A 115,343-nucleotide genomic window follows, 5' to 3' on the forward strand; every position below is an offset into this window, starting at 1 on the left:
CAGCGGCGTCACCAGCGCCACCAGTTGCAGCATCAGCGACACCAGCAGCACGCTGCGAAACTGCCGCGCGTGCTTGAGGATCGACGGCAGGAACCAGCCGATGCCGAAACCCGCGCGCTGGAGCCCGGCATGCCGCTCCGCCAGCAGCAGGACCTGGCCCTGCCAGAGTTGCACCAGCTCGTTGCGGGACAGGTCCTCGCAGACGCCCTGCAGGGGCCAGAACAACCGGACCCGGTCGCCTTCCACCGCGTCCAGCACGGCCCAGCCGCGGCGGGTTTCCAGCAAGGCCGGCAGCGGCAGATGCTGCAATCGCTGCGCCTGGCTGTGCACGGCCCGCGCGCGCAGGCCGATCCAGCCGGCGCAGCGCCGCAGGTCGAGGCTGTCGGCCAGGCCTTCGACTCGCCCCAGGCGGTGCTCCAGTTGCGCCGCGCTGACGCTCAGGTCGAACCGCCGAGCGGCCCAGGCCAGCGCATGCAGGCCAGTATCGAACAGGGTGGGGGATTCGGCCTCGGGATTGAACGCATTACTCATGCTCAACGCTCCCGCAACGCTTCGGACTGATACTCGCGGATCGGCCCCAAGAGGTAATTGATCACCCGCCGTTCGCCGGTGCGGATCTCGCCGGTCACGCTCATGCCGGCCTGCAACGGCATCCAGCCGCCCCCCGCGGCAATCGCAGCGCGCTCCAGGCGGATCCGGGTGGGAAACACCAGGCCCAGTTGCTCGTCCTTGATGGCGTCGCCGGAAACGTGGGCAACCGTACCGCGCAGGGTGCCGTAGCGGGTGTAGGGAAAGGCGTCGACCTTGAGCTCCACCGGCTGGCCGGCCCTGACGAAACCGACGTCCTTGTTCAGCACCATGACCTCGGCGTCCAGCTCGGCGCCCTCGGGCACTATCACCATCAGTTGCTGCGCCGGCTGCACCGCGCCACCCAGGGTGTGCACCGCCAGTTGCTGGACCACGCCGTCCACCGGCGCCAGCAGGGTTTGCAGGCGCTGGCGATCGCGTCCGCGGATCAGTTGCTGTTCGAGCACGGCGATATCCTGGCGAGCGCGGTTGAGTACTTCGTGCTGCTCGCGCCGGGTCCTGGCCAGGAAACCGTCGCGCTGTTCCCGGCGGTTGCGGGCCTGGGCCTTGAGCACTTGCAGTTCGGCGTGCTGCTGGGCCAGCGAGCGCTCGACCTCCAGTTGTTCCTTTTCCTGCTCCAGCAGCTCGACTCGGGGCAACAGCTGCTCGGCCGCCATCGCCCGGCGCGCATCGAGGCGACGACGGACATTGCCGGCCAGCTTGCCTAGGGCGGCGATCTCGCTGTTGCGGGCCTGCTGGCTGGCCTGGTTGATGGCGATCTCGGCATCGAGGCTGTCCAGGTTGGCGCTGATCTCCTTCCAGGTGCTCGCCAGTTGCTCGCGGGCTTGCAGCATCTGCTCGGGTTCCAGCCCGGGGGGTGCCTGGTAGCTGTGCAGCGGGTCGGCGCTCAACAGCGCCTCGGCCTGGGCCAGTTCCAGGCGCTTGAATGCCAGCTGGGCGCGCAGTTCGCTCAGCTCGGCGTCGATGCCGATCGGGTTCAGCGCCACCAGCGCTTCCCCGGCCCGGACCCGTTGCCCGTCGCGGACATGGATCGCCCGCACCTCTCCCGCCTCGTGCGCCTGGATCACCTTGGTGTAGCTGGAGACCATGAGCCGCCCGGCGGCACTGGCATGAATGTCGAGGAAGCCGAGGATCGCCCAGCCCAGCGCCAGCAGGATCGACAGCACCAGCAGCAGCGCCGTGCCACGCGCCCAGGGCGCAGGTGGGCGCTCGACGATTTCCAGGTAGCCGGGTTGGAATTCGTACTCGTCGCGGGTACGCCCCAGCAGCGCCGGAGCCCCGCGCAACCCGTGCCAGCCGCGCCGCAGCCAGGCCGGCAAGCCGACGCGCCTCATTGCTCGTCCTCCTTGCGCAGCGCCTGCTGCAACGCCCACAGCCGTGCATAGCAACCGCCTTGCGCGAGCAATTGCGAGTGGCTGCCCGATTCGCTGATACGTCCCTGCTCCAGGGCAATGATGCGCTGGCAATGCCGCACCGCCGACAGCCGATGGGCGATAACGATCACCGTGCGTCCTTCGGCGATGCGCGCCATGTTGTCCTGGATCAGCGCCTGGGACTCGTCGTCCAGGGCGCTGGTGGCCTCGTCGAAGATCAGGATCCGCGGGTCGCCCATCAGCGCCCGGGCGATCGCGATGCGTTGCCGCTGGCCGCCGGACAGCGAACTGCCGGCTTCGGCCAGCACCGTGTCGTAGCCACGCGGCAGGCGCAGGATGAAATCGTGGGCGCCGGCCAGGCGCGCGGCGGCGATCACGTTTTCCAGGGACGCGGTCGGCTGGCGCAGGGCGATGTTGTGCCGCACGCTGCGGTTGAACAGGTAGTTCTCTTGCAGCACCACGCCGATCTGGCTGCGCAGCCAGGCCGGCGGCAGCTGCTGCAGGGGCATGCCATCGATCAGGATGCGCCCGGCATCGGGGGTGTAGAGTTTTTGCAGCAAGCGGGTCAGCGTGCTCTTGCCGGACCCGGACGGCCCGACGATGCCCAGGGTCTGCCCGGCGGCGATATGCAGGTCCAGGCCGCGCAGGACCAGCTCGAGTTCGGGGCGGTAACGGAACGCGACCTGCTCGACGCGCACCTCGCCGCGCAGTGCCTGGGCCGGCGACCGATCGTCCGCAGCCTGCTCGACCGGCAGGTTGAGCATGTCGCCCAGCTTGTCCACCGACACCCGTACCCGCACGAACTGCTGCCAGACCTCGATCAGCTTGGCCACCGGCTGGCTGACGTGGGACAGCATCATGTTGAAGGCGATCAGTTGGCCGATGGTCATCTGCAGCTCGATCACCTTGCTCGCGCCCCAGCAGATCACCACCACCGCCGTGACTTTCTGCAGCAGCATCACCCATTGGCTGATGGCGCTGCCCAGGGTCTGGCTGGCGAAACCGGCCTCGACCATCTCCGCCGTCTGCGCCTCCCAGCGCCGCTGCATGCGCGGCTCCACGGCCAGGCTCTTGATGGTTTCGGTGCTGCTCACGGTTTCGTTGAGGAACGCGGTGTTGCGCGCGGCACTGTAGAACTGGCGCTCGATGCGTCGCTCCAGCGGGCCGCTGCTGGCCCAGGCCAGCAAGGCGTACAGCGGCAGGGTCAGCAGCACCAACAGCGTCAGCGGCCAGGAGATCCAGGCCATCACGGCAAAGAACACCAGGGTGAAGGCCACGTCGACACACAGGGTCAGCAGCGAGCCGGTGAGGAATTCGCGGATGCTGTCCAGCTCCTGCACCCGGGTGATGATCGCGCCCACCTGGCGCTGCTTGAAGTACAGCAACGGCAAGCCAAGCAGATGACGGAACAGCTTGACCCCCAAGCCGACATCGATGCGATTGGCGGTATGCGCCGCGAGGTATTCGCGCAGGCCCTTGAGCAACACCTCGAACAGGCCGACGGCGACCAGGGTCATCACCAGGACATCCAGGGTCGACAGCGCCCGATGCACCATGACCTTATCCATCACTGCCTGGAAGAACAGCGGGGTCGCCAGGGCCAGGACCTGCAACAGCAACGAGCACAGCAGCACCTCGCCGAGGATGCGCCGATGCCGCAACAGCTCCGGCACGAACCACGACAGGTCGAAACGCAGGCCACCCTGGCGCAGGCGGATCACCTCCCCGGACCACTGCTCGGCCAGTTGCGCGCGATCGAGCACTTCAGGGCTGTGCACGGCAGGTCGTTGCACCAGCGCCTGGGCGTCGGACAGCCGGGCCAGCAGGAGAAAGGCGCCGCTGCGGTCGCGCCAGACCAGGGGCAGCATCTTCGGTGTCAGCCGGGCCAGGGCCAGGCGTTCACAGCGCAGGTCGGCATCGGCGGCCTGGGCGTAAGCCTTAACTGCCCGGCGCAAGTCGCGCTCGTCGCCGGGGTCCGCGGCATCCGGGGCGCGCTCTCGGGTCAGTTGCAGCAATAGTTGGCAACAGGCCAGCGCGGAGTGAATCGCCGCCGTGGCCGACAGCGGCGCCATGGCGGGACACTCGGTCGGGGCTGGCCGCGAGGGTATTGCGGGAATGACTGACATAGACCGCTCGTTTCAGGACCCTCGCTGCAAGAACCAGGGCGCGTGGAGACACGAGGCCAGTCTGCGACAGCCGTACGGGAATGATAATCAGCCGCAGTATTGAAAGCTTTTAAGCAAAACTTAATCAGTCACTCTTGCCGCCCAGCGGCCATACGCCAGGCAAAAAAAAGCCGGACTCGCGTCCGGCTTTTTTCCCTTGTCTGCTGCGTCAGTCGGCGTCCAGCCGTTGTAGCAGCACGCGTGTCACCCGGCGCTCTTCCACCGTCAGCACTTTCAGGCTCCAGCCTTCCCAGACCAGTTGGTCGCCGATCACCGGCAAGCGGTCCAGCAGGCTCATCACCAGCCCGGCGAGGGTCTGGTAATCGTCGCTCGGCTCGGCGTGGAAGCCGGTGCGCTGGCGGATCTGCGTCAGGTTCAGGGCGCCGCTGACGGTGAAACCGCCCTGCTCTTCGACAATGTCAGGACCTTCGATTTCGCTGGCGTCGGGCAGCTCGCCGGCGATCGATTCGAGGATGTCGGTCATCGTCAGCACGCCGACGAAGTCGCCGAATTCGTTGATCACGAAGGCGATGTGGGTCGAGGCCTGGCGCATCTGCTCCAGGGCGTTGAGGATCGAGAAGCTGTCCAGCAGGTTGAGGGTGGTACGCGCCAGGTGCGCCAGGTTCGGCTCGTGGCCGGCCAGGTATTCCTTGAGCAACTCCTTCTTGTGCACGAAGCCCAGCGGCTCTTCCACCGCGCCGTCGCGAATCAGCGGCAGGCGCGAATAGGACGAATGCATCAGCTTGGCGCGGATGGTCTCGGCATCGTCGTTCAGGTCGATGGCGTCGACGTCGGCGCGCACCGTCATCAAGGTGCGGATCGGCCGTTCGGCCAACTGCAGCACGCCACTGATCATCACCCGCTCGCGGCGGTCGAACAGCTCGGCGCTCGGCGCCTCGCCATTGTCCAGCAGGTCGGCGATCTCCTCGCCCACTTCCTCCACCTCCAGGCGGCGGCCGCCCAGCAGGCGCAGCACCGCATGGGCCGTGCGCTCGCGCATCGGCCGCAGGCCCTGCATGGACTTCTTGCGCCGGGCCCGGGCGATCTGGTTGAACAGCTCGATCAGGATCGAGAAACCGATGGCCGCGTACAGGTAGCCTTTAGGGATGTGGAAGCCCAGGCCTTCGGCGGTCAGGGCAAAACCGATCATCATCAAGAAGCCCAGGCACAGCATGATCACCGTCGGGTGGGCGTTGACGAAGCGGGTCAGCGGCTTGCTGGCGACGATCATCAGGCCGATGGAAATGATCACCGCGATCATCATCACCGCCAGTTCGTCGACCATGCCCACGGCGGTGATCACCGCATCCAGGGAGAACACCGCGTCGAGCACCACGATCTGCGCGACGATCGGCCAGAACAGCGCGTAGGCGGCATTGCCGGTGCGCTGGCTGACGTGGCCCTCGAGGCGTTCGTGCAGCTCCATGGTGGCCTTGAACAGCAGGAACACACCGCCGAACAGCATGATCAGGTCACGGCCGGAGAAGCTCTTGCCGAACAATTCGAACAGCGGCTCGGTCAGGGTCACCAGCCAGGAAATGCTCGCCAGCAGGCCCAGGCGCATGATCAGCGCCAACGACAGACCGATGATGCGCGCCCGGTCTCGTTGATGCGGCGGCAGCTTGTCCGCGAGGATCGCGATGAACACCAGGTTGTCGATGCCCAGCACCAGCTCCAGCACGATCAGGGTCAACAGGCCAAGCCAGGCCGTGGGATCCATTATCCATTCCATAAAACGACTCTATCTCTCCAGTGAATTCAAACGGCCAGGCACGGCAAGGCGAGGCGACGTGGCCTTTGGACCGCGAACGAGGACCAACGCGCAACAGACGCGACAAGCGGCGGCGAGCAGTGGAAAACAGGAAGTGCGGCGCCAGGGCCGTGCCTCATGACAGGTGCAGGGCACCCTGAGGCGAATCGAGGGGGGAAAGGCTGTGGTGACCCGGGATAAGGACGACCGGGAGGCTCCAAGAGGGTGTTCATGCAAGTCCTGTGAGGAAAAACGGACTTGAATCCTACAACCTCAAGGGAAATTTCCTATCGGGAATTTATTTCAAGATCTTATCGGGCCCTTAATGCGGCCAGCGCCGGCTGCCTCGCTCCCCGTCCACCCGCCGACAGCCTGGGGCCTGCAAGCCACTCTATTGCCTCTCGCCGCGAGATTGCTTGCTGACTTGCTCGATATACCGCGCCACCGCCGGCGCCTTTTCGAAACGACGATGGATCAGCGACAGCCAGGACGCCGCCGCGCTGCCTTGCACGGGCCGGTACAGCACATTGGGCAGGCCCACATGCCCGACCACCGACTCCGGCACCAGCGCCACGCCCTGTCCCAGGGACACCAGGGCCAGCACCGCCACCAGGCCGCCGGGTTGCGGCCCCAGTTTCGGCGCATAGCCCCCCTCCGCAGCGACCTGCAGGGTGCCGCTGATCTGCTCCGGCAGGATGAAACACTCGTCGCGCAGGTGCACCGGGGCAATTTCCGGCAGGCGGCACAGCCAGGACTGCGCCGGCAGCGCCAGGACGAACCCCTCGGCGTCCAGGCGGATGGCCTCGACCCCTTCGGGCAGGGTCATGGGCGAGCGGATGTAACCGATGTCGAATCGCCCTTCGGCCACCGCCGCGGGCAAGGTCGCCATGGGGTGTTCGCGCACGTTCAGGCTGACGTCCGGGCAGTGCTGGCTGAAGCGCTGCACCTGCTTCTGCAACAGCCCCGAATACACCGCCGAAGCGACATAACCCAGTTCGATATGGCCGATCTCGCCCCGCCCGGCCCGCTGGGCACTGCGCTGGGCGAATTCGAACTGACGCACCGTGGCCTCGGCCTCGAGCATCAGCGCCGCGCCCGCCTCGGTCAGGCTGACTTCGCGCTGCTGGCGCACGAACAGACGAGTGCCCAGCGCCTGCTCCATGTCCTGGATCTGCCGGCTCAGGGTCGGCGGTGCAATTCCCAACTGCTCGGCGGCGCGGGTGAAATTGCGCTGCCGGGCCACGGCCAGAAAATAACGAAAATGGCGGATTTCCATGGGTTCGCTCGCTCGTGACTCCTGTGTTAGCTCAAAGGTAATGAAGTGCCCCGACTCGCCTAACAATCTGCGCAAAAGCTGGGGCTAAGCTGGCCGTACCTTCACAGTAGAGAGAGCGAGCCATGTCGGTCAAACCCCTGATTCTGGCACTGATCACCAGCTGCGCGATCCCCGGCGCCTTCGCCGCGGATAAAAGCGCCGGCGTTGCGCAAAAGGCAATCCTTGACCTGGGCACCGCCCAGCAACTGCTCAAGGCCGCCCAGGAAACCGCCGCGGCCAGGGGCTGGCCCTGCGCCGTGGCGATAGTCGACGACGGCGGCTGGCCGATCCTCACCGCCCGCATGGACGGCGCGCCGGTGGTGTCCGGCATCGAGCTGGCCCAGGGCAAGGCGCGGACTTCGGCCTTGTTCAAGCGTCCTTCCGGCGACCTGGAAAACGCCATCAACGGCGGGCGCCAGGCGGCCATCACCTCGGGCCTGCTGATGATGAAAGGCGCGCAGCCGGTGCGGGTCGATGGCCAGGTGGTCGGCGCCATCGGGGTCAGCGCCGACACCCCGGCCCACGACGACGAAATCGCCCAGGCGGCGCTCGCCACCCTGGGCCCACGCTCATGAGGCCAGCCAGCCCGCGCCAGACGCTGCTCACCGCGTCCGGCGTGTGCTCGCTGATCGTACTCGACACCAACATCGTCGCGGTGACCCTGCCGAGCATCGCCCGCGACCTGGGGGCCAACTTCGCCGATATCGAGTGGGTGGTCAGCGCCTACATGCTGGCGTTCGCCGCCCTGCTGCTGCCGGCCGGCAGCCTGGCCGACCGCTTCGGGCGCAAGCGCACCCTGCTCTGCGGCCTCGGGCTGTTCATCCTCGCCTCCCTGGGCTGTGGCGCCGCGCCCAACGTGCTATTGCTGGATATCGCCCGGGCCATCAAGGGCGTCGGCGCGGCGTTGCTGCTGACCTCGGCCCTCGCCACCATCGGCCATACCTTCCATGACGAGGTCGAACGGGCCAAAGCCTGGGCGTTCTGGGGAGCGTGCATGGGCGTGGCGATGACCGCCGCGCCGACCCTCGGCGGCCTGATTACCGAATTCGTCGGCTGGCGCTGGATCTTCTACCTCAACCTGCCGGTGGGCGGGTGGCTGGTGCTGATGGTACTGCGCACGATCCCCGAGTCGCGCGATACCCAGGCCGCGCGCCTGGATCCCTGGGGCAGCCTGGCCTTCAGCGCCAGCCTGCTGTGCCTGATCTGGGGCCTGATCGAGGCCAACCGCATCGGCTGGGGCCACCCCCTGACCTCCGCCCGGCTGCTCGGCGGCGTGGCCCTGCTGGGGCTGTTCGTCTTGATCGAGCGGCTGCAACGGCGGCCCATGGTCGACCTGCAGTTGTTCCGCCACCCACGGTTCATCGGCGCGCTGCTGGGGATGTTCGCCTACGCCGGCTGCGCCCAGGTGATGATGACGCTGCTGCCCTTCTATTTGCAGAACGGCCTGGGGTTCTCGGCCATTGCGTCCGGGCTGGGCATGCTGCCGTTCGCCGTGACCATGCTGGTCTGCCCGCGCCTCGGGGTCGGCCTGGCATCGCGTTTTGCCCCCGCCACCCTGATGGCCGCCGGCCTGACGCTGGTCGGTAGCGGCAACCTGCTGGCGGCCTGGGCGGTCCATGCGGGCGGCTACCCGGGCTTCGCCCTGGCGATCGCGGTGACCGGCGCCGGTGCCGGCCTGCTCAATGGCGACACGCAGAAAAACATCATGGCCTGTGTCCCCCGCGACCGCGCCGGCATGGCCTCGGGCCTGAGCACCACCATGCGCTTCAGCGCCATCATGCTGGCCATCGGCGTATTCGGCGCGCTGCTCGGCAGCCATACCCAGCAACGCCTGCACGCCAGCCTCAGTGACGCCGCAGCCCCCTGGCTCGACCAGGCCCCGGCCCTGGCCTCGCGAGTGGTGGCCGGCGATATGCTCGCCGCCCTGGCGCTGCTACCCGACGCCGCGCGGCCAATCGTAGAACCGCTGGCGCGCCAGGCCTTCGTCGACGGTTTCGGCGTGGTGCTGTGGGCCGCCGGCCTCCTCGCCCTGATCGCCGCCCTGACGGTCGGCACGCTGATGCGCAAGCCGCTTCCGCGCCCGACGGGGGCCATGCTGGGAATGGAATGACGCCGACCACTGCACAACCGGGTGCGGCCCCCTGGCACAAACCGCCGTATCCATTATTCATGACCGACGAGTTCTGTTATTACCCACACAAACTGAGGGTTATTTGGATAATCGCTGATTATCACGGGACGCATTCGCCCTATTAAGGGGCATCGATAAACTTCACCAATAGAAATATCCGGCGTTGCACGAAGAAACAGCGAAAGGCAAAGATTAATTATGTCGGTTTGATTAAATTCGTATGTTTATCCTCCCGAGCATTGCTGTAATATTCGTGCGCTTAACGTTCTTACTTCGTTCATGGCCATTCGCCTGCAAGGCTGGAAGTTACGTTAAACAGGCGCTCGGCATCGGACAGTCACTTCCTGGCATATTCCGGGGAGTGCTCGCTCCACCTCTCGCGCAGGAAAACGCCCCCTTCTTCATGGTTTTTTCTGGCGACGAGTATCGATGCCCGCCCATCGGCAAGGAGCCTCGTCACTGGGGGCGGCCTCTCCATGTACAGCTCTTGGGGTTCAGTGCATGGGAGGTGAGGATTCACATGAATTAGAGGTGTGCTGATTTTGAATATTGTTCCCCGGCCTCAGATGAATGCTGACGCGGACGAAATCGATCTGTTTGCGTTGTTCCAATCCGTTTGGCAGCAAAAGAAGCTGGTCATTGGTTGTACCGTCGCAGTGACGCTGGCGGGCCTGGCTTATGGATTGTTCGCGCCCCGCGTATATGAAGTCAGCAGTGTATTGCGCCCCGCCGCGCTGAATGAACTCGACGCCCTCAATCGCTCGGAAGTCTACAAGCTGCCGCCTGCCGATGCGCTGGCCAAGGTGGGCGCCGCGCTTGAATCCTACGAGACGCGCCTGGAGTTCTTCCGTTCGCACCAGGACCTGTTCCAGGCGTTCAAGCGGCCGGGACAGACCCTCGAACAAAGTTTCGAGGACTTCAACCGCGACTCGATCAAGCTGATCCTGCCGGACCCCAAACAAGCCAGCGCCCTGAGCAGCTATATCAGGCTGGAAATGCAGTATCCCAAGGACATCGACGGCGTAGCGATCCTCAACGGCTTCGTCGATTACGCCATCGACGCCGAACGCGATCGCATCGGCGCCGACCTCAAGGTCATCGTCAACAACCGGCTCAACGAGCTCAAAGGCAAGATCGCCGCGGCGCGCTCCAACTACGAAACCGACAAGGAATCGAAAATCGCGACCTTGCTCGAGAGCGACAACATTCGCCGCGCGCAACTCGAAGACGAACTCAAGGGCTTGCGCCTGCAGTTGAAAGAACAGCGCAAGGACCGCCTGGCCGAACTGGCCGAGGCGATCTCCATCGCCAAGTCGATGGGTATCCGTACCCCGACCACGCCATCCTCGATGTCCGACGCCTCGCGCGCCGGTTCGACCCAGGTCATACGCACCGAAGTCACCAATCAGGATATTCCGCTGTACTTCATGGGTTACGAAACCCTCGAGGCCGAGCGTGCGGCCTTGCAGAAACGCACCACCGACGACTTCACTGAAAAGCGCATCGCCGAGATCGGCAAGGAACTGCAGATGCTGCAGGTCAACCGTCAGGTACAGGAGCTGAACAAGCGTTCCAACGAGGATATTTTCCTGAAGGACGTCTTTCCGCTGCGTGCTGAAGTGGCCCGCCTGCGTAACCTGAATATCGATATGGACCGGTTGAAGCTGGTGACCATCGATCGCAAGGCTTTGCAGCCGGTCAAACCGATCAAGCCCAGAACAGCGTTGATCACAGCGGTGTCCTTTGTGCTGGGCATGATGCTGGGGGTGATCATTGCCCTGCTTCGCCATTTGATCCGCTCTCCCAGGGCCGATCAGGACCAGCTACAGGCAACCCCAGTGCTGCTGGACCAGTCCGGCAAGGTACGCGGCAAAGGCGAAGACACGCCGTCATAAGCCGTTCGGCCTGTGACCTGTAACACCCCTTGGGCGACCCGCAACGGTCGCCCAAGTCATTTTCGGCCCCTGTAAACGCAGGCCGCGCGCCTCAAACGCCACCAGCAATTGGCGGGAGTTGTTCCAGGCTGAACCCGGCCTGCTGCCCGATCGGTCGTACCTGACTCGGCGTCCCCACCCAAACACAGGCCATGAACCGATAATCGCCAGTTCGTGGGAATCATCGGCGCTCGGCGGAGGTCCTTTCTTGATCGGAAGGACATCTCACACCGACAGCTGGAGAACTCCATGGCGAAAATCACGATTGCCCAGCAACTGGCGACCACCCTCGAGCAGGCCGGGGTCCGGCGTATCTGGGGGCTGACCGGCGATAGCCTGAACGGACTGAGCGACGCGCTGCGCAAGATGGACAGCATTCGCTGGATGCATGTGCGACACGAGGAAGTGGCGGCCTTCGCCGCCGGGGCCGATGCCGCGGCCACTGGCGAGCTGGCGGTCTGCGCCGGCAGCTGCGGGCCGGGCAACCTGCACCTGATCAACGGGTTGTTCGACTGCCACCGCAACCATGTGCCGGTGCTGGCGATCGCCGCGCAGATCCCCTCCTCGGAAATCGGCCTGGGCTACTTCCAGGAAACCCACCCGCAGGAACTGTTCAAGGAGTGCAGCCACTTCGTCGAACTGGTGAGCAACCCGGCGCAGATGCCCCAGGTGCTGCACCGAGCCATGCGCGCCGCGCTGCTCAAGCGCGGTGTGGCGGTGGTGGTGGTTCCCGGTGACGTGGCCTTGCAGGAAGTCGAGGACGACCTCAAGCCGTGGCCCGCCCTGGCGGCGCCGCGCACCTTGCCCGCGCCCCATGACCTCGACCAGTTGGTGCGGCTGCTGAGCCATGGCAAGGCGGTCACCCTGCTGTGCGGCAGTGGCTGCGCCGGTGCCCATGACCAGGTGGTGGCCCTGGCCGATGCCCTGGGCGCCCCCGTGGTGCATGCGCTGCGGGGCAAGGAGCACCTGGAATGGGACAACCCTTTCGATGTCGGCATGACCGGGCTGATCGGCTTCAGTTCGGGTTATCACGCGATGCTCAACTGCGACACCCTGGTGATGCTCGGCACCGACTTCCCCTACCGCCAGTTCTACCCCGGCCAGGCGACCGTGGTGCAGATCGACCGCAACCCGGAGGCCCTGGGCCGGCGGGTGCCCCTGGACCTGGGCATCGCCGCAGACGTCGGCGAGACCCTCGCCGCCCTGTTGCCGCGCCTGCCCTACAACGGCGACCGGCGGTTCCTCGAGGAATCCCTCGAACATTACCGCAAGGCCCGCCAGGGCCTGGACGACCTGGCCCGGCCCGCGGCCGACGACCGGCCGATCCATCCGCAGTACCTCACCCGCCTGCTCAGCGAGTTGGCGGACGACGACGCGATCTTCACCGCCGATGTCGGCACCCCGACCGTCTGGGCCGCGCGCTACCTGAAAATGAACGGCCGACGCCGTCTGCTCGGCTCGTTCAACCATGGCTCGATGGCCAACGCCATGCCCCAGGCCATGGGCGCCCAGGCGGCCTTCCCCGATCGCCAGGTGATTTCGCTGTCGGGCGACGGCGGTTTCAGCATGCTCCTGGGGGACTTCATTTCCCTGGCGCAACTAAGGCTGCCGGTGAAAATCATCGTCTACGACAACGCGTCCCTGGGCTTCGTCGCCATGGAGATGAAAGCCAGCGGTTACCTGGACACCGGCACCGACCTGCACAACCCGGATTTCGCCGCGATGGCCAACGCGATGGGCATCCTTGGCATCCGGGTCGAGCAGTCCAATGCCCTGGAGGGCGCCTTGCGCACCGCCCTGGCCCACGATGGCCCGGTGCTGGTGGATGTGGTCACCGCGACCCAGGAGCTGGCGATGCCGCCGGCCATCAAGCTGGAACAGGCCAAGGGCTTCAGCCTGTACATGCTCAAGGCCGTGATGAGCGGACGCGGCGATGAAGTCATCGAACTGGCCAAAACCAACTGGCTGCGAGGAATGGTGGAACGCACATTGCGCTGACAACCTCGCAGGCGCACATCGTCCTCACAGGCCGTCGATGTGCCGGTACTCCGCCGCCAGCCGCTGCGCCAGTTCGCGCGCGCGGCCCAGGCGGATCGGCCCGCGCTCGATATCGATCAGCAAGGTCGGACAGCCCAGGGCGGCCGGCGCCGGCAGGTGTTTCAGGCGCCCGTCGGTGAGCAGCAGCACCCGCTGCCGTTCGGCCGGGTAGCGGCGCTGCCGGGCATCCAGCCACTGCCCCGCCTCGGCCAGGGCCGCCAGCAACGGCGTGCCCCCGCCGGCCCCCAGCCCGTCGAGCCAGTCGCGCAGATCCCTGGACGCTTTCAAGCCCTGCACCTGCCAGTTCGGCGCGCGGCCGCTGGCGGTCAGCAGCGCCAGGCGCGTGCGCTGGCGGTAGGCATCGTCGAACAGCTGCGCCAGCAGGCCCTTGGCGTCGCTCAATGCCCGATGACGGTGGGTCGAGGCCGAGGCGTCGACAATCACCAGCCACAGCTCATGGGGCGAGCGGCTGCGCAGGTGCCACAACAGGTCGTCGCGCTGCCGAGGCCGGCCGTTGAGCAGGGTCCCCGGCCAGTTGATCGAGCCCTGGGCGGCCGTGCGGCTACGACCTTGCCGCCCCTTGTCCAACCGTCCGGCGCGGGGCCTGGCATCCGCCCCCGCGTCGGACCGGGGGCGGATGCCTAGGGCTTTTTTGGCCAGCTCGGCACGTCGCGGCGGGCGCCAGTGGGCAGCGCCCGGGCCGGCAGCTCGCCCCACTGGCCCTGGCCTTCGGCGGGGCTGCTGGAGGGTGCGGCGGATGCCGGGCCGGACGCCGGCGGCTGTTGCGCCGTGCTCGGCGGGAGGTCGCGCCGGCGATGGCGCAGGGCGAATTCGGCCACCGCCTCGATATCCTGCTCGTCGATCGCCCGGGCACCGCGCCAGGCCGCATGGGCCCGGGCGGCTCGCAGCCAGACCAGGTCCGCGCGCAGGCCGTCGACCCCGGCGGCGAAACAGCGCTCGGTAATGCGCTCCAGCGCCCGGTCGTCCAGTTCGATGTCCGCCAGCACTTGCCGCGCCTGTTGGCAGCGTTCGCGCAAGGCTTGCTGCTCGGCCGCCCACTGTGCGCAGAACGCCTGGGGGTCGCTGTCGAAATCCAGCCGCCGGCGAATGATCTGCCCACGCTGCCCCGGTGGCGTCTGGCCGCCCATGGCGACGTTGAGGCCGAAGCGGTCGAGCAACTGCGGGCGCAACTCGCCCTCCTCCGGGTTCATGGTGCCGATCAGTACGAACCTGGCCGCATGCCGGTGGGAAATGCCGTCGCGCTCGACCAGGTTGGTGCCGCTGGCGGCCACATCCAGCAGCAGGTCCACCAGGTGGTCCGGCAGCAGGTTCACTTCGTCGACATAGAGCACCCCGCCATCAGCCTTGGCCAGCACGCCGGGGGAAAACTGCGCACGGCCTTCGCCCAGGGCCGCGTCCAGGTCCAGGGTGCCTACCAGGCGCTCTTCGGTGGCGCCCAGGGGCAAGGTGACAAAGGTGCCGCTGGCCAGCAGGTCCGCCAGGCCCCGGGCCAGGGTCGACTTGGCCATGCCGCGCGGCCCTTCGATCAGCACCCCGCCGATCTTCGGATCGATGGCCGTCAGGCACAGCGCCAGTTTCAGGTCATCGGCGCCGACCACGGCGGACAGCGGGAAATGTGGGGTATCGCTCATGTCGGTTCTCGGTTCGGTCGGGTCAGGTGTTGGCTGGGAGGCCCTTATCGCGGGCAAGCCTCGCTCCTACGGGAATACGGTGTAGGAGCGAGGCTTGCCCGCGATCGAGGACGCAGTCCTCGGGTCCGTCAGGAGTCTTCCTCGATATCCAGCAACAGGTTTTCCAAGGCCTCGCGGTACTCGCCCGGCTCCTGCCACATGCCGCGCTGCTGGGCCTCGAGCATACGCTCGGTCATATCGCGCAACGCGTGGGGGTTGTGCTGCCGGATAAAGTCGCGGGTCGCCGGGTCCAGCAGATAGGCGTCGGCCAGCAAGGCGTACTGGTGATCGTCGATCAAGGCGGTCGTGGCATCGAAGGCGAACAGATTATCCACGGTGGCGGCCATTTCAAAGGCCCCCTTGTAGCCGTGGCGTTTCACCCCGTCGATCCACTTCGGGTTGGCTGCGCGCGAGCGAATCACCCGGTTCAGCTCTTCCTTGAGGCTGCGGATCTTCGGCAGGTCCGGCTGGCTGTGATCGCCATGGTAACTGGCGGCCTGGGCGCCACTGAGGCTCTCCACCGCCGCCAGCATGCCGCCCTGGAACTGGTAGTAGTCGTTGGAATCCAGCAGGTCGTGCTCGCGGTTGTCCTGGTTCTGCAGCACCGCCTGCACCTGGCCCAGGCGCCGGGCGAACTGGCCACGGGCCGCCGTACCCTCGTCGGACCCGCCATAGGCATAGCCGCCCCAGTTCAGGTAGACCTCGGCCAGGTCCTCGCGGCTCTGCCACAGGCGCCCGTCGATCGCGCCCTGTACCCCCGCGCCATAGGCACCGGGCTTGGCGCCGAAGATGCGCCAGCCGGCCTGGCGTCGGGCCGCCTCGGCGTCCAGCCCGGACTGCTCCAGCGCCTCACGTTCGGCGCGGATTTTGGCCGCCAGCGGATTGAGGTCGTCCGGTTCGTCCAGCGCGGCCACCGCCTGCACCGCGGCGTCGAACAGCCGGATCAGGTTGGCGAAGGCATCGCGGAAGAACCCCGACACCCGCAGCGTCACGTCCACCCGCGGCCGATCCAGCAGGCTCAGCGGCAGAATCTCGAAGTCATCGACCCGCTGGCTGCCGGTGGCCCATACCGGGCGCACGCCCATCAGCGCCATGGCCTGGGCGATGTCGTCGCCGCCGGTACGCATGGTTGCCGTGCCCCACACCGAGAGGCCGAGCTGGCGCAGGTGGTCGCCATGGTCCTGCAGGTGCCGTTCGAGGATCAGGTCGGCCGACTGGAAGCCGATGCGCCAGGCGGTGGTGGTCGGCAGGTTGCGCACATCCACCGAATAGAAGTTGCGCCCGGTGGGCAGCACGTCCAGGCGTCCGCGGCTCGGCGCGCCACTGGGGCCAGCCGGAACGAAACGCCCATCCAGCGCGTCCAGCAGGCCGCCCATCTCCGCCGGGCCGCAGGCGTCCAGGCGCGGTGCCACGACGTCGCGCAGGCTGTCGATGATTGCCTTCACCTCGTCCCAGCCGGGCGCGCGCAACTGTTCGACCTCGCCTTGCAGCGCCGCTTCGATCAACTGCCCGGCATACAGCTCCAGGCGCTCGCGCGCATCGCCCGCGGTGCGCCACAGCTGCTCGCTGAGCGCTTGCAAAACCTGGGGCCGGCGACCGCTCCAGGGTTCGGCCAGGGCACAGTCCAGCGGATCGAAGCCCAGCTCGAACGCCTTGGCCAGGGCCCGCAACAGGCTCGACTGCGCGCCCTTGCCATCGCCCCGCGGAATGCGCAGCAAGGCCAGCAAGGTGTCGATGCGCAAACGGCCGGCGGGCGATTCGCCGAACACATGCAGGCCATCGCGAATCTGCGATTCCTTCAGGTCGCACAGGTAGGTGTCCAGGCGCGGCAGCCAGAGCGCCGCGTCGGCCTCGCCGTCGAGCTGCCCATCCAGTTGCAGCTCGCGGTCGATCTGGGTCAGGCGCACCAGCTTGAGAATGTCTTTCTGCAATTCGCGGGCACGCCGCGGGTCGAGCAACTGCGCTTCGTAGTACTCGTCGGCGAGCAGCTCCAGGTCACGCAGCGGGCCATAGGTTTCGGCCCGGGTCAGCGGCGGCATCAGGTGATCGATGATCACCGCCTGGGTCCGGCGCTTGGCCTGGGCACCCTCGCCTGGGTCGTTGACGATGAACGGGTAGATATTCGGCAGCGGCCCCAGCAGCAGGTCCGGCCAGCAGCTCTCCGACAGGCCGACACCCTTGCCCGGCAGCCATTCCAGGTTGCCGTGCTTGCCGACATGGATCACCCCATGGGCGCCATAGGCCTGGCGCAGCCAGAAATAGAACGCCAGGTAGCCGTGGGGCGGCACCAGGTCCGGGTCGTGGTAGACCGCGCTCGGGTCGACCTGGTAACCGCGCGCCGGCTGGATGCCGACGAAGGTCAGGCCCAGGCGCAGGCCGGCGACCATCATCCGCCCGCTGCGGAACATCGGATCGTTCTCCGGACAGCCCCAACGCTCCAGCACCGCCTGGCGGTTGGCCTCGGGCAGCGCGTCGAACAGCGCCTGGTATTCGGCCAGCGCCAGGCTTTGCTGGCAGGGACGCAGGTCGAGGCTGTCCAGATCGTTGCTGACCCCGCCCAGCAATTGCTGGATCAGCGCCGTACCGCTGGCCGGCAACTCGGCCGGCAGCGGATAGCCCCGCGCGTGCAGGGCGCGCAGGATATTCAGCGCCGCCGCCGGCGTGTCCAGGCCCACGCCGTTGCCGATGCGGCCATCGCGGGTCGGGTAGTTGGCGAGAATCAGGGCGATACGTTTTTCGCCATTGGCCAGCCGCGCCAGGTCGACCCAGCGCCGCGCCAGTTCGGCGACGAAGTCCATGCGCTCGGGGGCCGGGCGATAGCAGACCACGTCCGACTGGCTGCGCTCGCTGCGCCAGGCCAGGTCCTTGAAGCTGATGGGGCGGCTGATGATGCGCCCGTCCAGTTCCGGCAAGGCGATGTGCATCGCCAGGTCGCGCGGGCCCAGGCCCTGCTCGCTGGCGCGCCAGCCGGGTTCGTTGTCCTGGGCGCAGATGGCCTGGATCACCGGGATGTCGCGGCGGAACGGCCGCAGGTGCGGCGCCTCCGGGCTGGACTGGGCAAACCCGGTGGTATTGAGGATCACCGCCGCCTGCACCTCATCCAGCAGCTCCTCGACCACCGTCAGGCAGCCGGGCTCCTTCAGGCTGGCCAAGGCCACCGGCAACGGGTTCAAGCCCGCTGCCTGCAAGCGTCGGCAGAATTCATCGATAAAGGCGGTATTGGCCGCCTGCAGGTGCGAGCGGTAGAACAGCAACGCCGCCACCGGCTGACCGGCCTGCCAGTCGGCCTGCCAATCGCCGAGAGCGGCGCTGCCTGTGTTCGGGTGGTAGATCGCGGTGCGCGGCAGGGTCTGCGGCTCGGACCAGGGGTAAGCGCGCCCCAGCCAGCCACTGGCCAGGCACCGGTACAGGTCCAGCGCATTGCCCAGGCCGCCCTGGCGCAGGAAATGCCAGAGACGCTCGCGATCGGCGGCAGGCACCGTGCTCAAGTCGCTCAGTTCCGGGTCCGGACGGTCGTCGCCCGGCACCAGGATCAACTGCACGCCGCGCTGCGCCAGTTGCACCAGTTGCTCGATGCCGTAGCGCCAATAGGCGATGCCGCCGTGCAGGGAAACCAGGATCATCTTGGCATGGCGCAGCACCTGGTCGACATACAGGTCGACCGATGCATGGTTTTGCACCTGCATCGGGTTGGCCAGGCGAAAACTCGGGTAGTCCTCCGGCAACTGCCGGGCCGCTTCGGCCAGCAGCGCCAGGCTGGAGTCGCCGCTGCACAGGATCACCAGCTCGGCGGGGGTTTGTCCCAGGTCGGCAATGTTGTCATCCGACACGAAACCGCCGGGCTGGGTCCTGAGCAGGTGCATGGCTTACACGCTGAGCGCGGCGCGCAGTTGCGCCTCGAGTTGCACCGCGTCCAGCTCCTGGCCGATCAGCACCAGGCGCGTGGTACGCGCCTCATCGGCGCCCCACTTGCGGTCGAAGTGCTTGTCGAAACGCGTGCCCACGCCCTGGATCAGCAGGCGCATCGGCTTGTTGGGGATCGCCGCAAAACCCTTGACCCGCAGGATACCGTGCTTGACCACCAGTTGCGTCAGGGCGTCCAACAGCAGGCTTTCGTCGGCCTCGGGCAGTTCGATGGAGATGGAGTCGAAGGCGTCGTGATCATGATCATCGTGGTCGTCGCCGTCATGGTGATGGTCATGGTGGCTGTGACGGCCGTCGATGTGCTCTTCCGAACCGTTGCCCAGACCCAGCAGCACGTCCAGCGGCAGGCGGCCGCTGCTGGCCTCGATGACTTTCACTGCCGGCGGCAGCTCCTCGGCCACTTCCAGGCGCACCTTGGCCAGGTCGGCCGGGCTGATCAGGTCGGCCTTGTTGAGAATTACCAGGTCGGCACTGGACAGTTGGTCGGCGAACAATTCGTGCAGCGGCGACTCATGGTCCAGGTTCGGATCGAGCTTGCGCTGGGCGTCGACCTGGTCCGGGAAGGCGGCAAACGTGCCGGCGGCCACGGCCGGGCTGTCGACCACGGTGATCACCGCGTCGACGGTGCAGGCGCTGCGGATTTCCGGCCACTGGAAAGCCTGGACCAGGGGTTTGGGCAGGGCCAGGCCGGAGGTTTCGATGAGGATATGGTCGAGGTCGCCACGACGCGCCACCAACTCGCGCATCACCGGGAAGAACTCCTCCTGCACGGTGCAGCACAGGCAGCCGTTGGCCAGCTCGAAGACCCGGCCGAGCGCTTCTTCCTCGGTGCAGCCGATGGAGCACTGTTTGAGGATCTCGCCATCGATGCCCAGCTCGCCGAACTCGTTGACGATCACCGCGATGCGCCGGCCCTGGGCGTTATCCAGCATGTGCCGCAGCAAGGTGGTCTTACCCGAGCCGAGAAAGCCGGTGACGATGGTGACGGGAAGTTTGGCCAGTGTTTTCATCGGATGCCCTTTGGCAAGGTGGCGGGCATACGGGACGAGACCGCGCAGGCAGGTGCACGGAAGAGTTCGCCACCGGATCACCCCGCCCGGTTGTAGTGAGAATCGGGTCCGAGGCAGGTCTCCTGGCTGACGGCGCGCCGGTCGTTCGACTGGCGAACGATGCGCCTTCCCGCCGCCTGGCAGTGGCCTTGCATCGTTCATCACCGTTTACAGTTGCGGGGGCAGCCGCGGCTTACCGCGTTCCCGTCTTAGCTTCGGCAGACGCCGAAGAACCTCGAAAGCGCAAGGCTACGCAGAGCTTGCAGGCCGGTCAATGTCCATGCCGCGCCGGGACCTGCGAAAACGAGAACCCTTGCCAATTGACGCCCCTCCCTCGCCCATGCTCTCCTACACGCCTTGTTACGGGTGCCCTTCACAGGGTGAAACGGGAAACCGGTGCGTCACAGGCCCAAGGCCTTGATCAGTCCGGTGCTGCCCCCGCAACGGTAAGCGAGCGAAGAATCAGATCCACTGTGCCAGCAGTCCGGCATGGGAAGGCGATTCTTGCAGGCCAGGCGCCAGCCCCGCCCCTCGCGAGCCCGGAGACCGGCCCGCCATACAGTCATGACAACCCGCGGTGGGCGGGCGCTGTTGATTCCCCGCGGGCCTGTCTCGCGGGGTTTTGCTGCGCTCGATCCAACCGCTGACACCCCAGAGGGAAGCGCCATGTCGAGCATCAGCAGCACCAGCCACTCCGCCAGCACCACGACCACCCTGAGCCAACGCCTGATCGCCGCCATCGGTGCCTCGGTCCTGGGCGCGTGCCTTGTGTATTTCGCCGGTTTCTCGCACATCGAAGCGGTGCACAACGCCGCCCACGATACCCGCCACAGCGCCGCCTTCCCTTGCCACTGAGGCCTGTCGAGATGATCAAGCGTATCGCGCACACCGCGGGTTTCGCCGGCTTGCTGGCCGCCCTGCTGCTGACCCTGCTGCAGAGCTTCTGGGTCGCCCCGCTGATCCTCCAGGCGGAAACCTACGAGAAGGCCCCCGCCGTCGAAACGCATGAACATGCCGCCGGCACCGCCGCCCATAGCCACGACGCCGAAGCCTGGGAGCCGGAAGACGGCTGGCAGCGCGTGCTGTCCACCACCGGCGGCAACCTGGTGGTCGCCGTGGGCTTCGCCCTGATGCTGGCCGGCCTCTACACCCTGCGCGCACCTAATCGCACGTCCCAGGGCCTGCTCTGGGGCCTGGCCGGTTATGCGACCTTCTGCCTGGCACCGACTCTAGGCCTGCCGCCCGAGCTGCCCGGCACCGCCGCCGCAGACCTGACGCAACGGCAGATCTGGTGGGTCGGCACCGCCGCCTCCACCGCCGTCGGTATCGCCCTGATCGTGTTCGCCGGCCACTGGCTGCTGAAGGTGCTGGGCGTGGCCATTCTCGCCGTGCCGCACCTGATCGGCGCGCCGCAGCCGGAAGTGCATTCGATGCTCGCTCCGGAGGCCCTGGAAGCGCAGTTCAAGATCGCCTCGCAGCTGACCAACGCCGCGTTCTGGATGGCCCTGGGCCTGATCAGCGCCTGGCTGTTCCGCCGCAAGGGCGACGATCGGTACAGCGCATGACCGACGCCGGCACCATGCCGACCCTGGTGGTCGGCCTGGGCTGCCAGCGGGGCTGCCCGGTGGAAATCTTGCGCGCCCTGCTCGACCGGACTTTGAGCACCCACCGGTTCGAGCGCGCTCAGATCAGGGCGCTGGCCAGCATCGACCTGAAACGCGAGGAACCCGCCCTGCTGGCCCTGGCCGCCGAACTGGAGGTGCCCCTGGGCTGTTTCAGCAGCCAGCAGCTGGCGCCTTATGCCCCGCAGCTCAGTCATCGTTCAACGCTTGCCTATGAGCACACGGGGTGCTATGGGGTCGCCGAAAGCGCGGCCCTGGCCCTGGCCGAACACCTGGCCCGGCGCCCGCCGAAACTGCTGGTGCCGCGGCAAAAATGCCCCCAGGCGACCCTCGCCTTGGCCTGCGCCGGGTAAATCTTCGATAATCCCCGCCGCTGATCATGAGCAATCTTCATCTGTGAGGTTGCATCGCCCCTTTTTTCCCAGGAGAACGCCATGACCGTCTTTTTTATCGGCGCAGGTCCCGGCGACCCGGAACTGATCACCGTCAAGGGCCAGCGGCTGATCCGCAGTTGCCCGGTCATCCTCTATGCCGGCTCCCTGGTGCCCGAAGCCGTGCTGCAGGGGCATCGCGCCGAATTAGTGGTCAACAGCGCCGAATTGCACCTGGAGCAGATTGTCGAGCTGATCGCACAGGCCCATGCCAAGGGCCAGGACGTGGCCCGGGTACACTCCGGCGACCCGAGCCTGTATGGCGCCATCGGCGAGCAGATCCGCCATCTGCGCGAGTTGGGCATTCCCTTCGAGATCGTCCCCGGCGTAACCGCCACCGCGGCCTGCGCGGCCTTGCTCGGCGCCGAGCTGACGTTGCCGGACGTGGCCCAGAGCGTGATTCTCACCCGCTACGCCGACAAGACGTCGATGCCCGCCGGTGAAGAATTCGCCAGCCTGGCCGCTCATGGCACCACCATGGCCATCCACCTGGGGGTCAACCATCTGCCGAAGATAGTCGCCGACCTGCTGCCCCACTACGGCGCCGACTGCCCGATCGCCGTGGTGCATCGGGCGACCTGGCCGGACCAGGACTGGGTGCTGGGCACCCTGGCGGACATTGCCGACAAGGTGGCGGCCAAGGGCTTTCGCCGCACCGCGCTGATCCTGGTGGGCCGGGTGCTGGCCACGGACAGCTTCAGTGAGTCGTCGTTGTATCGCGCAGGGCATGCGCATTTGTATCGCCCTTGAAGAGCATCGCGGGCAAGTCGGATCGCCGCCCGCTCGCTCCTACAGTAGGAGCGAGGCTTGCCCGCGATAAAGGCACCACAGACTTTCAGGCATAAAAAACGGCGCTCACGGGGCGCCGTTTTTTCTGTTCGCAGCGAACGCCTTAGTAGTAGGCGTTTTCTTTCTGCGTGTGGTCGGTGACGTCACGCACACCCTTGAGCTCGGGAATGCGCTCGAGCAGGGTGCGCTCGATGCCTTCCTTCAAGGTCACGTCGGCCTGGCCGCAGCCCTGGCAACCGCCGCCGAATTGCAGCACGGCGATACCGTCGTCGACCACGTCGATCAGGCTGACCTGGCCGCCATGGCTGGCCAGCCCCGGGTTGATCTCGGTCTGCAGGTAATAGTTGATGCGCTCGTTGATCGGGCTGTCGGCGTTGACCATCGGCACCTTGGCGTTCGGCGCCTTGATGGTCAGTTGGCCGCCCATGCGATCGGTGGCGTAGTCGACCACCGCATCGTCGAGAAAACCTTCGCTGAAGGCGTCGATGTAGGCGGTGAAGCTCTTCAGGCCCAGGGCCTTGTCTTCGGGTTTCTCTTCGCCCGGCTTGCAGTAGGCGATGCAGGTTTCGGCGTACTGGGTGCCAGGCTGGGTGATGAAGATGCGGATGCCGATGCCCGGGGTGCTCTGCTTGGAGAGCAGATCAGCCAGATAATCGTGGGCAGCGTCGGTAATGGTAATAGCGGTCATGGAAATTCCTCGCAGGCGTTGGCGCAGTTTACGCCAATCGGCGTGCCGGACAAAGTCCTAGTATTTTTGTCGGGATAGACCTTGGTCGATAGCCCTGCGTTGCGCATTCATGCAACGCCAGGACGATTTACCAGGACTCTCGGGCATGGGCCGGGCCGGAACCTGAGGGCTCCAGCCCGGAATTTCAAGCCTGTGGCGCCTTCAGAGGTTCTCGTAGCGGTTCATGTCCAGCACGCCCGCCTCTTTCGGATCGGTTTCGAGGATGTAGCGGGTCTGGTCATGGAAGTACTGCCAGAACTGCGGATGGCTGCGACGGATGCCCCAGCGCTCGACGATCTTCTCGAACCGCTTGGCGTCCTTGGCGTTTTCCATCTGCGCGACGAAATCCGGCACCTGCCCGGCGGGAATGTTGAACATGAAGTTCGGGTAACTGCTGAGCACGCCCGGGTAGAGGGTCAGGGTGTCCAGGCCCGGCTGGTAGCGCAGCGACTCGCCCAGCAGGAACGCCACGTTACTGTGGGCGCGGTTGCGCAGCATGCTGTAGAACACCCGCTTGCCACTCGGCGCCTCGACCCGCAGCATGGTCGCCTCTGGCAGCAGGTCGATGACCCGCATGCCGGCCGCCGGGCGCGACACCAGGCGGCTGAGGGCCTGCTCGGCATTCTGCAGCGCCGGGTCGATGTTCGGCCGCGAGCAGTAGGCGCTGTCGCAGCGATTGATCGGATCGGGATGCGCGTTGAGATCGCCATAACGGTTCAGCAACTGATTGGCGAAATCGCGTTTCGGGTCCTTCTCGTCAAGGACCAGGCCGCTGGCCTTGCTGTCGTCGATGGACTCGTAGTCCAGCCACATCTTGAACTTGCCGCTGTTCTGGTACCAGTCGTCGAGGAAGTCCTCGCGCGTACCGGCGGGCATCAGGCGCAGGAAGTTCTGCTCGGCGCCGTTACGGATCAGGTCGAAGTACAGCCGGGTCTGCGCCTGGTGCGAGACGTTGCCGAACACGTCGAAATTCACCGCCAACTGATAGTAGGTGCGCTCCAGCAGCGGGTAGTCGAACAGCCACATCGTCTGCGGTATCTCGCCGATCAGGCCCTTGGTCACCGAGGCGCTGTCGAAGTGGCGGAAGATGCTCAACAACGCATTGTCGTTACCCGCCCACAGGGTCGACCAGCTCGGCGCCGGCGCGGCGGCGTAGGAATCGCGGCGCAGGACTTCGTACTCGTTGCGCTTGTCGCGATAGGCCAGCCACAGGCTCAGGACACTGCCGACATCGTCGTTCTGCCCGGGCATGGCCAACAGTGGCGTGGCCTGGCCGCGGTAGGCCGGATCGGTGATGTACAGGTCATGTTCCGGGGCCTGGAACAGCGCCCAGAAGTTGTCGCGGATCACGTCGGTGGCGATCTGCCCACGGCACACCGGGCCACGGATAAAGGTGCGCACGAAGTATTCGGCGTTATCCAGCATGAACTGGTAGCGGGCCTTGGCCGGGATCGCCTCGAAGGTCTCGAACGGGTTGGCGCGCCGCCCCGGGCCATAGCCCGGCAATGCGGTGACCTGATAATCGCCGCTGTAGAACAGGGTCTTGATCCGCGCCATCTTCGCCGCGCTCAGCGGGTAGGTGATGTGGGTCTTGTGCACGATCACCCCCTGCACCGGCCACAGGCGGTAATACACCTGGGTGCCCGGGTCGTCGTTGGGCCGACGGGTGTTGATCAGGTCGATCGGCTGGCCGCTCGGCGTGCGCGAACGCACCCACTGGAAGAAATGCCCCGGCTCGCCGCCTTCGAAGTAGATATGGGCGAGGAACCAGTGCTCGAACAGCCAGCGGGCCACCAGGCTCTCGCGGGCGCCGGGGGCGTTGAGCAGGTTTTCCCACTGCAGCACCTGCATCGCTTCCCTGGCGCTCGGGGCCAGGCCCTGTTCGTCGATCGGCGCGCCGGAGGCCAGCCAGCGTTGCAGGGTCTGGTATTGCTGGTCGGTCAGGCCGGTCACCGCCAGCGGCATGCCCTCGCGCGGGTGGGCGCCGGCATAGCCGTCGAATTCCGCCGGTTGTGCGCACATGTTCTCGCGGTTCAGGCCCAGCACGATGTCGTCCGGCAGCTTGGCGTTGGGCTGCAACGGCGTCTTGTGGCCCAGCTCCAGCATGCGCGCCATCAGCGCCGCCTGGCTGCCCTGGGCGTCGAGTACCGAATAGAAGCCCTTGCTCTGCCAGGCCTGCTTGCCGAAGGCGTCGTAGAACAGCCGGGTCGGCGCCTGCGCATCGCTGCGCTCGCCGTCGTACACGGGAATCTTCGAGGCGCCGCGCGCCGCGCCCTCGCCGCTGCCCAGGTTGAGCTGGCAGGCGGAGTCGTAGCAGGCGTGGCAGGCCACGCACTTCTCGGTGAAGATCGGCTGGATATCGCGAGTGTAGGAGATCGCCGGCACGGGACCCTGGGCGCTGGCGACAGAACTTAAAAGCAGCAGGACACTGCCGATGACAACGCGGTAAGACATATCCCTGGTCCAATCCATAAGAAAATCCGGCGATTCTACCGGGCCAGCACCCCGGCCAACATGAGCGATATTCATGGAAAACCGCCGCATGCTCTAAAAGCGCACAGGTTTGCTATGATCCTCGCCCTTCGTAATGGCCCTTCCAGGTAGTCTTTCATGTCCGATCGCAGCACGCGCCTCCACGCCCTTCAGCAAGCCCTCAAAGAGCGCATCCTGATCCTCGACGGCGGCATGGGCACCATGATCCAGAGCTACAAGCTCGAGGAACAGGACTACCGCGGCAAGCGTTTCGCCGACTGGCCGGGCGACGTCAAGGGCAACAACGACCTGCTGGTGCTGACCCGCCCGGACGTGATCGGCGGCATCGAGAAAGCCTACCTCGACGCCGGCGCCGACATTCTCGAAACCAACACCTTCAACGCCACGCGCATTTCCATGGCCGACTACGGCATGGAAGAGCTGGTCTACGAGCTCAACGTCGAAGGCGCGCGCCTGGCGCGCAAGGTGGCTGACGCCAAGACCCTCGAGACCCCGGACAAACCACGCTTCGTCGCCGGCGTCCTGGGCCCGACCAGCCGCACCTGCTCGCTGTCGCCGGACGTCAACAACCCCGGCTACCGCAACGTCACCTTCGACGAACTGGTGGAAAACTACACCGAGGCCACCAAGGGCCTGATCGAGGGCGGCGCCGACCTGATCCTGATCGAGACCATCTTCGACACCCTCAACGCCAAGGCCGCGATCTTCGCCGTGCAAGGCGTGTTCGAAGAGCTGGGCGTCGAACTGCCGATCATGATCTCCGGCACCATCACCGATGCCTCCGGCCGCACCCTGTCGGGCCAGACCACCGAAGCCTTCTGGAACTCGGTGGCCCACGCCAAGCCGATCTCGGTGGGCCTGAACTGCGCCCTCGGCGCCCAGGAACTGCGCCCCTACCTCGAAGAGCTGTCGGACAAGGCCAGCACCCACGTGTCGGCGCACCCCAACGCCGGCCTGCCCAACGAATTCGGCGAATATGACGAGTTGCCGGCGCAAACCGCCCAGGTCATCGAGGAGTTCGCCCAGAGCGGCTTCCTCAACATCGTCGGCGGCTGCTGCGGCACCACGCCCGGGCACATCGAGGCCATCGCCAAGGCGGTCGCCGGCTATGCGCCGCGGCAGATCCCGGACATCCCCAAGGCCTGCCGCCTGTCGGGCCTGGAGCCGTTCACCATCGATCGCAGCTCGCTGTTCGTCAACGTCGGCGAACGGACCAACATCACCGGTTCCGCCAAGTTCGCCCGCCTGATCCGTGAAGAGAACTACACCGAGGCCCTGGAAGTCGCCCTGCAGCAGGTCGAAGCCGGTGCCCAGGTGATCGACATCAACATGGACGAAGGCATGCTGGACTCGAAGAAGGCCATGGTGACCTTCCTCAACCTGATCGCCGGCGAGCCGGATATCTCGCGCGTGCCGATCATGATCGACTCCTCCAAGTGGGAAGTGATCGAAGCCGGCCTCAAGTGCATCCAGGGCAAGGGCATCGTCAACTCCATCAGCATGAAGGAAGGCGTCGAGCAGTTCGTGCATCACGCCAAGCTGTGCAAGCGCTACGGCGCCGCCGTGGTGGTGATGGCCTTCGACGAAGCCGGCCAGGCCGACACCGAGGCGCGCAAGAAGGAAATCTGCAAGCGCTCCTACGACATCCTGGTCAACGAAGTGGGCTTCCCGCCGGAAGACATCATCTTCGACCCGAACATCTTCGCCGTGGCCACCGGGATCGAGGAACACAACAACTACGCGGTGGACTTCATCAACGCCTGCGCCTACATCCGCGACGAGCTGCCCTATGCGCTGAGCTCCGGCGGCGTGTCCAACGTGTCGTTCTCGTTCCGCGGCAACAACCCGGTGCGCGAGGCGATCCACTCGGTGTTCCTGCTGTACGCGATCCGCAACGGCCTGACCATGGGCATCGTCAACGCCGGCCAGCTGGAGATCTACGACCAGATCCCGACCGAACTGCGCGACGCTGTGGAGGACGTGATCCTCAACCGCACCCCAGAAGGCACCGACGCCCTCCTCGCCATCGCCGACCAGTACAAGGGCGATGGCAGCGTCAAGGAAGCCGAGACCGAGGAATGGCGCAGTTGGGACGTCAACAAGCGCCTGGAGCACGCCCTGGTCAAAGGCATCACCACCCATATCGTCGAGGACACCGAAGAGTCGCGCCTGTCCTTCGCCCGCCCGATCGAAGTGATCGAGGGCCCGCTGATGGCCGGCATGAACATCGTTGGCGACCTGTTCGGCGCCGGCAAGATGTTCCTGCCCCAGGTGGTGAAGTCCGCCCGGGTCATGAAGCAGGCCGTGGCCCACCTGATTCCGTTCATCGAACTGGAAAAGGGCGACAAGCCGGAGGCCAAGGGCAAGATCCTCATGGCCACGGTGAAAGGCGACGTGCACGACATCGGCAAGAACATCGTCGGCGTGGTCCTGGGCTGCAACGGCTACGACATCGTCGACCTCGGCGTGATGGTGCCGGCGGAGAAGATCCTGCAGGTAGCCCGCGAGCAGAAATGCGACATCATCGGCCTGTCCGGCCTGATCACCCCGTCGCTGGACGAGATGGTCCACGTCGCCCGGGAAATGCAGCGCCAGGATTTCCACCTGCCGCTGATGATCGGCGGCGCCACCACCTCCAAGGCGCACACGGCGGTGAAGATCGAGCCCAAGTACAGCAACGACGCGGTGGTCTACGTCACCGACGCCTCGCGCGCCGTGGGCGTGGCCACCCAGCTGCTGTCCAGGGAACTCAAGGCCGGCTTCGTCGAGAAGACCCGCGAAGAGTACGTGGAAGTGCGCGAGCGCACCGCCAACCGCAGCGCGCGCACCGAGCGCCTGAGCTACGCCGCGGCGGTGGCCAAGAAGCCGCAGTTCGACTGGGCCGGCTACCAGCCGAGCGTGCCGACCTTCACCGGCGCCCGGGTGCTGGACAACATCGACCTGCGGGTCCTGGCCGAGTACATCGACTGGACGCCGTTCTTCATCTCCTGGGACCTGGCCGGCAAGTTCCCGCGCATCCTCGAGGACGAGGTGGTGGGCGAAGCCGCCACCGCGCTGTACAAGGACGCCCGGGAAATGCTCGACAAGCTGATCGACGAGAAGCTGATCAGCGCCCGCGCGGTGTTCGGTTTCTGGCCGGCCAACCAGGTGCAGGACGACGACCTGGAAGTCTACGGCGACGACGGCCAGCCCCTGGCCCGTTTGCATCACCTGCGCCAGCAGACCATCAAGACCGACGGCAAGCCGAACTTCTCCCTGGCCGACTTCGTCGCGCCCAAGGACAGCGGCGTGACCGACTATGTGGGCGGCTTCATCACCACCGCCGGGATCGGTGCCGAAGAGGTGGCCAAGGCCTATCAGGACAAGGGCGACGACTACAACTCGATCATGGTCAAGGCCCTCGCCGACCGCCTGGCCGAGGCCTGCGCCGAATGGCTGCACCAGCAGGTGCGCAAGGAGTACTGGGGCTACGCCAAGGACGAGGCACTGGACAACGAGGCGCTGATCAAGGAGCAGTACAGCGGCATCCGCCCTGCCCCGGGTTACCCAGCCTGCCCGGACCACACCGAGAAGAGCACCCTGTTCGCCCTGCTCGACCCCGAGGCGTCCGAAGGCAAGGCCGGGCGCAGCGGCGTGTTCCTCACCGAGCACTTCGCCATGTTCCCGGCAGCGGCGGTCAGCGGCTGGTACTTCGCCCATCCGCAGGCGCAGTACTTCGCCGTGGGCAAGATCGACAAGGACCAGGTCGACAGCTACACCGCGCGCAAGGGCCAGGACCTGGCCGTGACCGAGCGCTGGCTGGCGCCCAACCTGGGCTACGACAGCTGAGCCTGCGGCCTTTCCTGTAGGAGCGAAGCTTGCTCGCGATCAGAACGTCAAGACAACGCGATGCTTCAGATCCATCGCGTCATCGTTGACGTTTATCGCGAGCAAGCTTCGCTCCTACGGGGCGCCTGATTGTCTATGCTTTCCCCACACCCACTTGTGTCGAGGGATTTATGGACGACCCCATCAACGACAAGCCGCCCACCTTCTGGCAGATGCTGCACAGCGTCGCCGCTGCCGCCTTCGGCGTGCAGAGCGGCAAGAACCGCAAGCGCGACTTCACCCACGGCAAACCCAGCCATTTCGTGATCCTGGGCATTCTGTTCACGGCGGTATTCGCCTTGACGCTGTTCGGCATCGTCAAGCTGGTGCTGCACCTGGCGGGGATCTGAGCGGCGGTTCTCAGTGCAGCAACAGATTCAACGAGAAGGGATAACGATAGCCGGCCGGCTTGTCCTGGGCCGACAGCGCCCGGAAATCCACGCCGAATTGCTGCGTGCCCTGTAGATCCAGCAGGCGTTGCGCCTGGACCTTGTCCAGCAACTGGAACACTCCCAGTTGCCAGTCCGGGCCGCCATGCGTGACGGGGTTCAACCCGCGGGCATCGTCGTTGAGCACCACCATCGCCCAGCCACCCAGGGTGAAATGCCCGGCGATCAGCACCGTCAGGCGTCCGTCGATCAACGCTTGCAAGGCCTGTGGCGAACTGTTCAGGGCACTGAACAGGACTTCCTTGCCCGGTCGCCGGCCCTGGCGCTCCAGCACCTCCATGGCCCCCAGGGCCATCTCGTCGTTGGCCGACCAGATCAACTGCGTCTGCGGATAACGCTTGAGCAACTGCTGGGCCTGTTCAAAGGCGCGCTGGCGATTCCACTCGCCATACACCAGCTGGCGCAGCCGTACTTCAGGGTGCTCGGCCAGCGCCCGCTGCAGGCCCTGCTCGCGAAATTGCGCCACCGGGGTGTTCTTCACCCCCGAAAAGGCCAGCAGGTCGATGGACTCTCCCGGGGCGACCGGACCATGACGCCGGACCAGTTCCTTGAGCATCAGGTAGCCGGCCTCTTCGTCGTTGGCGGTCATGCTGCCGATCCAGTCGGGGTAACGGCTCTCGCGCTCGCCCAGCAGGCGCTGCTGATCGGCGGTCAGCGCATTATTGACGATGAACAGCTTCACCCCGCTGCCCTGGGACAGGCGCAGGATCTCCGGGGCGACATATTGTTCGTTGACCAGCACCAGGTAATCCGGCCGGTGCGGCCCCAGGAGGGCTTCCCGGGCCTGGCGGATGGTGGTTTGCGAGTCACGCTGGGAATAGCGCACGCGCAGATCCAGGCCAAGATCGCTGGCCGCGGCCTGCATGAATTGCGAATAACCGATCCAGAAGGCTTCGGTTGACTTGCCAGGGTTCAGGAACACCACCGAAGTGGCATGGGCAGCGGCCCAGAAGGATGTGCCCAATACGAGCGGCAGTACCAGCAGACACCTTTTTAACACCTTCAACATTGCGACCAGAGCCCCGGAATATTGCCCCGCAGTATAACTGGCAAAATACTGGCCAATGTCGGCAAATCGTCATTTCCCACTGACAATTCGGACTCTGCTCATCGCTCGACCGCAACTATTGATGACTGACCCAGAACACCGCCGTTCCCACCACCAGAATGATCAGGAAGAGAATGGCCCAAGCATCGACACTGCTGTCGCTTTTCCTTGCTTTGGTTGGATTGCTCATAGCATCGCCTCTTGTCGGTTTTATCGGAGACTGCACAAAGACTCGAGCACAGTTAAGCCGAGGATTGCCCTTACCACAAATGGGGGTTTGGGCCGGCCAGATACCGTTAGTCGTTTTGGTTCTTTGCATATACTCAAACATCACTTTTGCGCATAACTGCAAACTGGTATCTTCGCCCGGCTCCGTTGGGAGTGCGCGGCCGTGCGCGCAGAATTTCTTGGGTGACATCCACCTTTGCGTCACCTGATAAGCCTGAGACAGGATCTCTATGTACGTATACGACGAGTACGATCAGCGGATCATCGAGGACCGCGTCAAGCAGTTCCGTGATCAGACCCGACGCTATCTGGCAGGCGAGCTGAGCGAAGAAGAATTCCGCCCTCTGCGTCTGCAGAATGGCCTCTATATCCAACGTTTTGCCCCGATGCTGCGGGTAGCGGTGCCTTATGGCCAACTGACTTCGCGTCAGGTCCGGATGCTGGCCAAGATCGCTCGCGACTACGACAAGGGTTATGCCCACATCAGTACCCGGCAGAACGTGCAGTTCAACTGGCCAGCGCTGGAAGACGTCCCGGACATCCTGGCGGAACTGGCGACCGTGCAGATGCACGCCATCCAGACCAGCGGCAACTGCCTGCGCAACGTCACCACCGACCAGTTCGCCGGCGTCGCCGCCGACGAGCTGATCGACCCGCGTCCCTGGTGCGAGATCGTCCGCCAGTGGACCACCTTCCACCCCGAATTCGCCTACCTGCCGCGCAAGTTCAAGATCGCCATCAACGGCTCGACCGCGGACCGCGCCGCCATCGAAGTCCACGACATCGGCCTGGAGCCGGTGCACAACGCCGCTGGCGAGCTGGGCTTCCGGGTCCTGGTCGGTGGCGGCCTGGGCCGGACCCCGGTGGTCGGCGCCTTCATCAACGAGTTCCTGCCATGGCAGGACCTGCTGAGCTACCTCGATGCCATCCTGCGGGTCTACAACCGCTATGGCCGACGCGACAACAAGTACAAGGCGCGGATCAAGATCCTGGTCAAGGCCCTGACCCCCGAGGTGTTCGCCGAGAAGGTCGAGGCGGAAATGACTCACCTGCGTGGCGGCCAGACCACCCTGACCGAAGCCGAAGTGCATCGCGTGGCCAAGCATTTCGTCGATCCGGACTACAAGGCCCTGGGCAACCAGGACGCCGAGCTGGCCGAGCTCGACCAGCAGCATCCGGGCTTCGCCCGCTGGCGCGTGCGCAACACCCTGGCCCACAAGAAGCCGGGCTATGTCGCCGTGACCCTGTCGCTCAAGCCCACCGGCGTAGCGCCGGGCGACGTCACCGACAAGCAGCTGGACAGCATCGCCGACCTGGCCGAACGCTACAGCTTCGGCCAACTGCGCACCTCCCACGAGCAGAACGTGATTCTCGCCGACGTCGAGCAGAGCCAGTTGTTCACCCTGTGGGGCGAACTGCGCGAACAGGGTTTCGCCACGCCGAACATCGGCCTGCTGACCGACATCATCTGCTGCCCGGGCGGCGACTTCTGCTCCCTGGCCAACGCCAAGTCGATTCCGATCGCCGAATCCATCCAGCGCCGTTTCGACGACCTGGACTACCTGTTCGACATCGGCGAGCTGGACCTGAACATCTCCGGCTGCATGAACGCCTGCGGCCACCACCACGTGGGGCATATCGGCATTCTCGGCGTGGACAAGAAAGGCGAAGAGTTCTACCAGGTGTCCCTGGGCGGCAGCGCCAGCCGTGACGCCAGCCTGGGCAAGATCCTCGGCCCGTCCTTCGCCCAGGACGACATGCCCGACGTGATCTCGAAGCTGATCGACGTGTACGTGGAACAACGTACCGAAGACGAGCGCTTCATCGACACCTACCAACGTATTGGCATCGACCTCTTCAAGGAGCGCGTCTATGCAGCGAATCATTAAGAACAACGAGGTCATCGACGAAACCTGGCACCTGCTGCCCAAGGACGCGACCCTCGACGGCATTTCCAACTGCGACGACCTGATCGTGCCGCTGGCCCTGTGGCGCGACCACGGTCACGCCCTCAAGGCCCGCGACGGCGGCCTGGGCGTGTGGCTGGACAGCGATGAAGAAGCCGAGGAGATCGGCGACGACGTGCACCACTTCCAGGTCATCGCCCTGAACTTCCCGGCCTTCACCGATGGCCGCAACTACTCCAACGCCCGCCTGCTGCGCGACCGCTACGGCTTCAAGGGCGAACTGCGGGCGATTGGCGACGTGCTGCGCGACCAGCTGTTCTACCTGCGCCGCTGCGGTTTCGACGCCTATGCCCTGCGCCCCGACAAGGACCCGTACGAAGCCCTGGAAAGCCTCAAGGACTTCTCCGTGAGCTACCAGGCCGCGACCGACGAACCGCTGCCGCTGTTCCGTCGCCGCTAAGCGTCGCGCCAACAAAAAGCCCTGGACCGGGAAACCGGTTCAGGGCTTTTTTGTACCTGCCGTTTTCTACCCCTGTAGGAGCGAGCTTGCTCGCGATCAAAACGTCAAGACAACGCGATGCTTCAGATCCATCGCGCCATCGTTGACCGCCATCGCGAGCAAGCTCGCTCCTACGGGAGGTTGCTCGGCCTTACCAGAAACGCTGCTGGGTCAAACGACTCCACCAGGTCAGCAACACACGGTCGATGGAACCGCTGGCCGCCAGCCCGACCCGCTCCTGCAGGCTCTTGCGTTCGGCATAGTGCAGGTGGAACAGCTCGGCGTTCTGGGCCCGCTCGGCGAGGTATTCGTCGCTGGTCTTCAGCTCGTCGACCAGGCGTTTTTCCTGGGCCGCGACACCGAGCCAGACTTCACCGGTGGCCACTTCGTCGATCACCAGTTGCGGCCGGTAGCGGGCCACGAAGTTCTTGAACAGCTGATGGGTGATGTCCAGGTCTTCCTGGAACTTCTCCCGGCCCTTCTCGGTGTTTTCGCCGAACACGGTCAGGGTGCGCTTGTATTCGCCGGCGGTCAGCACTTCGAAGTCGATGTCGTGCTTCTTCAGCAGGCGGTTGACGTTGGGCAACTGCGCCACCACGCCGATCGAGCCGAGGATGGCGAACGGCGCGCTGATGATCTTCTCGCCGATGCACGCCATCATGTAGCCGCCGCTGGCCGCGACCTTGTCGATGCACACCGTCAGCGGCACGCCGGCCTGGCGGATCCGCGCCAGTTGCGACGAAGCCAGGCCGTAGCTGTGGACCATGCCGCCCGCGCTTTCCAGGCGCAGCACCACTTCATCCCTGGGTGTGGCCAGGCTCAGCAACGCGGTGATTTCGTGGCGCAGGCCCTCGGTGGCCGAAGCCTTGATATCGCCGCTGAAATCCAGCACGAACACCCGGGGCTTTTCCTCGGGCTGCTTCCTGGTTTTTTTCTCGGCCTTGGCCTGGGACTTGCGCAGGGCCTTGAGCTGGTCCTTGTCGAGCAGGCTCTGCTCCAGGCGCTCGCGCAGGCCCTTGTAGAAATCGTTGAGCTTGCTGACATGCAACTGCCCCGCGCCCTTGCGCCGGCCTTTGCTGCGCAGCGAAGCCGCGGTGATCAGCACCACCAGGATGGCAATGACCAGGGTGACGGTTTTGGCCAGGAAACTGGCGTACTCGGAGAGAAACTCCACAGGGACTCCTTAAAGACGTGCAGCACTGCCAACGCGTGGCGGAATGCGCTCCAGCATACCGGCGCGGCCGAGCATCGGCCAGTCGCGAAACCTCCTGTTACGCGGCTCTAACGGGCATTTCAAACAAGCGTATGTTTTTTCATTGACAGCTCCCCGGCATCCTCATAACCTCGCAAAACTTTCAACGTGCCGGGATGACGCGGACGTGGGCAGCATCTATCTGATTCGACATGGCCAGGCCTCCTTCGGTGCGGACGACTACGACGTCTTGTCGCCTACCGGGGTGCGCCAGGCCGAAGTGCTCGGTCGACACCTGGTCGACCTGGGGGTAAGTTTCGACCGCTGCCTGGCCGGCGACCTGCGTCGCCAGCAGCACACCGCCAGCGTCGCCCTGGAACAGTTCAGCGCCGCGGGCCTGGCCACGCCGATCCTGGAAACCGACGCGGCGTTCAACGAGTTCGATGCCGACGCGGTGATCCGCGCCCTGCTGCCCGACCTGCTGCCCCAGGAGCCGGAAGCCCTGGACATCCTGCGCAACGCCGCGCAGAACCGCGGCGAGTTCCAGCGCATCTTCGCCCTGCTCATCGATCGCTGGCTGGCCGGCACCTACGACCCACCGGGCCTGGAAAGCTGGCAGGGCTTCGTCGAGCGTGTGCAGGCCGGGCTGCAACGCATTCTGGAGCAGGCCGACAACACCCAGAAGATCGCCGTGTTCACCTCCGGCGGCACCATCACCGCCCTGCTCCACCTGATTACCCGGATACCGGCCGCCCAGGCCTTCGAACTGAATTGGCAAATCGTCAATACCTCGCTCAACCAGCTGAAGTTCCGCGGTCGCGAGGTCGCCCTGGCGTCCTTCAACAACCATGCCCACCTGCAACTGTTGAAGGCCCCCGAACTCATCACCTTCCGCTGAGTCCGGATCACTGTGACCCTTGCTGTAATCACCTCATAAAAGGACCGAACCATGACCTCCGTAGCCGACGCCGTACAAGCCATGAAAGCCAAGTTCAACCCAGCTGCCGCTGCCGGCCTGGACCTGGTTTTCGGTTTCCGTATCGATGACACCAAGAACTTCTCGCTGATCGTCAAGGACAGCACCTGCGAGCTCAAGGAAGGCGAAAACCCGGACGCCCAGGTCACGCTGGTCATGGACGGCGAAACCCTGCAAGGCATCGTCAGCGGCGAAACCGACGGCATGCAGGCCTTCATGGGCGGCAAACTGCGCGCCGAAGGCGACATGATGCTGGCGATGAAGCTGAGCGAACTGTTCCCGGCCTGAGTCCGGCGCTTCCCCCGGGAAGCCCCTTCGCTGTCCCACGAATCCCGCCCCCTGGCGGGATTCGTCGTTTCAGGCCACTGCTTTCAGCCAGCCTCCAGCGGCTCGATGCTGGCGGACGCCCCCAGGCCCAGGGACGCCGCCAGCAATTCCCGGGTATAGGGATGCCGCGCCGCGGCGAACAGCTGCTCGGTCTGGCCGTGTTCCACCACCACGCCGTCCTTCATCACGATCAGGTCGTGGGCCAGGGCGCGGACCACCGCCAGGTCGTGGCTGATGAACAGGTAGGTCAGGCCGTGCTCCTGCTGTAGGCGGCGCAACAGCGCCACCACCTGTTTCTGCACCGTGCGGTCCAGGGCCGAGGTCGGCTCGTCGAGCAGGATCAGCTCAGGCTTGACCACCAGGGCCCGGGCAATCGCGATGCGCTGGCGCTGGCCACCGGAGAACTCATGGGGGTAACGATGGCGGCTGGCCGGGTCCAGGCCCACCTGCTGCAAGGCCTCGATCACCGCCTGCTCCCGTTGCCGCGCATCCAGGTCGCTGTGCACCAGCAGGCCTTCGGCGATGATCTGCTGCACGCTGAGGCGCGGGCTGAGGCTGCCGAACGGATCCTGGAACACCACCTGCAACTGCCGCCTTAAAGGCCGCAGTTGCTTGCCGTCGAGGTTTTCCAGGGCCCGGCCCTTGAAGCGGATATGCCCTTCGGACGCGATCAACCGCAGGATCGCCTGGCCCAGGCTCGACTTGCCCGAGCCGGACTCGCCGACAATCCCCAGGGTCTTGCCGCGCTGCAATTGCAGGTCGACGCCATCCACCGCCCGCAGGTAGCGCTTGGGCCGCAGCCAGCCACCGCCCTGGCGAAACCAGACCTTCAACCCCTGTACCGCCAGCAAGGTCTCGCTCGGCCCGCGCCGCAGGGCGTGGCCGTCGGGCTCGGCATTCAGCAACTGGACGCTGTAGGGGTGCCGCGGCTCGGCGAACAGCTGTTCGCAGGCCGCCGTTTCGACCACCTCCCCGGCGCGCATCACCGCCACCCGCTGGGCGATGCTGCGCACCAGGTTGAGGTCGTGGCTGATCAGCAGCAGGGCCATGCCCAGGCGCTGCTGCAATGCCTTGAGCAACAGCAGGATCTTGCGTTGCACGGTGACGTCCAGGGCGGTGGTCGGCTCGTCGGCGATCAGCAGTTCCGGCTCGCAGGCCAGGGCCATGGCGATCATGACCCGTTGCCGCTGGCCGCCGGAGAGCTGATGGGGATAGGCGCGCAGGCGCTGCTCCGGCTGGGTGATGCCCACCAGGCGCAGCAGTTCGAGGATCCGTTCCCGGGCCCGGGCCCCGACCAGGCCCTTGTGCAGGTGCAGGCTTTCCCCCAGTTGCCGCTCGACGGTGTGCAGCGGGTTCAGCGAACTCATCGGCTCCTGGAAGATCATCGCGATGCGGTTGCCGCGCAGCTGGCGCAAGCGCGCGGGGCGAGCGCCCAGCAGCTCTTCGCCGCGATAGCGGATGCTGCCCGCGATGGTGCTGCTACCCGGGTCGAGCAGTTGCAGGATGCTGTGGGCAGTCACCGACTTGCCGGAGCCGGACTCCCCCACCAGCGCCAGGCATTCGCCGGCGTGGATCTCCAGGTCGATGCCATGCACCACTTCGGCGCCTTTGAAGGCCACCCGCAGCTCCCGCAGTTCAAGCAATGCTTCAGTCATTTCAATGCCTCGGATCGAACGCGTCGCGGCAGGCTTCGCCGATAAACACCAGCAGCGACAGAATCGCCGCCAGGGCGAAAAACGCCGTCAACCCCAGCCACGGCGCTTGCAGGTTGCTTTTGCCCTGGCCGATCAGTTCGCCCAGGGACGCGCTGCCGGCCGGCATGCCGAAGCCGAGGAAGTCCAGGGCCGACAGGGTGGCGATGGCCCCGGTGAGGATGAACGGCAGGTAAGTCAGGGTGGCGCTCATGGCGTTGGGCAGGATGTGTCGCAGCATCACCCGGGCATCGCCGACGCCCAGGGCCCGCGCCGCCTTGACGTATTCCAGGCCGCGGCTGCGCAGGAACTCGGCGCGCACCACGTCCACCAGGGCCAGCCAGGAAAACAGCGCCATGATCCCCAGCAGCCACCAGAAGTTCGGCTCGACGAAACCCGAGAGAATGATCAGCAGGTAGAGCACCGGCAGCCCCGACCAGACCTCTTGCAGGCGCTGCCCCAACAGGTCGATCCAGCCGCCGTAATAGCCCTGCAAGGCGCCGGCGGCGATGCCGATCAGGGCGCTGATCGAGGTCAGGGCCAGGGCGAACAGCAGCGACACCCGGGTGCCGAAGATCACCCGCGCCAGCACGTCCCGGGCCTGGTCGTCGGTGCCCAGCCAGTTCTGCGCCGAGGGCGGGCTGGGCGCCGGTTCCGCCAGGTCGTAGTTGACCGTGTCGTAGGCAAAGGGAATCGGCGCGAACAGCAGCCAGCCGCCCTGCCCTTCGATCAGCTGGCGCACCGCGGCGCTGCGGTAATCCGGCTGGAACGGCAATTGCCCGCCGAATTCCTGCTCGGTGTAGCGCTTGAACACCGGGAAATACCACTGGCCCTGATACGACACCAGCAACGGCTTGTCGTTAGCGATCAGCTCGCCGCCCAGGGTCAGGGCAAACAGCCCGAGGAACAGCCACAGCGACCACCAGCCGCGCCGGTGGGACTTGAAACGCTGCCAGCGCCGCAAGCCGATGGGAGACAAGGCCGGCATCAGGCACTCCTCGCACTGAAGTCGATGCGCGGATCGACCAGGGTGTAGCACAGGTCGCCGACCAGTTTTATCAGCAGCCCGCACAGGGTGAAGATGAACAGCGAACCGAACACCACCGGGTAGTCCCGCGACACCGCCGCGTCGTAGCTCAGGCGCCCCAGGCCATCGAGGGAAAAGATCACTTCGATCAGCAGCGAGCCGCCGAAAAACACGTTGACCAGGGCCTGGGGCAAGCCGGCGACCACCAGCAGCATGGCGTTGCGAAACACATGGCCGTACAGCACCTGGCGCTCGCTCAGGCCCTTGGCCCGCGCGGTGACCACATACAGGCGGGAGATTTCGTTGAGAAAGCTGTTCTTGGTCAGCAGGGTCAAGGTGGCGAAGCCGCCGATCACCAGGGCGCTGACCGGCAGCACCAGGTGCCAGAAGTAGTCGGCGACCTTGCCCCAGGCCGATAGCCGGGCGAAATCTTCCGAGACCAGGCCACGCACCGGGAACCAGTCGAGCAAGGTGCCGCCGCCGAACACCACGATCAGCAACAGGGCGAACAGGAAACCCGGCATGGCGTAGCCGATGACGATCGCCGCACTGGTCCAGACATCGAAGGCCGAGCCGTCATGGATGGCCTTGCGGATGCCCAGGGGGATCGACACCAGGTAGGTGATCAGCGTCGCCCACAGGCCCAGCGACAGGGTCACCGGCAGCTTCTGCGCGATCAGCTCGGTGACCTTGGCGCCACGAAAGAAGCTCGTGCCGAAATCCAGCCGCGCGTAGCTTTCGAGCATCAGCCACAGGCGCTCGCCGGCGGGTTTGTCGAAGCCGTACTGGCGCTCGATATCGGCCAGCAGCCGCGGGTCCAGGCCGCGGGTGGCGCGCGACTCGCCGCCCACGGTTTCGACGTGCCCGCCGCCCACCGGCGCAGCGCCGCCGATGCCTTGCAAGCGGGCGATGGCCTGCTCCACCGGACCGCCGGGCGCCGCCTGGACGATCACGAAGTTCACCAGCAGGATGCACAGCAACGTCGGCACGATCAGCAGCAGGCGCCGCACGCTATAGGCCAGCATGGCTACCCCCTCCCTGGCGCTGGCGCATCTGCGCCAGGGTCAGCGCCTCGGCGCTGACTTCCCACCAGGTGTCGAGCCCGGCGTCGTACAAGGGCGCGATGGCCGGTCGGCCAAAGCGGTTCCACCACACCGAGGAAATGCCCGACGGGTAGTAGTTGGGAATCCAGTAGTAGCCCCACTGCAACACCCGATCCAGCGCCCGGGCATGGGCCAGCATGCTGGCGCGGCTGTCGGCCTGCACCAGGGCGGCGAGCAGCCCGTCCACCGCCGGGTCGCGCAGCGCCATGTAGTTGTTCGAGCCGGGGTCGTCGGCGCTTGCCGAGCCGAAGTAGTTGAACATCTCGCGCCCCGGCGCCTGGGACACCGGGTAGGCGGCGATGATCATGTCGTAGTCGCGCTCGCGCACGCGGTTGGTGTATTGCGCGGTGTCGACCTGGCGGATATCGAAGCCGATGCCGATCTGCGCCAGGTTGCGCTTGAACGGCAGCAGCAGGCGCTCCAGGCCTTTCTGGCCGTTGAGAAAGGTGAAATGCAACGGCTCGCCGGCCGCATTCACCAACTGGTCGCCCCGGGGTGTCCAGCCCGCCTGCTCCAGCAGTTTCAGGGCCTGCAACTGCTGCCCCCGGACGATCCCGCTGCCGTCGGTGCGGGGGGCCTGGAACACCTGGGTGAAGACCTCCTCGGGAATCTGTCCGCGCCAGGGTTCGAGGATCTGCCGTTCCTGCGCGTCCGGCAGCGCCTGCGCCGCCAGTTCGCTATGGGAAAAGAAGCTCTGCTGGCGCAGGTACATGCCGCGCATCATTTGCCGGTTGGTCCATTCGAAGTCCCAGAGCATGGCGATCGCCTGGCGTACGCGGCGGTCGCGGAACTGTGGTTTCTGCAGGTTGAAGATAAAGCCCTGGGCGCCCAGGGCCGAGCCCGGCGCCAGGTGTTCGCGCACCAGGCGCCCCTGCTCCAGCGCGGCCCCGGCGTAACCGATGGTGTAGCCGGTGGCGGAGAACTCGCGGTTGTAGTCGTAGCCGCCGGCCTTGAGGATCTGCCGCGCGACGTCGGTGTCGGCGAAGAACTCCACCCGCAGCCGGTCGAAGTTGTAGCGCCCGCGCGCGACCGGCAGGTCCTGGCCCCACCAATCCTTGACCCGCTCGAAATCCACGCTGCGCCCCGCATCCACCGCGACCACCCGGTACGGCCCGCTGCCCAGCGGCGCCTCGAAGCCGCCGCCGTCGGCGAAGTTACGCCCGCGCCACCAGTGTTCGGGCAGCACCGGCAGCGTCGCCAGGTCCAGGGGCAAGGTGCGGCTGTCGCGGTGCTTGAACACGAAGCGCACCTGGGTCGGCGACTCCACCAGGACCTCGGCAACTTCGGCGAACTGCTGGCGGTACTTGAAGCTGCCCTGGGTCATCAGCAGCTCGAAGGTGTAGCGCACATCCTCGGCGGTGATCGGGCTGCCGTCGGCGAAGCGCGCCCGCGGGTCGAGGTAGAAGCGCAGCCACGAGCGGTCGGCGGCCAGCTCCATGCCCCGGGCCACCAGGCCGTACACGGTGTAGGGCTCGTCCTGGGAACGGTAGGCCAGCGGCGCATACAGCCAGCCGTCGATCTCGGCCACGCCGGTGCCCTTGTCGATGTAGGGCAGCAGGTGGTCGAAGGGCCCGCTCTCCAGGGAAGAACGGCGCAGGCTGCCGCCCTTGGGCGCGTCCGGGTTGACGTAGTCGAAGTGCTGGAAGTCGGCGGGGTATTTCGCCGCTTCGCCATAGACCGTCAGCGACGGCTGCACGGCGGCCAGCAGCGTGGGGCTCAGCAGCAGGCAGAGCCAGAACGGGAAAGCGCGTTGCAACAGCATGGAATGATGCCTCTGTGAACAGAGGCGGGAATGTGCGGTGAATGAATGGCCCTATCGCGGGCAAGCCTCGCTCCTACGAGGATCGTGCCCATTCACCCCGGATTCCCGCCTCTACCCTTGCACCGGAACACCCCGCTCCTGCCTGTCATGTGCAACTGAGCGGGCATTTTTATAGAGCGGGTCCTAGAACCATTGGTTACTAAAAAGCGTCCGGACCCCGTGTTTGCCTTCAGCTCAGAAGTTGTAACTGAGCCGCGTGTACAAGGTCCGTCCGAACGGGTCCGAGTAGCGCGGGTCGTAGCCGCTCTGGAAGGTGTAGGTCTGGTTGCTGAACGGTGGCTCGCGGTCGAACAGGTTCTTCACCCCGAGGGTCACGCCCAGGGTCTGGCGCCAGGTGTAAGTGCCGGCCAGGTCCCAGACGTTGTAGGAGCCGACGCGGTTGTGGCTGTCGCGGTCGGAGTCGTGGTAGCCGCTGGTGTAGCGGTTGGTCAGGGTCGCGCCCAGCGGGCCCTGGTTCCAGGTCGCGGTCAGGCTGTGCCGCCAGCGCGCCACCGCACCGGCCGAGGCGAAGTCGCCGCCGCGAAAGTCCCCCAGCTTGTCGATGTATTCGCCCTTGAGCTGTTGCTGGTAGTCGTAGCGGGTGACGTAGGTGCCTTGCAGCCCCAGGCCGAACTCGCCCCAGGCCGTGGCCGGCAGGCGGTAGTCGAGGCTGACGTCGACCCCGCTGGTCTTGAGCTTGCCCAGGTTGGCCATGCCGGTGACCACATGATCGATGGAGCCGTCGGCCTTGCGCACCAGGCGGTCGGCGTACAGGTCGGGGTCGTCGAAGGGCGCCGACTCGGGGAACTCGGCGATCTGGTTGGCGATCTTGATCCACCAGAAATCCAGCCCGGCGTTGAGCCGGTCGAAGGGCTGGTAGACGAACCCCAGGGTCACGTTGCGCGCGGTTTCCGGTTTCAGCTCGGTGTTGCCGCCCGAGGTGCGGTTGAACTGCTGGGCGCAGTCGCGGTTGCCGATCCCGCCGTTGGCCGGGGTGCCGCCGGGGCACAGCCGCGGGTCGTTGTAGTTGGCATTGGTGTAGGAGGTGAAGGTCGGGTTGTACAGCTCGTACAGCGACGGCGCGCGGAAGCCCTCGCTGTAGGCGCCGCGCAGCACCAGTTCCTTGAAGGGCTGGAAGCGGAACGAGTACTTGGGATTGGTGGTGCTGCCGAAGTCACTGTACTTGTCATGGCGGATCGCCGCCGTCAGTTCCAGGCTGTCGAGCACCGGCACATTGAGTTCGGCGTATTGCGCCTGCACGCTGCGATCGCCCGACACGCTGCCGTTGGGGTCGACGCCGAGGCTCTGCACATTGCCGGCGAACGAGGCGAAGTCCTGGTGGAAGTCTTCCTTGCGGTACTCGCCGCCCAGGGCCAGAGCCGAGGGCCCGGCGCCGAACCAGTCGCCGATCTCGCGGCTGACCCGGCCGTCGATGGCCTTGACCCGGCCGACCGCCGTGGCGTAGTCGCCGTCCACCGTGTTGGCCGCCAGCAGCGCGCTGCCCGCCGCGGTCTGCGGGCCGAAGGGGTTGATCACGCCTGTGGCGATGCCCTGGGACACCGCCACATCGTTGACGTAGCCGCTGCGGATGGTGTTGACCACCTTGTTCTGGTTGTACGAGGCGCCGAGGTTGTAGTCCCAGCCGGCCAGGTTGCCGTCGAATGTCAGCAGCAGGCGCTGGCCGGTGTTGTCGTCCTCATGGCGCCGCGCACCGACGTCGCTTTCGCGCCAGTTGGCCGTCACCGGCTGGCTCGGGTCGAGGGCGAAGCCGCCGGGCCCCGGGGTGATGCCGTTGCCCGGGTAGAACGCCGTGCCCGGGTTGACCTGGTTGCCGAGCAGCGTGCCGGGGCCGATCTGGGTGCGGTTCTCGTTGCGCGCCCAGAAGTATTCGAGGCTGACCTTGTGGTCGTCGTTGATCTTGCCGGTGGCCTTGGCGAAGGCCGAGGTCTTTTCGGTTTCCGGCACCAGGTCCAGGTAGCTCCACAGGCTCTGCCGGCAGATCCCGTTGCGCGCCAGCAATCCCGGCGCGTTGCAGCCGGAACCGGCCAGCGGGTTGGTGGCGTTCGCGCCCTGGCTCCAGTTGGCCGGCGAGGCGGTGCCGGAGGTGTAGTCCAGGCCCCGGCCGGGCTGGTAGTTGTAGGTGTAGTTGCGGTCCTTGGCGGCCAGGCGCTCCTGCTTGTCGTAGCTGACCACGCCGAACACGTTGAAGCGGTCCTCCTCCAGGTCGCCGAGGCCCCAGCTGCCGCTGAAGTTCCTGCTCTCGCCGCCGCCGGAATGGGTCGGAGTGTCGTAGCTGGTACTGACCTCGCCGCGGGTCAGGCTCTGCTTGGTGATGAAGTTGATCACCCCGCCGATGGCGTCGGTGCCGTACAACGCCGAGGCGCCGTCGCGTAGCACTTCCACCCGGTCGATGGCGGCGAAGGGAATGGTGTTCAGGTCCACCCCGGAGCCGTTGATCGCGTTGGTCGCGTTGTTGCTCAGGCGCCGGCCGTTGAGCAGCACCAGGGTCTTGTTCGGGCCGATCCCCCGCAGGTCGGCGAAGGCCGCGCCGCCGCTGCTGGAACCCACCGAACGCCCGGAGCCGACCGAGGACTGGTTGGCGGAAATCCGGTTGATCAGTTCTTCGGTGGTGGTCACGCCCTGCTCGCGCAGCTTCTCGACCCGCAACACCGTGACCGGCACCGCGGTCTCGGCATCGACCCGACGGATCGCGGTACCGGTCACTTCCACCCGCTGCAGTTGAGTGGTGGGCTGGGCGTCCGGCGCGGCGCTGCCGGTGTCCGCGGTAATGGTCACGCCCTGGCTGTCCTGCTGTTCCTTCAAGCCGCTGTCCTGCAAGGCCAGGGTCAACGCCTGGTGCCGGTCCAGATCGCCCTGGATCGCCGGGGCATAACGGCCGCTCACCAGCTTCTGCTCGAAGGAGATCGGCAGGCCGGTCTGCCGGGAAATCTGCAACAGGGTCTGGTCCAGCGGCCCCGCGGGCAGGTTGAACGGGGTCGTCGCGGCCCAGGCCGGCAACACATTCAGCGCCGCCAGCAAGGCCAGGCACAAAGGGGATCTACGGGGTACGAACAGACTCATGGACAACCATCCCTGCATTAGGTTTATGCAGGGATGTGCAACGGCCCGGCGGTTTTTATAGAGCGCGATTTAGACCATTGGGCAATGAGCTTATGCCGGTCGTAGACCCCGTGGTGAATCAGGCCGGACGCCATCGCGCGCAAGCTGCGCTCCTACACCGGAAGCGCGGATAAACCTCTATCTCGCAGGCGCCACCGAACCCGTAGGAGCGCAGCTTGCGCGCGATGCAGGCGCCGCGGTGCAGCGGGCCGCCCCCCATCGCCATCAACCGCCAAAGTGATAACTCACATCCAGCCACCACTGCCGGCCATAGGGGTCGTAGTTGCCGGTGGGGTAATACGGCCAGCCGCCGGAGTCGTCGCGCTTGACCTGGTCCAGCAGGTTGTTGACGGTCAGGCCGACGCTGGCGCGCTCGTTGAGCTGGTAGCGGGCGCTGGCGTTGAACACGGTCCAGGGCGACAGGCGCCCGTCGGCGTTGCCGTTGGTGACGCTGCCGTAGCGGATGCCCATCAGGGTGGCGCTGTAGTGCTGGTAATCCCAGGTCAGGCTGGCGTTGGCCTTGCTGCGCCAGTCGTGGTTGCTGCGGTCCACGCGCCAGTCCTGGCTCGGCGCGCTGTCCGACTCCTTGTAGTAATGCGAGAGCACCAGGGTGTAGCCCAGGGTCGAACTGAAGGCCCCGTACTCGCCGGCGCCCCAGCGGATATTGCTCTTGAGGTCGAGCCCGCTGACCCGCTCGCTGGCGGCGTTGATCGCATTGACCTGCACCCGCTGCAAGCGGTTCGGGTCCACCGCGGCAGTGCCCGGGTTGCGCTGGATGCGCGCCAGGGTCGCCTGGCAACTGGCCGAATCGATGTCCAGGGCGCCGCTGCGGCAGGCGTTCTCCTCTTGCAGCAGGCGATCCTGGTCGACCGTGGTCAGCAGGTCTTCGATCTGCACCCGCCAGTAGTCCACCGACACATCGAAATGGCGCGACGGCGACCAGACAAAACCGTAGGTCCAGGACTTGCCGCGCTCGGACTTGAGGTCGGCGGTGCCGCTCTGGGTGTAGTCCACCCGCCCGCGATCGCAGGCGCCCTCCACGCCCTGGCTGCAACCGTAGTAGTCGATCTGGTCCGGCACATAGCCGTTGGTGTCGGCCTGGTAGATGTAGTTCAGGTCCGGGGCGCGGAAGCTGGTGCCGTAGCTGCCGCGCAGCAGCAGGCTGTTCAGCGGGCGCCATTCCAGGCCCAGGTTGTAGGTCTTCTGCTGCTCGGTGCGGCCGCTGAATTTGTACTGGTCCCAGCGCCCCGCCAACGACGCCAGCAGGCTGTCGGCGAGCGGTACGCTGAACTCGCCGCCGGCCGCGTAGCGCTTGCGCGAGCCGCCGGAGCTGCGGGCCGGCGTGGCACCGTAGAAGGTGCCGTCGTTGAGCCTGTCGTCCGGGTCGATGCGGTACTCCTGCTTGCCCATTTCCAGGACGCCGGCGAAGCCCACCGGCCCGGCCGGCAGGTCGAACAGCTCGCCGTTGAGCGAAGCGTTGTAGCTCTGCGACACCGACTTGCTGCTCTGGGTCAGGTTGCGGCGAAACTGCCGCCATTCCTGCTCGCTCAGCGGCCGGTCGAGACGCGAGGCGTCCGGGGCGAACACCGGGTAACCGCCCTGCTCGCCCAGCTGCGGCCCCAGGTAGAAATCGCGGATCCCGGCCAGCGGCGTGTAGCGCGAACTGCGCACGCTGCGGTACTCCGAGCGGTTGGCCGCCAGATCGTAGTTCCAGGCCGTGTCGGCGATCCGGTCGGACAGGCCCAGGGTGCCGGTCCACGAAGTGTCGCGCCACTTGGTGTTGTTACTGGTGCGCCCGCCGATTTCCTCCTCGGAGAAACGCCGGTACCAGCGCTCCAGGTTGCCGGTGTTCTGGTTGACGAAGTCCGGCGAGGTGAAGCTCGGCCCGCGGGTGTTGTTCTGGATATGGTCCAGGCCGTACATCAGGTCGGCGAACAGCTTGCCGCTGTCGCTGAAATGCCAGGTGCCACGGGTGTAGCCGTCGTAGTTTTCCTTCTGGGTCTGCAGGGTCCAGTAATCGTTGTAGACCTGGTCGGTGGTACAGCGCCCGCCGCTGCCGCCCAGGTGGTTGCCGAACACCCCCGGGTACGCGCCGCAACCGGGCCCCAAGTACTTGCCGCTGTCGAGGTTGCGCCGGTAGCCCACGTCCAGGGCCGGGCCGCTGTCCATGAAGCCGCGGTCGTCGGCCCAGATCGGCTCGCGCCGGGTCAGCTCGAGGCCGAACAGGCCGTCGAAATCCCCCCAGCTGCCACCGCCGCTGATCTGCAGGCGCTGGTTGTCGCCGCCCCCGCGCTCGGTGGTGCCACCGCGCAGGTTGACGTCGATGCCGCTGGCCTGTTCCTTGAGGATGATGTTGACCACCCCGGCGATCGCGTCCGAACCGTAGATCGCCGAGGCGCCGCTGCTGAGGATCTCGATCCGGTCGATCACCGCCGAAGGGATATTGGCCAGGTTGGTGAAATTGACCTGGCCGTCGTAGGCCGTCGGGTAGTCCGCCACCCGCCGGCCGTTGATCAGCACCATCGTGTGGTTGGGCCCCAGCCCGCGCAGGTTGAGGGCGCTGGCGGCGGGCTGGAAGGTATTGCCGTAGTCCTCGCCCTGGGTCATGCCGGTGTTCTGGGTCTGGGTCGCCAGGGCGTCGTAGACGTTGCGGTAGCCGCGGGCCTCCATCTCCTGGTGGGTGATGACGTTCACCGGGGTGGCGCCATCGGACTGGGCGCGGGCGATGCGCGAGCCGGTCACCGTGACCTTTTCCAGCTGCGGCTCGCGCGCCGCGACGCTGAGTGCAGGGCTGGCCTTGGCGCTGGCCGCAGCGCTGCGGATGGTCAGCCCCTGCTCGCTGTGCTGGGCTTCCAGGCCCGTGCCCTGCAAGGCTTTGTCCACCGCCTGCTGGCTGCCCAGGGCGCCGCGGATGGCCGGGCTGCGCTTGCCCTGCACCAGGTTCTGGCTGAACGAAATCGGCACCCCGCTCTGCCGCGAGATGTCCAGCAGCACCTCGTCCAGCGGGCCGGCGGCAATGTCGAAGACCACCTGCTGCGCCGCGGCCGGCTGGGCCCAGGCGACAGGCCCCTGGGCCGAGCCCATGGCCAGTGCCAGGGCCAGGTACAGCCGTTGCTGGCGGGGTGACTTGAAGAGGCTTGATCGGCTCATCGGAGCAATTCCCTGTTGATTGCAGTTGCAGGGAATGAGCGCCGACCGGGCGGTTTTTATAGGGGGACGATTAGGCCAAGGGGTTATGGCTTTATAACCGCGCCTTTCAGCGCGGTTCGATGCTGACCCAGTACGGGCTGTGGTAGCGGACGCGGATCGGCAGCGAACGCTCGAGCAATTGCAGGCTGCGGTCGCTGTCGTCCAGCGGGTAGATGCCGCTCAGGCGCAGCTCGGCCACCTGGGGGCTGAGGCGAATAATCCCGCGCCGGTAGCCCCGCAGGCTGTCGACCACCTCGCGCAGCGGCCGGTCGCGGGCCTCGAACACCCCGGAGGTCCAGGCGCTTTCATGGCCCTTGGCGGCTTCCAGCTGCAACAGCCCACGACCGTCGAAACGCAGGCTTTCGCCGGCCTCCACCACCTGCCGCGCACCACTGGCGGTGAGCACCTCGACCTGGGAATGCAGCATCACCAGGCGCGTCCAGTCGTCGCTGCGCTCCACCAGGAAGCGAGTCCCCAGGGCCTGCATGCGCCCGTGCTCGGTCGCCACCACAAAGGGCCGCTGCGGGTCCCGGGCCACGTCCACCAGCAACTGGCCGTTGCGCAGTTGCAGCAACCGTTGCCCGGCATCGAACCGCGGCACGACCTGGCTGCAGGCATTGAGGGTCAGGGCGCTGCCGTCGGCCAGGGTGAAGTCGCGGCGCTCGCCGGTGCCGGTGTACAGGGCATCCGCCTCGGGCACCAGGCCGTAGCGGCGGCCGAGCAGGGTCGCCGCCAGCGCCAGGGTCAGCAGGCCCAGGCTGCCGCCGATGAAGCGCCGGCGGCTCGAGGGTGCATCGAGGCTGTGCAGCAGGCTGTCCCGGGACAGGTGGCGCAAGGCCGGGCTGCGCAACACCCCCAGGCCGCCGCCCATCATGGCGATGATCTGTTCGTGTTGCGGGTCGGCGGCCCGCCAGTCGTGGAAGGCCTGGCGCTCCTGGGCATTCATCTGTCCCGACTGCAACCGCGCCATCCATTGCGCCGCCTCGTCGACCAGCGCGTCGTTCGCGCGCGGCCGGTTCATGCCTCGGCCATCGCCAGGTAACAGCGCTTGAACGCCTCGGCCATGTACTGCTGGACGCGACTGGTGGAGACCCCCAGTCGCTGGCCGATTTCGGCGTAGGTCAGGCCGTCGAGCTGGTGGTAGAGAAAGGCCGTCCTGGCCTTGGCCGAGAGGCCGTTGAGCAGGCGGTCCACGGCCAGCAGCGCCTCGATCACCAGCGCCCGCTCCTCGGGCGAGGGGTGCACGGGCGTCGGCGCCAGGGCCAGGCTTTCGAGGTAGGCGCGCTCCAGGTCCTGGCGCCGCCAGCCTTCGTAGACCAGGCGCCGGGCGATGGTGGTCAGCAGCGCCCGCGGTTCGCGGATCGAGGTCGGGTCCGGCAGCGCCAGCACCCGCAGGAAGGTTTCCGAGGCGATGTCCTGCGCACTGTGGTGACAGCCCAGGGCACGCCCCACCGCGGCGCACAACCATGAATAGTCGCGTTTGAACATCTGCCCGACCAGCGGGTAATGAGGGTTCCGATTCTCACCCATGCCTTGCTCCCCCACGAGACGCTCCCTCTCCCGAAACCTGCTGGCTGAGCCGGGACATTGCCGGCCCAGGATTTAGGGAAGCGACTGTGCAACAGGGCTGAATCCATTTGGAAGTAATTAAAAATTAGCCATCCCGAACTAACGAATATATGTCGCCTGGCGCCTCGCGGCGGCGCACCACTCGCTTGATTGATCTCGGTCAGCAGCGTGCCCGGAGGTCCCCACTACTCTTGCGCCTCCATCGGCCAGGGACGGCTTGTCGCAATGGCCGCACGTATCACCCTCAAGGAAGAGTCGCTATGCAATCGTTGAAGATCGTTCTGCTGTCCACCGCGTTCAACGGCCTGACCCAGCGTGCCTGGCTGGACCTGCGCCAGTCCGGCCACCGGCCCAGCGTGGTGCTGTTCACCCATGCCGAGGAGGTCTGCCAGCAGATCGAAGCGTCCGCCGCCGACCTGGTGATCTGCCCGTTCCTCAAGGACCGGGTGCCCGAGCAGCTGTGGCGCCACCCCACCCGCCCGGTGATCATCATCCACCCGGGCATCGTCGGCGATCGTGGCGCCAGCGCCCTGGACTGGGCCATCAGCAACAACCTCGAGCGCTGGGGCGTCACCGCCCTGCAAGCCGTGGAAGAAATGGACGCCGGGCCAATCTGGTCGACCTGGGAATTCAAGATGCCGGCGCAGGTGCGCAAGTCCGAGCTGTACAACGGCCCGGTGGCCGATGCGGCGATCCACTGCATCCGCGACGTGGTGGAAAAATTCGCCGGCGGCTTCGTCCCCACGCCCCTGGACTACAGCCAGCCGCAGGTCCGGGGCCGCCTGCAACCGAACATGAAACAGAGCGACCGCAGCTTCAGCTGGCACGACAGCGCCGCCTTCATCAAGCGCTGCATCGACGCCGCCGACGGCCAGCCCGGCGTCCTGGGCAGCCTCGCCGGCGGCCAGTACTACCTGTACGACGCGCAGCTGGACACGCGCAGCGGCACCCCGGGCGAACTGCTGGCGGTGCACGACGACGCGGTGCTGGTGGCCTGCGGCGACCGCAGCCTGTGGATCGGCTCCCTCAAGCGCAAGCCCGCGCCCGGCGAGGAACACTTCAAGCTGCCGGCGCGCCACGTGCTGGCCGGGCAACTGGACAACGTGCCGCACCTGGACTGGTCGATCGCCAGCGCGCCGTTCAGCGACGAGCCCTACCAGCCGATCCGCTACCGCGAGTCGGGACAGGTCGGCGAGCTGACGTTCGAGTTCTACAACGGCGCCATGAGCACCGAGCACTGCCAGCGCCTGGTCAGCGCGCTGCAATGGGCCAAGGCCCGGGACACCCAGGTGCTGCTGTTCAGGGGCGGGCGCGGCGCGTTCTGCAACGGCGTGCACCTCAACGTGATCCAGGCCGCGCCGGAGCCGGGCCTGGAAGCCTGGGCCAACATCCAGGCCATCGACGATGTCTGCAAGGAACTGCTCAGCGCCCGCCAGCTGGTGGTCAGCGGCCTGACCGGCAACGCCGGCGCCGGCGGCCTGATGCTGGCCCTGGCCGCCGACGTGGTGCTGGCCCGGGCCAACACCGTCTACAACCCGCACTACAAGAGCATGGGCCTGTACGGTTCGGAATACTGGACCTACAGCCTGCCCCGCGCCGTCGGCCAGGCCATGGCGCAGCAGCTGACCGAAGACTGCCTGCCGATCAGCGCCTTCCAGGCCCTGCAGATGGGCATGGTCCAGGAGATCGGCCCACGCTGCGCCGACGAGTTCGGCCTGTGGCTGCTGCAACGCGCCAGCGCCGCGCTGACCGAACCGAAATACCAGGCCCTGCGCGAACGCAAGGCCAACGCCGACCCGCAACTGATGCAGCACTGCCGCAACGCCGAGCTGGAACAGATGCACCAGGACATGGTGCAAAACCGCCACGGCTTCGCCGAGAAATGCGCCAACTTCGTCTACAAGCGCAAGACCTGCTGCACCCCGCAGCGGTTGATCGAGGGTTGGGCGCAGGCAGATGCCAGGAACCGTAGTGGCATTGTTGCAACAGTTGAGTAAACTCCGGCGGCCTCCCTCCAACACCTCGTAGATAAGAGCATTCGAATACATGGACGGTTCAAGACGAAACACCAGCAATCAGCATATTGATGACTACCTGGATTATTACCTCACTCGTGATGAACCGCCCCGTTATGCCGTGATGCTTAATGGTGCCTGGGGCGTAGGAAAGACCTATCTGCTGCGCTCCTTCCTTAAAGATCGTGAAATCTCCTTGGAACAATACACCTATGTCAGCTTGTATGGACTGACTTCGACGGCTGAAATCGATGATCGGATATTTGCAGACACCCACAAGTTTCTAGACAGTGCTCCAGCAAAATTTGTTGAGAGCATAGGAAAATCAGCCCTGAGTTATGTCAGCATCGAAACCGAGCTGAGTAGAAAACTGCTCTTCAAAAAATTCAAGAAAGATATCTATATATTCGACGATCTCGAACGATGTGAAATCCCTATCAACAATGTACTGGGCTATATAAATGAGTTTGTCGAACACAAAGACAAAAAAGTCCTGATCATTGCCAACGAGAAAGAAATCAAAAAACGAAAAATTTATCAGCGTATTCGCGAGAAACTGGTTGGAAAGACTTTAGCTGTGCACCCCTCTCTACAGGATGCCTTCACACAGTTCGTTTCCAAGCTAAAATCTGCACATCTCCAAGAGCTTCTTGCACAACACGCATCTACAATTCAACAGTTCTATAACCAACACGACTTAAGTAACTTACGTATTCTTCAACAATCGATATGGGATTTTGAACGATTTTTCAGCCTATTAGACGAGAAACAGCGATCTCACCCAGATGCCCTGCTCGCCTGCATAAACTTGATCCTGCCGCTGGCTTTCGCCTTCAAGGCCGGAGAGTTGCAGGAAGAAGACATCGCCCAGCGCCCTGGACATGTTCCGAGCTTTGCACGAAACCATAGCAAGAATCTGGAGGACCTTTCTCCCTTTGAACGGCTTGAACTGCGCTATCCGAATATAGACATTCGCGACTCGTTACTGACCAATGAAGACTTGGTCAATATGCTGGTAAAGGGGGTTTTCAGAGCACCCGACATACGGTTTTCCCTAGACAGTTCGAAATACTTCGCAAACAACGAAAATGAATCTGCTCTTGATACGTTGTTGAATGCTTTCGCAAGAAGTGAAGAACAGTTCCACAAGGCTTTGTCTGCTTTCAATTTGCAATACCAGCAACGAGCCTTTATTGAAACCGATGACCTGTTGACGACTTTCAGGCTTCGCCTATGGCTGTCCAGTCAACAGCTTATCCAAGAGGACGCCAAGCAGGTGCTCGAAGAAGGCAAAAAATACATCGATGACCTCTATGCTGATGGAAAATTCAAAACACTGACACACGAACACCTCGAAGGTCGAAACTACAACATCTTCAACAATCTGCGCTCACTCATAAATGGTGAGAAATCTGAAGAGTGCGAAGAATTCTTCAGACACTTGGTAGAGAAAAACAAGGCAACCATAGAGTCGAGCTATCCCGCACTAATCGATAGCCTGTTGTCGGATATGCAAAACGCCCCCGACACCTACGCCAGAAAAATCTCCTATGCTAGCGTAAAAAGTGGCGAGCATATTTTCACTCATGTCCTGCTACTTATCGCCCCCAAGATCTTCGTTAGAAAACTATTGGAGCTACCGCCTGCCCAACAACATAAAGTACTGTTCGCGTTCGACAGTCGTTATCGCTTTACCCCTATTGACATTAATCAGGAGCGTCCATGGCTGAAGGCCATTAAATTGGAGCTGCAAAAAGAAGCTGCGAATAGCCAAACGCTCTTCAATAAAAAGCGCATCGCCAGTTTGGTCGAGTACTACATAGAACCGCACTTAAGCAACTACTAATCTTGTAGTAGCAAAAGCTCGGGAAGATAAGTTTTGGCGACACGTTCTCAGTTCGAAGGCTGCAACAACAACGCCACCAGCGCCGTCCAGCCGGTCTGGTGGCTGGCACCCAGGCCGCGGCCGGTGTCGCCGTGGAAGTATTCGTGGAACAGCAGCAGCTCCCGGTCGCGGGGGTCGTTTTGCAGTTGGCCGTAGGCGCACATCGATGGGCGCCGGCCGTCCTCGTCGCGCAGGAACAGGCGGGTCAGGCGCTGGCTCAGGCTGTCGGCGACCTCTTCCAGGGACGCCAGGTAGCCGGAGCCGCTGGGGTACTCCACCGAGAAGTTGTCGGCGTAGTAGCGATGAAACTCGCGCAGCGATTCGATCAGCATGTAGTTGATCGGCATCCACAGCGGCCCGCGCCAGTTGGAGTTGCCGCCGTACAACCGTGAATCGGAATCGGCCGGCGCATAGCGGGCGCACAGTTGATGGCCGTCGACCTGCAGGGCGAAGGGCTGTTCGGCGAAAACCCGGGACAGCGAACGGATCCCGAACTCGCTCAGAAACTCGGCCTCGTCGAGCATGCGCCTGAGCAGGTCCTTGGTGCGCTCGCCGCGCAGCAACGCCAGCAGCAGGCGGTTACCCTGCCCCGGTTCGGTCCAGCGCGACACCAGGCTGGCCAGGTCCGGCCGATGCTGCAGGAAGCCCAGCAAGCGCTCGCGCAGCCCGGGCAGGCCTTCATGTTCGCGCTGCTCCAGGACCTGCACGGCGAACAGCGGCATCAGGCCGACGATGGAACGCAGGCGCAGCGGTTCGCGGCTGCCGTCCGGACGATGCAGCACGTCGTAGAAAAACCGGTCCTGCTCGTCCCACAGCCCTTCGGCGCCGTCATCCACCCGGTTGATGGCCCCGGCGATGTAGAGGAAGTGCTCGAAGAATTTCACCGCGATGTCCACGTACACCGCGTTGCGCCTGGCCAGTTCCAGGGCGATGCGCATCAGGTCCAGGGCGTAGGCGGCGACCCAGGCGGTGCCGTCGGCCTGGTCCAGGCTGTAGCCCGGCGGCAAGGGTGCCGAACGGTCGAACAGGGCGATGTTGTCCAGGCCGAGAAAGCCGCCCTGGAACAGGTTGCGCCCTTCGGCGTCCTTGCGGTTGACCCACCAGGAGAAGTTCAGCAGCAGCTTGTGGAAGATCCGTTCGAGAAAATCCATGTCGCCCTGGCCGGTCAGGGCCTTTTCCCGCTGATACACCCGCCAGCTGGCCCAGGCGTGCACCGGCGGGTTGGCGTCGTCGAAGCGCCACTCGTAGGCCGGCAACTGCCCGTTGGGGTGCATGAAGCGGTCCTTGACCAAGAGTAGCAGCTGGTGCTTGGCGAACCCCGGGTCGATCAGGGCCAGGGCCACCGCCTGGAAGCCCAGGTCCCAAGAGGCGTACCAGGGATATTCCCAGGTGTCGGGCATGGCCACGATGTCGAAGTTCGACAGGTGCCGCCAATGGCTGTTGCGCAGCTGCGCATGCGCCGCCGGGGGCGCAGGCTGGCCGGGGTCGCCATCGAGCCAGCGGTTGACGTCGAAATCGTAGAGCTGCTTGGACCACAACAGCCCGGCCAGGGCCTGGCGCTGGACATTGCGCGCGTCGGCGTCGGCGATGCCCTGTTGCAGCGCGGCGTAGAACGCGTCGGCCTCGGCCCGCCGGCGTTCGAACAGGCTGCGGGCACTGACCTGGGCCGAACCGGCGGGGGCGAAGCGCAGGTACAGGCTTTTGCTCTCCAGCCCGGCCAGCTCCAGGGTGAAATGCGCCGCGGCCCGGGTGCCGCCGTCACGGACAATCGCATCCGCGGCGCCCAGCAGATAATCGTTGATGCCGTCCTTGAACGGGCCGGGCGCATCAAGGCCATCGAGCTTCGGGAAGTTGGTTTCGTTGTTGCAGAACAGCCACTCGCAACGCTCCGGGCCCCAGGCCGTGACCTGCATCGGCGGGCGGCGTGGATGCAGGGCCAACAGTTGCTCGCCCTCCAGGCGCAGGCTCGGCTTGCGCGCATCGTCGCCCCAGCTCCAGGTGTTGCGCGCCCACACCTGGGGCAATACCCGCAGCCGCGCCGGCTGGTGGAAACGGTTGTGCACGGTGACCCGCATGAAGATGTCGTCGACCGTGTGCTTGGCGTACTCCACGGTCACGTCGAAGTAGCGATCGTCCTCGAACACCCCGGTGTCGAGGATCTCGTACTCGGTATCGTCCAGGCCGCGCCGGGCGTTCTCGCGCAGCAGGTCCTCATAGGGAAAGGCCGCCTGCGGGTATTTGTAGAGCATGCGCATGTAGGCATGGCTGGGCACGCCATCGAGGTAGAAATACAGCTCCTTGACGTCCTCGCCGTGGTTGCCTTCGGCGTTGTCCAGGCCGAACAGGCGTTCCTTGACGATGCTGTCGCGCTCGTTCCACAGCGCCAGCCCCAGGCACCAGTGCTGGGCCTTGTCGGAGAACCCGGCCAGGCCGTCCTCGCCCCAGCGGTAGGCGCGGCTGCGCGCATGCTCGTGGGGCAAGTAGGCCCAGGCGTCGCCATCGGCGCTGTAGTCCTCGCGCACCGTGCCCCACTGCCGCTCGCTCAGGTACGGTCCCCATTCGCGCCACGCTTCGCCCGCCGCGCCATTGAGGCGCTGGCCTTCTACCGTCTCGAGGATGCTTGCCGCCGCTGCCGTCATGGGGGATGTCCGTGAGCCCTGGAGGTGACGCTCAGTGTAGGGGCTGGCGGCCGCCACGGACCATGACAAATGTTTCATCCAGCGCCGCCGCCAGAGCGCCGCGCTGCCGCACAAGGCCCAGGCTAGAGCCTGCGGCGTAAATTTTCGGGCGTGGGTTCGTTATACTGGGCAACCCTTTTGCCCACTCGCGGTACCGCCGATGTTCAGTTACACCACCCTCCTCACCAGCCTGGCGCTCGGCCTGTCGGCCCACGCCGAAGGCCTGGACCTGAGTTACCAGCCCCCCGCCCTGGCAGAGGCCACGGCCGCCCCGACCACGGAGCCCGGCCCCAACCGCTTCCACCTGGAATTCAAGGCGCCGATCAGCCTCGAGCACTCCTGCCGCGGCCCGCAATGCAACTACGAGACCGACCCGAGCCAGCGGCATGAGCCGGAAACGGTGCGCACCACGACGATCGGCTTCAACTGACGGCCAGGAACGCTCCGGCCCCATCGCGTGCTCCAGGCTTGGCTAGGCTGTAGGGATCCCTCCGAGCCCCGAGGAACCTTCGATGAAGCCCATGATCCTGCCCCACCTGAGCCTGGCCCTGGCCCTGCTGGCCGGCTGCTCCAGCCCGCCGGAGGTCATCGACGAGCAGCCGGCGGCCATCGCCGAGGGCGTGCTGGCCTTTCGCGATATCTGCCTGAAGTCCGCGCCGTCGTTCGACGGCGCCGAGCACGCGGCCCAGGCCTATGGCATTGCCCGGCTGGACGATGCCGGGTACGCGCGGATGGGCCTGCGCCCGGACCGCAGCCTGGGGGTGCAGGTGCGCAAGGGCCTGCAATGCGCGGTGACCACGCCGACCCAGGCGGACCGCACCCTGACCCGGCAATTTCTGAAGATCGCCGAACAGTTTTCCAGCACTCCGGTGGCGCAAGACCTGCCGGTGCGGATCACCCTCGACCGGCAGACCTACCTGCTGATGCACGACCGGCGCGGCGGCGAGGCCTATGTGATGCTGAAACATCCATGAAGTCCGTTCACTGCGGCGGCGCGTAGCACACCGGCGAGCTGCCTTCGTCGCGCCGGTCCAACTCGTCCTCCAGCCATTCGGCCAGCACCCGGGCATTGTTGTGCCGCGCATCGCGGGCCGCGTACACCAGGGTCAGGCGGCCCTGTTGCGCACGCGCCAGCAACGCCCACCAATGCTCGGGGCGGGCCGTCAGTTCCTGACGGTAGCGGCTGCGGAAGGTCTCGAAATCCAGCTCGCCAGACTTGAAGGCACGGCGCAATTGGCTGGACGGCGCCAGCTCTTTGCACCACTCATCCAGCGGCAGCTGCGCCTTGCGGCAGTTGCGCGGCCACAGGCGATCGACCAGGACCCGATAGCCATCGTCTGGGCCCGCGGGCTCGTAGGCGCGTTTGCACAGGATCATCAGGGCTCCCTCGTGGCGACGGCATGGGCAGCCATCAGCTTAGTGGCTGGGCCGGCGCCCGGGGAGTGATATCCGCCACCGGGCCGCACCGGCCCGGCAGCAGCTGGGGAGTTACTGCGCCGCGCGGACCTGGGCGATCAGTTGCTCCGCCACGGCGAACAGCCCCTTGGCGCCATCGGCCGTCATGCCGAAACGGTACTTGCCGTCCACCACCAGCGAGGGCACGCCAGTGACCTGATAGGCCGCGGTGCGTTTTTTCGCGTCCGCCACCTTGGCCTGCACGGCGAAGGAGTTGTAGGTGGCGAGGAATTTCGCCGGCTCGATGCCCTGCCCGGCGAGCAGCTCGGCCATCGCCTCTGGCGTCTTCAGGCGGTTGCCGCCGTGGATCGCCTCGAACACCGCGTGGTGCGCCTCGGGCTTGGCGTCCATGGTCACCAGCGTCAGGTACAGCTGGCCGTAGACATCCCAGATCCCGCCGAACATGGCCGGCAGCTTGACGAAGTTCACGTCGTCGGCGAGCTGCGCCGCCCAGGGATTGATCGAGGCTTCGAGGTTGTAGCAGTGGCCGCAGCCATAGGAAAACAGCTCCAGCACTTCGATCTTGCCGGGCACCACTTGCGGTACGGCGTCCTTGAGTTCCACGTACTGGCTGGCATCCACCGCCGCCACCGCGCCCTGTCCGGCCAGGCCAAAAAGGCAGCTGGCTGCCAGGGCAATGTTCAGAATCGAGTGACGCATGCAATCTCCAAATCGGTTGGCGCATCCGGGCCAGCGCCGCTGGCTCGTCGAGCGGGCCCCGAAGGATACAGGCGTGGTTCGTCCTGCCAATCGGACTCGTCCCAATCTTTTGTTGGTTTTTTGTCATCACCGCCCGGCCAGTTCCGGCTGCTGCGCAAACCCGGCGGCCAGCTCGCCGATCTGCTCGCGCAACCAGCGATGCCCGGGAACGCGCTCCTGCTGGCGATGCCAGATCAGGCTGACCTGCACCGGCGGCGCCAGCAGCGGCAGGTCGGCGATACGCACCGGCATCAGCGTGGCGAAGTGTTCCGCCAGCCGGCGCGGCACCGTGCCCAGCAGATCCGACTGGGCGACGATCAGCGGAATGCTCAGGTAATGCGGGACGAACAGCTGCACATGGCGCTGGACCTTGGCCGAACCCAGGACGATCTCCAGGGGCGAGCCACGTCCGCCGCGGTCGGGAATCGCCACGTGCCGGCTCTGTTCATAGGCCGTGAGGCTGAGCTGCGGCTCGAAGGCCGGATGGCCGATACGGCCGATCACCACCAATTGTTCTTCCAGCAGCGGCTGGTAGCAGAGGTCCGGGTCGTCGAAGTACAGGTAGTCCACCGCCAGGTCGAGCAGGCCGGTGGCCAGCCAGGCCGGCAGCGAGTCGGCGGCATCGCTGCGTACCGCCAGGCGCACCTGCGGCGCCGCGTCCTGCAGGCGTCGCGACAGCGCCGGCAACAGCCGCGCCTGGGCGTAATCGTTCATCGACAGGCTAAAGACCTGGTCCGACGCCGCCGGGTCGAAGGCGCCCGCCGGGTCCAGGCCTTCCTGCAACAGGCGCAGGGCCTGGCGCACCGAGCCATGCAGCACCTGGGCCCGCGGCGTCGGCAGCATGCCCCGGGCGGTGCGGACGAACAACGGCTCGTCGAGCTGGCTGCGCAAGCGCGCCAGGGCATTGCTCACCGCCGGCTGGCTGAGGTTCAGGCGCACCGCCGCGCGAGACAGGTTCTGCTCTTGCATCAATGCGTCGAACACCAGCAGCAGGTTGAGATCCAGGCGCCGTAAATTCAGCTTCATGAATAATGCCCATTCCGACTATCCATTAGATGGATAATTCGAGCGCGACTAATCTTCTGTCAATAACAACAACAGACAGGAGAACGGCCTTGAGGCAAACCACCCTGGCCTTTCGCGAGCGTTATCGCGCCGCGGTCCATCCGCGTTACAACCCGTGGCTGCACGGCGGTTTCGTGCTGGCCTACGGCATGCTGTGCATCACCCTGCTGTGGAGCACCCTGGATCGGGTGCGGCCGCTGGAGTGGCTGGCGGTGCCGGTGGCGCTGCTGTTCTTCAACCTGTGCATCTACGTCACGCACCGCTGGCTGGGGCACCACAAGCAGGCTTTCGCGCGGATGTTCTATGCCCGCCATGCCGGCGATCACCATAGCTTTTTCGTGCCCGGGCACATGACCTACGACGGCCCGCGCGACTGGCGGGTGATCCTGTTCCCGGCCTGGCTGATCGTGCTCCACAGCCTGCTGTTCGCCCTGCCGCTGTGGGGGCTGCTGAAGCTCTGGAACGCCAACGTCGCGGCGTTGTTCGCCAGTTGCACGCTGATCGGCTACCTGGCCTACGAGGTGTTCCATGCCTGCGAACACTTGCCCGAGGGCCACCCGCTGGCGCGGCTACCGTGGATCCGCCAGATGCGGCGCCTGCATGAACTGCATCACCGCCGCGAGCTGATGCAGGAGCGCAATTTCAACATCGTCCTGCCGCTGATGGATTACCTGTTCGGCACCCTGTACTGGGAGCCGGAACCCGCCGGCGCCACTCTTGCGAGGTCCTCGTCCATGACGCGCATGCAGCACCAGATCGATATCCCCCGCAACCCGGTGGCCCTGCTCGACTACGCCGGCGCCGCCAGCCGCTGGCCGGAGTGGCACCCCTCGTCGCTCAAGGTCCAGGGCCCGGCCGGCGCCCTGCCCGCCGGCGCGCGGTTCGAGGAAGACATCCATGCCGGCGGGCGCAGCGGGCACCTGAGCTGGCGGGTCCGGGAGTACCTGCCGGGGCTGCGCTGGCAGGCCACGGCCCGGGGCGATCATGGCCTGGAACTGGTGGTCACCTACGAATGCCAGCCCCTGGATGCCCACCGCACGCGCTTTGTCCGCACCCTGGAATACCGCTTCGACGGCCTGCTGATGCGCCTGGGCAATCGCTTGCTATTCAGGCGGCGGATAGAACGGGAATCCGCCGCCTCCCTGCTGGCATTGTGCGAAATGGCGCAACGGGCGATTCCCCCCGGCGCCGACGTCGCGCCCTGAAACGCGACCTGAACCCCTGCCTCCGGGAGCCTTATCGATGAAGCCAGCCGCGCCACGCCGGATCACTTTGCGCCACCTGCTGCTGGTGGTGCTCGTCGCCCTCGGCGCCTTTCTGCTGCTGATGCCGACCCGGGTGCAGCCGGTGGCCTGGCAACCGCCGGCGGCGCCGTCGCTGAAGACGGGGCCCTACGCCGCGAACCAGAAGCTCAAGGCGGTGCAGGCCGTGGGCGCGCCGGGCATCGACGGGCCGGAGGCGCTGCTGCTGGAAGACGGCGCGCTGATCAGCGGCCTGCACGACGGCCGGGTGATCCGCACGCCCCTGGACGGCAGCGCCTTGCAGGTCCTGGTCGACACCGGCGGGCGTCCCCTGGGCCTGGCCCGGCATCCGGATGGCCGGCTGATCATCGCGGATGCGGTCAAGGGCCTGCTGGCTCTCGACGCCCGGGGCCAGTTGAGCACCCTGGCGACCTCGGCCAACGGCCTGCCGTTCGGCTTCACCGACGACGTGGCGGTGGACGCCGCCGGGCGTTATGCCTACTTCAGCGACGCCAGCAGCCGCTGGGGCTACGGCGAGGATGGCGAGGCGGTGATCGAGCACGGCGGCGACGGCCGCCTGCTGCGTTACGACTTCCAGAACGGCCGCACCGAACAGTTGCTCGACGGCCTGGAGTTCGCCAACGGCGTCGCCCTCGGGCCCGAGGAAGCCTATGTGCTGGTCAACGAAACCGGGGCCTACCGGATCAGCCGTTACTGGCTCAGTGGCGCCAGGGCCGGGACTCACGATGTGTTCGTCGACAACCTGCCGGGGCTGCCGGACAACCTCAGCTTCAACGGCCAGGGGCGTTTCTGGGTCGCGCTGTATGCCCCGCGCAATGCCCTGCTGGACGGCACGGCGCCTTACCCGCTGGTGCGCAAGATGCTCGTGCGGGCCATGACCGTGCTGCCCAAGCCCGTGGAAAAACGCGCGTTTGTCATCGCCCTGGACACCCAGGGCCAGCTGGTCGCCAACCTGCAGGACGCCAGCGCCGGTAGCTACGCGCCCATCACCACGGTGCGCGAATACGGCGATGCCCTGTATTTCGGCTCGCTCACGGCCACCCACATGGCGCGCCTGCCGCTGGGCCCGGCCCTGGCGAAAGAACCTTGAAGGCTCGCGCCGGGCAGCATGAGTGGAGCGTAGCGATGGCGCTGCCGCGATTCTGATCTACGCTCTTTCACGCGGCGCCCCGTGGCGCCCGTCCAAGGAACGACGAACGATCGAATCCGATCGATTCCCCTCACATTGATAGTGGAACGACCCTATGAAAATCAAAATCCTGCTGGCTTCCCTGCTGCTCGCCTTTTCCTTCTCGGCCACGGCCTCGTGCCCGGTGCTCGGGCCGTCCGAGGATCCGTGCGCGGGGCCGGTACTCGGCCCAACCATCTGTGAATGCCCCTGAGGCTGGCGAACGCTGACACAGGCGTGCCCGTCCCGGGCGCGCCTCGGCCGCGGGATGACTGCAACGGGATGCTAGCAACGGGAAATATCAGGACAGCGGGAAGGAAGGGAGACGCAAGACCTGGCGAGGCGCCCGAAGCTTCGGGACACCCCGCTCAGGACATGGCCGGGGTCAGGAGCGCGCGGTCAGCTTGTCGGAGATTTCATCCTTGATCAGCAGACGCTTTTCCTTGAGTTTTCTCACTTCATCGTCAGCGGCCGCCGCGGCCTCCGCCTTGAGCACCTGATCATCGATGGTGTCGTATTTGTCGAACAAGGCATTCAAATGCGGGTCATTGGCTCGACGCCGTTGAATGTCTTCTTTGCTGCAGCTCAGATCCTGATACAGGTCGTGGGGCACCGGCATGAAACACCTCCGTTCGTTGATCGGTGGCAAGCCCGCTCACACGTGCTTGCCCGTTATCAGAATGGCCTCGACAACCGCCGTCTGTCGACCATCAATCAGACCAGCGGCACCGTTCGTCGCCTTCAGTCACCCTATCCACGACCTGCCGCCAATGGCTACGGGCGCCTCGCGCCCGGCCCTTACCCCAGCGCCTGGGCGAGAAAGGGCGCGGTGCGGCTGCGACGGTGCCGGGCCACCTGCTGCGGCGTGCCGCTGACCACCACCTTGCCGCCCTGGTCGCCGGCGCCCGGACCGATATCGATCACCCAGTCGGCCTGGGCCACCACGCGCATTTCGTGCTCGACCACCACCACGCTATGGCCGGCGCGCACCAGGTTGTCCAGTTGCTCCAGCAGGCGATCGACATCCCGCGGGTGCAGGCCGGTGGTCGGCTCGTCGAGCACATACAGGGTCGCCCCACGGGGATTGCGTTGCAGTTCGGTGGCCAGCTTGATCCGCTGCGCTTCGCCACCGGACAGCTCGGTGGCCGGCTGGCCGAGGCGCAGGTAGCCCAGGCCAATATCGCGCAAGACTTCCAGGGACCGACGGATGCTCGCTTGCCCGGCGAACACCTCCACCGCCTCCTGCACCGTGAGTTGCAGGACCTGGGCGATGTTCAGGCCCTGCCAGGTGATCGCCAGGGTCTGCGGGTGGTAACGCGCGCCGTGGCAGGTCGGGCACGGCGCATAGACGCTGGGCATGAACAGCAGCTCGACACTGACGAACCCCTCGCCTTCGCAGGCCGGGCAGCGGCCCTTGGCGACGTTGAAGGAGAACTGCCCGGCGTCGTAGCCCCGGGCCTGCGCCTCGGCGGTGGCGGCGAACAGTTTGCGCACGTGATCGAACAGGCCGGTGTAGGTCGCCAGGTTCGAGCGCGGGGTGCGGCCGATGGGTTTCTGGTCCACCTGCACCAGGCGCTTGATCCGCTCCAGCCCGGCGGTGACTGCGCCACTGCTGGCCTGCGGGGCGTCGTCTTCCAGGTTCAGCTCCTCGGGTTCCTCGTGGCTCTGCGCGCCCCCCAGGTGCGCGCCCACCAGCTCCAGCAAGGCCTGGCTGACCAGGCTCGACTTGCCCGAACCGGACACCCCGGTCACCGCGGTGAAGCAACCCAGGGGGAACTCCGCGCTCAGGTCATGCAGGTTGTTGCGGCTGATGCCCTCCAGGCGCAGCCAGCCCTGGGCCTGGCGCGCGGTACGGCGGGCCGGCGCCTGCTCGGCGAACAGGTAGGCGCGGGTCTGCGACTGCGCGACCTCGGCCAGCCCCGCCGGCGGACCGCTGTAGAGCACCTGGCCGCCCTGCTCGCCCGCCGCGGGGCCGACGTCGATCAGCCAGTCCGCGCGGCGCATGGTCTGCAGGTCATGCTCGACCACGAACAGCGAATTGCCCGAGGCCTTGAGCTGCTGCAGGGCCTCGAACAGCGCCTCGGCGTCCGCCGGGTGCAGGCCGGCCGACGGCTCGTCGAGCACGTAGATCACGCCGAACAGCTGCGAGCCCAGTTGGGTCGCCAGGCGCAGGCGCTGCAACTCGCCGGACGACAGGGTCGGCGTGCTGCGCTCCAGGGCCAGGTAACCCAGGCCCAGGCCGGTCAGGGTGCTGACCCGCTCCAGCAGGTCCTGGGCGATGCGTTGCGCGGCCAGGCGCTTTTCCAGGGACAGGTTCGGCGTGTGCCGCACATCCGGCCCGCCGACGTGGCCCGGCTCGCCCCGGGCCAGCCGCTGGCGCCGCGCGGCCTCGGTCTGTTCATGGCTCCACACCTCGCCGCCCTCCTCGGCCTGTTCCAGGTAGGCCTGGGCGGCCACCGGCTTCAGCACCTCGGCCAGTTGCGACAGGGGCATGCGCGACAGCTCGCCGATATCGAAGCCGGCGAAGGTCACCGACAGCGCCTCGCGCTTCAGGCGCTTGCCTGCGCACAGCGGACACGGGCTGCCGCGCATGAACTGCGAGACGCGCTTTTTCATCAGCGCGCTCTGCGAATGGGTGAAGGTGTGCAGCACATAGCGCCGGGCCCCGCTGAAGGTGCCCATGTAGCTCGGCTCTTGCTTGCGCGCGAGGGCCTCGCGGGTCTGCTCCGGGGTCAGCCCGGCGTACACCGGCACGGTCGGGGTTTCTTCGGTGAACAGGATCCAGTCACGCTGCTCCTGCGGCAGGTCGCGCCAGGGAATATCGACGTCGTAGCCCAGGGTCACGAGGATGTCGCGCTGGTTCTGCCCCTGCCAGGCCAGAGGCCAGGAGGCCACCGCGCGCTGGCGGATGGTCAGCGACGGGTCGGGCACCATGGACGCCTCGCTGACCTCGTAGACCCGGCCCAGGCCGTGGCATTCCGGGCAGGCACCTTGCGGGGTGTTGGGCGAGAAGTCCTCGGCGTACAGCATCGGCTGCCCCGGCGGGTAGCTGCCGGCCCGGGAATAGAGCATGCGGATCAGGCTGGACAAGGTGGTGACGCTGCCCACCGAGGAACGGGTGCTCGGCGTGCCGCGCTGCTGTTGCAGGGCCACCGCCGGCGGCAGGCCGTCGATGGCGTCGACGTCCGGCACCCCGACCTGGTCGATCAGGCGCCGGGCATAGGGCGCCACCGATTCGAAATAGCGGCGCTGGGCCTCGGCGTACAGGGTCGAGAAGGCCAGGGAGGATTTGCCCGAGCCGGACACCCCGGTGAACACCACCAGCGCGTCGCGGGGAATATCCACGTCGACGTTGCGCAGGTTGTGTTCGCGGGCGCCACGCACCCTGACGAACCCGGAACCGTTCGGCGGCAGTGAAGACGAAACCTGGGGCGAAGGCGTGTTGCGCGCAGAAGTCATGGGACAGCCTTGTGTCGGAGGGCGAGTGGTGGCGGGAGCGCCGCGAGCGACCTGCAGGGTGCACGGGCCTGCCCTTTTGAGCAACAGCGCGGCCCGGGCGTTCAATCCGCGGCCGTTCGCCTCACGTCGCCAGCACCGAGCTGACCATGCTCGTCAGGGCCTCCGCGCTGTAGGGCTTGCTCAGCAGGTGGGTATCCGGGCTGAGCTGGTGATTGGTGGAAATGATGTCGCGGGTATGCCCCGAGGTGAACAGCACGGCCACGGCCGGCGACTGGGTCTTGGCCCAGAGCGCCAGGTCGGTGCTCTTGATCAGGCCGGGCATCACCACGTCCGTGAAGATCAGCTCGACATGGGCGCCGTCCAGCAGCAGCTGCATGGCCGCGTCGCCATTGGCCGCGACCAGCACCTTGTAGCCGGCATGCTCCAGCAGCCCGACGGCGGCCTCGCGCACATCTTCGTTGTCTTCCACCACCAGGATCGTCTCCTGGCCGCGGCAATGCCGTTGGCCGCCCACCGGCAGCGCTCGCGCTTGCGCCTCGGTGCTGCGGGCAAAGTACATGCGCACCGTGGTGCCCTGCCCCGGCGTGCTGAGCATCTCGATATGGCCGCCGCTCTGCTTGACGAAACCGAACACCATGCTCAGGCCCAGGCCGGTGCCCTGGCCGTCGGGCTTGGTGGTGAAGAACGGCTCGAACGCCTGCTCGAGCACCTCCGGCTGCATGCCGTCGCCGGTATCGGCGACCGACAGGCACAGGTAATCGCCGGCGCTGATGCCCTTGCCGGCACAGAAATCCTGGTCGAGCACCACATTTTCGCCGCGGATGCCGATGATGCCTTCGCCCTTCATCGCGTCCCGGGCGTTGATCGCCAGGTTGAGCAAGGCGTTTTCCAGCTGGCTGCGATCGACCTTGATGCACCAGGGCTGTTCCGGCAGTTGCACCTCGATCCCGATGTTTTCGCCCAGGGCCCGTTGCAGCAGCTCGCTCAGGCTGTCGGGAATCCGCCCGGGGTTGTAGACCTCGGGCGACAGCGGCTGGCGCCGGGCGAACGCCAGCAGTTGCGCGGACAGCTTGGCGCCGCGCTCGACCGCGGCCAGGGCCACGCCGACCCGGCGCTGCACATTGGCATTGTCCGGCTCGTGGCGCGCCAGCAGGTGCAGGTTGCCGGCGATCACCTGCAACAGGTTGTTGAAGTCATGGGCCACGCCGCCGGTCATGCCGCCAATGGCTTCGAGCTTCTGCGACTGGCGCAGCTGCTCCTCGGCCGAGACCCGCGCGTCGACCTCCTCGGCCACCCGTTGTTCGAGATTGCGGGTCAATTGCAGCAGCGATTCTTCGGCCATCTTGCGTTCGTGGATATCGATCAGCACCCCCGGAAACCGCAAGGCCCGGCCGCTGGCGTCGAACTCGCAGCGGCCGCTGCCCAGGACCCACAGGTAGCTGCCGTCCGGGCGGCGGATGCGGTATTCGGCGTTGTAGGGCACGCCCTTCTGCACGCTGTAGTCGGCCTGTTCCTTGGTCCGCGCCAGGTCGTCGGGGTGCACCCGGCTGTCGGCGACTTCGATCGACAGGTCGTCCAGCGGCTGGTCCGCCGGGTAGGAGAAGGTCCGGGCGAAACGCTCGTCGCCCGACAGCCGGTTGGCCTGGATGTCCCAGACGAAGGAGCCGAGCAATGCCCCGGCGTTGAGCGCCAGTTGCACCCGTTCGTTTTCCGCGCGGTAGGCGCGCTCCGCTTCCTCGCGGCGGCGCTCGGACAGCACGTGGGCGGTGGTCTCGACCACGATCGCCATGACCCCGGCCGGCGCCTGGTCGTCCCCGGCCACCGGGCTGTAGTAGAGGTCCATCCAGACGTTTTCCGGCTGGCCGTTACGCAGCAGCACCAGCTCCTTGTTGCGGTACGACAGGGTGCCGCCCGCCAGGCAGGTGTCCAGCACGTGGCGATTGAAATCCGCCACCTCCGGCCAGCCCTGCTCCACCTGGCAGCCGAGCAGATAGGGATGCCGCCCGCCGGCGAACTCCGCATAGGCATCGTTGTAGATCATGTAGCCCGCCCGGCCCCAGAGCATGACCAGCGGCACCGGCGAGGCCAGCAGCAGTTGCACCGCGCTGCGCAAGCTCGAGGACCACTGCGCCAGCGCCCCCAGTTCGGTGACGGACCAGTCGAACGCGCAGATGCGCCGGGCCATTTCGCCTTGCCAGCCCTGGCAGCCATGAGGATCGGATAAGAACGGCATCGCTTGACCCAATGAACACGGATTGAATGTCACTCCCGGCCCAAGCGCAGCGGACGGGGGCTCCAGCTTTGAGCCCAGGCCGGGCGGATGGTTTCACGACTCTGGCGATTGTAGGACAGATTACCGGGATACCTGACCCCACCCGGCATAATTCCAGGCCGTGCCCCAGCCTTGATAACCTCCAGCGCTGAAACGTTCCGGGCCTTATCGCCAATGGCGCCAGCACGCGCTCAACGGAAGTCGCGACTGCGCACGGTGATGCCGCTCAGCAGTTCGCTGAGGTCGCTCAAGCGGCCGGCGATCAGGTGGCGCACCTCGCCTTCGGTCTCCAGGGTGCCGTCGACCTTGAGCAGCTGCGCCCCGACCAGGACCCGCCGCTGACGCTCGGCCAGGTCGCGCCAGACCACCACGTTGACGTTGCCGAACTCGTCTTCCAGGGTGACGAAGGTCACGCCGCTGGCCGTGCCCGGGCGCTGCCGCCCGGTGACCAGCCCGGCGATGCTGACCGGCCGGCCGTGCTCGACCTCCAGCAACTCGCGGGAACTGCGACAGCGCCGCGCCTTGAGCTCGCCCCGCAGCAAGGCCAGCGGATGCGGGCCGAGGGTGGTGCCGACGCTCAGGTAATCGGCCTGCAAGTCTTCGCCCACCGTCGGCCGGGGCAAGACCACCGGCGTTTCCTCCTGGCGCGGCAGGCCGGCGAACAGGCCGAGCTGTTGCTGCACCCCGGCCACTTCCCAGCGTGCCCGGTGCCGGTGCCCGGCCAGCCCGCGCAGGGCACCGGCGTCGGCCAGCAGTTCCTGGGCGCGGCTGTCGAGGCGGGCGCGTTGCCCCAGGTCGGCGATGTCGACAAAGGGGCCGCTCCCCCGCGCCGCCTCGATACGCTGCGCGTCGTCCTGGCGAAAGCCCTTGATCATCCGCAGCCCCAGGCGCAACGCCGGTTGTGCCCCCGTCGTGGGTTCCAGGCTGCAATCCCAGGCGCTGGCGCGCACATCCACCGGGCGAATCTGCAAATGGTGCCGGCGCGCGTCCTGGAGAATCTGGTCGGGGCTGTAGAAGCCCATGGGCCAGCTGTTGATCAGCGCGCAGGCGAAGGCCGCCGGCTCGTGGCACTTGAGCCAGCAGCTGGCGTAGGTCAGCAAGGCGAAACTGGCGGCATGGGACTCGGGAAACCCGTAATTGCCGAAGCCCTTGATCTGCTCGAAGATCTGCGCGGCGAAGGCTTCGGTGTACTTCCCGTCCTTGAGCATGCCTTCGCGCAGCCTTTCACGATGCGGCTCCAGCCCGCCATGGCGCTTCCACGCGGCCATGGCGCGCCGCAGCTGGTCCGCCTCGCCGGGCGTGTAGCCGGCGGCGACAATGGCGATCTGCATCACCTGCTCCTGGAACAGCGGCACGCCCAGGGTCCGCTCCAGCACCACCTTGAGCTCCTCCGAGGGGTAGCTCACCTGCTCCTCGTCGTTACGCCGGCGCAAGTACGGATGCACCATGCCGCCCTGGATCGGCCCCGGGCGGACGATGGCCACCTCGATCACCAGGTCGTAGAAGTTCTTCGGCTTGAGCCGCGGCAGCATCGACATCTGCGCCCGCGACTCGATCTGGAACACGCCGATGGTGTCGGCGCGGCCGATCATCTCGTAGGTGTCGCGGTCATCCGCCGGAATAGTCGCCAGGGTCCACTGCTTGTCCCGATAGGCGTGCACCAGGTCGAAGCAGCGGCGAATCGCGCTGAGCATGCCCAGCGCCAGCACATCCACCTTGAGCAGCCCGACCGCGTCCAGGTCGTCCTTGTCCCACTGGATGATGGTGCGCTCGGCCATGGCCGCGTTTTCCACCGGCACCAGGGTGTCCAGCGGTTGCTCGGAAATCACGAAGCCACCGGGGTGCTGGGACAGGTGCCGGGGAAAACCGATCAGTTGCCCGGTCAGGCCCAGGACCCGGCGCAGCACCGGGCTGTCCGGGTCGAAGCCGGCTTCCAGCAGGCGCTCGACGGACGGCGGCGTGTCGCTCCAGTGGCCGCAGCAGTCGGCCAGGGCGTTGACCTGGTCCGGCGGCAGGCCCAGGGCCTTGGCCACGTCACGCACCGCGCCGGCGCCGTGGTAGGTGCTGACCACCGCGGTCAGCGCCGCGCGGTGGCGCCCGTAACGCCGGAACACGTACTGCAGCACTTCCTCGCGGCGTTCGTGCTCGAAGTCCACGTCGATGTCCGGCGGCTCGTTGCGCTCGCGGGACAGAAAACGCTCGAACAGCAGGGTCGAACGGTCCGGGTCGATCTCGGTGATGCCCAGGGCGAAACACACCACCGAGTTGGCCGCCGAGCCCCGGCCCTGGCAGAGGATGTGCTGCTCGCGGGCAAACCGCACGATGTCGTGCACCGTGAGGAAATAGCTCTCGTAACCCAGCTCGGCGATCAGCGCCAGTTCAGCGTCGATCTGCTGTCGCACCTGGGGCCTGGCGCCCCCGGGCCAGCGGTTGCGGATGCCCTGCTCGGTCAGCTCGCGCAGCCAGCGGGTAGGCGTCTGGCCCGACGGCACCAGCTCGCGGGGGTACTGGTAGTGCAACTGCCCGAGGTCGAAATGGCAGCAGCGGGCAATCTTCAGCGACTCCTCCAGCAGGGCCGGCGGATAGAGCCCCTGCAACGCATCGAGGCTGCGCAGGTGGCGCTCGCCATTGGGATACAGGCGCTGGCCGGCCTCGGCCACCGGCAGGTGATGGCGGATCGCGGTCATGGTGTCCTGCAGGGCCCGGCGGCCGCGCACGTGCATATGCACATCGCCGCTGGCCACCGCGGCGATGCCCAGCTCGCGGGCCAGGGCCAGCCATGCCTCCAGGCGCCGCCGATCGTCCTGCCCGCAGTGCAGTTCCACCGCCAGCCACAAGCGCTCGCCGAACACCTGTTGCAGCCAGCGCCCGGCTGCATGCTCGCCGGGGGCCTGGGGCAGCCAGAGCGCCAGCAGCCCCGGCAAGGGTTCGGCGAAGTCTTCGCGCAAGACCCGGTACTGGCCCTTCTGCGCCCGGCGCCGGGCACGGGTGATCAGCCGGCACAGGCCCTGGTAACCCTCCAGGTTCTGCGCCAGCAGCACCAGCTTCGGCCCGGCGTCGATCTGTATTTCGCTGCCGACGATCAGCTTGAGCTGCGTGTCCTGCGCCGCCTGCCAGGCACGCACGATGCCGGCCAGGGTGCATTCGTCGGTGATGGCCAGCGCGTCGTAGCCCTGGGCCTTCGCCCGCTCGAACAGCTCGCGGGCACTGGAGGCCCCGCGCTGGAAACTGAAGTTCGACAGGCAGTGCAGCTCGGCATAGCCGCTCATGCGAACCAGCCCTGCAACAGCAGCGGCCCCGCCTCGCCCACCGGCCGATAGGCCCAGCCCTGCTGGCCCGTGCGGGTTTCGACCAGGTAGTAGTCGCGCCGCACGTCGCCCCCGTCCCACCAGCCGGACTCGATGCGTTCCGGCCCCATGAGGATGCGCGCCGCGCCCGCGGGCAGCGCCTGCGGCTCACGCAACAACCAGCCCGGGCGCCGGGGGCCGGGCAACTGCGGAGCGGCCTGCTGGTCGGTGAGCGGCTGCCAACTGCACTCGGGGCGATGGTCGGCGTGCGAGCCCAGGCCCTGCACCGCCTCGTCCCCCAGGCGGGCGCGCAGGCGTTCGCGCAACTGCTCCCAGGGCAGGGATTGCTGCGGGCGCTCGTCGAACAGCTCGCGGTGCTGCGGCACGAAGCGCGGCAGGTCGTCGGCCACCAGGCGCACCCCGCGCACCGGGGCCGGCACCTGGACCTGTTCCAGGCGCCCGCGGGCCAGCTCGAACAGCATCGCCGGCTCGCGTTCGGCGCTGAGCAGGCCGACCTTGATCAGGGTGTCGGGCCGTTCGACGTGTTCCAGATGCAGGTCGAAGCGCTGCACGCCGCTGTCCCGCCCGCAGAGAAACGCCGCCAGGTCGCCGCTCAGGCGGCGCAGGGGAAACAGCAGGGCCTGGTGCGACAGCACGTCGAAATTCAGCTCGATGCGCACGTCGAAACGGTCCGGCGGCTGGTAGAACGCCAACGCCAGGGAGCGCTCGCCGAGCAGGGTATCCAGGTGCCGCAGCAGGCCGGCGTCGAAACGCCGGGCCAGGGTGTCCCGGGGCAGCGCGCGAAGCTGGCCGAAGGTGCGCAAGCCCATGCGCGACAAGGCCGTGGCGGTGCCGGGCGCCAGGCCCAGGCGCTCGACCGGCATGGGCTGCAGGGCCTGACGCAATGACTCCTGGCCCTGCACCGCCAGCCCGTCGTGGGCGTTGGCCAGCACCCGGGCCGCCGCCGGGTTCGGCGCGGCGACGATGCGATGGCGAAAGCCCAGCTCGTCCAGTTCCCGGCGCAAACGCGCCTCCAGCTGCGGCCAGGGGCCGAACAGGCCCAGGCTCGACTCGATCTCGAACACCAGGGCGCGGGGGTAGAACAGGCTGACCTGGGAACTGAAGCGGTAGGCCCAGGCGGCCAGGAATTGCTGCCAGCGCTCGATATCGCCGGCGTCGTACTCGGCGCTGGCGAAGGCCTTGGTCAGGGCCTGGGCCGCGGTCAACGACTGCCCGGGGCGCAGGCCCAGCTCGCGGGCCGCGGCATTCACCGCCTGGATCACCCGGCGCTGCGGCGTACCGCTTAGCAGCGCCAGCGGCTCATCCGGCGCGGGGCGCTGGCGCAGCGCCGCGTCCAGCGCCAGTTGCGGGAACAGGATACAGACCCAGCGCATGGCAACCTCAATGCCCCGTCGTGAAGGCGATGGGCGCCGCATGGGCCAGGCCGCCGCGGCACTTGAGCACCCGCCACTGCGCAGGCCGGGCCTCCACGGCGATACGCAGGGCCGCCGGCGACGGGTTGAGGGCGTGCTGCAGGGAGCGGTAGGCGAATGCCAGGGTCTGGCCGGTCTCGGCCGCCACCTGCAAACGCCGCAAGGCGCGATCGTCGGCCTGCTGCGGCCAGCACAGCACGGCGCCGCAGCTGCCCGAACGCAGGCATTGTTCGGCGGCCCACAGGGCATCCCGCTCGCCGGCCTGGATCACTGCCAGCTGGCGCAGGTCGACCCCGGCGTTCTGCCAGGCCTGGGGGTACGGCACATGGGGCGGCGCCACCAGCACGATGCGTTCGCCGGCCGCCGACAGCCGGGCCAGGGTCGGCCACAGCAGTTGCAGCTCGCCGACGCCCTGGCCGGCCACCAGGATTTCCGTCAGCGCCGCCTCGGGCCAGCCGCCGCCGGGCAAGGCCGCGTCCAGTGCGGCGTGGCCGGTGGGTTGCGGGCTGCTGGCGGGCGCCGTGGGCCGGCCCTTCCATACGCGACCGGCATTGAACAGCGTTTCCAGTGCAACGACGGCGCCCATCAGCCTTGCCTCACCAGGCCGCAGAACACCCCTTCGATGGCCAGGTCCTGGTCTTCCCCGACCAGGATCGGCGCATAGGCCGGGTTGCGCGGCAGCAGGCGCACACCGTCGGCCAGGCGCTGGAAACGCTTGATGGTGACCTCGCCGTCCAGCCGCGCCACCACGATCTGGCCGTTGCGCGCCTCGCTGTCGCGGCGCACCGCCACCAGGTCGCCGTCGAGGATGCCGTCCTCGATCATCGAGTCGCCCCGCACCCGCAGCAGGTAATCGGGGGTCCGGGAAAACAGCGCCGGGTCGAGCAGCAAGCGATCGTGCACCTCGGCGTCGGCCCCGATCGGCGCACCCGCCGCTACCCGGCCGAGCACCGGGATCTCCAGCAGTTCGGGGCGTGCAGGCTGGTTGAGCAGGCGGATGCCCCGCGCCTGATTCGGGTTGACCTCGATGAAACCGGCCTCGGCCAGGGCCACCACGTGCTTGCGCGCCACGCTGCGCGAGGCGAAACCGAAGGCCTGGCTGATTTCGGCGAGGCTCGGGGGCTGACCGTGTTCGGCGATGCGTTCGCGAATGAAGGTCAGGATGGCGGTACGACGGGGAGATAGAGTGCTCATGGAGTACATTTGTACTCTTTTCAGATTTTTCTGACAATAACCGCCAGTCAGCCGAGGTCGCGGCTCGCCAGGAAATCCGCGATGTAGTCGATGAAGGCCTGCACCTTGGCGGTGGCGCGCCGGTGGCTGGGGTAGACCGCGAGGATGTGCGGGCCAAAGCTGTCCGGGTCGATCTCGTAGTCCGCCATCAGCCGCACCAGGCGCCCGTCGGCCAGGTAGGGCGCGGCGCTCCACAGCGGCGTGTGCAACAGCCCGCGCCCGGCCAGGGCGTTGGCCAGCAGCAGGTCGTAATTGTCGCTGCGCAGGCGCGGCGCCTGGGGCTGCGGCAGGCTCAGGCGCTGGCCGTCCCGCTCGACCCACCAGAACTCGCGGCTGAGCAAGGGGTGGCGATAGAACAGCCATTCATGCCGGTCGAGGGTCTGCGGGGTCACCGGCACGCCGTTGCGCGCCAGGTAGGCCGGGCTGGCGCACAATGCCAGCCGGTTGCGCCCCACCACCCGGGCGATCAGCCCCGGCAGGTCGTCGTGGCCTTCGCGCAGGGCCAGGTCATAGCCGCTTTCCAGCAGGTTGACGAACTCGTCGCACAAATCAACCTGCAGGTTGATCTGCGGGTACTGCTCGAGAAAACCACTGCACACCCGGTCGAGAAAGGCCTGGCCGTAGGCCAGCGGCGCGGTGATTTTCAGGTTGCCGCGCAGGCCGTGCTGCAACTGCTCGATTTCCTCGCCGGCCTCGTCCAGTCGTTGCAACACCTGGCGCGCGGTGTCCAGGTAGAGGCGCCCCACTTCCGTCAGCAGGATCCGCCGGGTGCTGCGCTCGAACAGCCGCGCGCCGAGTTCGGTTTCCAGGTGATTGACCGCCTTGGTCAGCGCCGAGGGGGTCTTGCCCAACTGCTCGGCGGCACGGCTGAAACTGCCCAACTGCGCGGTGGCCACGAACATCTTCAATGCGCTCAGCTTGTCCATATCTTTTCCATCCAGGCAAAAAGGTTTTTCGCCAGCGAGGCGTTCTGCTGGCCCTGGCGAGCCACTAATCTGGCTATCAAACGCCAATAACAAGGAAATACTCAATGAAAAGATTCATCCCGAATCTGCTGGTCCTTGCCATGAGTTTTGCCTCGATGGAAGCCATGGCCGCCACCGACCTGGTGCTGCTCAACGGCAAGGTGTTCACCGCCGATCGCAGCCAGCCCAAGGCCCAGGCCCTGGCGGTGGAAAACGGCAAGGTGCGGCAGGTCGGCAGCGACGCGCAGATCAAGGCGTTGATCGAAAGCGGCACGAGGGTCATCGACCTGGGCGGCAAGACCCTGCTGCCCGGCCTGATCGACAGTCATTCCCACGCGATCTTCGGCGGCCTGGAAATGACCTCGGCCAATATGCAGGACCAGGTGGTCGACCTCGCCGAACTGGAGCGCAAACTGCGCGCCTGGCGCGACGACGGCACGGCCAGGCATGGCGACGTGCTGAGCGTGGCCGGCATGAGCTCGGCCTACTGGGCCCGGGCCGAGGCCCTGGGCCAGCGCTTCAACGCCGGTGAGTGGGCCAGCGTGCCCGTGGTGTTCACCGGCAGCGATCACCACACCGCCTGGGCCAACAACGCCATGCTCGAACGCGCCGGCATCGACGCCGCCCTGCTCGAGCGCCTGCCGGAAGCCGAGCGCGGCACCATCGGCCGCCTCGCCGACGGGCGCCCCAACGGTTTCCTGGTGGATGCCGGCTGGGACCGGGTCGCGGCGAAGATGCCGGTGCTCAGCCCCGCTACCCTGCTGCGCGCCGCGCAATCGGCGGTGCGCTACAACAACAGCCTGGGCATCACCGCCTGGATGGACCCGGCCGCCAACGCCGCCCCCGGCGAGGCGGTGTTCGCCCTCAAGCCCACGGCCAAGACCGTCGGCGTGCTGCCGGCCTACAAGGCCCTGGCCGAGAGCGGCGGCCTGAGCGCGCATGTCGCCGCGCTGCTGGTGGCCAACCCGAAAAGCCTCCCCGCCGACCTCGACGTCCTGGAGCAGGTGCGCCAGCAGTTCCAGGGCATCCCCAACCTGACCCTGCCGGGCATCAAGATCTTCGCCGACGGGGTGATCGAGTACCCGGCCCAGAGCGCGGCGATGCTCGATCCCTACAGCAACTCGCACAAACAGGGCGAGCTGCTGATCGATCCTCAACACTTCGGCGAGTTGGTCAGCGCCATCGACCGGCGCGGCTGGCTGGTGCACATCCACGCCATCGGCGACCGCGCGGTGCGCGAATCCCTCAATGGCATCGCCCAGGCGCGCAAGGACCGCCAGAGCGGCATCGCCCACTCCATCACCCACCTGCAGATGGTCAACCCCAAGGAGTTCGCGCGCTTCAAGCCGCTGGACGTCATCGCCTCGATGCAACTGCTGTGGGCCAGCGCCGACGACTACACCACCGACATGATCAAGCCCTACGTCAGTGCCCTGGCCTTCCGCTACCAGTACCCGGCGCACTCCCTGCTCAAGCAGGGCGCGACCCTCGCCGGGGCCAGCGACTGGCCGGTGTCCTCGCCCAACCCGTGGAACGCCATCGCCCAGGCCATTACCCGCAAGGGGCCGCTGGGGGTGCTCAACGCCGACGAGCGCCTGGACCGCGAAACCATGTTCTACGCCTACACCCTCAACGCCGCCCGCGCCATCGGCCTGGAACAGCAGATCGGCTCGCTGAGCGCCGGCAAGCAGGCGGACTTCATCGTGGTCGACCGCGATGTGTTCAGCGTCGACGAGAAAGCCCTGCATGAAACCCAGGTCTTGCAGACCTGGTTCGCCGGCCGCGAGGTCTACAGCCGCCCTCTCTGACCCGTACCGCTACCCCCGCCGCCCCATGGCTCGCCCGGCATGGGGTACGGCGCAGCCTTGCCTGTCATCCGCCCAGAACAATCAAAACAACAACGGGATGCCCACCATGAAAGCCTTCACCCTGCTCGCCCTCGGATCCTTGAGCCTGCTGCCCCTGGGCAGCCAGGCCGTGCCCCTGAACGACGACTTCGCCCTGGAAATGGAACTGGCCCTGGTCAGCGACTACCGCACCCGCGGCATTTCCCAGACCCAGAACGACCCGGCCGTACAGGCCGCCATGACCCTGGTGCACAGCAGTGGCCTGTACCTGGGGGCCTGGAGCTCCAACGTCGACTTCGGCGGTGGCCTGAAAACCCGCCAGGAACTCGACTACTACGCCGGCTGGCTGTGGCACGCCAGCGAGGCGATCAGCCTCGACCTGGGCTACCTCAAGTACAGCTACCCCCGGGAAAGCCAGTTCAACCAGAGCGAGGTGTACGGGATTTTCACCGCCTATGGCGTGCAACTGGGGGCCTACTACTCCAACGATGCGCCGGGCATCGACAGTGAACAGAGCACCCTGTACCGCTACCTCGGCTACGAGACCGAACTGCCCCTGGGCCTGGGGCTGCGGCTGCGCTACGGCGAAATGGACTTCAAGGACCCGCGCCTGGTCTCGGCCTCGGGCCAGGGCGAGGACCGCTACCACGAATGGGAAGCCAGGCTGACCCGCGAGGTGGCCGGGGTGCTGCTGGGCCTGAGCTACATCGACACCGACCTGTCGAAAAGCCAGTGCACCAGCAACTACGGGTTCGACGACCTGTGCGGCGCGACCTGGGTGGCCAGTGCCCGCAAGGCCTTCTGAGGCGCCCGCGTTCCCCCCCTGTAGGCGTTCATGACATTTTTTTTACCAACGCGCCTCTACAGTCAGCAGGGCACTGCTGCTATTTTTCCATCACCCCTCATGAAAGGAACCCACCGAAATGGCCTTGGGCAAAGGACTGCGACTGACGTCAATCACCTCGACCCGCCTGGTGCTGCTGTTTTCCCTGGCGCTGGTGCTGCTCTACAACTTCGCCACCTGGAAGGCGCTGGACAGCCTGGTCACCCTGCAAGGCCTGCATAAAGGGGCATTCTTCGCCTCCTTCGGGTTGTTCCTGTGGGCCGCCATCGCCCTGCTGCTGACCCTGGTGTCCTTTCGCTGGACCCTGAAGCCGGTGCTGACCCTGGTCGCCCTGGTCTCGGCCGCCGCCGCGTATTTCATGAACGAGTACGGCATCACCATCGACACGGTGATGGTGCAGAACGTGTTCGAGACCAACCCGGACGAAGCCGCCGCGCTGTTCAACCTCAAGCTGCTGGGCTACTTGCTGGTGCTCGGCGCGTTGCCGGTGGCGCTGGTCTGGCGCACCCCGGTGCGCTACCGGCCGTTCTTTCGCGGCCTGTTGAACAAGCTGCTGGTGAGCGCCGCCTGCGTGCTGGTGATCCTGGTCTCGGTCGGCGCCTTCTACTCCACCTATGCGCCGATCTTTCGCCAGGAAGACAAGCTGACCCACTTCATCAACCCGACCAACTACATCTACGCCATCGCCAAGTACGGCAAGCAGCGCCTGGGGATCAAGCAGCATGTGGTCGTCCAGCCGATCGGCCAGGACGCGGTGATGAGCGCCCAGGCCAGCGGCCGGGAGAAAAAGTCGCTGATGATCCTGGTGGTCGGCGAAACCGCCCGCGCCGACCATTTCTCCCTCAACGGCTACGCCCGGGACACCAACCCGGAACTGGCGAAGCTGGACATCATCAACTTCACCCAGGTGCATTCCTGCGGCACGTCGACGGCGGTCTCGGTGCCGTGCATGTTCTCGATGTTTCCCCGCGAGGACTACAGCGACAAGAAGGGCAAGACCTACGAGGGCCTGCTGGATGTGCTGCAACGGGCCGGCGTACAGGTGCTGTGGCTGGACAACAACAGCGACTGCAAGGGCACCTGCCTGCGGGTGCCGAACCGCGACATTCCCAAGACCCAGCCCAGCCCCTTCTGCGACGGCAAGAACTGCCTGGACGAGGCCCTGCTGGTGGACTTGCAGCAGTACATCGACAGCCTCGCGGGCAACGCGATCATCGTCCTGCATGCCGACGGCAGCCATGGCCCGGAATACTACGAGCGCTACCCCAAGAGCCTGGAGCGCTTCACCCCGATCTGCCATACCAACCAGCTGGGCAGTTGCAGCAGCGAGGAACTGGTGAACGTCTACGACAACACCATTCTCTACACCGACCATTTCCTGGCCCGGGTGGTCGAGCTGCTCAAGCGCAACCAGCAGCGCTACGACACCTCGATGCTGTACGTCTCCGACCATGGCGAGTCCCTGGGCGAAAACGGCCTGTACCTGCACGCCGCGCCCTACGCCCTGGCGCCCCAGGCGCAAACCCACGTGCCGATGGTGATGTGGTTCGGCGACAAGACCCTGGGCGACCTGGGTATCCAGCGCGACTGCCTGCAAGGCAAGAGCGACCAGCCGGACCTGAGCCACGACAACCTGTTCCACTCGCTGCTCGGGCTGTTCGAGGTGCGGACCGAGCTGTACCAGCCGCAACTGGACATCTTCCACTCCTGCCGGCCACAGATGACCGCGGCGCACTAGCGCCGGCTCAGGCCATCTGCGCCAGGTAGGCCCAGGGATAGATCCCGCGGTCGTGGCCGTCGCTGAACACCAGTTGCACGCCGTAGCCCTGGAGGTCGAGCCGCAGCACCCGGACCTGCGGCGCGACCTGCGGGGCCAGCCCTTGCAGGCGCAACGCCCGGCATTGCGCGCAGGGGCACTGGCGACGCAGTTCGGCATGCGCCAGCCGCTGCTGGCGGCCGTCGCCCCAGGTCAATAGCACCTCCTGGCGTTGCGGCGAGTTGTCGATCGCGTGCGGCGCGCCGTTCATGACAACTGGCCCAGGGCGATGCGCACCGCCTTGCGCACCTCCGGATCGCCGTCGTGCTCGGCGGCCAGCAAGGCCTCGCGGGCCTGGATGTCGCCCAGCTCGCCCAGGGCCAGGGCGGCCTCCTTGCGCAGGTTGCTGATGCGGTGGCCGAGGGTCTCGATCAGCGCCGCCAGGGCCGGGGCATGGCGCAAACGTCCGAGGCTGCGCACGGCCCGCAGGCGCACCTGCCAGTAATCGTCGTGCAAGGCCGCGATCAGCACCGGCCCCGCCTCGGGCTGCCCGACCTTGCCCAGGGTGGTCGCGGCCTCTTCCCGCACCTGCCAGGCCGGATCGAGCAAGGCCCGGCTCAAGGCCGGCACCACCTGCCCGTCGCTGGCCAGGCCGAGGGCCCCGGTGGCGGCGCGGCGCACTTCGCTGTCCGGGTCGTCGCTGGCCAGGCGCGCCAGGGCCGGCAAGGCCTGCAGTTGCTTGAGCCAGCCAAGCACCGCCACCGCCTCGCGGCGCACCCCGGCATCCGCATCGTCCAGGGCCTGCATCGCGGCCCCAGCGGCGTCGGCATGCCGCAGCTCGCGCAAGGCGCGAAAGGCCGCGCTCCGCACCCGCGCCTGGGCATGCCCGGTCCAGGGCAGGATCACCCGCCCCGCCGCGCTGCCCTTGAGCAGGCTGAGGCTCTGCGCGGCCGCTTCCTGCACGGCGATGGCGGGGTCGGTCAGGGCCTCGCACAGGGCCGCCACCACCGGCTCGTCCTCCCAGGCTTCGAGCAGCCGCGCGGCTTCGGCGCGTACCTCCAGCGCCGGGTCCTGGCGCAGGCGGTCCACCAGCCAGGCCAGGCCTTCCGGCTCTTCGAGGTCGGCCAGCTCGATCAGGGCGATGCGCCGCACGCCCGGGTCGTCGTCCAGCAGCCGCGCTTGCAGCACGAGGATGTCGGGGTTGTCGCTGTCACGGAAAAAGTCAGTCATATGGCAAATCGCGCTGGGGAATGTTCAAGGGGCAGCCCGAGGGGGTCCAGGCGCGGCAGTTGCCGGCCGTCCTCGTGCCGCAGCAGTTCGAGGCAATGGCGCTTGAGGCGGGTGAACTCGAAACGGGTCACCAGCTCGCTGGTGCGCGGTCGCGGGAAATCCAGGCGCAGGTCCTCGATGATCCGCCCGGGACGCGGACTCATCACCAGCAGCCGGTCGGCGAGGAACAGCGCCTCGTCGATGTCGTGGGTGACGAACACCACGGTGGTGCGGATGCGCGTCCAGATCTCCAGCAGCAGCTCCTGCATCTTCAATCGGGTCAGGGCATCGAGCGCGCCGAAGGGTTCGTCCATCAGCAGCAGTTGCGGGCGATTGATCAGCACCCGGGCGATCTCCACCCGCTGCTGCATGCCGCCGGACAGCTGGTCCGGCCAGCGTTCGGCAAAGCCGTCGAGCCCGACCAGGGCCAGCATCTCGTCGGCCGCGGCCTCGCGCTCGGCCCTGGGCAGGCCCTGCATCTTCAGGCCGAACGCCACGTTGTCGCGCACCGTGCGCCAGGGAAACAGGGTGTGCTGCTGGAACACCATGCCCCGTTGCGGCGACGGGCCCTGCACGGGCTGGCCGTCCACCAGCAGCCGCCCGCTGCGCGGTCGCAGGTGCCCGGCCAGGGCGCCGAGCAAGGTCGACTTGCCGCAGCCGGACGGCCCGAGGATGCACACGAATTCGCCGGGCCGGACCTGGCATTCCAGGCCCTGCACCGCCTCGAAGGCCTGGGCGCCCTGGCCCAGGGAGATGCAAACCTGCTGGATATCGATGCGCCCGGCGGCGGTCGGCACAGTATTCATCAGGCGTTTCCTCGCGGTCGGTGCCAGGGCGTGAGCACGCCGCCCAGGCGTTTGATCAACAGGCTGCTGCCCATGCCCAGCACGCCGATCAGCAACATGCCGACCACGATGTCTGGGTAGTTCTGGATGGTGTAGGACTCCCAGGTGTAGTAGCCGATGCCGTACTGCCCGGAGATCATTTCCGCGGTCACCAGGCAGAACCACGAGGTGCCCATGCCGATGGCCAGGCCGGTGACGATGCTCGGCGCGGCGCCCGGGACTATCACCTCCAGGAGGATCGCCCGGCGCCCTGCCCCGAGGCTTTTCGCCGAGGCCAGGAGGCGCCGGTCGACGCCTTCGACGCCATGCACGGTGTTGAGCAGGATCGGGAACAGCGCGCCGGTGAAGGTGATGAAGATCATCGACAGCTCCGACGAGGGGAACATCAGGATCGCCAGGGGAATCCAGGCCACCGCCGGGATCGGCCGCAGTACCTCCAGGGGCGGCAGCAGCAGGTCCTCGGCCCATTGCGAGCGGCCCACGGCGATGCCCAGGGCCACACCGACCAGCGCCGCCGCCAGGTAGCCGGCGAACACCCGGCCCAGGCTGCTGCCCAGGTGCCGCGCCAGCTTGCCCGAGTCGCCCAGGCCCAGCGCCGCCTGCAGCACCGACAGGGGCGTCGGTACGTTGGCGAAGGTCACCAGGCCAAGGTTCCAGTGCTGGCTGGCGGCGAGTTGCCAGAACAGCAGGCAGAGCAGCAAGGAGGCGCCGCGCGCCGTCCAGCGAAACAAGGGTGCAGACATGGATTCCTCCCTGCAAATAAAGGCCAGGCCTCTGGCCACGACGCAGAACTTCTGGCCCACCGCGTTATCGTTCATCGCGAGCAAGCTTCGCTCCTACAAAAACACACACCGCGCAGCCTCAGCGGGCGGCGAGCGCCTGGGCCGTGGCGTCGTTGAAGTCGAAGACCCGGCCGCCCTGGGCCGCGGCGTAGTGCTGGGCCTGGCCCTTGAGCAGGAACGCGCTCAGGCGCCCCTTGGCATCGCTGGCGAACCAGGCCTGGTCGGCCAGCAGCTTGATCCCGCTGTCGCTGGCCTGGGCATAGACGGCACGGATGCTCCGGCCTTCCTGCTTGAGGCCGTTCAACGCGGCGAAGGCGGCTTCGGTCGAGGCGTAGCTGCGCACCGTCGGCTCGCCACGCACCCAGATCTGCGCCACATGGCTGAAATCGCCGATCGGCTGGCCGCTGGCCGCATCCTTGGCCTCGAGCGGGGTCTGCGCGTAGTTGGCCAGTTGCGCCTCGTAGTCCAGGTTCGAGGCCTTGAACGCGGCGCGGATGTACTGGTCATCGATGAAGGTGTTGAGGTCCAGGCCGCGGTCGGCCTTCTTCAGCAGCTTGAGGGTATCGATGGCGGTGCCCACGGCTTGGCGGTATTCCGGTTTCCAGCTGAGGTCGCGGGTCTGTACGCCCAGCGGGCCATGGAACAGGTAATTGACCTCGGCATCGACCCCGGTGACCTTGGCGATCAGCTCGCTGTAGCGCTCCGGCTCGGCGGCCAGCAAGCGGTTGGCCTCGAGGCTGGCGCGCAGGTAGGCGACGACGATTTCCGGGTATTGCTTCGCGTAGGCCGCATCCACCAGGGCACCATGGAAGGTCGGCGCGCCGGCCTGGGAGCCGTCGTAGATCTTGCGGGCGAACCCACGGCTGGGGAACAGCTCGGCGAACGGCACGAAGTCGGCGTGGGCGTCGATCTTCCCGGCCTGCAGGGCCGAGCCCGCGACTTCCGGCGGCTGGGCGATGATGTTCACATCCTTGAGCGGGTCCCAGCCTTGCGCCGCCACCGCGCGCAACAGCATGCCGTGGGCGGTGGAGGCGAACGGCACCGACAGCGTCTTGCCCTTGAGTTCGGCCAGCGACTGCACGCTGGAGGCGCTCGGCACCACGATGCCGTTGCCGCTGCCCTTGATGCTGCCCGACAGCACGCTGATGAACAGGCTGCGCTTGCCGGCGGTCTCGAAGGCCACGCCGTTGAAGGCCCCGGGGAAATCGGCCATGGCGCCGAAATCGAGCTTGCCGGCGACCATCTCGTTGGTCAGCGGCGCGCCGCTGGTGAAGTTCTTCCATTGCACGTCATAGGTCACGTCCTGGTAGCGGCCGTCGTGAGGCAGGTACTTGTCCAGCAGCCCGAGCTCGCGGATCAGCAGGCCGCCTGCGGCGCAATTGATGGTGGTGTCCTGGGTGCCGATGGCGACCCGGATGGTTTCGGCAGAGGCCGACAGGGTGAACGAAGCCAGTACCAGACCGGCCAGGGCTGCACGCAACAACATGGTTTTTTCCCCTCGAATCATTGATAGGTATTCGTCTCCGCCGCGATCAGGGCGCGGTGGGAAACGAGGGGTCGGCGAAGCAGGCGTCCGGTGTTGCCGGATAGCGTTTTCTGGCGCTGCGGTTCAACGCAGCAGGTAAGGAATCTCGACTTTCACCGCGCCGGTCGGGCAGTCCTTTTCACAAGGCATGCAGTACCAGCATTCGTCGAACGCCATGTAGGCCTTCTGGGTCGCCGGGTTGATCGCCAGGAGGTCCATGGGGCAGACCTCCACGCACACGGTGCAGCCTTTGTGGGCGATGCATTTGTCCTCGTCGACCGTGACCGGCGCGTTGGAGCGGAAGAAGATTTCCTGGGGCTGATAGGCCATTTCACGGGTTCCCTGGAGCCTGGGGCTCGGTCAGATGTTCACGGTGTCTCAGGCGGCGTCGGCACCCACCCGCAGCCGGTCGTAGGCCTGCATTTCCTCGGCGTCCAGCGGGATGATGTAGGGCTCCACCGGCTGCTTGAAGCTGGTCATGCGCCCGTCCTCGCCTTTCTTCAGGTGGCAATGGCAGAACCAGTCGCGGTCGTTGCGCTGCGGGTGATCGACCCGGTGGTGGTACAGGCCCCAGCGGCTTTCGGCGCGGAACAGCGAGGCGCGGGCGGCCATTTCGGCGCAGTCGCGGATCATCCCGACCTCCATCGCGCGCATCAGCTCGTGGGCGTTGTGCGCCTTGAGCAGGTCCAGGTCGCGCTGGATATCGTCGAAGCGTTGCAGGCCGATCTGCATCTTGCGGGTCACCTTCGGCGGTTGCAGGTAGTCGTTGACCAGGCGCCGCAGCTTGTATTCGACCTGGGCCGGTGGCAGGCCGTGTTCGCGATCCAGCGGCGCGTAGACCCGGGCCTGCTCGCGCTCGACCTGCCCGGCATCCAGCGCGGAAAACTCGCGGCCGGCGACGAAATCCGCGGCGTTGCTGCCGGCGAACCAGCCGTAGGTAAAGGCGCCGAGCATGTAGTTGTGCGGCACCGCGGCCATGTCACCCGCCGCGTACAGGCCCCGGACCGAGGTCTCGGCGCGCTCGTTGACCCACACCCCGGACGCCGAATGGCCGCTGCAAAAACCGATCTCGGAGATGTGCATCTCGACCATCTGGCTGCGGTAGTCGGTGCCGCGGTTGGCGTGGAACTGGCCGCGGCTGGGGCGCTCGTTGCTGTGCAGGATCTGCTCGATGTCCTGGATGGTTTCCTCGGCCAGGTGGTCGAGCTTGAGGAACACCGGGCCGTTGCCGCTTTCCAGCTCCTGGTGGAACTCCCACATCATCTGTCCGCTCCAGTAGTCGCACTCGATGAAGCGTTCGCCCTTGTTGTTGGCGGTGTAGCCACCCAGGGGGCCGGTGACATAGGCGCAGGCCGGCCCGTTGTAGTCCTTGATCAGCGGGTTGATCTGGAAACATTCGAGGTTCGCAAGCTCGGCCCCGGCGTGATAGGCCATCGAGTAGCCGTCGCCGGCATTGGTCGGGTTCTCGTAGGTGCCCATCAGGTAGCCGGAGGCCGGCAGGCCCAGGCGCCCGGCGGCGCCGCAGGCGAGGATCACCGCCTTGGCCCGGATCACATGGAAATCGGCCGTGCGGCAATCGAAGCCCATCACCCCGTTGACCGCCCCTTGCGCGTCCGTCAGCAGGCGGGTGCACACCAGGCGATTGGTGATGCTCACCCGCGCGCGCTTGAGCTGGCGGTACAGCACCTTCTTGATGTCGTGCCCTTCGGGCATCGGCAGCACATAGGCACCCATGTGGTGGACCTTCTTCACCGCGTAGTCGCCGGTTTCGTCCTTCTCGAACTTCACCCCCCAGCGGTCCAGCTGCTCGATGGTCTCGAAGCTGTGGCGGGCATAGGCATACACCGCCGCCTGGTTGACGATGCCGTCGTTGGCGATGGTGATTTCCTTGGTGTACTGCTCGGGGGTGGAATGCCCGGGCACGATGGCGTTGTTCAGCCCGTCCATGCCCATGCTGATGGCGCCGCTGCGCTTGACGTTGGCCTTGTCCACCAGCAGCACCCGCAGCTCGCGGTTGCGCTCCTTGGCCTTGATCGCCGCCATGGGGCCGGCGGTCCCGCCGCCGATCACCACGATGTCGTATTCCTGTTCCAGGGTCTTTCTGCCGCTGTCGCCGTGGCTCATGCCCGCGCCCCTTTTTGCCGGTCGATCCGCAGGCGGTACTGGAAAGCGTCGCCACGGTAGTAGAGGTGTTCGAAGTCCACCGGCTGGCCGTCGGCGGTGTGGGTCAGGCGCTCGATGCGCATGATCGGCGAGCCGGCCTCGACGTTCAGTGCCTGGGTCAGGTCGCTGTCGGCCAGCACCGCGTCGATGGCCAGGTCGGCATGGCCGAGCGCCAGGCCGCAGTCGTTCTCCAGGATCAGGAAGATGTCGCGGGTCACCAGGTCGGCCTTCTCCAGCCGCTCGCCCAGGGCCTTGGGCAGGTAGGTGATCTCCAGGGAAATCGGCTCGCGGTTGATCAGGCGCACCCGCTTGATCTGCGCCACGGTCTCGCCCTCCGCGACCTGCAGCCGCTCGGCTACCAGTTTGTCGGCCTTGATGAACTTGAAGCTGCGCAGGCGGTTGATCACCTCATAGCCGCGCCCGGTCATGGACTCGGCCAGGCCTTGCAGGGTGCTGACGTTCTGGAAGGTTTTCGGCTTGGCGACGAAGGTGCCCTTGCCGTGGATCTTGAAGATCAGCCCTTCCTTCTGCAGGTCGCCCAGGGCCTGGCGCACGGTGATGCGGCTGACCTGGAACAGCGCGCCCAGCTCGCTTTCCGACGGCATCTGGCTGTCCTGGGGGTATTCGCCGTCGAGGATCCGCGCGCGCAGCAGATCGCGCAGCTGGGTGTGCAGCGGCACGCTGGCCAGGGGTAACGGGGGCTTGGCGGTGTCGGTCATGGGGATCACTTGTCATAACGAGTTATGACGTGATCTTAGAGAGCGCCTGGCGCGCTTGAGAAATACTGTTTGGGCATAAGGTTAGAAGACGCGCCGCCTGCGCCGCGGCGGCCGGCGCGTCATGGTGCGTCATGGTGCGTCGTGCGCCGGTAAACCGCGCTCCCGCAGGAGCGCGGTTTACCGGCGCCGAGGTCGATCAGGCAGTGGCTTGCAGGGCACGTAGGTCGAGGCGGCCGTCCACCAGCGGCGGGCACCAGTAGTAGCCGCCGGTGATCGGCCGGCTCATGCGGTACAGGCCGTCGACGATGCCGTCCTCCAGGCCGCTCATGCGCCGCAGCTGGACTTCGAAGGCGTGCAGGCTGTGGCCGAAGGCGAGGAACATCAGGCCGCCCTTGTCGCCTTCGATCCACGGCATCGAGCGACGCACCATGAAGGCTTCGGGGCTGAAGCTTTCCTGGGCGGTGCGCTTGACGTGGGCCGACTCCGGCGCCTCTTCGAGCTCTTCGTTGTCGCTCAGGCGGCGGCCGATGATGTTGTCGCGCTCCTCCTGGTGCATCGCGGCAAAGCCCTTGAAGTCGTGCTGCCACTGCTGGATCGCGGCGAAGCTGCCGCCGCGCAGGCCATCGGCGCCCTGGGCCAGGGCCGCGGCCAGTGCTTCGTCATCGTGGGGGTTTTCGGTGCCGTCCTCGTAACCGGTGAGGTCGTGGCCGGTCTTGTGGCGGAAGGCTTCGTTCATCTGCACCAGGCGCAGCGCCGGGGCCAAGGCGGCCTCCAGGGCATCGCTGCGATGCAGCAGCTCGCCGCGGTCTTCGCCATGCAGCCAGATCCACAGCGCATGCTGGGTCGACGGGTTGTCGACGCCGACCCCGGTCAGCGCCGGAAACGCCTTGAGCCCCTGCACGCGGGCGCCCAGCGCCTTGACCAGCGACGCGCCCAGGCCCACTACCGCCGATTTCCCGTCCACCAGCGCCAACAAGCGATCGATCGCCGCCGGCAACGCCTCGATGGCCTCGAGGGCAAAAAACAGATGGCGAGCCTGGCTCGGAACGGGGGTGGCAAGAATGCCCGGCTGGTAGTAACTCATGACGACTCCTCGAAGAAAGCGCGAAGTTTACCCGGCGCATTACCGTTTGTGGGGGTTTAGACACGCCGGCGCGCCGGATAAAAGGCGCGCCCCCCCCCGGCCACGGACCCGCGCCGCCCCCTACAGCGGGCCGCCCTCCTCCCGATAGGCGCTGGGGCTCAGCCCGGTCCAGCGCTTGAACGCCCGACGGAAACTGCGCACATCGCTGTAGCCGACCGCCTCGGTGATGCGCTCGATGGACAGTTGCGGGTTGGCCAGCAGGTTCAGGGTGCGGGCCCGGCGTACCTGTTCCAGCAGCGTGTCGAAGGTCAGGTCGTGCTCGCTCAGGCGCCGGCGCAGGGTGCGTCCGCTCATGTTCAGGTCGCGGGCCACCTGCTCGATATGGCTGCCCTGGGCCAGGTCGCGGGAAATCGCCCGTTCCACCGCCTCGATCAGGTCGAGCTTGCGGTGCACCTGGGCGCTTTCCAGCTCCAGCAGCTTGAGCGCCTGGCGCAGGGCCACGGCATGGTGGTTGGGCAGGCGCGTGTCCAGCCAGTGGCCGGCGATCACCATGCGATTGTGCAGGCAGCCGAAACGCACGTCGGGCCCCAGCAGGCTCAGGTAGTGCTCGCGGTAGGCCGGCGCGGCGTGCATGACTTCGACCCGCAGCGGCTTGAAGTCCGCGCCGACCAGGGCGCGGCCATACACCGGCAGGCTGGCGAAGAACTCCTCGATGGCGAAGATCTGCACGTCGCCGTAGGGCAACCGGCATTCGGCTTCGACGAAAAACTCGTCGCCCTGCTGGCGGACCGTGCAACTGACGATACCGCCCGAGGTGTGCTGGTGGCGGATGCCGATGTCGAAGGCGTCGCGCAGGGTCTTGCACAGCGACAGCACATGCCCCAGCAGGCCCAGGGTGCCGAGCACGTTCCGGTGCCCGACCCACAGGCCCAGGCCCTGCCCGGGCAAGGCCTTGAGCGCGCGCTGGATCATCGCCACGGCCTGGCGATAGGAGATGCGTTGCGCGGGGTCCTGCAGGTCTTCGAAGGTAAAGCCCAGGCCGCGGCACAGGCTGTGCGGGTCGACGCCGTGGCTGGCGGCGACTTCGGCCAGGGTCTGCAACAGGAAAGGCGAAACCAGCGCCAGCTGGTACTGGGGATCGACGGCTTTGGTCTGCATGGCATCGGGTTCCGAGCCGGGTCGGCTGCAATTCTTATTCTGGTTATGCGCCCCGCTCCAGATACCGCCAGGGCGAGGCGAGCGCTCGCTGAGCATAGCGTTTTCCGCGCCGGCTCACGCAAGGATGTAACAAGTCATTGCAGGCTGGCCGCGAAAGTCCCCCTCGGTGGCCGCCAATACCCTGCCTGGCCGGGCGGCGAAGGCTTATTCCTATGGGGCGCCCGCACACCGGTCGCCTGTGCGCCCACTGACAATAATAAGAGCCCGAACATGAATTCGACCCGCACGCGTACCTCCCGGCGCCTCGCCGCCGGCCTGGCCTGTCTCGCCGCCCTGCCCGCCCTGGCCCCGGCCAGCGAATCCGGGGTCGACAACATCGGCCCCGGCACCGACGGCTTCTACATCCTGCCGCTGGACGTCAACGGCCTGCCGGACCACATGTTCGCCTTCAACCTCTATTACAACCACTACGAGGCGCGGAAGCTGAACATCAGTTCCCTGGGCGGCTATGTGGCGCAGCCTTATCTGCGCCAGCAGGTGGGGGTCTTCGGCCTCAAGGACCAGCGCGAAAGCATGGGCGACACCACCGTCGCGCCGATCATCCTCTGGGACCTGGGCCAGAACCTGACCCTGGGCGCCGCCGTGGAGATCACCATTCCCACCGGCAAATACGACGCCGCGCGCCTGGCCAATACCAGCAACAACTTCTACACCTACAAGCCGCTGGTCTCGGTGACCTGGATGCCCAACCCGAAAACCGAGCTGTCGCTCAAGACCACCTACAGCTTCAACGAGGAAAACCACGCCACCGACTACAAGTCCGGGCAGATTTTCCATTTCGACTATTCGGCCAGCTACAAGGTGACCGACAACCTCAGCCTGGGGGTCAACGGCTATTACCTGAAGCAGACCACCGACGACAAACAGTACGGCCGCACCGTGCAGTTTCTCGGCGAGGACGTGGACGACGGCGTGCGCGGCCAGGTGTTCGCCATCGGCCCGGCGCTGTACCTGACCTTCCTCAAGTACGCCAGCGCGGAGATCCGCTGGGCCAAGGAGTTCGACGTGGAGAACCGCCCCGAGGGCGAGATGCTGTGGGCCAAGCTGACGATTCCGTTCAGCCTGTGACGCGGCAGGTCTGGCCCACCGCGTTATCGTTCATCGCGCGCAAGTCGGATCGCCGCCCGCTCGTGTAGGAGCGAGGCTTGCCCGCGATGGCCTCGACGCGCAATGCCTGATCCATCGCGTTACCTTCATCGCGCGCAAGCTGCGCTCCTACAGGGGCCGCGCGATTCCTGTACCTGTAGGAGCGAGGCTTGCCCGCGATGGCCTCGACGCGCAATGCCTGAGCCACCGCGTTACCTTCATCGCGCGCAAGCTGCGCTCCTACAGGGTCCGCGCGAGTCTGGTAGGAGCGAGCGGGCGGCGATCCGACTTGCCCGCGACGAGGCCTTCAGCGGAAGCGCAAAAACCTAGCTGTACACCGGCCAGCGCTCGACGATCCTTCCGCCGCGCAGCGCCAGCAGGTCGCCGAATTGCAGCAACACCGCCTCGCTCTGCATCGGCCGCAGGAACACCTGGTCGTCCGGTGCCAGGCCCACGGCGGGCGAGCCGTTGACCATTTCCTGGTTGGAGCTGCGGCCGAACAGCCCGTTGCTTTGCAGGCCCGCGGGCGATTCGAATTCGGCCTGCCAGTTGCCGCCGTAGATGAAAAACGTCTCGCGCTGGTTCGGGTCCCACCAGGCGAATAGCCGGGACTTGTCGTCCAGCGCCGGGATGCGCACCGGGCCGGTGCTTTTCAGCACCGGCGTGGCGATATAGGCCGCAGGCACATGTTCGCTGAGGGACGGCAAGTCGTAATGGGTCGGCTTGAGCATCGCCGTGCCCACCGAGACCTCGCTGCTCAGGGACTCCTGTTCGTGCAGGCGGTAGCTGGGACTGCCGGCGGTGTTGAGGGTCAACGCCGGGTGCCAGAACGCCGGGTGCTGCTGCCGGGTGAAGTCCACCGCGCGCTGGTAGCGCTGCATGACCTGGGCGAACAGCTCCTGCGGCGAACCGAGGATACCCGGCACGCCCATGCCGACGAAGGGGTCGTAACCCATGAACCCGGCGAACTCCAGGTGCTGGGGGTTGGCGGCGATCAGGGTCAGCAGCGGCCCCAGTTCGAGGCTGTCCTTCACCCCGCCCCGATGCAGGCCGACATCCAGCTCGATATTGATCCGCATCCGCGTGCCCAGCCCCCGGGCCAGGGCCAGGTAGTGCTGCAGGCGCTCGGGGCTGTCGATCAGCCATTGCAGCTGCCGGGCCGGATCGAACGGCCCCTTGTGTTCCTGGTAGAACAGCTGCGCGGAACGCACGGGCAGCGGCTTGCCCAGCAGGATGTCGGCCTGGGGAAAGCGCTGCGCGTCGTGATTGAGGAACGGCTGGTGGAACGACATCAGGCGCTGGGTGCCGGCACGCTGGCCGATGTATTCCAGCAATCCCGGCGACGGCAGCGATTTTTCCACCAGCCGCAGTTGCTTGGCGCCACGCCGGACCGACTGCAGCACCACGTCGATGTTGTGGTCCAGGCGGTCGAGGTCGACCAGCATGACCGGGCGCATCGGGCCGTGGGTCTTGAGTTCCTCATTCAGGGCACGGAAATAGTCGCTGTAGGGCGCACCCCGGTCGGCAGGCCGCAGCCAGGCGCCCACGCCGGCCAGCGCCACGCCGACACCCGCGGTGCCGAGCAGGAAGTTGCGTCGATTCATGTCTTGCTCCCTTCAGGCCACGCCCAGGATGGACGACAGGTGGGCATTGAGAAATTTGCCGGTGGGGTCCAGCGCCTCGCGCACCTGGGTGAATTCACGCCAGCGCGGGTACAGCGCCTGCAATTGCCGGGCATTGAGGCCGTGCAATTTGCCCCAGTGCGGGCGGCCGGCGTACTTCCAGAAAATCGGTTCGACGGCGGCGAAGAAGTTGTGGTGGTCCATGCCGTAGTGCTGGTGCACCGAGATCGAACAGCTGTCGCGGCCCTCGAACATGCTCAACGGAATATCGTCGGCGCGGACATAGCGGTACTCGATGGGAAACCAGGTGCGCAGGTCCTTGTCGCGGATCAGCTTGAGGATTTCCCGCAGGCACGCCGGGCCGTGTTCGGCCGGCACCGAGTACTCCATTTCGTTGAACCGCACATTGCGCACGTTGGCGTAGATCTCGTAGGAGTCGCCGACCCGGTCCTGGAAATCGGCGAAGTGCCGCAGGTTGTTGAGCAGCACGCGGCGGGTCTCGGGGAAGTCGCTGACGTACTTGTCGAGGTTCTCGATCAGGCTGACGAACTCGTTGCCGCCCTCCTGCGCCGGGTCCGTGGGCGGGGTCGCCGGGTCTGCGGTTTCATTCAGGGCAATCGACAACGCGTAGTCGGAATGGGTGACCACGAGCATCTCCCAGTGCTGGTTCTCGCGGGTGTTCTTCGCCACGTCCTCGAGCAGTTCCTCGGTCTTGGCAATCCACTGCCTTTCCCGCAGGCGGTAGGCCGGGCGGTTCTGCAACCGCACCCGGGTGGCCACGCCCAGGGCCCCGAGGGACACCCGCGCGGCGTTGAACACCTCGGCGTGACGGTTGCTGTCGCAGTCCAGCACCTCGCCGCTGGCGGTCACCAGTTGCAGGCCCCGCACCTGGGCCGAATAGGACGGGAAGCCGACCCCGGTGCCGTGGGTCGAAGTGGCGATGGCCCCGGCCAGGGTCTGGTAGTCGATATCGGCCATGTTCGGCAGCGCCTGGCCGATGGCCTTGAGCGGCGCGCCCATGCGCGACATCGGCGTGCCCGCGGCGAACTCGGCCTGCAGGGTCGCGGCATCGTGATCGAGCAGGCCGCTGAAAAAACTCAGCGACAGCAGCGTGCCGTCGGTGGGCACCAGGGCGCTGAAGGAGTGCCCCGACCCCACCGGGCGGATCTTGCCCGGGGCCTGGCGCACCACCTGCACCAGCTCGTCCAGGTCCTTGGGCGCCAGCCTGGCCAGGGGCAGGCAGCTTTGCGCGCCCGACCAGTTGCGCCAGGGAATCAGCCGCGGCGCGCGCGCCAGCTCGGCCAGCAGCGGGTTGCCGGTCAAGGCGCAGAAGGCGCCGACCACAGCGCTGCGTTGCAGCCACTGACGTCGTGTGAGGTGCATGGTCATGCCAGGGTCCCTGTGCCGGGTTATTGGAAGTCTTGTGCGGACATGAAACGGATCAGCGCGAGGAACTGCTCCTCGGAACACTGCATGCACAGGCCCATCGGCGGCATGCCCTGGTAACCGTTGATGCTGTGGTCCAGCAGCGTGTCGGCGCCCAGGGCGATGCGCGGCTGCCAGGCCGCGACATCGCCGGTCAGCGGCGCGCCGGAGGCCGGGTTGGCGTGGCAGAGCTTGCAACTGCTGTCGTAGATCCGTGCCAGCGCCGGGTCGCCGGGCATCTGCTGCACCGCGGCGGTCGGGGGCGGCGCAGGCGGGTCGCCGCAGGCCGCCAGCAGCCCGCCCAGGGCCAGCCACAGCGCGACGCGCCCCCCGCGATGCAGCCTGGCGACGGAAAAGGACAGCAGCGAGGCAGGGATTGCCGGCATGGTGGTTCTCTCGGATAAAGGTCGGGATCGACCAGAGCCAACACTAAGGCAGGCACCGCCACGGCCCGAGGGCATTGCGGGCCAGCGAGGGGGGCATCTGCGGCCAGGCCATCCGAGGGAATCCCCCGATCTGCAGGAGCGAGCGGGCGGCGATCCGGCTTGCCGGCGATGGCCGCGACGCGGAATGTCTGGCCCACCGCTTTTTCCCGCCCCCTGTAGGAGCGAGGCTTGCCCGCGATGGCCGCGCCGCGGAATGTCTGGCCGACCGCGTCATCGTTCATCGCGCGCAAGCTGCGCTCCTACAGAAGAAGATCCCATCTCCCCGCTCGCTCCTACAGGAGAAATGATTCAGCACCTGTTGCAACAAGGGCTGTTTTTCCAGGGGAAAAAGCAGCTACTCTTGGCCCAAAGAACCACACCAGCACCGTTCTGCTACACGACTTCCGCCTTTTTGGCCCAGCGTTTTGCTAAAGACCCGAGACACCAGGGCGTATACCCGTAGATAGAAACAAGCTCTGGAGACCCGTCTCGCTCGTCAGTACCGGCATGTCACGGCCGGTGCCTTGCCCATCGCCATTACGGAATAGAGTCATGACCACAGCCTCTCTGAACACACTGTTCCCCGTCGCCGCCGATATCCCCGAGCAATACCGCCTGGACGGCCAGGTCGAGCAACGCGAGTACCTGGTCGACGGCCAGCTGAAAACCTGGAACGGCCCCCTGGCCCTGGTACGCAGCCCCGTGTACCTGGACACCGCCAGCGGCGACGAACAGGTGATCCTGGGCAGCACCCCGCTGCTCGACGCCAACACCGCGCTGACCGCCCTCGACGCCGCCGTGCGTGCCTATGACCGCGGCCAGGGCGCGTGGCCGACGATGCGCGTGGCCGAACGCATCCAGCACGTCGAAGCCTTCCTCGGACGCATGCGCGAACAGCGCGCGGCAGTGGTCAAGCTGCTGATGTGGGAAATCGGCAAGAACCTCAAGGACTCCGAGAAAGAGTTCGACCGCACCTGCGACTACATCGTCGACACCATCAACGCCCTCAAGGAACTCGACCGTCGTTCCAGCCGCTTCGAACTGGAGCAGGACACCCTCGGCCAGATCCGTCGCGTGCCGCTGGGCGTGGCGCTGTGCATGGGCCCGTACAACTACCCGCTGAACGAGACCTTCACCACCCTGATCCCGGCGCTGATCATGGGCAACACCGTGGTGTTCAAGCCGGCCAAGTTCGGCGTGCTGCTGATCCGCCCACTGCTGGAAGCCTTCCGCGACAGCTTCCCGGCCGGGGTGATCAACGTGATCTACGGCAGCGGCCGGGAGACCGTCAGCGCGCTGATGGCCAGCGGCAAGATCGATATCTTCGCCTTCATCGGCACCAACAAGGCCGCCAGCGACCTGAAGAAACTCCACCCCAAGCCGCACCGCCTGCGCGCCGCCCTGGGCCTGGACGCGAAGAACCCGGGCATCGTGCTGCCGGAGGTGGACCTGGATAACGCGGTCAACGAGGCGATCACCGGCTCGCTGTCGTTCAACGGCCAGCGTTGCACCGCGCTGAAGATCCTCTTCGTCCACGAAAGCGTGGTCGAGCGCTTCATCGAGAAATTCAACGCCAAGCTGCTCAGCCTCAAGCCGGGCATGCCGTGGGAGCCGGGGGTGGCGCTGACGCCGCTGCCGGAGTCGGGCAAGGTCGATTACCTGCACGGCCTGGTGGCCGATGCCCTCGCCAAGGGCGCCCGGGTGGTCAACCCCGGCGGCGGCGAGGCGCGGGCCTCGTTCTTCTACCCGGCGGTGCTGTACCCGGTGAACAGCCAGATGCGCGTGTACCAGGAAGAACAGTTCGGCCCAGTGGTGCCGATCGTGCCTTACCGCGACCTGGAAACGGTGATCGACTACGTCCTGGAATCGGACTTCGGCCAGCAGCTGAGCATCTTCGGCACCGAACCGGCCCAGGTCGGGCGCCTGGTGGACGCCTTCGCCAACCAGGTCGGGCGGATCAACCTCAACGCCCAGTGCCAGCGCGGCCCGGACACCTACCCGTTCAACGGGCGCAAGAACTCCGCCGAAGGCACGCTGTCCGTGCATGACGCGCTGCGCACCTTCTCGATCCGCACCCTGGTGGCCACCAAGTTCCAGGAGAACAACAAGGCGCTGATCAGCGACATCATCCGTAACCGGGAGTCGAGTTTCCTGACCACCGATTACATCTTCTAGAAACGGAGAACTGACCCTGGGCCTGCCAACCCCTTGGCGATCCTTTCGCCTGCCGCCGCTGCTGCGCCGCTTCCTGCTTCCGGTGCTCGACCCGTACCGGCGCTACCGCTACGCCAAGCTGATCCACGCGGTGCGCGTGGCCCTGGGGTTGCTGGCCACCATCGCCCTGACCACCGGCCTCAACCTGCCCCACGGCGAATGGGCGTCGGTGACCATGCTGGTGGTGATCGGCGGCCTGCAGCACCACGGCAATATCGGCAAGAAAGCGGCAGAGCGGGCCATCGGCACCCTGATCGGCGCGGGCGTCGGCCTGGTGCTGGTGGTGCAGCAGGCCTACCTCGGCATGTCCTGGCTGACTTACCTGGGCATGTCGGTGGTGTGCGGGTATTTCTCCTATCACGCCATCGGCAAGGGCGGCTACACCGCGCTGCTGGCGGCGATCACCGTGTTCATCGTCGCCGGCCATGGCGACAACCACGTCAGCGATGGCCTGTGGCGTACGGTGGACATCCTGATCGGCATCGCCCTGGCCCTGGCGTTTTCCTTCGCCATTCCGCTGTACGCGGTGTATTCCTGGCGCTACAACCTGGCCAGCGCCCTGCGCGACTGCGCCACCCTTTACGGACGCATCATCGGCGGCCAGTCGGTGACCGACGACGAACACCTGAAACTGCTCGGGCGCCTCAACAGCACCCTGCTGCAACTGCGCTCACTGATGCCTTCGGTGTCCAAGGAAGTGCGGATCTCCATGACCGAACTGGACGCCATCCAGCGCCACCTGCGCATGTGCTTCAGCACCCTGGAAATCCTCGGCAACACCCGCCCGGACCTCAGCGATCCCCAGGCCCGCGAACAACTGCGCCAGGCGCTGAAAACCGAGCACCGGCAGGTGCGCGTACAACTGGTGGGCATGGCCCGCGCCCTGCAGTCCGGCGCCACCAAGCGCCTGGGCCGACCGCTGGATGGCGCCTCGGCCGTGGCCCTCGACACCTCGGCCTATACCGCCCTGGACGGCTACCGCCTGCTGACCCGGCAACTGGTGGCCAACCTCAACGAGATGCGCCAGCGCCTGGCGAAAAGCGCCGAGCACTGGAAGATCTGAGGGTGCCGTACTGACGGCCAGCATCGTGCCGAAGCGCCGCCGGGTATCGGCGGCTGGCGTGGCGGGTGATCCGGATCAGGGCTGGCGTTCGGCGAAGGCTTCCAGCAGATCGGCCGAAGGCACGAAGAACAGGCCGCCGGTCACCGCCGTGCTGAAATCCAGCAAGCGGTCGTAGTTGCCCGCCGGCCGGCCGACGAACATGTTTTCCAGCATCTGCTCGATGGGTTCCGGCGAGCGGGCATAGCCGATGAAATAAGTACCGAACTCCCCCGCCCCCGGCCGGCCGAACGGCATGTTGTCGCGCAGGATCTTCACCTCTTCGCCGTCCTTGGTGATGGTGGTCAGGGCACTGTGGGAACAGCTCGGCTTGACCGCATCGTCGAGCTCGATATCGGACAGTTTGGTGCGCCCGATAACCCGCTCCTGCGCCTCGACCGACAGCTCGTTCCAGGCCTTCATGTCATGCAGGTACTTCTGCACCAGCACATAACTGCCGCCGCTGAAGGCCGGGTCTTCGTCGCCGACCAGGGTGAATCCGAGTGCCTTGCGCCCGACCGGGTTTTCCGTGCCATCGACAAAACCGATGATGCTGCGCATGTCGAAATAGCGGAAACCCTGGACCTCATCGACCACCGAGACCGCATCGCCCAGCGCCGCGATCAACTGCGTCGCCAGTTCGAAACACAGGTCCATCTGGTCCGCGCGAATGTGCAGCAACAGGTCGCCGGGGGTCGCCACGGCCCGGCGCTCTGCCGGGCCGAACTCGCGAAAGGCGTGCAGGGCCGCCGGGCGCGGACCGCCAAAGAGCCGGTCCCAGGCCGTCGAACCAAAGCCGCAGATGCACGACAGGTTACCCGCAGGCACCCGCTTGCCCACCGAGCGCGTGAGGCCCGCCACGTCTTCGCACCAGCCCCGAACCTTGGCGGCCGCCTCATTGCCGGGGGCCAGGGTGGCGACCATGAAGATCGCGCTGCTGGTAATCGGGTTGCAGACGGCTTGCGGTTCAGGAATATCGTTGGCCATGGGCTGAGTACTCGCTGGAGCGGGAAAGACCGGAGAGTAGCAAATAATCCCCGCACTGCCGTTGACCAGGCGCACGGCTGCAAGCCTCGCGCCCCAAAAACCGCCCCATGAAAAAGGGGCGCCCCTGCGCGCCCCTTCCCTGGATCCCCGGGGTCAGTTCGGCGACGAGCGCACAATCCGCACCGGAACCGATTTGTACGACGGCGTGCCGCTGTCCACATCGATGTAATCCAGCGGCACCAGCCGGTTGGCCTCGGGGTAATAGGCCGCGACCGAACCCGGGGAAATCTTGTATTCGATCGCGGTTATTTTCTCGTAGCGCAGTTGGCGGCCCTGGGTGACCGTCTCGATATCCACCAGGTCGCCATGGGCCAGGCCACGGGCCTCCAGATCCGCCTGGTTGATGAACAGCACGTCGCGGCGGCCGAATACCCCGCGATAACGATCGTCCATGGCGTAGATGGTGGTGTTGTACTGGTCATGGCTACGAATGGTGATCAGGCGCATGACGTCCGCGCCATCGACCACCTTGTCTTCGTGCAACCCGGGAAACACAAAGAACTCGGCCTTGCCTGACGGCGTGAGCCAGATGCGCTCGGTCGGCGGCAACGGCATGCGAAACCCGCCCGGCACACGGATGCGCTGGTTGAACGCGTCGAAGCCGGGCACGGTTTTCTCGATCAGGTCGCGGATCTTGTCGTAGTCGGCGACCAGCGCCTGCCAGGGCACCTTGCTGTCCGGCAGCGTGGCCCGGGCAATACCGGCCACTATCGCCGGTTCCGAGCGCAGGAACTCGGAGGCCGGGGTCAGCTTGCCGGCCGATGCGTGGACCATCGACATCGAGTCCTCGACGGTGATCGACTGACGCACCCCGTCCTGCACATCCAGTTCAGTGCGCCCTAAGCAGGGGAACAGATAAGACTCCCTGGCGACCAGCAGATGGGAGCGATTGAGCTTGGTGCCGATGTGCACGCTCAGGTCGAGCTTGCCCATGGCCGGAAAACACTGGCCCGGGTCGGGCAAGGCGACGGCGAAGTTGCCCCCCAGGCCGATCAGCGCCTTGGCCGTGCCCGCGATCATCGCCTGCATCGCTTGTACCGCATCATGGCCGTGGGCCGCTGGCGGCTTGAAGCCGAATACCTTCTCCAGCCTGTCGAGGAACTCCTGCGACGGTTTCTCGGTAATGCCCACCGTCCTGTTGCCCTGCACATTGGAATGGCCGCGCAACGGGCAAATGCCCGCGCCAGGCTTGCCCAGGTTGCCGCGCAACATGAGCAGGTCACAGATCAGCCGGACATTGGCCGTGCCTTCGTTGTGCTGAGTGATGCCCATGCCGTAGGTGACGATGGTGGCGTTGGATTTCGCATAGGCGGCGGCGACCTTTTCCAGCTCGGCCCGGTGCAGGCCGCTGGCCTGTTCGATATCGGGCCATGCCGTGGCGTGCAGATCGGCCACCAACGCGTCGAACCCGCGGGTGTGCTGGGCGATGAAATCATGGTCGAGGACTTCCCCCACCGTCTGCTCCAGCTCCAGCAGCGCCTTCATGATGCCCTTGATCGCCGCCGCGTCGCCTCCGGCCTTGACCTGGAAGTAGGACGAGGCGATCCGGGTGGAGCCGTAAGTCGCCATTTCAACCATGTCCTGCGGATCGGCAAAGCGCTCGAGCGCGCGTTCGCGCAGGGGGTTGAAGACCATGATCGGCACCTTGCGCCGCGAGGCTTCATGCAGCGTGCCCATCATGCGCGGGTGATTGGTGCCGGGGTTGTGGCCGATGGAAATGATCAGCTCGCAGGCCTCGAAGTCATCCAGCGACACCGTGCCCTTGCCGATACCGATGGAGCGCGGCAGCCCGACGCTGGTCGGTTCGTGGCACATGTTGGAACAATCGGGAAAGTTGTTGCTGCCGTATTCCCGGACGAACAGTTGATACAGGTACGCCGCTTCGTTGGAGGCCCGGCCGGAGGTGTAGAACTCCACCTGCTCCGGTTGCAGCCCGCGGAGTATCTCGCCTATCCGCGCGAACGCCACCTCCCACTCGACCGGCTGGAAGGTATCGCTGGCCCGGTCATACACCAGGGGATGGGTGATGCGCCCCAGGTCTTCCAGCTCGTAATCGCTGCGCAGCAATAACGATGCGACCGGGTGATGGGCGAAGAAGTCCGGAGTGACCCGCTTGTTGGTCGCCTCCCAGGTCACCGCCTTGGCGCCGTTTTCACAGAACTGGAAGGTGGACTTGTGCTCCTTGTCGGGCCAGGCGCAGCCCGGACAATCGAAGCCGTCGGGCTGGTTGGTCCGCAGCAGGGTGACAGGCGCCTTCAACGTATCCATCTGCTCTCGAACCGCCGTCGCGGTAGCCTTGAGCGCCCCCCAGCCGCCAGCGGGGCCGTCGTAGTCACGAATACCGGGTACCTTGCGTCGAGTCGTCATGATCGCTCCCCATACGCCCCGCGCCCTGAGGGGGGGGCGTCGTCGGTTGCCTAGGGTCCGCCGCCAGGGCGGCATTCGGTAACGATCCGGCCGCCCGTATCGAGGGCGGCAGATGTCACGGCTACACGGCAGACAAGACGCGCAACCCGGAACCGGGTACGAGGGCTGGAAACCTTTGGCTCAGCGGCCAAGGGTTGCGGTTGAGTCTTTCACCGTGAATTGAAACCTTAGTGGCACGCTCCCGCCTGTCAAGGCAGTCCACCGCCGGCAAATCCGGCCGTCCTGCGCATCGTTCGGGGGGCCCGCCGCTCCCCTGAGCCCAAGACTCATTGCGCCGCTACCCGACGCCGCAGCCCCAGGCTCCAGCCCTGCTGCATGCCGGCCGCGGCCAGCAGAATGGCGATCACGCCGACCCATTGCAGCGCTTCCAGGCGATGACCGAAGGCGAACCAGTCGACGAAGATCGCCGCGATCGGGTAGATGAACGACAGCGCGCCGGTCAGCGCCGTCGGCAGTTTCTGGATGGCCCCATACAGCAGCACGTACATCACCCCGGTGTGCACGATGCCCAAGGTCAGCAGGCTGGCCCAGGCACTGGGGGCCGCGGGCAGCGCCGACAGGTTGGCCCAGGGCGCCAGCAACAGCACGCCGGTGCAGACCTGGATCAGCGCGATCAGGTGCGGCGGCGTGCCGGTCAGGCGCTTGATCAACAGCGCGGCGAAGGCATACAGCAGGGCCGCTCCCAGCGCCAGGGCGATCCCCAGCAGGTAATCGTTGCCGCCCGCCCCCTGCTCGCCATGGGCGCTGACGATCGCCAGCATCCCGGCAAAGGAAATGCTCAGCCAGAACAGTTTCTGCGCGGTGATCTTCTCGCCGAGGAACAGCGCCGCCAGCCCCACCAGCATGAACGGCTGGACGTTATAGACCGCGGTGCCGATGGCGATCGAGGCACGAGAGTAGGAGGCGAACAACAGCACCCAGTTGCCGACGATGGCGACCCCGCTGAGCACGGCCAACAGGAACGTGCCGCGGGTCAGGATGCCCGGGCGCAAGAAGCCGAAGCCGGCGCAAATCAGCAGCAGGGTCGCGGCGCCGAACACGCAGCGCCAGAACACCACATCCAGCACCGGCTGCCCGGACACCAGCACGAACCAGCCGATGGTCCCGGAAATCAGCATGGCGGCGGTCATTTCCAGCGAGCCGCGACGTAACAATTTGTCCATGATCGTTCTCCTCGACAAGTGCTAAAAGTATGGCAACCGGCCCCTGCCCGGCTCAAGGCGTAACAAAAGGCTAAAATTGGCCTAAACCTTTTTTATCAAGGTATTTATAGGTTTTTACCTAACGAGGTTGGCATGATCGATGAGATTGACCAGGCGCTTATCAGCGCCCTGATGGAAGACTCGCGCCGCTCGCTCAAGGCCCTGGCGCAGATCAGCGGGCTGTCCTCGCCCAGCGTCGCCGAACGCCTGCGGCGCCTGGAGGAACGCGGCGTGCTCAAGGCCTATACCGTCGAAGTCGACCCCCGGTTCTTCGGCTATCAGTTGCAGGCCATCGTGCGCATCCGCCCGCTGCCGGGAAAACTCCAGGAAGTCGAACGCCAGATCCTGGCCATCCACGAATTCACCGAATGCGACAAGGTCACGGGCGACGATTGCTTTATCGCGCGGCTGCACGTGCGCGACATGGAACAGCTGGACACCCTGCTCGATCGCCTGAACCACTACGCGGAAACCAACACCGCCATCGTCAAGAAAAGCCCGGTGAAACGACGGTTGCCGCCGATGGCTTAAGCGCTGATTGAATGGCGCCAGCCCGGGAAAAGCTTCTAGACTTCGCCATCATCGATACAGGAAGGACTCTGGCCATGAAAATCGCCTCTTTGTTACTACCGATATTGCTGCTCGCAGGCTGTGGCACCATCGACACCGTATTCAGGGAGGACTCGGTGGCCAGCGAAAAACTCAAGGAGCGAAAGTCTTACTGTGGTGGCGTCCCCCGCGTTTATAGCGGCGTGACCTATGACTTCTGCAGCCTGCACGCTGCTGTCCCGGAAGGTGGTACGTCCTACTCCGGCCCGGCCTCGACCCAGGGCATGCTGATCGACATTGCCCTGTCAGGCGTGTTCGACACCCTGCTGTTGCCCTATACGCTTTATCAGCAACAAGTCGACGGCAGCCTGATGATTACCGACTGAACACGGGCACACCGCCCCGGCGCCCTCAACCTCCAAAGGCTCCGCACGACCGGATCGCAGACAACAAAAAGCCCGCCGAAGCGGGCTTTTCTGTTCCAGGCTGGCGATCAGTCGTCGCGGCCCATGATGCCGAACAGCTGCAACAGGCTGACGAACAGGTTGTAGATCGATACATACAGGCTGATGGTCGCCATGATGTAGTTACGCTCGCCGCCATGGATGATGGCGCTGGTCTGGTACAGGATGCTCACCGAGGAGAACAGCACGAAGCCCGCGCTGATCGCCAGTTGCAGGCCGCTGATCTGGAAGAACATGCTGGCCAGCACCGCACCCAGCAGGACGAAGAAACCGGCGGTGATGAAACCGCTGAGGAAGCTCATGTCCTTGCGGCTGATCAGCACGTACGCCGACAGGCCACCGAACACCAGGGCAGTCATCGCGAAGGCCGAGCTGACCACTTCCGCGCCGCCCTGCATGCCCAGGTAACGGTTGAGGATCGGGCCGAGCAGGAAGCCCATGAAACCGGTCAGGGCAAATGCCGACACCAGGCCCCAGGCCGAATCACGGAGTTTGTTGGTGAGGAAAAACAGCCCGTAGAAACCGATCAGCACGACGAAGATGTTCGGATAACCGACCCGCATCTGCTGGGCCACATAAGCCATCACGCCACTGAAGGCGAGGGTCAGGGCGAGTAGGCCGTAGGTGTTGCGCAGGACGCGGCTAACTTCTAGCTGCTCAGCCTGCACGCCGTTATTAACTGCGTAATCCTGTTCGCGCATGGCGACACTCCTGTTGGTTTGAAACGTTCAGTGGCAAAGATCATAACAGACGCTCTGCAACACGCTATACGCAGAGTTTGACAGTGTGTTTCATTCGGGTATTATGGCGCCCGCAACAAAAACGGAGGTGTGGCCGAGTGGTTTAAGGCAACGGTCTTGAAAACCGTCGACTGTAACAGGTCCATGAGTTCGAATCCCATCGCCTCCGCCATATTCGTCACGCTAAAGCCCCGATTATTCGGGGCTTTTTCGTTTCTGGCGGATTCCACTTCTGGGCAGCCCTACTGCTGCTTCATCCGCAGATTTTCGGACGCGTCCTAAAACTTTGCATTTGCCCTTGCGGTTCTGTGCGCCGCGCGCAATCACCAGTCACATAGGCGTTATGCCAATAACGCATGCTGTAGCCCCTCCCCTCCGGCGTTCTGCCGACCGAACACAATCCCCCGAACATAAAATGCCCGCTCATCTGCGTCAGGGCCCAGGCTTTTCCAGCGCGCTGCGCACGGCCAGCCAAATGTGATGTCGAACTGGAAGTTGAAGATTCTCTTGTGCGCTCCCCGCGGTAAACCACTTTTGCAGGCGACTCACGCTCCACAAGCACAGCTCGCTCAAGCGTGGATAGCTCAGGCGCTCCCCCTTGGATTGCTTGTAAAGCCGGTCAAGCTCTGCAAAAAAGCTCGGCTGGTCGAGGGCTGCCAATTCGCTCCACTCGCCATCCCTCGGCAATCCCAAGGACTGCTCTGCCTTCTTCTTGCGCCGTTGCACGGCAGCAGGCTTTGATTTCTGCGTTTTCTTAAACCTCGCAATTCCCATGTTTTTCCGCTTTACCGAGACGGCCGCGTTACTCACCCCCAGGCGTGCGGCGAGTTTTTTATCGAGCATCGTCCCCAGGAGTGCCAAGGCTTCTTCACTCCAAACATTGCGCCGCTGGAGCAGTGCAGGAATTCCACGACGCAATCGGGCGTTCTGTACAGCCGTGATGCTGACTCCCAGTTTCCGCCCAAGCAATTCATCAGGAATAGTACCGAGCAGCTTTACGTTGTCCTCGTTCCAGACATTGCGAGGCACATGTAATTGGTCGTGGGCCGGAATGCTGAGCTGATTTCGTTTGGCAGCGATCGTGTTATGCGGGACGTCGAAGCGGATCGCCAGATCTCGATCAGTCATCGTGCCGAGAAGCGGAATGATCGGCTCCCAATCATGTTTCCTCATGATCTCATCCTTGCAATCGTTGCCTGTATTGTCAGCATTGTCCCCTTAAGCTGTGAAATTTTCAAACTTCCTAGCAGGAAACCATTGCATATATCATATGATATATGTATGCTCCATACACACCCAAGGAGAAACGCCATGGAACTCTTCCACACCAGCCCCAAAGAAATCACCAGCATTGACAAGCACGGTCGGTTCGGCGAGTTCCTGTTCTTCTCTTCCGACGTTTACGTGATGACCGCCGGCGACCACGTTGTCTACCGTGCGCAGATTGACGACGACGCGATCATTGCAGCCAACCACCTGTTCTACCACGCAGACGCCGCTAAGCTCGACGAGCTCGTCGCCAAATTTTGTGCCCGCTTCGATGTTGATACTGACACCGCCGAAGAGATCATTAGCGAGCGCCAGCAGCTGGATACTGGCGATGCCGATGATGACTGGGATGTGCAGATCTACACTGCCCGCGCCGCAAAAATCCTTGGGTATCGCGCTGTAGCGGTAAGCGATGAACAAGGCACCGCCTACATGGTTGATATGCTCGGCCGTGAAAGCGACCTCTCCCTGATGCAGCCAGGGAGCCTTTAACTTGATACGCAATAGCCTTTACATCAATCCAGGCCTAAGCACAGCCAAGCCAGGAAATCATCGGCAATCATGGACTATTGCACACGATGAGTTCGTCGAAAAAAACAACGGAATAATGACGCACGCCGAAATCGGAAAAGCTCTTGGTCGATCAGCAGCAGCAGTGCAACGCAGGGTGCACGCGCTGGGACTGCAACAGCGCACTTACTCTGAGTGGTCGAAAGATGAAGAAAAAATACTGAACGATATCTACCCAAGCCGCGGGCTTGAGGGCGTGATCCACGCCTTGTCGGCGGCCGGATTTTCTCGCACGAAAAGCGCAATCACAGGGAAAGTTCAAACTCTTAAATTAGAGCGCCTGGCACTTTTTGAATCAATATCGTCACTTACGCAGCCGGAGTTTTTTCAGTTTCTATCAAGGCTTTACTTTGAGTCGACAGGAGACAAGCTTACATATCAAGTTCTTGCTGAGATGTGTCATGTAAGCTACAGCAGCATGCAGAAGTGGTTTGCGCCAGGATCAGGACAGCAGCCTCTTTCGATCCAGTTAAAGCACCATTTCTGGCTCGCATGTAAATTCGCAATTGCTTCTCGCAAGCGCAAAATATCTCGGGAACATCGTCAAGATGACGAGTCCGATCAGGTCAAAGCATGAGCAAGGCACAGAAAGACGCGACCGCCCGCTACCGGGCTGCGCAGATTCAGATTCAAGCCTTGATCAACCCCCAGACAGAGCCGGAGCTTGCAGCCGCTTGGAATCGCTTGCTCGAAGCACATGGCAACAGCAAGAAGAAAGCCCTGGCATTCGCCATCCTCAACGCCCCAGCTCCCTGACATACGCCTGGCACGCCTGAAGCGCGATCAGCCCCCGGTCGCCGTCGTCGGTGATGCCGACAATTCGTTGAGCATGCGCCGGGTCAAGTCGGGCTCGCGTGGCTCCATGAACCAGGCCGACGGCGGCGGCGGGGGCAGGCACGTTGCTGCAACGGGCTGTATCCGCGGCGTCGACAAGGACTGACAGCCGCAAGTCAGCAGTAGCAAGGCGATCGCGCAGGCGAGCTTGGTCATTCTGAGCATTTGTCAGCTCCTGGTGGTGGGCTTTGTCGGCAGTGGCCAGCCGCTGCTCGAGCGCGAGGCGCTTGGCTTGCTCGGCCTGTTGCTGGGCGCTCGCTGCATTGCTGATTGCACTCAGGTCACCCTGGTGCTGCTGGGCTAGATCTGCCAGCTGCTTGCCGTAGCGCCAGCCCTGAATCTTCCACGCCCCACCAGCGCCGATGGCGATCAACAGGCCGGCCAGCACCAGGGCGCCGAGCAGTTTCTGCGCCGCCGTCATGCCAGCGCCCGCCGCACGCCTTCGGCCAATACTGCGGCGGGGTATGCATACCCTGCGTTTTCGTGATGGATGATCGCTTTGACGAAGCCGGACATGACCGAGGACTGGGCCAGGTCAATCTCCGCCCCAGGCCGGGTTCCGGTGTTCGCTTCAACGGCGCGCACGTATGCAGCTGTGTCGTTCTCAACCGCCGGCGCCCAGCGACTGATGATCGCCTTCACTGTCCTGAGCCCGTGCTTTCGCTGATAGGTCAGCAGCAACTTACCCAGGGCGCGGATGCCATTCTCCGGCGTGTCGAACCGGGCGAACCGCTTCTCCAGCGCTGGGTTTGGTGGGAGCTGCCCTTGCCACTGGTTGGCCGGGTTGTAGTCGATGTTCCCGGGGTTTCGATTGCGCACCCCGCGGGTTTCGGTGATAGGCATGCTTTTCTCCAGGCAAGAAAAAGCCCGCTCGGTGGCGGGCTGTTATTCGGTTTCGGCGAACTGCTGCGGAGGCGGCTCGACGGCAGGCATTTCAAGCCGCACGTCGATCCAGCTGTTGAGTGGCACGTCGAGCGGAGCACCGCGGCCGGGGATCATTTCTCCGTCGTCTGACAGGGTCCAACGCTGCTTGAACAGGCGGACGGTCACCGTGCCGTCGGGGTCCTGCTCGGTTTCTGTAATACCGAGCGTACCGCCGCCGTCTGGCGAACAAGGGTCCTGGGTCCGCCAGCCTTCCAGGGCCAGGCCGAGACTTCCGGTCACGCGGTACTCGCCCACGCCCAGGCGCTCAACGCTCACACCGCGGGCCTCGTTATTCGCCACGCCCCACTCGCCTGCCGGTTCGAATGTCTGCTCGGCGAGGTCGCGGCGCACGCTGTCTGCGACGTTCGCAATGCGCACGATCGGCGAAGCAGCAGACAGCGCGCCGCCGGAACCGCGGGTTGTGTTGCCAGTGTGGTAGACCTCCATCGCCAACCCGAAATTGCCGCCGGCGGCCCCAGTCGAAACCCGGAAATACATCTTGTTGACAGCTAGCCCCATCGGGAAGAAAAGCTGAGCCTCGTAGTTGTTGTTGTAGGGAACTCGAACCATGGCGGCATAGGAAATGCCGGATGACGATGGATCGGCGGCAACTTTGTACATCCCGCCACCCTGCGGGCTTCCAACTTGAGAGTTGCCGGGGGAGTCATAGCCGGTGGCATCCGGCGCGACAACCGAACCAACACCAGAGGACACCTTCGTCGGCCATGTGCTGACGTCTGCTGTGGCCGCAGTACCGAGGCCGAGCCCTCCGCGCGCCGCGGCTGGCGTCGACCCGCCCGTTCCGCCTTTTGCGACCGGCAGAATGTCGTAGTTGCCCGTAGTGCCAAGGGAGGCCATTTTCGTTCCGTAGGTGTTAACCCAAGAGCGAACTTCATCAGCGAGCGTCTTCTGGTAGCCCTGGATTGGAACAAGCGCATAGCCACCAGCGGAATTGCTTGGCCCCAGATAGTTTGGCGAAATCGATATTGCCGTGTCACTGGCAATGTTCGTGACCTCATACCATCGCCCATCTGGCCCAAGAAAGGCGTCACCGACACGACTGTTTGAAATAAATGCGGTACTGGTGCCGATCACCGCGCTTGAATTTTGGACGACAGAAACCGTCCCGGTTCTATACCACGGCATAAAGCCCCTCAACACTTGATAGAGATCAAGCGACTATCTTTGCAAAGATAGCCGGCAACGAAAAAGCGAATGGATTACTCAAGGCGGTAGTTGTAAACCAAAGCTGCGAAGCGGCGAAATCAAAAACAATTCGTGGCAGTCTCCCGACATTATCCCCCGACAACATGCGCATGCTCGCATTGTTTATCATCAGATACTCATCAGTTGACGAACTGAAAGGTGATGAATACCAGTTGGTGTAATACCCCTGCGCGTCCTGTGTAGTCCTTACATAGGTCCAGTTCTGAAAAAACCTGGTAAAAACCGCCGATGGAGTACCGCTATCGAAAATTAGCGCTCCAGCTCCATCCCAAAGGCGCATGCCATAAGAAGAAACTGGAGAAGCGGCGAACCCGCCGACAAAATACTTCCCGGAAATTGAAGTGTTTACGGTGCCGGATATCGTCATTCCTGTCCAATTACCAGGAGAGCCTGAGATGCTACATCCGACAGTGACCGAGCCGCTGTTATTGTTTGGCCTTAGGAATAAAAGTGGCGGCTCTTGGGTCGTTATTGCAGGGCTAAACGGTACGCTGACACTGGTAGATCCGGCGTATGTACCAGATTGAAGAACGCACAACCTTGCATACTCCGAGTCAATAGAAACGACACCGTTATCATTAACTACAGACAGACCAAAACTCGCCATCAATACCGCCTCATCACAATAAGCCTCATTGCACTTCGAGAGAATTTATCGCCCGCAAAGCCATTGATGAAGTTCCTCACATTAACAACGCCATCGGTCATTTCTGTTTCTAGTTGCCTATCTTCAGTCGCCGAAGGACCAATCGGAAGCACCACCGCTACAGCGTTGCTTGTATTGCATCCAGGAACTGAAAACTGCTGGGTGCTTTTTCCTCCAGCGCTGGCAAATGAAACAACGACCGACAAAACGATGCGCCAAGTTGAGGTGCCGGTATCGAATTGAAGCACTCCGTCACCGCCCCACATCCTCAAGCCGTAACTCATGCGTCCAGGTCCCCGAGTTGTACCCGCTTAACGTTGTTTTGGTCATAGACCTTTACGGCCCGGTTGGTCATAGTCAGTCGTCCGCCCCCCGGAGCCGGCCCGTTGAACTCCAAGTTGCCCGCCTTATCCAGTCTCCAGCCCTGTACCCCAGCGACATAGTTGTCTGACTGCAGGTACTGACCGATCTTCAGCATCGTGATGCTGCCATCCTCAATGAACGCCGATTTGATGAACGTTTGTCCGCCGGTTACCGCGAAAGGCGACACCGGCGTACCGTTTGCCAGGTTCAGCAGCATGAAGGTGTCGGCGCGCACCACGAATTGCGACGAGACTCCGGATGGATCGACTTGTAGACCAAGACCGAAAGACGCGGCGTATTTCTGGCCGCCGGCGGTGGTCTCCATCTTCACCGACCAGATGGTCGATAGCTGGCCCTGGGTATTCGCGAGAGCAGAAGATGTTTGCTGAATTGCCGCGGTGTTTTCGCCAACAGTAGCTTGCAACTGAATCCGCTGCGTGGCTTCAGCCTCGATCTCAGTCGCTCTGACTTTCTCCTCTGTGACGATCGCGGCGGTGTTGTTCCAGCCCTTGATTGCATCGGCCAGGGCGCCGGCGCCGTCATCTTCCCGCCAGGACGCTCGGAGCGTGTTTGTCGAGGCGGCTTGCGCCGTCACCACGCCATCCAACTCGCTGATATCGGCGGTGTTGGTCGCCACCTGCTGCGCCAGGCCATTGACCGTCTCGATCGACTGACCCACGTCCAGCCAATAGGTCGCGTTCGGCGGTGGCGTGTTGATCGGTACAGCCTGAACAGCTTGGTACAGGCGCTGTCCCTGCTGGACGATGTCACCCTTGATGTACGTCCTCTCAGCGTCATACAGCAGGATACTGTCCAGCGCGTCGATCTGGTCCTGCAGGCCGTCAATCTCGCTGATCAGGTCCTGTCCAAGTTCAGTCCGGGTGATCTTGCCGGCCAGCGCGGCCAGGTAAGCCGAGACATCATTTGAAGTGGAGGCCGGCACATACAGAAACGCGCTCTTTCCGTAGGCATTTGCCGAGCGCACGAAGTAGTAATAGTTCGTGTAGAACCCCAGGCCCGTATGCGTGAAGCTCAGACCTTGCCCCAGATAAACCGCATTATTCGCTGTGGCCGTCGGCGACGTACTGAAGAAATACTCGTAGGTGCCGCCATTAAGGCCGTGCAGCGTGTTCTGGGGAATCAGCACAATGCTGTCGATCGAGGACTGCACAAAACACGACTCAGGGATCGGCGGTCCCATGATGCTGACCGTGAGGGTCGCCTCGCCCGACCTGGCCATAGGGCCGACCGCGGCCACGCTCATCGTGTAGTTGCCCGATGACAACCCGTTGATGGCGCACTGTGTCGAGGTGGCCGGCACCGAGTGCGACTGAACAGCGGTCGCGCCCTGGCGGACAATGACGACGTAGGACGACACAATCCCTGTTGGCAGCGCCCAGGACAGGACGCCCTGCACAACCTCGGCCCCGGTGTTCTGTGTCCAGGTCAGGCCCGTCGGCGAACCCAGGCCGCCGGCCGGCAGGTTGATGAACCCGAGCGGGTTGTATGGCTCGCCCACGGCGTCATCGAAGATCGCCGCCTCGTACTGCTTGACCTGCACGGTGCAGCCTTCGCTATCCCCCATCGACCAATCGCTGACGATGAACTCGCCCAGCATGTTCAGCGATGGAAGATTCACCCGCACCACCCGGCCGGGCCTGCAGTTGTAGCCAGCAAAGTTCATAGGGATGCTGATCGCACCGCCTGCGCGCCGGCGACGAAGCTCGATGTTGGCCAGGCGCTGGGCCTGATACGGATCGGTGACATAGGAGAAGGTCAGGGTCTCCGCCGCCTCCCCGCCGTCCTCGACAATCCACTCGGCAACGCTGACTTCCGGATAGTCCGTCTCGGTCCAGGACTGCGACGGGTCAATGAAGGTGCCGCGCACGGTGTTGATGGCCGAGTCGTTGGTCGGCTCGGTGCTGCCGGCGACCGTGCCAATCACCATGTCCTCGGTGATCTCGAAGTCATACGGGCCGTAATAAGCCCCGGCCTGGAGCATCCAGCGACCGCCGACGCGAATCAGCTTGCCAGCACACGCCGCCTCCAGCTTCTGCAGCACGCCGGTACGCTGCTCGTCGGCGCCGATAACGCAGGCGGCCCGGTAGCGCTGGCTGACCGAGCCGTCGGCATTGGTGATGGTCTCGTCGCAAACGTTGGCCGCACTGGCGAAGGTCTCGAACACGATCTCATCGTCAGGCACGCCACAGCGCGCCCGCAGATACCACAGCATATGCAGCGCGGTATTGGCGCTGTACCCGGTGTTACCGGTGCGCGGGTCGTAGATGTCGTTGCGCCCGCGAACCACGAACCGGGTGTCAGGGATGCCGGACGGGAATTTCTCGGCGCTGTACTTCAGCGACACGCGCACGAACGATAGGCCGCGGCCGATCTGGCTGTCCTTCCAGTCCGGGCAGTTGGCCTTGAGGAAGGTGTTTACCTGGGTCGGATTGACGATCAGCTCATAGCTGGCGAACTCGCCGAATGAACCGATCTCCTCCTCGCCCAGGTAGATATTTTCCACGGCATCGACGGCACCCTCGCTCAACACGTAGACCAGGTGCAACCATTCGCCCTCAGTCTGCCCGCCAGCCTGTTCCTGGGCCCACACCAGCACACCCCCGGTGGCCGCGCGGCCCAGGATGAAGCGCACAGGTGCCTTGGACGAACGCACGGTCTGTGCCGAGGGCTCGTTGTCGCGCAGTGGCGACTTGGTGTTCAGCTTCTCCTGCTGCTCGGCGGCATAGAAGGCCAGGGCTGCGCCGGCGACAGCGCCCATTGGGCCGCCCTGCACGAAACCAATAACAGCACCGACCGCCACCTGGGCGAGTTTCTTGACGCCGCCGCTCATTCAACCCTCCACGCGGCCAGAGGCTCGCACTCAATCCGGCAAACGCCGTCTTCGGTCGTCGACCAGTAATCACCCGCCCAGAACACGGCCATGCTCCGTCCGCCCGGGGCGTCGTACAGCACCACATCGCCGCGCTGGATGAAGGACAGCGGCACACGTTTGAAGCAGGCATCCCATGCCGCCTCTAGGCTGCCGTGCTGCTTCTTCAGCTGCCGCTTGGCGGCGGTCTCGGTCTTGTACTTGCCGCGGTATTGCTCAGCCGGATCTACCCCGCACACCGCCGCGGTGCAATCGGCAGCGAACAGGCAGCAATCAAATTCGCCCCATGAAAAAGGCCGCCCTTGGGCGGCCTTGATCACGTCGTTTAAGCGCGTGGTCCAATCTCGATAGCGCATGGCTAGCTTCCGTAATTGAATGTCGGGGCGTCCTTCTTCGAGCCCCAGTAGATGGGCCACTCGGACATTTGCGCGATCGCGTAGAAGAACCGGTCATCCTGGTGGCGGGCCCGGTGGTTCTCGTCGGTAAAGCGCTCGGTGCCCGTGCGGCTCCACTCGGCCATGCGGTCGATCACCGGCACCGTGATGCTGTTGCCGTCCTGGCCATTGCCGGCGTAGGAGAACTTGGCGGCGTCCATGCGCCCCGAGAACAGGATGTCGGCCGCGTAGTTGCCGGCCTCGTCGAACACCACGAACATGACCTTGGCCGACCGCCCGCGGCAGCCGCGCACGTTGGTCTCCGCGACGATGTAGGCATCCAGGCCGCTGAGTTTCAGCTCGACCGACATGGGCGAGTTCGAGTTGTCGCTCTCCTGCGACTGGCTGACCTCGCCGAAATTGCCCACGCCTTCGTATGTAATGCCGTCGATCACCAACTGGCCGGTGCCGGTGTGCGCGAAAACCATGCCGTCGACGAAATCGAGCTGCACGGCATACACGGCGAGGAATTTGCCAGTGGCGATGATGTTCACCACGTTCTGGCTGAAGGGGAATGCTGAGGGCATCAGAAGGCCTCCCTGAACTGATAGCTGCCGTTGGCGACCACCGGACGAACCGACATAGACCAGGTGTCCGAGGTCATGCGCATCTCCGAGTAGGGGGTTCGGTATTCAATGACGGCGCCGGCGGTCAACGCCTTGCGGATCCGCTTGTTGAGCAGGACCGTGGCCTGGCCCTGGGCATTCGACGAAACCGGGTCGGTGACCTCGAACATCTCCCCCGCCACGGTGAGGTAGTCGCCCGCGGCGAAGATCGATGTGCTTGGCGTCGCCCCGGCGATCAGCATGCTGCGCGCCTGTGCGTTGCCGGTGACCACCACCAGCGCCCCGACGTTGTCGGCTCGCGTGCGGGTGAAGGCCGGCAAGTTGAAGGTGCCGAACATCCCATCCAGTCGCCCAAGGAAGGCAGAAAGCTCGCGCTCCTGGCCCCTGGTCAGCAAGCCGAAGGTCAGCGTGCACTGCCAATAGGCACCCGGGTAGCCGACGATCTGCTGGGCATTCGAGAGCGTCGAAGTGAACGCCCTGCTGTTGTTGACGATGCCCCACGTCATTTCTGACGGGCGCAGTAAAGCCGGCCACGTAAGAGCCATGCAGCACTCCTTGATCTATCGTTTGCGCGAGATGAGCTGGCTGATCGGCCCGTTGCGCTTCAAATCTGCGAGAACCGCCTGATAGGCGGCCTTGGCCCCCTCTTCACTTCCACGCTTCACGTCAGCCACGGTTGCGGCATCTACGTTGCCGCCCACGGTGATGTGCTGAATGACTGGAGGAAGAGAAACGCCGCCTGACACGCCGCCCTGCACGGCTGATGTCGATGCCGCAGCAGCAGGCCCGACATAGCCACCATCTGCGTACCCTTTCGAATTCGCGTTCATGCGCTCGAGGAACTCCCTGGCCCCGGGCTGGCTGACCACGTCCTTGCGCACCACGAACTCGCCACCGTGTACCACGCCTTTCGGCTCGAACTTGCCGCCGTCGCCGGTATAACCGCCGTCGGAGAAGCCGAACTTCGAGGTGTAGCCGGCCGCCGAAGCGCCCAGGCTCGACGACGCGGCACCCGCGGAGCCTGCAGCCAGACCATTGCCAGCAGCAGACGCACCGGCGCCAGCTAATCCACTGAACAGCGTGCCGAAGATGCCCACCGCCGCCAGGCGCACCTGAATTCGGATCAGGTCAGCGATGATTCCATCCGCCAGATCCTTGAACGACAGCTTCCCGGTCTTCACGAACTGGATGATGCCGTCTTCCATGTTGCTGAAGGCGTTGGTGAATAGGTTGCGGGTTTGGCCGGCAACGTCCGCCGCCTCGTCGGCGTATGTCTGAAATGCCGAGGAAGCTCCGAGCGACCAATCTGACTGTGCTTTGTCGAGCTGGTTGTAATAGTCCCGCTGATTGACCAGACGCAAGGCCAATTGCTCACGCAAGGCTTCGGTCTGTCGAGCATAATCGTTCTGGGTGATATCCCCGCTGGTTCGCTGAGCCGCCAAGGCCTTCAGATCACTTTCGTACTGCTGCCTGATCTGCATTTCCTGCTGAAGCCTCTCGCGCGTCTTGTCGCTCGATCCGAGCCCCGCGAGGTCCATGTCATAGCCATTTTTCTGCGTAAGCGTCTGACTCTCCTGGGCCGATAGGAATGCGTTGAATTTGGCATCCGCCTCATTCGCGGCTTGTATCTTTTTCAGCGCATCGAGCTCGTCCGCTTTCCCGCGCAAGTAGGCCTTTTGCTGCTGAGTAAGACCGGCCAGCTTTCCACTCTCCAGCTCGAAGGCCAGTTTCGTGGCTTCTGATGCCTCCTTTTGCTTATCCGTAGTGACGTTTATCAGCTGGATCTGGCGCTGATAGTCTTCACTCGCAGTATCGAATGCCCGCTGCGTGGCATTCCGGGCGTGCTCACTGGTCTGGGCGGCCTTTTTTGCTGCCTCCTCAGCTGAGGCCTTGGCATCTTTCTCTTTGGCGTACTGGAGCAGGAGTTGCTGCTGAGCGGGCAACAGTTTGCCCAGCTCGCCACTTTCGATTGCGTAGCGGACTTTCGAGGCCTCAGTGTTTTCGCCTTGGAGCGCCGCCTGCTTCTTGAGCGATTCCAGCATCTTTTCGTAAGCAGGATTAACCACTGCGCCCGGAGCATCGCCAGCAGGCTGCTGAGCGCCAAGATCCGCCGCCGATTTCTGCATGCGGTTGCGTATCTCGGTAATGCCGTCAGCCTTCTTCTGGAGATCAGCAATCGACTTGTCGAGCTCATCCACGTCGTAAAATTTGAAATTGTAGAAGGCTGTATCGCCGGCCTTTCCCTTGATGAGCTTGGCCCGAATGTCGGCTAGATCGCGCATCTCCGACATGATCACGCTGAGCTCATTATTGAGCCCGGCAACGGTTTGCTTGTCGTCGCGAAAGAAGTCCAGAAACTCGCCCGAGTTGAACCGATCCA

Annotated in this window: 93 protein-coding genes, 1 tRNA gene and 2 riboswitches (2 of these 96 running past the window's edge); of the genes, 33 read left to right on the plus strand and 61 right to left on the minus strand. The window is 65.4% G+C overall.

The window, feature by feature from the left end:
* The 5 genes from TO66_RS19200 to TO66_RS19220 form a co-directional block, all read right to left on the minus strand.
* A protein-coding gene (locus TO66_RS19200) for a type I secretion system permease/ATPase (protein ID WP_044463751.1) crosses the window boundary here: on the minus strand, positions 1 to 531 show its start. It extends 1,608 nt beyond the left edge of the window; the window shows 531 of its 2,139 coding nt (coding positions 1-531); the start codon lies at positions 529 to 531; its stop codon lies off the left edge, out of view.
* 2 nt (positions 532 to 533) lie between these two features.
* Complete coding sequence (locus TO66_RS19205; protein ID WP_044463752.1) at positions 534 to 1,922, minus strand: HlyD family type I secretion periplasmic adaptor subunit; 1,389 nt, start codon at positions 1,920 to 1,922, stop codon at positions 534 to 536.
* Entirely contained in the window at positions 1,919 to 4,033 is a 2,115-nt protein-coding gene (locus tag TO66_RS19210; RefSeq protein ID WP_044463753.1) for a type I secretion system permease/ATPase, read from the minus strand. Before TO66_RS19210 ends, TO66_RS19205 begins: the two co-directional genes overlap by 4 nt.
* A 262-nt stretch (positions 4,034 to 4,295) precedes the next feature.
* Complete coding sequence (locus TO66_RS19215; protein ID WP_044463754.1) at positions 4,296 to 5,858, minus strand: TerC family protein; 1,563 nt, start codon at positions 5,856 to 5,858, stop codon at positions 4,296 to 4,298.
* Positions 5,859 to 6,267: 409 nt separating this feature from the next.
* Entirely contained in the window at positions 6,268 to 7,152 is an 885-nt protein-coding gene (locus TO66_RS19220) for a LysR substrate-binding domain-containing protein (RefSeq protein ID WP_044463755.1), read from the minus strand.
* A 122-nt stretch (positions 7,153 to 7,274) separates the two neighbouring features.
* On the opposite strand from TO66_RS19220, the gene TO66_RS19225 reads away from it, so the two are divergent.
* The 4 genes from TO66_RS19225 (at position 7,275) to poxB (ending at position 13,254) form a co-directional block, all read left to right on the plus strand.
* Complete coding sequence (locus TO66_RS19225) at positions 7,275 to 7,766, plus strand: heme-binding protein (protein ID WP_044463756.1); 492 nt, start codon at positions 7,275 to 7,277, stop codon at positions 7,764 to 7,766.
* On the plus strand, positions 7,763 to 9,301 hold the full coding sequence (locus tag TO66_RS19230; protein ID WP_044463757.1) for an MFS transporter: 1,539 nt from the start codon (positions 7,763 to 7,765) through the stop codon (positions 9,299 to 9,301). The genes TO66_RS19225 and TO66_RS19230 overlap by 4 nt, the downstream gene beginning before the upstream one ends.
* Positions 9,302 to 9,888: 587 nt before the next feature.
* Complete coding sequence (locus tag TO66_RS19235) at positions 9,889 to 11,217, plus strand: Wzz/FepE/Etk N-terminal domain-containing protein (protein WP_080925940.1); 1,329 nt, start codon at positions 9,889 to 9,891, stop codon at positions 11,215 to 11,217.
* Positions 11,218 to 11,505: 288 nt separating this feature from the next.
* Positions 11,506 to 13,254, plus strand: coding sequence for a ubiquinone-dependent pyruvate dehydrogenase (gene poxB / locus TO66_RS19240; RefSeq protein WP_044463758.1), 1,749 nt, complete (start codon positions 11,506 to 11,508; stop codon positions 13,252 to 13,254).
* Positions 13,255 to 13,278: 24 nt separating this feature from the next.
* Here the strand turns inward: poxB and TO66_RS19245 are convergent, their stop codons facing one another.
* From TO66_RS19245 to cobW, 4 genes are all read right to left on the minus strand, one after another.
* The gene (locus tag TO66_RS19245; protein ID WP_171820047.1) at positions 13,279 to 13,881 is read right to left on the minus strand and encodes a VWA domain-containing protein; all 603 of its coding nucleotides are present in this window, start codon (positions 13,879 to 13,881) and stop codon (positions 13,279 to 13,281) included.
* A 53-nt stretch (positions 13,882 to 13,934) separates the two neighbouring features.
* A complete protein-coding gene (locus TO66_RS19250) occupies positions 13,935 to 14,945 on the minus strand; it encodes an ATP-binding protein (protein ID WP_044463759.1) in 1,011 nt (336 codons plus the stop codon).
* Between the two features lie 128 nt (positions 14,946 to 15,073).
* Complete coding sequence (gene cobN / locus TO66_RS19255) at positions 15,074 to 18,847, minus strand: cobaltochelatase subunit CobN (RefSeq protein ID WP_044463760.1); 3,774 nt, start codon at positions 18,845 to 18,847, stop codon at positions 15,074 to 15,076.
* A 3-nt stretch (positions 18,848 to 18,850) separates the two neighbouring features.
* The gene (gene cobW / locus TO66_RS19260; RefSeq protein ID WP_044463761.1) at positions 18,851 to 19,918 is read right to left on the minus strand and encodes a cobalamin biosynthesis protein CobW; all 1,068 of its coding nucleotides are present in this window, start codon (positions 19,916 to 19,918) and stop codon (positions 18,851 to 18,853) included.
* A gap of 94 nt (positions 19,919 to 20,012) precedes the next feature.
* A riboswitch (cobalamin riboswitch) is annotated at positions 20,013 to 20,210 on the minus strand.
* Positions 20,211 to 20,304: 94 nt separating this feature from the next.
* Positions 20,305 to 20,527: riboswitch (cobalamin riboswitch) on the plus strand.
* Positions 20,528 to 20,623: 96 nt separating this feature from the next.
* Between cobW and TO66_RS19265 the strand changes: the two genes are divergently transcribed.
* The 4 genes from TO66_RS19265 to cobM all read left to right on the plus strand — a co-directional run bounded on the left by TO66_RS19265 (position 20,624) and on the right by cobM (position 22,760).
* The gene (locus TO66_RS19265) at positions 20,624 to 20,812 is read left to right on the plus strand and encodes a CbtB-domain containing protein (protein ID WP_044463762.1); all 189 of its coding nucleotides are present in this window, start codon (positions 20,624 to 20,626) and stop codon (positions 20,810 to 20,812) included.
* An 11-nt stretch (positions 20,813 to 20,823) separates the two neighbouring features.
* On the plus strand, positions 20,824 to 21,522 hold the full coding sequence (locus TO66_RS19270; protein ID WP_044463763.1) for a CbtA family protein: 699 nt from the start codon (positions 20,824 to 20,826) through the stop codon (positions 21,520 to 21,522).
* Positions 21,519 to 21,932 carry a cobalamin biosynthesis protein gene (locus tag TO66_RS19275; RefSeq protein WP_044463764.1) on the plus strand — a complete coding sequence of 138 codons (414 nt, stop codon included), beginning with the start codon at positions 21,519 to 21,521 and terminating at the stop codon, positions 21,930 to 21,932. Before TO66_RS19270 ends, TO66_RS19275 begins: the two co-directional genes overlap by 4 nt.
* A gap of 81 nt (positions 21,933 to 22,013) precedes the next feature.
* The gene (gene cobM / locus TO66_RS19280) at positions 22,014 to 22,760 is read left to right on the plus strand and encodes a precorrin-4 C(11)-methyltransferase (RefSeq protein WP_044463765.1); all 747 of its coding nucleotides are present in this window, start codon (positions 22,014 to 22,016) and stop codon (positions 22,758 to 22,760) included.
* Between the two features lie 142 nt (positions 22,761 to 22,902).
* Here cobM and nfuA read toward each other — a convergent pair whose 3' ends face one another.
* Together nfuA and TO66_RS19290 are read right to left on the minus strand one after the other, a co-directional pair.
* A complete protein-coding gene (gene nfuA / locus TO66_RS19285; protein ID WP_044463766.1) occupies positions 22,903 to 23,487 on the minus strand; it encodes a Fe-S biogenesis protein NfuA in 585 nt (194 codons plus the stop codon).
* Between the two features lie 201 nt (positions 23,488 to 23,688).
* On the minus strand, positions 23,689 to 25,980 hold the full coding sequence (locus tag TO66_RS19290) for a fatty acid cis/trans isomerase (RefSeq protein ID WP_044463767.1): 2,292 nt from the start codon (positions 25,978 to 25,980) through the stop codon (positions 23,689 to 23,691).
* 156 nt (positions 25,981 to 26,136) lie between these two features.
* On the opposite strand from TO66_RS19290, the gene metH reads away from it, so the two are divergent.
* Together metH and TO66_RS19300 are read left to right on the plus strand one after the other, a co-directional pair.
* Positions 26,137 to 29,847 (plus strand): methionine synthase, encoded by a 3,711-nt coding sequence (gene metH / locus TO66_RS19295; protein ID WP_044463768.1) that lies wholly within the window; start codon positions 26,137 to 26,139, stop codon positions 29,845 to 29,847.
* Positions 29,848 to 30,017: 170 nt separating this feature from the next.
* Positions 30,018 to 30,236 carry a DUF2970 domain-containing protein gene (locus tag TO66_RS19300; RefSeq protein WP_044463769.1) on the plus strand — a complete coding sequence of 73 codons (219 nt, stop codon included), beginning with the start codon at positions 30,018 to 30,020 and terminating at the stop codon, positions 30,234 to 30,236.
* A 10-nt stretch (positions 30,237 to 30,246) separates the two neighbouring features.
* Here TO66_RS19300 and TO66_RS19305 read toward each other — a convergent pair whose 3' ends face one another.
* Entirely contained in the window at positions 30,247 to 31,344 is a 1,098-nt protein-coding gene (locus TO66_RS19305) for an ABC transporter substrate-binding protein (protein WP_044463770.1), read from the minus strand.
* A gap of 497 nt (positions 31,345 to 31,841) precedes the next feature.
* Here TO66_RS19305 and TO66_RS19310 point away from each other — a divergent pair, with 497 nt between their 5' ends.
* Both TO66_RS19310 and TO66_RS19315 read left to right on the plus strand, forming a co-directional pair.
* Positions 31,842 to 33,500: a nitrite/sulfite reductase gene (locus tag TO66_RS19310; RefSeq protein ID WP_044463771.1), complete on the plus strand. Its 1,659-nt coding sequence runs from the start codon at positions 31,842 to 31,844 to the stop codon at positions 33,498 to 33,500.
* A complete protein-coding gene (locus tag TO66_RS19315) occupies positions 33,484 to 33,978 on the plus strand; it encodes a DUF934 domain-containing protein (RefSeq protein WP_044463772.1) in 495 nt (164 codons plus the stop codon). Before TO66_RS19310 ends, TO66_RS19315 begins: the two co-directional genes overlap by 17 nt.
* Positions 33,979 to 34,168: 190 nt before the next feature.
* Here the strand turns inward: TO66_RS19315 and sohB are convergent, their stop codons facing one another.
* Complete coding sequence (gene sohB / locus TO66_RS19320; protein WP_044463773.1) at positions 34,169 to 35,191, minus strand: protease SohB; 1,023 nt, start codon at positions 35,189 to 35,191, stop codon at positions 34,169 to 34,171.
* 205 nt (positions 35,192 to 35,396) lie between these two features.
* On the opposite strand from sohB, the gene TO66_RS19325 reads away from it, so the two are divergent.
* Both TO66_RS19325 and TO66_RS19330 read left to right on the plus strand, forming a co-directional pair.
* Complete coding sequence (locus TO66_RS19325; protein ID WP_044463774.1) at positions 35,397 to 36,107, plus strand: histidine phosphatase family protein; 711 nt, start codon at positions 35,397 to 35,399, stop codon at positions 36,105 to 36,107.
* A 51-nt stretch (positions 36,108 to 36,158) separates the two neighbouring features.
* Positions 36,159 to 36,473, plus strand: a complete 315-nt coding sequence (locus TO66_RS19330) for an SCP2 sterol-binding domain-containing protein (protein WP_007921837.1) — start codon at positions 36,159 to 36,161, stop codon at positions 36,471 to 36,473.
* Positions 36,474 to 36,556: 83 nt separating this feature from the next.
* Here TO66_RS19330 and TO66_RS19335 read toward each other — a convergent pair whose 3' ends face one another.
* From TO66_RS19335 to TO66_RS19370, 8 genes are all read right to left on the minus strand, one after another.
* Positions 36,557 to 38,167, minus strand: a complete 1,611-nt coding sequence (locus TO66_RS19335; protein ID WP_044463775.1) for an ABC transporter ATP-binding protein — start codon at positions 38,165 to 38,167, stop codon at positions 36,557 to 36,559.
* Between the two features lies 1 nt (position 38,168).
* Positions 38,169 to 39,191, minus strand: coding sequence for an ABC transporter permease (locus TO66_RS19340; RefSeq protein ID WP_044463776.1), 1,023 nt, complete (start codon positions 39,189 to 39,191; stop codon positions 38,169 to 38,171).
* Positions 39,191 to 40,255, minus strand: a complete 1,065-nt coding sequence (locus TO66_RS19345) for a microcin C ABC transporter permease YejB (RefSeq protein ID WP_044463777.1) — start codon at positions 40,253 to 40,255, stop codon at positions 39,191 to 39,193. The genes TO66_RS19340 and TO66_RS19345 overlap by 1 nt, the downstream gene beginning before the upstream one ends.
* Entirely contained in the window at positions 40,242 to 42,095 is a 1,854-nt protein-coding gene (locus TO66_RS19350; protein ID WP_044463778.1) for an extracellular solute-binding protein, read from the minus strand. Before TO66_RS19350 ends, TO66_RS19345 begins: the two co-directional genes overlap by 14 nt.
* A 234-nt stretch (positions 42,096 to 42,329) precedes the next feature.
* Positions 42,330 to 45,215, minus strand: a complete 2,886-nt coding sequence (locus TO66_RS19355; protein WP_082061119.1) for a TonB-dependent receptor — start codon at positions 45,213 to 45,215, stop codon at positions 42,330 to 42,332.
* A gap of 264 nt (positions 45,216 to 45,479) precedes the next feature.
* A complete protein-coding gene (locus TO66_RS19360; protein ID WP_044463779.1) occupies positions 45,480 to 48,404 on the minus strand; it encodes a TonB-dependent receptor in 2,925 nt (974 codons plus the stop codon).
* Between the two features lie 106 nt (positions 48,405 to 48,510).
* Positions 48,511 to 49,464 carry a FecR domain-containing protein gene (locus TO66_RS19365; RefSeq protein ID WP_044463780.1) on the minus strand — a complete coding sequence of 318 codons (954 nt, stop codon included), beginning with the start codon at positions 49,462 to 49,464 and terminating at the stop codon, positions 48,511 to 48,513.
* Positions 49,461 to 49,973 carry a sigma-70 family RNA polymerase sigma factor gene (locus TO66_RS19370; RefSeq protein ID WP_044463781.1) on the minus strand — a complete coding sequence of 171 codons (513 nt, stop codon included), beginning with the start codon at positions 49,971 to 49,973 and terminating at the stop codon, positions 49,461 to 49,463. Before TO66_RS19370 ends, TO66_RS19365 begins: the two co-directional genes overlap by 4 nt.
* A gap of 299 nt (positions 49,974 to 50,272) precedes the next feature.
* Here TO66_RS19370 and TO66_RS19375 point away from each other — a divergent pair, with 299 nt between their 5' ends.
* Both TO66_RS19375 and TO66_RS19380 read left to right on the plus strand, forming a co-directional pair.
* Positions 50,273 to 52,009 carry a hydrogenase maturation protein gene (locus tag TO66_RS19375; protein ID WP_044463782.1) on the plus strand — a complete coding sequence of 579 codons (1,737 nt, stop codon included), beginning with the start codon at positions 50,273 to 50,275 and terminating at the stop codon, positions 52,007 to 52,009.
* A 49-nt stretch (positions 52,010 to 52,058) separates the two neighbouring features.
* The gene (locus TO66_RS19380) at positions 52,059 to 53,873 is read left to right on the plus strand and encodes a P-loop NTPase fold protein (protein ID WP_156162086.1); all 1,815 of its coding nucleotides are present in this window, start codon (positions 52,059 to 52,061) and stop codon (positions 53,871 to 53,873) included.
* Positions 53,874 to 53,920: 47 nt separating this feature from the next.
* Here TO66_RS19380 and TO66_RS19385 read toward each other — a convergent pair whose 3' ends face one another.
* Positions 53,921 to 56,551, minus strand: a complete 2,631-nt coding sequence (locus tag TO66_RS19385) for an MGH1-like glycoside hydrolase domain-containing protein (RefSeq protein ID WP_044463784.1) — start codon at positions 56,549 to 56,551, stop codon at positions 53,921 to 53,923.
* A gap of 199 nt (positions 56,552 to 56,750) precedes the next feature.
* Between TO66_RS19385 and TO66_RS19390 the strand changes: the two genes are divergently transcribed.
* Positions 56,751 to 57,020 (plus strand): hypothetical protein, encoded by a 270-nt coding sequence (locus tag TO66_RS19390; RefSeq protein WP_044463785.1) that lies wholly within the window; start codon positions 56,751 to 56,753, stop codon positions 57,018 to 57,020.
* 82 nt (positions 57,021 to 57,102) lie between these two features.
* Positions 57,103 to 57,564, plus strand: coding sequence for a hypothetical protein (locus TO66_RS19395; RefSeq protein ID WP_044463786.1), 462 nt, complete (start codon positions 57,103 to 57,105; stop codon positions 57,562 to 57,564).
* Positions 57,565 to 57,571: 7 nt separating this feature from the next.
* Here the strand turns inward: TO66_RS19395 and TO66_RS19400 are convergent, their stop codons facing one another.
* The 3 genes from TO66_RS19400 to TO66_RS19410 form a co-directional block, all read right to left on the minus strand.
* Entirely contained in the window at positions 57,572 to 57,967 is a 396-nt protein-coding gene (locus TO66_RS19400; protein WP_044463787.1) for a DUF488 domain-containing protein, read from the minus strand.
* A gap of 111 nt (positions 57,968 to 58,078) precedes the next feature.
* Positions 58,079 to 58,705: a thiol:disulfide interchange protein DsbA/DsbL gene (locus TO66_RS19405; protein ID WP_044463788.1), complete on the minus strand. Its 627-nt coding sequence runs from the start codon at positions 58,703 to 58,705 to the stop codon at positions 58,079 to 58,081.
* A 126-nt stretch (positions 58,706 to 58,831) separates the two neighbouring features.
* Positions 58,832 to 59,770: a LysR family transcriptional regulator gene (locus tag TO66_RS19410; RefSeq protein WP_044463789.1), complete on the minus strand. Its 939-nt coding sequence runs from the start codon at positions 59,768 to 59,770 to the stop codon at positions 58,832 to 58,834.
* Positions 59,771 to 59,859: 89 nt separating this feature from the next.
* Between TO66_RS19410 and TO66_RS19415 the strand changes: the two genes are divergently transcribed.
* The 3 genes from TO66_RS19415 (at position 59,860) to TO66_RS33445 (ending at position 62,453) form a co-directional block, all read left to right on the plus strand.
* A complete protein-coding gene (locus TO66_RS19415) occupies positions 59,860 to 61,014 on the plus strand; it encodes an SRPBCC family protein (RefSeq protein ID WP_044463790.1) in 1,155 nt (384 codons plus the stop codon).
* A 37-nt stretch (positions 61,015 to 61,051) separates the two neighbouring features.
* Positions 61,052 to 62,161: an SMP-30/gluconolactonase/LRE family protein gene (locus TO66_RS19420; RefSeq protein ID WP_044463791.1), complete on the plus strand. Its 1,110-nt coding sequence runs from the start codon at positions 61,052 to 61,054 to the stop codon at positions 62,159 to 62,161.
* Positions 62,162 to 62,315: 154 nt separating this feature from the next.
* Positions 62,316 to 62,453 (plus strand): hypothetical protein, encoded by a 138-nt coding sequence (locus TO66_RS33445; protein WP_156162087.1) that lies wholly within the window; start codon positions 62,316 to 62,318, stop codon positions 62,451 to 62,453.
* A 171-nt stretch (positions 62,454 to 62,624) separates the two neighbouring features.
* Here TO66_RS33445 and TO66_RS19425 read toward each other — a convergent pair whose 3' ends face one another.
* From TO66_RS19425 to TO66_RS19460, 8 genes are all read right to left on the minus strand, one after another.
* Positions 62,625 to 62,858: a DUF465 domain-containing protein gene (locus TO66_RS19425; protein WP_044463792.1), complete on the minus strand. Its 234-nt coding sequence runs from the start codon at positions 62,856 to 62,858 to the stop codon at positions 62,625 to 62,627.
* Between the two features lie 179 nt (positions 62,859 to 63,037).
* Positions 63,038 to 65,698 carry an excinuclease ABC subunit UvrA gene (locus tag TO66_RS19430; RefSeq protein WP_044463793.1) on the minus strand — a complete coding sequence of 887 codons (2,661 nt, stop codon included), beginning with the start codon at positions 65,696 to 65,698 and terminating at the stop codon, positions 63,038 to 63,040.
* Between the two features lie 121 nt (positions 65,699 to 65,819).
* Positions 65,820 to 67,931 carry a PAS domain-containing hybrid sensor histidine kinase/response regulator gene (locus tag TO66_RS19435; protein WP_044463794.1) on the minus strand — a complete coding sequence of 704 codons (2,112 nt, stop codon included), beginning with the start codon at positions 67,929 to 67,931 and terminating at the stop codon, positions 65,820 to 65,822.
* Between the two features lie 230 nt (positions 67,932 to 68,161).
* Complete coding sequence (locus TO66_RS19440) at positions 68,162 to 71,239, minus strand: error-prone DNA polymerase (protein ID WP_044463795.1); 3,078 nt, start codon at positions 71,237 to 71,239, stop codon at positions 68,162 to 68,164.
* Positions 71,236 to 72,651 (minus strand): DNA polymerase Y family protein, encoded by a 1,416-nt coding sequence (locus tag TO66_RS19445; protein ID WP_044463796.1) that lies wholly within the window; start codon positions 72,649 to 72,651, stop codon positions 71,236 to 71,238. Before TO66_RS19445 ends, TO66_RS19440 begins: the two co-directional genes overlap by 4 nt.
* A 7-nt stretch (positions 72,652 to 72,658) precedes the next feature.
* Positions 72,659 to 73,276 carry a translesion DNA synthesis-associated protein ImuA gene (gene imuA / locus TO66_RS19450; protein ID WP_044463797.1) on the minus strand — a complete coding sequence of 206 codons (618 nt, stop codon included), beginning with the start codon at positions 73,274 to 73,276 and terminating at the stop codon, positions 72,659 to 72,661.
* Positions 73,276 to 73,893, minus strand: a complete 618-nt coding sequence (gene lexA, locus TO66_RS19455; protein WP_044463798.1) for a transcriptional repressor LexA — start codon at positions 73,891 to 73,893, stop codon at positions 73,276 to 73,278. Before lexA ends, imuA begins: the two co-directional genes overlap by 1 nt.
* 38 nt (positions 73,894 to 73,931) lie before the next feature.
* On the minus strand, positions 73,932 to 74,849 hold the full coding sequence (locus TO66_RS19460; protein ID WP_044463799.1) for a LysR family transcriptional regulator: 918 nt from the start codon (positions 74,847 to 74,849) through the stop codon (positions 73,932 to 73,934).
* A gap of 104 nt (positions 74,850 to 74,953) precedes the next feature.
* On the opposite strand from TO66_RS19460, the gene TO66_RS19465 reads away from it, so the two are divergent.
* From TO66_RS19465 to TO66_RS19475, 3 genes are all read left to right on the plus strand, one after another.
* Positions 74,954 to 76,696: an amidohydrolase gene (locus tag TO66_RS19465; protein ID WP_044463800.1), complete on the plus strand. Its 1,743-nt coding sequence runs from the start codon at positions 74,954 to 74,956 to the stop codon at positions 76,694 to 76,696.
* A gap of 106 nt (positions 76,697 to 76,802) precedes the next feature.
* Positions 76,803 to 77,540: a TorF family putative porin gene (locus TO66_RS19470; RefSeq protein ID WP_044463801.1), complete on the plus strand. Its 738-nt coding sequence runs from the start codon at positions 76,803 to 76,805 to the stop codon at positions 77,538 to 77,540.
* A 124-nt stretch (positions 77,541 to 77,664) separates the two neighbouring features.
* The gene (locus TO66_RS19475; RefSeq protein ID WP_156162127.1) at positions 77,665 to 79,317 is read left to right on the plus strand and encodes a phosphoethanolamine transferase; all 1,653 of its coding nucleotides are present in this window, start codon (positions 77,665 to 77,667) and stop codon (positions 79,315 to 79,317) included.
* A 7-nt stretch (positions 79,318 to 79,324) separates the two neighbouring features.
* On the opposite strand, the gene TO66_RS19480 is transcribed toward TO66_RS19475, so the two are convergent.
* The 10 genes from TO66_RS19480 to TO66_RS19525 form a co-directional block, all read right to left on the minus strand.
* Entirely contained in the window at positions 79,325 to 79,606 is a 282-nt protein-coding gene (locus tag TO66_RS19480) for a gamma-butyrobetaine hydroxylase-like domain-containing protein (RefSeq protein WP_044463803.1), read from the minus strand.
* Positions 79,603 to 80,565 carry a HEAT repeat domain-containing protein gene (locus TO66_RS19485; RefSeq protein WP_044463804.1) on the minus strand — a complete coding sequence of 321 codons (963 nt, stop codon included), beginning with the start codon at positions 80,563 to 80,565 and terminating at the stop codon, positions 79,603 to 79,605. The genes TO66_RS19480 and TO66_RS19485 overlap by 4 nt, the downstream gene beginning before the upstream one ends.
* The gene (locus tag TO66_RS19490) at positions 80,562 to 81,410 is read right to left on the minus strand and encodes an ABC transporter ATP-binding protein (RefSeq protein ID WP_044463805.1); all 849 of its coding nucleotides are present in this window, start codon (positions 81,408 to 81,410) and stop codon (positions 80,562 to 80,564) included. The genes TO66_RS19485 and TO66_RS19490 overlap by 4 nt, the downstream gene beginning before the upstream one ends.
* Complete coding sequence (locus tag TO66_RS19495) at positions 81,410 to 82,192, minus strand: ABC transporter permease (RefSeq protein ID WP_044466095.1); 783 nt, start codon at positions 82,190 to 82,192, stop codon at positions 81,410 to 81,412. Before TO66_RS19495 ends, TO66_RS19490 begins: the two co-directional genes overlap by 1 nt.
* Positions 82,193 to 82,310: 118 nt before the next feature.
* The gene (locus TO66_RS19500; RefSeq protein ID WP_177330410.1) at positions 82,311 to 83,717 is read right to left on the minus strand and encodes an ABC transporter substrate-binding protein; all 1,407 of its coding nucleotides are present in this window, start codon (positions 83,715 to 83,717) and stop codon (positions 82,311 to 82,313) included.
* Positions 83,718 to 83,840: 123 nt separating this feature from the next.
* Positions 83,841 to 84,086, minus strand: a complete 246-nt coding sequence (locus TO66_RS19505; protein ID WP_044463806.1) for a ferredoxin family protein — start codon at positions 84,084 to 84,086, stop codon at positions 83,841 to 83,843.
* Between the two features lie 48 nt (positions 84,087 to 84,134).
* A complete protein-coding gene (locus TO66_RS19510; protein ID WP_044463807.1) occupies positions 84,135 to 85,880 on the minus strand; it encodes a fumarate reductase/succinate dehydrogenase flavoprotein subunit in 1,746 nt (581 codons plus the stop codon).
* Positions 85,877 to 86,638, minus strand: a complete 762-nt coding sequence (locus TO66_RS19515) for a GntR family transcriptional regulator (RefSeq protein ID WP_044463808.1) — start codon at positions 86,636 to 86,638, stop codon at positions 85,877 to 85,879. The genes TO66_RS19510 and TO66_RS19515 overlap by 4 nt, the downstream gene beginning before the upstream one ends.
* Positions 86,639 to 86,834: 196 nt before the next feature.
* Entirely contained in the window at positions 86,835 to 87,722 is an 888-nt protein-coding gene (locus tag TO66_RS19520) for a Dyp-type peroxidase (protein WP_044463809.1), read from the minus strand.
* 120 nt (positions 87,723 to 87,842) lie between these two features.
* Entirely contained in the window at positions 87,843 to 88,880 is a 1,038-nt protein-coding gene (locus TO66_RS19525; RefSeq protein ID WP_044463810.1) for an AraC family transcriptional regulator, read from the minus strand.
* A gap of 270 nt (positions 88,881 to 89,150) precedes the next feature.
* On the opposite strand from TO66_RS19525, the gene TO66_RS19530 reads away from it, so the two are divergent.
* Positions 89,151 to 90,008 (plus strand): transporter, encoded by an 858-nt coding sequence (locus TO66_RS19530; protein ID WP_044463811.1) that lies wholly within the window; start codon positions 89,151 to 89,153, stop codon positions 90,006 to 90,008.
* Between the two features lie 344 nt (positions 90,009 to 90,352).
* On the opposite strand, the gene TO66_RS19540 is transcribed toward TO66_RS19530, so the two are convergent.
* From TO66_RS19540 to TO66_RS19550, 3 genes are all read right to left on the minus strand, one after another.
* The gene (locus TO66_RS19540) at positions 90,353 to 91,561 is read right to left on the minus strand and encodes a DSD1 family PLP-dependent enzyme (protein WP_177330443.1); all 1,209 of its coding nucleotides are present in this window, start codon (positions 91,559 to 91,561) and stop codon (positions 90,353 to 90,355) included.
* An 81-nt stretch (positions 91,562 to 91,642) separates the two neighbouring features.
* On the minus strand, positions 91,643 to 92,971 hold the full coding sequence (locus TO66_RS19545) for a D-arabinono-1,4-lactone oxidase (RefSeq protein WP_156162128.1): 1,329 nt from the start codon (positions 92,969 to 92,971) through the stop codon (positions 91,643 to 91,645).
* Positions 92,972 to 93,057: 86 nt separating this feature from the next.
* Positions 93,058 to 93,459, minus strand: a complete 402-nt coding sequence (locus TO66_RS19550) for a cytochrome c5 family protein (RefSeq protein ID WP_044463815.1) — start codon at positions 93,457 to 93,459, stop codon at positions 93,058 to 93,060.
* Positions 93,460 to 94,050: 591 nt separating this feature from the next.
* Between TO66_RS19550 and TO66_RS19555 the strand changes: the two genes are divergently transcribed.
* Both TO66_RS19555 and TO66_RS19560 read left to right on the plus strand, forming a co-directional pair.
* Positions 94,051 to 95,673, plus strand: coding sequence for an NADP-dependent glyceraldehyde-3-phosphate dehydrogenase (locus TO66_RS19555; RefSeq protein WP_044463816.1), 1,623 nt, complete (start codon positions 94,051 to 94,053; stop codon positions 95,671 to 95,673).
* A gap of 61 nt (positions 95,674 to 95,734) precedes the next feature.
* On the plus strand, positions 95,735 to 96,775 hold the full coding sequence (locus TO66_RS19560) for an FUSC family protein (protein ID WP_044463817.1): 1,041 nt from the start codon (positions 95,735 to 95,737) through the stop codon (positions 96,773 to 96,775).
* Between the two features lie 75 nt (positions 96,776 to 96,850).
* Here the strand turns inward: TO66_RS19560 and TO66_RS19565 are convergent, their stop codons facing one another.
* The 3 genes from TO66_RS19565 to TO66_RS19575 form a co-directional block, all read right to left on the minus strand.
* Positions 96,851 to 97,798: a Dyp-type peroxidase gene (locus tag TO66_RS19565; RefSeq protein ID WP_044463818.1), complete on the minus strand. Its 948-nt coding sequence runs from the start codon at positions 97,796 to 97,798 to the stop codon at positions 96,851 to 96,853.
* 153 nt (positions 97,799 to 97,951) lie between these two features.
* Entirely contained in the window at positions 97,952 to 100,225 is a 2,274-nt protein-coding gene (locus TO66_RS19570) for an FdhF/YdeP family oxidoreductase (protein ID WP_044463819.1), read from the minus strand.
* Between the two features lie 326 nt (positions 100,226 to 100,551).
* Entirely contained in the window at positions 100,552 to 101,448 is an 897-nt protein-coding gene (locus tag TO66_RS19575; RefSeq protein WP_044463820.1) for a DMT family transporter, read from the minus strand.
* 132 nt (positions 101,449 to 101,580) lie between these two features.
* Here TO66_RS19575 and TO66_RS19580 point away from each other — a divergent pair, with 132 nt between their 5' ends.
* On the plus strand, positions 101,581 to 102,018 hold the full coding sequence (locus TO66_RS19580; RefSeq protein ID WP_044463821.1) for an Lrp/AsnC family transcriptional regulator: 438 nt from the start codon (positions 101,581 to 101,583) through the stop codon (positions 102,016 to 102,018).
* A 74-nt stretch (positions 102,019 to 102,092) separates the two neighbouring features.
* Positions 102,093 to 102,422: a YceK/YidQ family lipoprotein gene (locus tag TO66_RS19585; RefSeq protein WP_044463822.1), complete on the plus strand. Its 330-nt coding sequence runs from the start codon at positions 102,093 to 102,095 to the stop codon at positions 102,420 to 102,422.
* 107 nt (positions 102,423 to 102,529) lie between these two features.
* On the opposite strand, the gene TO66_RS19590 is transcribed toward TO66_RS19585, so the two are convergent.
* Positions 102,530 to 103,201: a Bax inhibitor-1/YccA family protein gene (locus TO66_RS19590; RefSeq protein WP_044463823.1), complete on the minus strand. Its 672-nt coding sequence runs from the start codon at positions 103,199 to 103,201 to the stop codon at positions 102,530 to 102,532.
* Positions 103,202 to 103,324: 123 nt separating this feature from the next.
* Between TO66_RS19590 and TO66_RS19595 the strand changes: the two genes are divergently transcribed.
* Positions 103,325 to 103,412 (plus strand) — tRNA-Ser (locus tag TO66_RS19595).
* Positions 103,413 to 103,672: 260 nt separating this feature from the next.
* On the opposite strand, the gene TO66_RS19600 is transcribed toward TO66_RS19595, so the two are convergent.
* Positions 103,673 to 104,413, minus strand: coding sequence for a hypothetical protein (locus TO66_RS19600; protein WP_044463824.1), 741 nt, complete (start codon positions 104,411 to 104,413; stop codon positions 103,673 to 103,675).
* A 138-nt stretch (positions 104,414 to 104,551) separates the two neighbouring features.
* Between TO66_RS19600 and TO66_RS19605 the strand changes: the two genes are divergently transcribed.
* From TO66_RS19605 to TO66_RS19610, 3 genes are read left to right on the plus strand one after another with little or no spacing between them, the layout of a single operon-like run.
* Complete coding sequence (locus TO66_RS19605; RefSeq protein ID WP_044463825.1) at positions 104,552 to 105,001, plus strand: hypothetical protein; 450 nt, start codon at positions 104,552 to 104,554, stop codon at positions 104,999 to 105,001.
* A gap of 1 nt (position 105,002) precedes the next feature.
* Entirely contained in the window at positions 105,003 to 105,656 is a 654-nt protein-coding gene (locus TO66_RS33450; protein WP_156162088.1) for an AsnC family protein, read from the plus strand.
* Positions 105,653 to 105,835, plus strand: a complete 183-nt coding sequence (locus TO66_RS19610) for a hypothetical protein (protein ID WP_044463826.1) — start codon at positions 105,653 to 105,655, stop codon at positions 105,833 to 105,835. The genes TO66_RS33450 and TO66_RS19610 overlap by 4 nt, the downstream gene beginning before the upstream one ends.
* On the opposite strand, the gene TO66_RS19615 is transcribed toward TO66_RS19610, so the two are convergent.
* The 10 genes in view from TO66_RS19615 to TO66_RS19650 are tightly spaced (at most 42 nt apart) and all read right to left on the minus strand, a layout consistent with a single transcriptional unit that may run on beyond the window.
* Positions 105,816 to 106,334 carry a lysis system i-spanin subunit Rz gene (locus TO66_RS19615; RefSeq protein ID WP_044463827.1) on the minus strand — a complete coding sequence of 173 codons (519 nt, stop codon included), beginning with the start codon at positions 106,332 to 106,334 and terminating at the stop codon, positions 105,816 to 105,818. The two genes, TO66_RS19610 and TO66_RS19615, sit on opposite strands and share 20 nt — an antisense overlap.
* On the minus strand, positions 106,331 to 106,756 hold the full coding sequence (locus tag TO66_RS19620) for a structural protein (protein WP_082061120.1): 426 nt from the start codon (positions 106,754 to 106,756) through the stop codon (positions 106,331 to 106,333). The genes TO66_RS19615 and TO66_RS19620 overlap by 4 nt, the downstream gene beginning before the upstream one ends.
* A 42-nt stretch (positions 106,757 to 106,798) precedes the next feature.
* Complete coding sequence (locus tag TO66_RS34005; protein WP_256240808.1) at positions 106,799 to 107,983, minus strand: hypothetical protein; 1,185 nt, start codon at positions 107,981 to 107,983, stop codon at positions 106,799 to 106,801.
* A gap of 25 nt (positions 107,984 to 108,008) precedes the next feature.
* Positions 108,009 to 108,671: a hypothetical protein gene (locus TO66_RS32760; protein WP_082061121.1), complete on the minus strand. Its 663-nt coding sequence runs from the start codon at positions 108,669 to 108,671 to the stop codon at positions 108,009 to 108,011.
* Complete coding sequence (locus TO66_RS33455; RefSeq protein ID WP_156162089.1) at positions 108,671 to 108,994, minus strand: hypothetical protein; 324 nt, start codon at positions 108,992 to 108,994, stop codon at positions 108,671 to 108,673. Before TO66_RS33455 ends, TO66_RS32760 begins: the two co-directional genes overlap by 1 nt.
* Positions 108,991 to 111,924 carry a DUF1983 domain-containing protein gene (locus TO66_RS19630; RefSeq protein WP_044463828.1) on the minus strand — a complete coding sequence of 978 codons (2,934 nt, stop codon included), beginning with the start codon at positions 111,922 to 111,924 and terminating at the stop codon, positions 108,991 to 108,993. Before TO66_RS19630 ends, TO66_RS33455 begins: the two co-directional genes overlap by 4 nt.
* Positions 111,921 to 112,319 (minus strand): DUF6950 family protein, encoded by a 399-nt coding sequence (locus tag TO66_RS19635; RefSeq protein WP_044463829.1) that lies wholly within the window; start codon positions 112,317 to 112,319, stop codon positions 111,921 to 111,923. The genes TO66_RS19630 and TO66_RS19635 overlap by 4 nt, the downstream gene beginning before the upstream one ends.
* A 2-nt stretch (positions 112,320 to 112,321) precedes the next feature.
* The gene (locus TO66_RS19640) at positions 112,322 to 112,924 is read right to left on the minus strand and encodes a hypothetical protein (protein WP_044463830.1); all 603 of its coding nucleotides are present in this window, start codon (positions 112,922 to 112,924) and stop codon (positions 112,322 to 112,324) included.
* A complete protein-coding gene (locus TO66_RS19645) occupies positions 112,924 to 113,508 on the minus strand; it encodes a hypothetical protein (RefSeq protein ID WP_044463831.1) in 585 nt (194 codons plus the stop codon). The genes TO66_RS19640 and TO66_RS19645 overlap by 1 nt, the downstream gene beginning before the upstream one ends.
* A gap of 15 nt (positions 113,509 to 113,523) precedes the next feature.
* A protein-coding gene (locus TO66_RS19650; protein WP_052506142.1) for a phage tail tape measure protein crosses the window boundary here: on the minus strand, positions 113,524 to 115,343 show its 3' portion. Its footprint extends 898 nt past the window's final position; 1,820 of the gene's 2,718 nt are visible here — the last part of the coding sequence; its start codon lies off the right edge, out of view; it ends in the stop codon at positions 113,524 to 113,526.

The sequence above is a fragment of the Pseudomonas sp. MRSN 12121 genome (assembly GCF_000931465.1).
Lineage (GTDB): Bacteria > Pseudomonadota > Gammaproteobacteria > Pseudomonadales > Pseudomonadaceae > Aquipseudomonas.

Coding starts and splice junctions, on each gene's coding strand:
- TO66_RS19205 (WP_044463752.1), bottom strand. CDS start 1,922: ATGAGGCGCGTCGGCTTGCCGGCCTGGCTGCGGCGCGGCTGGCACGGG.
- TO66_RS19210 (WP_044463753.1), bottom strand. CDS start 4,033: ATGGCGCCGCTGTCGGCCACGGCGGCGATTCACTCCGCGCTGGCCTGT.
- TO66_RS19215 (WP_044463754.1), bottom strand. CDS start 5,858: ATGGAATGGATAATGGATCCCACGGCCTGGCTTGGCCTGTTGACCCTG.
- TO66_RS19220 (WP_044463755.1), bottom strand. CDS start 7,152: ATGGAAATCCGCCATTTTCGTTATTTTCTGGCCGTGGCCCGGCAGCGC.
- TO66_RS19225 (WP_044463756.1), top strand. CDS start 7,275: ATGTCGGTCAAACCCCTGATTCTGGCACTGATCACCAGCTGCGCGATC.
- TO66_RS19230 (WP_044463757.1), top strand. CDS start 7,763: ATGAGGCCAGCCAGCCCGCGCCAGACGCTGCTCACCGCGTCCGGCGTG.
- TO66_RS19235 (WP_080925940.1), top strand. CDS start 9,889: ATGAATGCTGACGCGGACGAAATCGATCTGTTTGCGTTGTTCCAATCC.
- poxB (WP_044463758.1), top strand. CDS start 11,506: ATGGCGAAAATCACGATTGCCCAGCAACTGGCGACCACCCTCGAGCAG.
- TO66_RS19250 (WP_044463759.1), bottom strand. CDS start 14,945: ATGAGCGATACCCCACATTTCCCGCTGTCCGCCGTGGTCGGCGCCGAT.
- cobN (WP_044463760.1), bottom strand. CDS start 18,847: ATGCACCTGCTCAGGACCCAGCCCGGCGGTTTCGTGTCGGATGACAAC.
- cobW (WP_044463761.1), bottom strand. CDS start 19,918: ATGAAAACACTGGCCAAACTTCCCGTCACCATCGTCACCGGCTTTCTC.
- TO66_RS19265 (WP_044463762.1), top strand. CDS start 20,624: ATGTCGAGCATCAGCAGCACCAGCCACTCCGCCAGCACCACGACCACC.
- TO66_RS19270 (WP_044463763.1), top strand. CDS start 20,824: ATGATCAAGCGTATCGCGCACACCGCGGGTTTCGCCGGCTTGCTGGCC.
- TO66_RS19275 (WP_044463764.1), top strand. CDS start 21,519: ATGACCGACGCCGGCACCATGCCGACCCTGGTGGTCGGCCTGGGCTGC.
- cobM (WP_044463765.1), top strand. CDS start 22,014: ATGACCGTCTTTTTTATCGGCGCAGGTCCCGGCGACCCGGAACTGATC.
- nfuA (WP_044463766.1), bottom strand. CDS start 23,487: ATGACCGCTATTACCATTACCGACGCTGCCCACGATTATCTGGCTGAT.
- TO66_RS19290 (WP_044463767.1), bottom strand. CDS start 25,980: ATGTCTTACCGCGTTGTCATCGGCAGTGTCCTGCTGCTTTTAAGTTCT.
- metH (WP_044463768.1), top strand. CDS start 26,137: ATGTCCGATCGCAGCACGCGCCTCCACGCCCTTCAGCAAGCCCTCAAA.
- TO66_RS19300 (WP_044463769.1), top strand. CDS start 30,018: ATGGACGACCCCATCAACGACAAGCCGCCCACCTTCTGGCAGATGCTG.
- TO66_RS19305 (WP_044463770.1), bottom strand. CDS start 31,344: ATGTTGAAGGTGTTAAAAAGGTGTCTGCTGGTACTGCCGCTCGTATTG.
- TO66_RS19310 (WP_044463771.1), top strand. CDS start 31,842: ATGTACGTATACGACGAGTACGATCAGCGGATCATCGAGGACCGCGTC.
- TO66_RS19315 (WP_044463772.1), top strand. CDS start 33,484: ATGCAGCGAATCATTAAGAACAACGAGGTCATCGACGAAACCTGGCAC.
- TO66_RS19330 (WP_007921837.1), top strand. CDS start 36,159: ATGACCTCCGTAGCCGACGCCGTACAAGCCATGAAAGCCAAGTTCAAC.
- TO66_RS19335 (WP_044463775.1), bottom strand. CDS start 38,167: ATGACTGAAGCATTGCTTGAACTGCGGGAGCTGCGGGTGGCCTTCAAA.
- TO66_RS19340 (WP_044463776.1), bottom strand. CDS start 39,191: ATGCCGGCCTTGTCTCCCATCGGCTTGCGGCGCTGGCAGCGTTTCAAG.
- TO66_RS19345 (WP_044463777.1), bottom strand. CDS start 40,255: ATGCTGGCCTATAGCGTGCGGCGCCTGCTGCTGATCGTGCCGACGTTG.
- TO66_RS19350 (WP_044463778.1), bottom strand. CDS start 42,095: ATGCTGTTGCAACGCGCTTTCCCGTTCTGGCTCTGCCTGCTGCTGAGC.
- TO66_RS19355 (WP_082061119.1), bottom strand. CDS start 45,215: ATGAGTCTGTTCGTACCCCGTAGATCCCCTTTGTGCCTGGCCTTGCTG.
- TO66_RS19360 (WP_044463779.1), bottom strand. CDS start 48,404: ATGAGCCGATCAAGCCTCTTCAAGTCACCCCGCCAGCAACGGCTGTAC.
- TO66_RS19365 (WP_044463780.1), bottom strand. CDS start 49,464: ATGAACCGGCCGCGCGCGAACGACGCGCTGGTCGACGAGGCGGCGCAA.
- TO66_RS19370 (WP_044463781.1), bottom strand. CDS start 49,973: ATGGGTGAGAATCGGAACCCTCATTACCCGCTGGTCGGGCAGATGTTC.
- TO66_RS19375 (WP_044463782.1), top strand. CDS start 50,273: ATGCAATCGTTGAAGATCGTTCTGCTGTCCACCGCGTTCAACGGCCTG.
- TO66_RS19380 (WP_156162086.1), top strand. CDS start 52,059: ATGGACGGTTCAAGACGAAACACCAGCAATCAGCATATTGATGACTAC.
- TO66_RS19385 (WP_044463784.1), bottom strand. CDS start 56,551: ATGACGGCAGCGGCGGCAAGCATCCTCGAGACGGTAGAAGGCCAGCGC.
- TO66_RS19390 (WP_044463785.1), top strand. CDS start 56,751: ATGTTCAGTTACACCACCCTCCTCACCAGCCTGGCGCTCGGCCTGTCG.
- TO66_RS19395 (WP_044463786.1), top strand. CDS start 57,103: ATGAAGCCCATGATCCTGCCCCACCTGAGCCTGGCCCTGGCCCTGCTG.
- TO66_RS19400 (WP_044463787.1), bottom strand. CDS start 57,967: ATGATCCTGTGCAAACGCGCCTACGAGCCCGCGGGCCCAGACGATGGC.
- TO66_RS19405 (WP_044463788.1), bottom strand. CDS start 58,705: ATGCGTCACTCGATTCTGAACATTGCCCTGGCAGCCAGCTGCCTTTTT.
- TO66_RS19410 (WP_044463789.1), bottom strand. CDS start 59,770: ATGAAGCTGAATTTACGGCGCCTGGATCTCAACCTGCTGCTGGTGTTC.
- TO66_RS19420 (WP_044463791.1), top strand. CDS start 61,052: ATGAAGCCAGCCGCGCCACGCCGGATCACTTTGCGCCACCTGCTGCTG.
- TO66_RS33445 (WP_156162087.1), top strand. CDS start 62,316: ATGAAAATCAAAATCCTGCTGGCTTCCCTGCTGCTCGCCTTTTCCTTC.
- TO66_RS19425 (WP_044463792.1), bottom strand. CDS start 62,858: ATGCCGGTGCCCCACGACCTGTATCAGGATCTGAGCTGCAGCAAAGAA.
- TO66_RS19430 (WP_044463793.1), bottom strand. CDS start 65,698: ATGACTTCTGCGCGCAACACGCCTTCGCCCCAGGTTTCGTCTTCACTG.
- TO66_RS19435 (WP_044463794.1), bottom strand. CDS start 67,931: ATGCCGTTCTTATCCGATCCTCATGGCTGCCAGGGCTGGCAAGGCGAA.
- TO66_RS19440 (WP_044463795.1), bottom strand. CDS start 71,239: ATGAGCGGCTATGCCGAGCTGCACTGCCTGTCGAACTTCAGTTTCCAG.
- TO66_RS19445 (WP_044463796.1), bottom strand. CDS start 72,651: ATGCGCTGGGTCTGTATCCTGTTCCCGCAACTGGCGCTGGACGCGGCG.
- imuA (WP_044463797.1), bottom strand. CDS start 73,276: ATGGGCGCCGTCGTTGCACTGGAAACGCTGTTCAATGCCGGTCGCGTA.
- lexA (WP_044463798.1), bottom strand. CDS start 73,893: ATGTACTCCATGAGCACTCTATCTCCCCGTCGTACCGCCATCCTGACC.
- TO66_RS19460 (WP_044463799.1), bottom strand. CDS start 74,849: ATGGACAAGCTGAGCGCATTGAAGATGTTCGTGGCCACCGCGCAGTTG.
- TO66_RS19465 (WP_044463800.1), top strand. CDS start 74,954: ATGAAAAGATTCATCCCGAATCTGCTGGTCCTTGCCATGAGTTTTGCC.
- TO66_RS19470 (WP_044463801.1), top strand. CDS start 76,803: ATGAAAGCCTTCACCCTGCTCGCCCTCGGATCCTTGAGCCTGCTGCCC.
- TO66_RS19480 (WP_044463803.1), bottom strand. CDS start 79,606: ATGAACGGCGCGCCGCACGCGATCGACAACTCGCCGCAACGCCAGGAG.
- TO66_RS19485 (WP_044463804.1), bottom strand. CDS start 80,565: ATGACTGACTTTTTCCGTGACAGCGACAACCCCGACATCCTCGTGCTG.
- TO66_RS19490 (WP_044463805.1), bottom strand. CDS start 81,410: ATGAATACTGTGCCGACCGCCGCCGGGCGCATCGATATCCAGCAGGTT.
- TO66_RS19495 (WP_044466095.1), bottom strand. CDS start 82,192: ATGTCTGCACCCTTGTTTCGCTGGACGGCGCGCGGCGCCTCCTTGCTG.
- TO66_RS19500 (WP_177330410.1), bottom strand. CDS start 83,717: ATGTTGTTGCGTGCAGCCCTGGCCGGTCTGGTACTGGCTTCGTTCACC.
- TO66_RS19505 (WP_044463806.1), bottom strand. CDS start 84,086: ATGGCCTATCAGCCCCAGGAAATCTTCTTCCGCTCCAACGCGCCGGTC.
- TO66_RS19510 (WP_044463807.1), bottom strand. CDS start 85,880: ATGAGCCACGGCGACAGCGGCAGAAAGACCCTGGAACAGGAATACGAC.
- TO66_RS19515 (WP_044463808.1), bottom strand. CDS start 86,638: ATGACCGACACCGCCAAGCCCCCGTTACCCCTGGCCAGCGTGCCGCTG.
- TO66_RS19520 (WP_044463809.1), bottom strand. CDS start 87,722: ATGAGTTACTACCAGCCGGGCATTCTTGCCACCCCCGTTCCGAGCCAG.
- TO66_RS19525 (WP_044463810.1), bottom strand. CDS start 88,880: ATGCAGACCAAAGCCGTCGATCCCCAGTACCAGCTGGCGCTGGTTTCG.
- TO66_RS19530 (WP_044463811.1), top strand. CDS start 89,151: ATGAATTCGACCCGCACGCGTACCTCCCGGCGCCTCGCCGCCGGCCTG.
- TO66_RS19550 (WP_044463815.1), bottom strand. CDS start 93,459: ATGCCGGCAATCCCTGCCTCGCTGCTGTCCTTTTCCGTCGCCAGGCTG.
- TO66_RS19555 (WP_044463816.1), top strand. CDS start 94,051: ATGACCACAGCCTCTCTGAACACACTGTTCCCCGTCGCCGCCGATATC.
- TO66_RS19565 (WP_044463818.1), bottom strand. CDS start 97,798: ATGGCCAACGATATTCCTGAACCGCAAGCCGTCTGCAACCCGATTACC.
- TO66_RS19570 (WP_044463819.1), bottom strand. CDS start 100,225: ATGACGACTCGACGCAAGGTACCCGGTATTCGTGACTACGACGGCCCC.
- TO66_RS19575 (WP_044463820.1), bottom strand. CDS start 101,448: ATGGACAAATTGTTACGTCGCGGCTCGCTGGAAATGACCGCCGCCATG.
- TO66_RS19580 (WP_044463821.1), top strand. CDS start 101,581: ATGATCGATGAGATTGACCAGGCGCTTATCAGCGCCCTGATGGAAGAC.
- TO66_RS19585 (WP_044463822.1), top strand. CDS start 102,093: ATGAAAATCGCCTCTTTGTTACTACCGATATTGCTGCTCGCAGGCTGT.
- TO66_RS19590 (WP_044463823.1), bottom strand. CDS start 103,201: ATGCGCGAACAGGATTACGCAGTTAATAACGGCGTGCAGGCTGAGCAG.
- TO66_RS19600 (WP_044463824.1), bottom strand. CDS start 104,413: ATGAGGAAACATGATTGGGAGCCGATCATTCCGCTTCTCGGCACGATG.
- TO66_RS19605 (WP_044463825.1), top strand. CDS start 104,552: ATGGAACTCTTCCACACCAGCCCCAAAGAAATCACCAGCATTGACAAG.
- TO66_RS19610 (WP_044463826.1), top strand. CDS start 105,653: ATGAGCAAGGCACAGAAAGACGCGACCGCCCGCTACCGGGCTGCGCAG.
- TO66_RS19615 (WP_044463827.1), bottom strand. CDS start 106,334: ATGACGGCGGCGCAGAAACTGCTCGGCGCCCTGGTGCTGGCCGGCCTG.
- TO66_RS19620 (WP_082061120.1), bottom strand. CDS start 106,756: ATGCCTATCACCGAAACCCGCGGGGTGCGCAATCGAAACCCCGGGAAC.
- TO66_RS34005 (WP_256240808.1), bottom strand. CDS start 107,983: ATGCCGTGGTATAGAACCGGGACGGTTTCTGTCGTCCAAAATTCAAGC.
- TO66_RS32760 (WP_082061121.1), bottom strand. CDS start 108,671: ATGGCGAGTTTTGGTCTGTCTGTAGTTAATGATAACGGTGTCGTTTCT.
- TO66_RS33455 (WP_156162089.1), bottom strand. CDS start 108,994: ATGAGTTACGGCTTGAGGATGTGGGGCGGTGACGGAGTGCTTCAATTC.
- TO66_RS19630 (WP_044463828.1), bottom strand. CDS start 111,924: ATGAGCGGCGGCGTCAAGAAACTCGCCCAGGTGGCGGTCGGTGCTGTT.
- TO66_RS19635 (WP_044463829.1), bottom strand. CDS start 112,319: ATGCGCTATCGAGATTGGACCACGCGCTTAAACGACGTGATCAAGGCC.
- TO66_RS19640 (WP_044463830.1), bottom strand. CDS start 112,924: ATGCCCTCAGCATTCCCCTTCAGCCAGAACGTGGTGAACATCATCGCC.
- TO66_RS19645 (WP_044463831.1), bottom strand. CDS start 113,508: ATGGCTCTTACGTGGCCGGCTTTACTGCGCCCGTCAGAAATGACGTGG.